This window comes from Nostoc sp. JL23 (assembly GCF_017115065.1).
In the GTDB taxonomy this organism is placed as follows: domain Bacteria; phylum Cyanobacteriota; class Cyanobacteriia; order Cyanobacteriales; family Nostocaceae; genus Nostoc; species Nostoc punctiforme_A.
The window spans coordinates 115,344-230,686 of record NZ_JABXKN010000036.1; the positions used below are offsets into that span (position 1 = coordinate 115,344).

The following is a 115,343-nucleotide window of genomic DNA, read 5'->3' on the forward strand; positions in this document are numbered from 1 at the left end:
AGGTAGATGGGGGCGGTAAAATGTTGATCAGTACTGGGTAAGTTGGCAATCGATAGCGTTCTTGTGCCAAGGCAGTATATGCTCTCATCCGTAGAGGCATCTGTGCCGTGTAACGCAACTGTAGTTCATTTAATACTAAAAAATCTCCGTGAGTAGCACTGTATGCTTTGACCAACACATCTGTTTCCCGGCTAATCCAATGAAACTCAGAGCCGAGAATTTCTTTCGCCACGACTTCAGGACGCTGTGTCACCCACTTTACCCATGCATCGGGAGCTAAATTAATTAGTCGCTTGCTACCAATATCTGCTACTTTTGCCACAGGACGCTTGCTATCTTTATCAGTAATTAATAGTACATCATAAAGATTGCGGTATTATGGCGTTGGTTTGAAGTTTCAGCAATGTCTTACGACGGGGTACGCCTACGCACTGTTTTAAGAAATGTATGATTGATGTATGTTAGGTTTTGAATCAACATTTCTGGATGTAAACCGCCGATGAAAGCCGATAGCAAGCCAAACTATACAATTTTAGAAGTTCAAGAACTTGATGTTAATTATGGCGGTATCCAAGCTCTCAAAAAAATTAATTTAATTATTCAAAAAGGCGAGGTAGTTACTCTAATTGGTGCTAATGGTGCTGGTAAAACTACCACACTCCGCGCCATATCTAAAGTAGTTAATCCTAAAAGTGGCGTAATTATTTATAATGGACATAATATTAACCGCCGCCAAACTCATGAAGTTGTACAACTTGGTATCGCCCATTGTCCTGAAGGACGTAGAGTATTAGCGCGGCAAACAGTATTTGATAATTTACTTTTAGGTGCTTATATTCGCTCCAATCAAGCTGAGATAAAAGCAGATATTCAGCGCCAATTTGAGCTATTTCCGCGCTTGTCACAAAGACGCAATCAACTAGCAGGAACCCTCAGCGGTGGTGAACAACAAATGTTAGCGATCGCACGTGCTGTAATGAGTAAACCACAACTGTTACTTTTAGATGAGCCTAGCTTAGGTTTAGCACCTGCGATCGTCCGGGAAATCTTTTCTATTATTGAAAATCTCCGGGCTACAGGCGTGACTATTTTGTTAGTTGAACAAAACGCGAATTTGGCGCTGCAAATTGCCGATCGCGGTTACGTTCTAGAGGCTGGTTCTATAACTTTAACAGGTGCAGCATCAGAATTAATTAGTGATGAGCGAGTTAAAAAAGCTTATTTAGGATAATTAATATTGAGCGTGGAGTTTGGTTTGAACCGTCCCAGTCTGGTACTTACATTTGAGTTCTTTACACAATCTTAACTAATTTCTACTTATAACTTTTCCTAATCGTCAGTATTATTAAAAATTATTACGATTTTGTCATAATATATTAATATTTATAGCCCTCCTTGCAGATATCTATATATTTGTTTAGCGGCGAATTCTATTCACCGGAATCATTAAACCCATGAGTCAAATAGTCTGGATAGCAAGACACGCTAACCGCCTCGACTTCGTAAACCCCGATTGGTTTCTCACCGCCGAACGACGCTACGATCCACCTTTGTCTGATGATGGGATGGTGCAGGCACAGCAATTAGCTAAACGATTGAAAGGAGAAAAGATTGGACATATTTTCGCTTCTCCTTTCTTGCGAACGGTACAAACGGCAAACGCAGTTGCAGAAATGCTCAACTTATCGATTAAACTCGAAACAGGTTTGAGTGAATGGCTAAATCCAGTTTGGATGACGGAAGAACCCGAAAGACTGTCAACTCCAGCTTTAGCAAAGTTATTCCCCAGAATTGACAGCAGCTATACTTCGCGCATTGCCGCCAAATATCCTGAAACTCACGAAAAAGTACGAGAACGTTCTGGGCAAACTGCTAGATGTTTAGCTACTGAGTTCTTCCCAGAGGATATACTGCTAGTGGCGCACGGTGCATCTGTGTTAGGCGGAGCAATGGGACTAGTGGGGGAAATTGCCAAAACAGAAGTCAAAGCTTCTTTGTGTTCTCTGGTAAAAGTGGTACGCCAAGACCCAGAATGGTTATTAGAGCTAACGGGAGATACTTCCCATTTAACCCACATAGAAGAAGTTATTCGATTTGCCTAAACCTCTGATAGAGATTTGCGTTCATGCCTTCTGCTACGTTGGGTATATCCTACAAAAAAAGTAATTAATTCACGAATAAATTCTATGACTTTGTTACTAGCAGGAGACATCGGCGGTACGAAAACTATTTTGCGATTGGTTGAAACATCAGATTCACCAAATTCACATACTATTTATCAGGAAAGTTACCACAGCGCTGATTTTCCCGATTTAGTACCTATAGTGCAGCAGTTTTTGGTCAAAGCTAATACACCTACACCAGAAAAGGCGTGTTTTGCGATCGCAGGCCCCATTGTCAAAAATACTGCCAAACTAACCAATTTAGCCTGGTTCCTAGATACCGAACGTTTAGAAGAAGAATTGGGTATCCCACATATTTCTTTGATTAACGACTTCGCCGCCGTTGGCTATGGCATTTCAGGTTTACAAAAACAAGACTTGCACACGTTGCAAGTTGGCAAACCTCAACCCGAAACCCCTATTGCTATTATTGGTGCTGGTACTGGTTTAGGGCAAGGATTTTTAATTAAACAGGGAAACGACTATCAAGTGTTTCCCTCAGAAGGTGGACACGCTGACTTTGCCCCTCGAAACGAAATCGAGTTTCAACTGTTGAAATACCTGCTGGGTAAGCATGATATCCAGCGCATTTCTGTAGAACGCGTGGTTTCTGGAATGGGAATTGTAGCAATTTACCAATTTCTGCGCGATCGCAAATTTGCTGCTGAATCACCAGATATCGCCCAAATCGTAAGAACTTGGGAACAAGAAGCCGGACAAGAAGAGAAAAGTGTCGATCCCGGTGCTGTCATTGGTACGGCTGCACTAGAAAAACGCGATCGCCTCTCGGAACAAACTTTGCAATTATTTATAGAGGCTTACGGTGCAGAAGCCGGCAATCTTGCCTTGAAACTCCTACCTTACGGTGGCTTATACATCGCTGGTGGAATTGCACCCAAAATCCTGCCCTTAATCCAAAACAGCGGTTTCTTATTAAATTTCACCCAAAAAGGTAGAATGCGCCGTCTCCTCGAAGAGATCCCGGTGTATGTTATCCTCAACTCGCAAGTCGGCCTAATTGGTGCTGCTTTATGTGCTGCTAGGTTATAACAGCTGGCATCATCAGTGAGATCAGCATCTCAAAGGGCAAAAAATATGACAGTTAAAAGTCTGTTGCCACTAATAGCCGCCACCATTGTCTGTGGTGGCTCTGTTCTTGTGGAAGCGCGTCAACCCAAACCTCGGGTAGCTGTTGTCAAACCAACCGTTTCTCAACCCGTGCAGCCACAATGGAAGTTATACACTCCTCCAGATGGACGTTTTACAATTTTGATGCCGGGAAGCCCCAATAGAAATACCGAATACCAAAAAACTTACATGGGGGAAATTGCTTTAGAAATATTTGTCGCTCAACCACCAAAACAGCAAGTAGCATACATAGTTGCTTACAATGATTTTCCTTATAGTTACGGTCAAATGGCTGATCCTCAAGCTGTACTTAATAATGCACGGGATATGGCTTTAAAGACTACGAAAAGCAATTTAATTAGTCAACGAAACATTCGTAGTTACAATAATCATCCCGGCAAAGAAATTGAGTACATCAATTCTGGAGGAAAAATTACTATAAGTAGAATGTATGTTGCCGAAGGAAGACTATATCAAGTAATGGCAATAACTACAAAAAAACAGCAGAAGACACTAGCTAAAACCATTACTGGGTATTTAAATTCTTTCAATGTAGTTTTGAAAAAGTGAAATAAATAAAACTTCTACCAGATTAGCCTTGCAATTAATTGCAGGGCTAAGAAATAGGTTGGCACAAATAATTGAAGATAGTGTATAATGTATTCCAGTTTCCGCAATGCACCGCAAACTGGATAAAAAATTTTGGATTGTCGCTAACAATATTTTTCCATTGACTTCTAAATTCTGCTGTATTTTAATTATTTAATTTTTTTAGCTCATCTTATACAACTTATACGCTACTCAACTGCTTACTCAAACATGATTTCTAACACTAGGGTTTTATGCTAAGAATAATTAGCAAATTAAATAAAACCAAGTGAAATAAATGGCTGATATTATTGATCCTGCCGTTAGCGCTGGTTCTTTTAGCACCCTAGTTGATGCAATCAAGGCTGCCAATTTGATAGATACTCTCAAAGGTGTTGACTCGTTTATCGCCTCTGCATCCACAGATCAAGCTTTTGCAATGCTTCCAGTAGATACTGTAGAGACATTGCTTAAGAATATTAATAATCTCCAGGAACTCCTGACGTATCATATCGTTTCCGGGAAGATGATGCCCATAAAGCCGATTGAAAGTTCAAGTTTTAAAATTAACCCTTTCAATAGTATCAATGTAGATTATTGCCCACAATCTTAACACCCGATGTTGATGATAACGGTGTCATCCACATCATTATTGATTCCTCGGTAAATAAACATCATACATAACAAATAACGTCTGTGGGCTAGAAACTATTTATAGTTACTACCTCATGACTGTCTAGATATACTTTAAGTAACTCAATCAAATTAAATATCAGACCTCTCTCCTCTTCGAAAAGAGGTTTATTTGATGTTTTTTAAGGTTGTTTTACTTAGTAAATACTTTAGACGGCTACATCATTTATCTTCAAAGTTGCCTGAGCAATAAAAACAATACCAGCTAAATTCATTTAATAATTTAGGCTATGAAAATGAAACATTTATTAACGATTCGAAATGATTTGATTGCTGTTTACAGCCAAGCTGATATATCTACAAAAATCAGCCAATCTATGAATAGAAAATATACTTTTCTTTGCTGTTCAAATGCTTTACTCCGTCACATCAGTTCAAAAGGAGTTTACTGGCGTTGTAGCCACTGCTATCAGGAAATGCCATTGTAGAAAACTACACGAGCAAAAATAAAAACAAAAGCTATCTTCAATCAAGTTTAATTAATCATTGGTATCCCTCATGAATTTATTTCAATCTAATCAGTCAGAGTTTGCTTGGTGGGTAGAAATTAACACGGCTGTTCCACGCTGTACTTATTACTTTGGCCCTTTTGATAGCGAGAAAGAGGCACAACTTTCTAGAACTGGCTACATCGAAGACTTATATCAAGAAGAAGCCAGGGATATCATTGCAATAATCAAACAATGTCAGCCTAATGTTTTGACAATTTTTCAGGATAAAGCAGAATTACAAATATCTAGTTTTTGAAGCCCATCTCGCAGATATTTTGCTAAAAGGGGTCTTTCGAGAATATAACCAATTGCATAATTTGGATGTATATAGCAATTTCCGACCTGGTGAGATACGCTTTTAAAGCTACTAACCTTGAGAAACAAGATTTGGGTGTACTTCAGTTGCTTAGAAAACGCTATAAGTTGTACTATTTTTTAATCAAATTGGAGAAGTCTTCTAACTGTCCACCTCATATACCTCGACCAAGCCACATCAGGGCTATTACCTCTGCTTTTTCTTCCTCGGAGAATTCGTCAATATATTTGTGTAATATATTTATTGAATATCTTTCTATAATGTGAAAATCCTCTAAATAATTAGACAATTTGTCTATAAAGGTTTCTGATTGCTTTGTTCTCTCAGATTCGATTGAACCATAAACTAATTCAGCAATTTTAATAACGTTATATATTTTGTTGATTAATAAGAAATTCATATTTTTGATTTAAGTTGGAGTGAATAAACAAAAATTTCAATATCGATAAACTCGGTTATTTATATTACAAAAAATTTCTACGTAAATATATTTAAACAATATTTATGTTATGCAACCATATGCTTGCAATCAAGCAAGTAGTTGGCAAATAAGCCTTCAACTCATACTTGAGCATTACAGATACGTGTTTGAATTCATGTCTTGTCGAAAGTTTGAAATGTATAAGATCAACGTCTAATGTTTGATTTAAATACAAAAGTTTAAAAAATGAAGGTATACTTTGGGGTTTTGTATAACTTTAAACGAGTAAAATGTTATTATCACAGAGAAAGCTATAAGATTGCAGATATTAATAAAAGTTAAAGTCTATGATTTGAGGAGCAGGGTTTTTGTCCTATGGTCAAGCGATCGCTCCAAGCATCACTTACTGGAATTCAAGAGGCTAAAAGGGCATTTGCTCTCAAAGGGTGGACACAAGATAATCTAGCCGCAGAAGTCAACCTCAAGACTAGACAACCGATTTGGCGGTTTTTTAGTGGTCGTCCGGTTGAGCGTCATACCTTTATTGAGATTTGCTTAGTTTTGGAACTGAATTGGCGGGAGATTGCTACCAATCCTCCGGCAGAATTCCGTGAACTAGAAGAATACACCCAGCCCTCTGTCTTAGATATTGACAGATTAGTGGAAGAAGTGCGATCGCAACGCTTCGACAAAATTCAAGATCAGTGTGGTACTTTGCAGTTATTGGATATCAGTCGTCCCGTTGCGATCAATGACATATATATAGACTTGAATATTTTGGAGCAAATTGCCAGTCAACAGTGCTTAGAAATCACCGAACTGGAAAAACTCGATCCCAAAGAATTTGACCGTTTTGGCTTAGGTGAGATTGACCTGAACCAGATACCTGGTACACAAGCAGTTAAAACATACTCCAAGCTCAGGGTGCTAGGTAAACCAGGAGTAGGTAAAACCACCTTTTTGCAACATCTCGCCATTCAGTGTAACCAAAGCGCATTTATATCAAATTATGTGCCGATATTTATCACACTGAGAAATTTTGCCCAAGAGTCTAAGATTACCAACGACTTCAGCTTATTAAAGTACATTCGCCAGGAGTTTATCACATCTGGAATTTCCGATCCCTCAGTCATCGAAACCTTGCTTAATGCAGGCAGAGTGTTATTGTTGCTTGATGGTATGGACGAAATTCTTAACCAACAAAGCAATGCTGTCTTAAGCGAAATTCGCAGATTTTCAGATAAATATCACAAAAATCAGTTAGTGGCCACCTGTCGAACCGCATCTCAAAGACTTAGACTCCGAGGGTTTACCGATGTTGAAATTGCCCCATTTACCTCAGAACAAATTCAAGCCTTCGCTCAAAAATGGTTTACGGCCTTTAGTAAGACCAACACTCAAGATGGTCAGTCCCAATCTGCTGAGTTTATTCAGAAGCTAGACTTAGCTGAAAACTGGCAATTTCGCCAACTCGTCATCACACCCCTATTTCTGAATCTTGCCTGCTGGGTGTTTCACGGCCAAGAAAAATTTCCGACTAAGCGGACTGACTTTTATAAGCAAGGTTTAGACCTTCTATTAGGTAAATGGGATGAAGCCAAAGGCATAGAGCGGGATGAGGTTTACCGAGGGTTTTTGTTACCACAAAAGCTCAAATTACTGAGTCAGATTGCAGCAGCGACATTTGAAGACGGTCAGTACTTTTTTGAGCAACGCATCGTTGAACAATATATTGGTGACTATATTCAGAATCTGACCAACGTGCCAATGGATGCAGACGAACTGCAAGTAGAAAGCGAAGCGGCCTTGAAAGCAATCGAAGCTCAACATGGGCTACTGGCAGAACGGGCGCGGGGAATTTTTTCTTTCTCCTATCTGGCCTTTCAAGAATACTTCACAGCGAGAAAAATCGTTGCCAGCCATAACCTACAGGCATTTGAGCAAGCGCTCTCTGGTCTAGTCAGTCATATCACTGACCCGCACTGGCGCGAAATCTTCTTGTTAACCGCTAACATGCTTCGGAGTGCAGACTCTCTAGTACAGTTGATGAAGCAACAGATTGATGCACTGGTTGCCCAAGACCCTTATTTACAAGAATTTTTGGCATGGGCTAGCCAAAAATCTCGTAGTATTCCCACCCAAGCAAAAGATGCGACCATTCGAGCATTTTACCTGGCCTTAAGTCGGACTCCTCACGTAGCTCCTCACTTTGCTCTAGCCAGCAGCCTCGACCAAGGGATGTTTCTGGATGCCGCATTAGATGACCTACTGCTGGAGTGTGCAATTGATGGGAGCCAGGACTTTGCTCACGTCCACGCCTGTGGAGATGCTCTCTCAATCATTCTGGGCATTGTTCTGGATGTTGGACTTCATAAATCCTTGCAACAACTCTCTGACCAATTCCCAAATTCTCGTCAAAGTCAAGAACGGTTTGAGCTATGGTGGGAGACGAACTATTCAACCTGGGCTGAACAGTTAAAGACAACGGTGATTAATTATCGCAACATTAACCACCAGTGGGAGTTTAGCCTTGAACAACAGCAAGTGTTACAACGTTACTATGATGCTAATCAGTTACTACTCGATTGCCTGCATAGCAATTGTGAAGTAACCCCTGCTATCAGGCAAGAAATTGAAGCCACCTTATTATTGCCTCAGAAGGAACTTGAGGACAGGGAATGGGAATAGTTTTGTTGATTAATTCTTTACAGCTATTTTCAGTTAATTGAACCACAGATTTTTGGAGGTAACATACCGCGCCCTTTTTTGAAAAGTTTTTTTTACGTTTTGTGTCGTACTTAATCAATTCATTTAGGAAATCAAACAACACCCGCTCATAGTATAAGAACAGAACCTAGTAATTCTAACCATTTAGTGGTTCTCTACTACTCTTTATTTTACCTATCCGCTTGTCTCGTCTCCTTAAGACTAAGGATTTTTCAGATCGCTTTGCCCTTAAAGTCTTAATCGCAGGTCTTATTATGAATTTAATCAATGACTTTTGCTTGGCAGTTGGGATACTCAAAGGTTTACAAGTACTCGTTGTAGACAACGATCGCGATAGTAGAGATTTGTATGCTTTTTTACTCGAAGACCTAAGCGCAAATGTGATTACTGCTGGTTCTATAAAGGAAGCTTTAGAAACCCTGAGTTGGTTCACACCCAACATTATTGTCAGTGAAGTTAGGTTTTTAGGTGAAAGTATTTATACATTGGTAAATACATTGAATGCTATAGAGGTAGACAATGGTAAGCATATCCCAATCATTGTGACTTCAACATCTACTACAGGTACTTGCGATCAAATTCCAGATGTAGACTTTGAAGAATATTTACTTAAGCCATTCCACCTTGACGAATTTGTTTCTATGATTGTGAATCAAGTACAGGAAAATGTGACGGAAAATTTTTGCACAGAGTTACTAGTTACAAACTAGTAAGTAAGTTTAAGTATCTGCGTTGTTTAACCGCCCTGAAATAAATTTCTAGACTGCATAGCTAAAACCCTTGTTCAGAGTACAAATGTAGGTTAAACACAGCCTACAATTTGACACTCCCCGCGATAAATCGACGGAGATTATTGAATTTAAGACATAACTTGCTCATGCAAGTTTTCACCAGCAAGAGTAGGGGTTTCATCTCCGCAAGCGTTGCCGCGGCAATCTTTCTGGAACTGGGGGAAACCTTTCTTACCAGGAATACCCTTTTTGCAGTTTTCATAAAAACGAGAGATAGACGACCATGCTCGTTCGGCGCTAGCCTGTCGAGCCATTGAATTGAGTTCATTAGCAAAGGGGAACTTAGCCGCAAGTACAGCACAATTGTTAAAGTAGGCCATCGATGCGTTAGCCTCCGGCGTAACACACCCTACGAAAATTGTTAGCAAGGATGCAGTTAAAGCTTTGGTGTCATGTCAGCTTAGTGCTGGAAAATGAAACTTGTATGATCGTTGTTAAAGTTCCTCTTTCGCAATATTATGAGCGAATTACAGACCCAACTAGCAACCGATACCTGGATAACAGCAACTTGGGATGAATATATCCAAATAATTGAAAATCCTGACTACGAAAAAGCCAAGGGCTACTACCACAATGGACAGATGAGGATTGAAATGCCACCTATCGGGAATGACCATGCCAGCGACCATGCAATTATTCTCTTTGCTGTTAACTTGTTTGCGAGTATTAAAGGCATTGCTCTAAATGCCAAGGATAATTGTACATATCGGAAAACAGGCTTTAGGGAAGCTCAACCTGATGTGTCTTACTATATTGGTGAAAATGCTGATGTCATTCCCTACGGCACTTCTATCATCAATTTAGATATATATCCACCACCAGATTTAGTTATTGAAGTGGCTAATACCTCACTTGCTGACTATCAAGGTGAAAAACGACTTTTATACGAAGATTTAGGAGTGAAAGAATATTGGATTTTAAATGTCCAGAATGTCCAAGTTATGGCTTTTGCCATTGAAAATCAAGGTAGTAGGCGGATTACAGAATCTCAGGTATTACCAGGATTAGCTATTTCTTTATTAAACGATGCATTACGGCAAACTCGTCAAATAAATCAAAGTCAAGTTGGTGCTTGGTTGTTAACCCAATTTCAGCAATAATTACAAACTGCTTTGCGGTAGGGAATGGGGAGTAGGGATAAAAGCAAAGGATACAGACTAACTAAAGCGCGATCACACTATAAATCCTATCTGATTTGTGAGAATTGTAAGCCGTAGATTCCCAGCTTCTCAAAAAAGTCGGGGATCTTGTTTCTCACGAATAGTTCAGAATTGCAATAATGTGCTGTGGCTAAAGTCACCCTTTCAGGTGAAGACATACAGAAATACGAATGCCTAGTATGAAGGAAGATTAAGCAACTGTGAAGCTTATTATGCGTCTAGTTGTTAATTGACTCATACAAATTTAATCCCAAAGCTTTAACAACTCCGTATTCTCTACTTGTCCTTTAACTAAAAAATATTCTTATACAGCAAGATTTACAGGCTTCTATAATATGGCTACGCACATAGAAATTCCAGTTATTGGCAAAGTTAAGTATCCATTGCGCTGGCTGATGGGGCTGATGGCGGGGAGTGCTTTGGTTGTGGGTACTATAACAACTTACACCTTGGTAAATCAAGGGACAAATAAAGAAGATATTGCTCAACTAACTGTGCCAGTTGCAGCCCAAAACGTCACGTTGCGGATTACCGCTAGTGGCAAAGTTGTGCCAGTTCAGAGCGTAAATATTAGTCCGAAGAATCCCGGAGTGCTGTCGCAATTATACGTGGAACAAGGCGATCGCATTCAACGAGGGCAAATTCTCGCCCGCATGGATAGCGCCGGTATTGAGGCTCAAAGGAGCCAGTACCGTGCAAACTTAGCCCAAAGTCAAGCACAGCTAGCCCAAGCCCTTGCTGGTAGTCGTCCTCAAGAAATCGCTCAAGCGAGGGCCCGATTAGCACAATCTCAAGCTCAATTAGCCGCAGCTAAAGCTGGTAATCGTCCCCAAGAGATTGCTCAATCTCAATCTCAAGTAGATGCGGCTCAAGCAAGGGTGAATTACACCAGCGAACAGGTAAAGCGTTACGAATATCTATATAAAGAAGGAGCAGAGAAAAAACAATTACTCGATCAAGCCATCAGCGACGACAAAAGTGCTAGAGCCAATTTAGAAGAAGCGAAAAAACGATTTTCCTTAGTCCAAAGTGGGACTCGGAGTGAAGAAATTGACCAACGCCAAGCTGCTGTTAACGAAGCACGAGCAGCATTGGTACTGTTAGAAGATGGTACTCGTTCTGAAGAAATTGTCCAGCGTCAAGCCGCTGTTGCATCTGCTGAGGCTCAGTTAAAGGGTGTACAAGTGCAGTTAGAAGATACTATTATTCGCGCTCCTTTGTCGGGAATTGTCACCCAAAAGTATGCCGAACCAGGCGCGTTTGTCACACCTACAACTTCTGCTTCTACTAGTGCATCGGCAACTTCCAGTTCAATTGTCGCTGTAGCAAGGGGTTTAGAAATATTAGCTCAAGTTCCCGAAGCCGATCTTGGCAGAATAAAACAGGGACAGCAGGTGGAAATTGTCGCCGATGCCTATCCCGATCAAGTTTTTAAAGGTCATGTGCGCCTGATTGCTCCAGAAGCAGTGGTAGAACAAGGTGTGACATCCTTCCAGGTGCGGGTTGCTCTCGATACTGGCATAGATAAACTGCGTTCTGGCTTAAATGTGGATCTGACTTTTTTAGGCGATCGCGTTAATAATGCCTTGGTATTACCAACGGTGTCAATCGTCACCGAAAAGGGTAAAACTGGCGTACTCGTACCAGATGCAAAGAATAAACCTCAGTTCCGCGAAGTTACAGTTGGCGCACAAATCCAAAACCAAACTCAGATTTTAGGGGGAGTTAAAGAAGGCGATCGCATTTTTGTTAACCCACCCAAAGATTACAAAATCGAAAAGGCTAAAGAACAAAATAATTCGTAATTCGTAATTCGTAATTTAAGATATGAATTTTCTCGAAAGCATGAATATGGCGGGGAAAACCCTGCTGTCAAATAAACTGCGTAGCGCCCTCACGATGTTGGGTATAGTTATTGGCAACGCTTCGGTGATTGCCATGATTGGTATTGGCGAAGGTGGGCAGAAGTATGTAAATAAACAGTTGCAGTCATTAGGACCAAATGTGCTATTTGTACTGCCAGGTAATCGAGAAACTCAGCGGATCTCCTTTGAAGTGCCAAAAACTCTGGTGTTGCAAGATGCGGATGCGATCGCTTCTCAAGTCCCAACTGTAGTAGGAGTTGCACCAGAGTTAAACAGAAGACAGGTAATTATATACCGCAACAGAAACACCGATGTCAACATCATTGGCACAACTCCCAGCTTCCTATCTGTGCGGGATTTTGAAACTGCTAAAGGCAGGTTTTTCTCTGAGGTAGACATCAAGCGAAGTAATCAAGTGGTAGTGCTGGGTGGAGACTTGGCAGAAAAACTATTCGGTAATAGTAACGCTGTAGGACAGCAATTGCGAGTTGGAAATACTAGCTTTCAAGTGATTGGAACGTTAACAGCCAAAGGTTCCAGCGTGGGAGCAGATTATGATAATGCTGCCTTAATACCAATCACCACATCAGCAAACCGACTTGTAGGCAAGAATTCTCCTTATGGTATTGCCTTAGATTATCTCGTTGCTGCGGCTCGTGATTCCGATAGCGTGGATGCAGCAGAATTTCAAATTACTAATTTGCTGCGTCTACGACACAAAATTAATGGTGAAGATGACTTTACTCTTCGTAGCCAAAAAGATGCTTTGCAAACTGTCGGTCAAATTACAGGTGCATTGACAATTATGCTAGCTGCGATCGCCGGTATATCCCTGTTTGTCGGCGGCATTGGCATCATGAATATTATGCTAGTCTCCGTCACCGAACGCACCCAAGAAATCGGATTGCGAAAAGCGATCGGCGCAACTGAGCAAGATATTTTGCTACAGTTCATCATTGAGGCAGTGATAGTTTCCGCCGCTGGTGGCATAGTTGGGACTGCGGTTGGTATCAGTGGCATTCTATTAGTGGGAGCCTTGACTCCTTTAGAAGCGAGTCTTTCTCCTGTAGCGATTACTATGGCAGTTGGTGTTTCTGGGGCTATTGGTTTATTCTTTGGCGTTGTTCCTGCACGTCGCGCTGCTAAACTCGACCCCATTGTGGCTTTGAGAAGTGCTTAGATAAATCATCACAAAGACGCGATAAATCGCCGTCTCTTGCCTTAACCGAACATTATTGATATAAGTCCTAATAGTTGAGCGATCAATAAAGGCTTCGATGCGCGATCGCTACAATTCATTGAAGTAATTTTGCTGAAAAACGGGAAGACTATGGTTAATCCCTAATGGGAAAATTTCTATGAAAATCCTGAACAGCAAAATGCTCAAAAAATCTTTACTTAACTGTTTAATTTTACCTTTTTCTCTACTGCCCTGGCTCTGTGTGGGAACGCTTTTTGATTCCCAAGCCAATGCTTTACCAGGACAAAGTACAGAAGAGGTAGGCACTTGGATTAAAGCACATCCTACACTCCGCCCCAGGAGAGGGGAGAAATTATTTGTGCAAAAGACTGATACTGCTGCCCAACGATTCACTTTTCAAGCGTCGGTATTGCCTCCTGGTAGAGTGGAGTTTTCTAAAGACCGTGGCACAATTCGGACTGAGCGCATTACTATGTATGATGCTATTAACGGCATGACATTTGCGCGTCTCCAAGAATCCTTGCGGGTGATTTATGGCTTGGAGATTTATCAAGACTACGATCGCGCCCAAGTCGTGTATCAATATCCCAACCAGAAGGTAGTTAATTCGGCGCGTCTGGCTAAAACTCCAATTCGGGAAGCCTTAAAAGGAGAATTACGAGTAGGCGATCGCTATGTATATTGGGTGGAAGTTGCCCAACCCAAGACTGGCAAAGCTTTTACCGGTCAAATGACCGTTTTGCTCAAAACTGACCTAGACAAGTTAGAAAATGAACTGCAAATTCGTTAATAGGCGACAAGAGGAGGCAGAAGTTCTTTAATTTTGAATTTTGTTAGCGCAGCGTAAAGCCTTCGGCATGGCTTCGCTTAGAGCGAGTCCGCGAGCGTCATTTTGAATTTTGAATTGATTTCTCCCTCATCCCTTCCCCAACTCCATCGGAGCTAAGGTTTGCCATATACCCGAAAAGATACTTTCAGCTGCTAAGGAAATTCGTAGTAAATCTTCTTTGAGTAGTGGTGGCCAATCAACCCCGGCTTTACGCCCTGCACCAAATAGCTGTTGCGCCTTAATGCTTAACTGATAAAGGGCCAAAGCCAGTTCTCGATCTAGGCTCTTTGCATCTTTGAGAGCTTCAAACACCACTTTCAATGCCAACAAAATCGAAGTGATTTGACCGGGTATCGGCGGTTTGCCCTGTTTCATACGCGTTAACAGTGCATCTGGGTTTTCCTCGGTTGTGATTGTCTGATCTATGAGGAGTTTCCTAGCTGTTTCGTAATTCATGTAGTCAGTTTAGCGCACATTTTGCGTCAGCAGTAATACTTAATTAAAAAGTCATAAAACGGCTTTCTAGTTATTTATAGCAATCTCTGATGATTTGTGAAATGATAGGCGTGGGGAAAATAATCGGGGATTGGCGATGCTCTAGGTTAACCAGATAGACTGAATATAATATCTTTGAAAAATACACCTTACTAGGAATCAGAAGTAAAATGTTCTCACCGAATTTACTAGAAATTGAACGCTCTATCCTTGCCTTGTCTGTAGAAGAACAACTTTGGCTGTTAGAGAGTATTGTTCGGCAAATCCGAGAAAAAGAGTATGTTAAAGATAAATTTAAGGATGCTAAAAATCTAGATGAACAACTGCAAGTAACCGCTATAGAACCAAATATTAAAACACAAATTACTACTATAAATGATGAGTTTGCAATTTCTGAAATCCTCTGATAGGTAGGAATAAACATTATGAAATTGCCAAACCTGAAAAATTAAATATACAAGTTATTAGTGAGCGATCGCTTAAAATTTCTGATTGCGATCGCAGTCTCTAAATTAATCATTTACATCGCAAAAGTAGTTTTATTCAGTAATAAACACAAGCTTTTGCGTAATCTAGGTTGCCCAACTGTTTTTGTTTACACGGAAAAGTGGCGATCGCAAATTCCTTTTTAATTTTGTTTCGTCCATCTTTACGATTCAACCTCATTATGGTAAAGCACTGTGGTAAATACGCTCTGATCATGTTGCTGATTATCAGTCAATAGGGACAATCTCGCAAAAACAAATTTTAACGGTGCTTATTACATTGTTTGAAGTTATGTAGCCTTTTGATTACGGCCTATCAACCACTGCGGTAGACTATGCGTTGATTATGATTCTTTCGCAGAGAAGAACACTCGAAAGGAGCCGTTTATTCAATGTCTCATACCGTCAAAATCTACGATACCTGCATTGGCTGCACCCAATGCGTCCGCGCTTGCCCTACTGATGTACTGGAGATGGTTCCTTGGGACGGCTGTAAAGCTGCTCAAATTGCCTCCTCACCCCGTACAGAAGACTGCGTGGGCTGTAAGCGTTGCGAAACCGCTTGTCCCACCGACTTTTTGAGCATCCGGGTTTACCTGGGCGCTGAAACAACTCGCAGTATGGGTCTAGCTTACTAAAAAGCTGAGTGCTGAGTGCTGGGTGCTGAGGCATAAAGAAGTCAATCAGAAACACAATTTCTTGATTCTTCACTCGGAACTCGGAACTCGGCACTCAAGTCTTTGAAGTGTCTCAATAGCAAGCACCTTTACGATTGTAGAGTGGACAATGCCCGCCTTACGAAATCGCAATTTTAGATTGGGGATATAATCTCTGGGTATCTAAATCCTAGAAGCTGTATTTGTACCGTCAAGTCAAAAGCTGACGGGGAATCTGCTGTAAAAAAACCTAAAATCCATAACAATACCTAGTGATAGAGGGAGTAAAATACTCCCTTTTTTTCTTTGCAAAACGTCCACTTTATGCTAGCTACTATACTGGATTTAATCATCCTAAAAAAAAAGTGGCGTGAAGAATGTGCGGAATTGTTGGATATATAGGCACTCAAGCGGCGACAGATATTTTACTGGCTGGACTGGAGAAACTAGAGTACAGGGGCTACGATTCGGCTGGAATCGCCACTGTTTGGGAAGGTGAGGTAAATTGTGTGCGGGCAAAGGGCAAACTGCATAACCTGCGTTCTAAACTAGAACATATAGAAACTCCTGCCCAAATTGGTATTGGTCATACACGCTGGGCAACTCATGGTAAACCAGAAGAGTATAATGCCCATCCCCATTTGGATACGGCAAAGCGAGTCGCGGTGGTGCAAAATGGCATTATTGAAAACTACCGCGAGTTACGCGAAGAACTCAAAGCAAAAGGACACATATTTCTTTCTGAAACCGATACAGAAGTAATTCCCCATTTAATAGCCGAATTTTTAAAGAATCTTCCTCCCTCATCTTCCTCATCTCCCTTCCTAGAGGCAATTCGCCAAGCTGTTAACCACCTAAAAGGGGCATTTGCGATCGCAGTTATTTCTGCTGATTTCCCCGATGAATTGATTGTTGTCCGTCAACAAGCACCTTTAGTAATTGGTTTTGGGCAAGGGGAGTTATTTTGTGCCTCTGACACGCCAGCGATCGTTGCCTACACCCGTGCCGTACTACCTTTGGAAAATGGCGAAATTGCCCGCCTTACACCTTTGGGTGCTGAGATTTACAATTTTGCTGGCGACAGGTTGAAAAAACAACCTCGATTGCTCAACTTTAATCCAGCACTGGTAGAAAAGCAGGGGTTCAAACACTTCATGCTCAAAGAAATCCATGAGCAACCAGGAGTAGTAAGAGCTAGTTTAGACGCATACTTTAATCCAGCCGAATCTACCGAATCGCCAATCAATCTTGGTTTACCTGCGGATTTATACACCGATTTAGAACAAATTCAGATCGTCGCCTGTGGTACGAGTTGGCACGCAGCATTAATCGGAAAATATTTACTCGAACAATTAGCAGGAATTTCAACTCAAGTACATTATGCTTCTGAGTATCGCTATGCACCATCACCCGTAACGGCTAACACATTAATCGTTGGTGTTACCCAATCAGGTGAAACCGCCGATACCTTAGCAGCTTTGACGATGGAAAAAGAACGTCGCCAAGGGAAAGAACCCAAATATCAAGCGCGACTACTGGGTATTACCAATCGCCCAGAAAGCAGCCTTGGCCATTTAGTACCGCATATTATCAGTACCCTAGCGGGAATTGAAATTGGGGTAGCAGCGACGAAAACTTTTACCGCCCAACTGATGGCGTTTTATGCTTTGGCATTGGATTTAGCAGCTCGTCGTCAGACAGTTTCAAAAGAAATATTAGATCAAATTATTAATGGGTTACGGCATATTCCCAAAGAAATTGAGGCAACTTTGGAAAGTCAGGAACGTTTAACCGAACAGCTAGCCCACGAATTCGCCGAAACTCAAGATTTTATTTTTATAGGGAGAGGAATTAACTTCCCCATTGCTTTAGAAGGGGCGTTGAAATTAAAAGAAATCAGCTATATTCACGCCGAAGGCTATCCGGCTGGAGAGATGAAACATGGCCCGATCGCACTTTTAGATGCGAAAGTACCAGTAGTTGCGATCGCAATCCCTGGTAGTGTTTACGAAAAAGTTATTTCTAATGCCCAAGAAGCCAAAGCCAGAGATTCTCGGTTAATTGGCGTGACTCCCGTCAACGATGGCGAAGCTGCGGAAATCTTTAACGATCTTCTTCCCGTCTCTCATGTGGAAGAGTTACTTTCTCCGATTCTCACAGTCGTTCCTTTGCAATTATTGGCTTATCATATTGCCGCCCGTCGCGGTTTGGATGTCGATCAGCCTCGTAACCTTGCTAAAAGCGTTACCGTAGAATAGTATAATTTTATACACTTAATTTAAGGTATAATGGCTTCTGAAGAAGTTCTATAGCTTGCAGAAGCCATTTTTATGGCAATGACTATAAGTATAATATATTTATTAATACTTAAGTAAGTCTTCGCTGGATTTGCAGTAAAGGTAAAATTATCCAAATGCGATCGCAAAAACCCGAATGTATATTTTTACAACGTCTTTATACTAAAGACAAGTCTCTAAAAATTTGAGTCTATAACATCCAAGTTAATTGCATTTACCAACATTATGAGTGAAATCCACTTACGTCAAATAAAGTCATACCTTCAAAAAACATTTAATAATTTGATTGACTTATCAGATTATCAAAATAAATCTGAAACAGACAGAGAGTTAATTTTCTTAACAAGGAGTCTAGCTGCATTTACTTTGATGGTTTTAGCTGATATCTCTCCTCAAGAAGCATCAAAATCAATAGTTGATGGTGGACAGGATAATGGAATAGATTCGCTTTATTTTGACAGGCGAGAAAAAATAATGTATGTATTACAGTCCAAATGGAAACAAGACAGTAAAGGTAGTGTTAAAACAGATGAGGTAATGAAATTTACTAGAGGTTTTAAAGACTTGGTAAATGCTAGATATGACAGATTCAACTCAAAATTTAATAATAAAACTCCAGATATTGAAGAAGCGCTGAATGACGCAGGAACAAGATTTGAAATAATTCTTGTCTATTCAGGTCAAACTCCCTTAGCAGATGAACCAAAAAGAGAATTGGATGATCTATTAGGTGAGATGAACGATTCATCAGATATTGTTAGTATGAGAGTTTATAATCAGGCAAATATATATAACATTATATCTCAAGGAGCATCTGGCAATCCTATAAATTTAGATGTTTGCCTGTTTGAATGGGGACAAACAAAAGAACCCTATCAATCATATTATGGGCAAGTGTCTGCTAGGGAAGTAGCTGATTGGTGAACTAAACATTCTCCTAAATTGTTCTCTTCAAATATTAGGCTTTTTGTAAAAGATAGTGAAGTTAATGAAGGTATTATCAATACACTAAAAAAAGAACCGGAAAAATTTTGGTATTATAACAATGGCATAACAGCTTTGTGTTCTAGTATTGGGAAGAAACCGCTTGGCGGTAGTGGAAGAGACACGGGCATATTTGAATGTAAAGATGTCAAAGTAGTTAATGGCGCTCAGACTGTTGGATCGATAGCAAGAGCATATCAAAATTCTCCTGAGCAAGTTGAAAAAGCAAGAGTTCTTATTCGTTTTATCTCCTTAGAAAATTGTCCTGAAGAATTTGCTACAGAAATTACTCGATTTAACAATACTCAGAACCGAATTGATCGTCGAGAATTTGTAGCTCTCGATCCAGAGCAAGAAAGAATAAAAAATGAACTTCACTTAGAAGGAATTATTTATACTTATAAGTCAGGTGAATCAATCCCAGATGGAGAAAAAGGTTTTGATTTAAATGAAGCTACGATTAGTCGAGCGTGCAAACAGAATGAGGTTTCTTTCGCCACGCGAGTTAAAGATAAAATTGGTGTTTTATGGGAAGATATAGAAAAACCTCCATATAAAACTCTCTTTAATAGATCAGTCAATGGTTCTAACCTTTGGAAATTAGTTCAAATCTTAAGAGTAGTAGAGAATAAGTTATCAGAAGTGCAAAAACAACGAGATGGAAGAGAAAAGTTATTTGCTACTCATAGTAATCGTCTCATACTACACCTAGTTTACAAAGCCTTACCAGAGAATTTTTTTAGCATATCATCTGATTTAACCCCAGTACAAATGGATGATATTCAATCCATGACCTCAGAGTTTTTGGGTAGTATTATGAGTGAAAGTAGCAACCTATTCCCAACTTCCTATCCGGCAAATATCTTCAGAAATGTCACAAAATGCCAGGAAATTGTGGAAAAAATTTTAAATTGAGGAGAATACTGTAGGAGTCCCAGTAATTCGAGTTGGTACAAATGAGGCTTTTCCCATTTCCTATTCTTCAAGGTAATTTTATAAATACTAGGAGAGAAACAGGAGAAGGAAGTGTAATTTGGAACAGGATGGGAAATGCTTATAATTTTATTTGTTTGTTAGACTAGGAATCAAGTATCCTTGAAAGTCATGAGTTAAATTGTTCAACCGTTATTTCTTATTTATCACGAAATAACAAGCATCCAAGGCGCTAAAATTGTTCAACCGAATTATTTGTCTACAGGAGTTGTACAACAATAATAAAGTCGTATAACAAATAAAAAAGTTATACAGTTTATCCTGTGGGTGTATATGTAAGCATCTACAGGAATTTTTATGGCTTGAAGCAAACAAGGTTGGACGCAAGCAAATTTTGAGCGTTACTCATTCTCAATCAATCTTAGCGATGCCTGCGGCGGGCATAGCCATCGCACGCAACACCTGCCCAACTTCTTATGTTTCATATCTAGCAAGCTTTTTGCCGTTTTCTAACCGTCGAACTCAGTTCTCTATGCCTTTGTGGTTCCCTAAGTCACTTTTAAATAGTGATTGACGAATTACACAAAATATGGTATTTTTTATTTCTATCAATAACATATATAAACGTGAATATCTCTCCATCTCTCAAAAAACCGCGTGTCTCATGGCAGGCGGTTTTCTCACTGTTGATATTTGTATTCATGTACCTGCCCATAATGGTACTTGGCTTTTATAGCTTCAATCAGTCCCCCTACAGTGCAACTTGGCAAGGATTTACTCTCGATTGGTATAGCAAGTTATTCAGTGACGATCGCATCTTATCGGCTTTGCAAAACAGTATGATAGTTGCAGGTTGTGCTGTGGCAATTTCCGCAGTGCTGGGAACCTTGATGGCGGTTGGGTTGGCGCGTTATGAATTTCCTGGTAAGAAATTGTATCGTGGTATTGCTTACCTACCATTGATTATTCCCGATATTGCGATCGCAGTGGCTACCCTAGTATGTCTAGCAGCCTTTGCGATACCTTTGAGTTTGTGGACGATAGTTGCAGCCCATGTAGTGTTTTGTCTGGCTTATGTTGGACTTGTGGTTGCTTCCCGACTGAGTAATTTAGATCCACACTTAGAAGAAGCAGCGCTAGATTTAGGCGCGACACCAACCCAAGCTTTCATTAAAGTATTGTTACCTCAATTAATGCCTGGGATTGTCGCTGGTTGTCTCTTGGCTTTTGTCCTCAGCTTAGATGACTTTCTTATTGCTAGTTTTACTGCTGGTAGCGGTTCTAACACCCTGCCAATGGAAATTTTTAGCCGCATTAGAACCGGAGTTAAACCTGATATTAATGCTCTGAGTGTAATGTTAATTTCAGTATCTGCGATCGTTGCCCTTGTAGCGGAATTAATTCGCGCTTCTGGAGAGAATAAAAATTTTAAATAAGAGTTGCAATTGGCAATAAAAGTTATAGGTAGATGATTTTGTTCTTCGTGAACTTTTTTAGATATTTAACAACAGCTATATTAAAATTTAGGGTGCATTCCGACAAGCTTAACGCCCGAATATTATGGCAATGTGCCGTATTTTCTGCTAACATAACGTCATAGTATAGATAAGCCAATAAATATAATTTATTCATCCTTATGCCCTCGTGTGAAAGATAGTTTTAAGCACATGAATAAACTTCCGTGTTCGCTTCTCTACATAACTGTTTTCAATTAGATAATATTGGGGCTAACTTTGGAGAAGATGCTATTTCCTCCTCATTATGCAAATCTGCCAAAATCCCAATTGCTCAAATCCATTCAACTCTGATAGCAATAGATTTTGCGTGAGTTGCGGACAAAGCAACTTTGGCAAACTTCTCAGAAACCGTTACCGTGTATTAAGACTCTTAGGCGAAGGTGGATTTAGTAGAACCTATGCTACAGAAGATGTAGACAGACTAAACGCACCTTGCGTCATCAAGCAATTTTTCCCACAGTTTCAGGGAACAGGACAACGCACTAAAGCCGCAGAATTTTTCAAAGAAGAGGCTTTTCGATTGTATGAACTGGGAGAAAATCATACCCAAATTCCCAGATTACTAGCTTATTTTGAACAAGGTACTAGTTTGTATCTTGTACAAGAATTTATTCAAGGCAAAACTCTCTTACAAGAAGTTCAGCAACAAATTTATGGCGAACAACAAATTTGGGAACTTTTAGCTGATTTATTGCCAGTTCTGGAATTTATTCATGCCCATAACGTCATTCATCGAGATATCAAACCAGAAAATATCATTCGCCGTGCAAGTGATGAAAAACCCGTATTAATTGACTTTGGTGGTGCAAAACAGGTAACACAAACCAGTATAGGAAGACAAGCTACGGTAATTTATACCCTTGGCTATGCCCCAACAGAACAAATGGCTGGATTTGCTTGTCACGGCAGTGATTTGTATGCTTTGGGCGTAACTTGTGTGCGTCTTTTAACTCAATGTTTGCCTTTGCAGGATGCTTCTGGACAGATTAATGACCCTATTTATGATGCCATGAGCGCTAAATGGTTGTGGCGCGAACGTTTACAAAAAAAAGGTATTACTATCAGCGACGAATTAGGAAAAATTTTAGATAAATTACTCAAACATCTACCGAGTGAAAGGTATCAAACAGCAGTAGAAGTGATCAATGATGTAAAGTTTGCCACATTGAACATTGAACCTGTTGCCTTAAAAATTGTTTCGATGCCTCAACCTATATTACCGCCGCTACTACAAAAAGTAATCGTCCCATTACCCCCATTAGAAACCTTTGAATTTGACGTAGTGACAGTAGACACAGGTGGTAGAGAAGTAAACCGCATGACTGGTAATGCAAACTTCTTTGCTGAAGAATTAGGTAAGTCTGTCACATTAGAAATGGTATCGATTCCTGGTGGTACTTACATGATGGGTTCACCCGAATTTGAAGGCGATGCTGACGAACGCCCACGACATCAAGTTACCGTTGAACCATTTTTTATGGGTAAATTTCCCGTAACTCAAGCACAGTGGAGAGTAGTAGCAGCTTTACCCAAAGTTAAACAAGCTTTAAATCCCCATCCATCGAAATTCAAAGGTCTAGATAGACCAGTAGAAAATGTATCTTGGTATGAGGCTGTAGAATTCTGTCTCAGGCTATCAGAAAAAACTGGACGCGACTATCGTTTACCAAGTGAAGCGGAATGGGAATATGCTTGTCGGGCTGGAACTACAACCTCATTCCACTTTGGCGAAACGATTACCTCTGAGTTAGTCAGCTGCACTATGGAACCAAAAAGCAAATTCCGTAAAGAAACAACAAACGTCGGTAGTTTTGAAGTCGCCAACGCCTTTGGATTGTACGATATGCACGGGCTAGTTTGGGAATGGTGCGCTGATTCGTGGCATAACAATTACAACAACGCACCCGTAGATGGAACAGCTTGGGAAGTTGGCGGTGATATAAATCGCCGGGTGCTACGCGGTGGTTCTTGGAGTTTTAGTGCAGAACTGTGTCGTAGCGCTAGCCGTAGCTGGAATGAGTCAGACGGTGGACTAAGGGTTTGTGGCTTTAGAGTAGTATTTTCTGTAGAGGAGATTATTTAGTAATTTAATACCAGGCTATATAAATTATGAACAACAGAATTGAGAAAGGTGACATAGTAGTTATAAATAAAAATGGAAAATATCATCAGCAAGTGGGTGAAGTTAGTCAGGTAGATTACAATATTTTCTTTGTCAAAATAGTATTAGTAAAGTTAGGTAATCAAGAAGAAGCCTTTGAAGAAAAAGATTTACAATTACAAACTAAAAAGCCGAGTCTGCAAGAAGCTATTAGATCAATAGATAAAATTTTAGAACAAGTCGAGCGGATTCAGCACTTACCGACACAAGAGAAAATAGAGTTACCCAACCGTTTAAAATATCTGAAATTAGATATTCCTAAACTAGATAAGCAATTGATTCAAAAAAACTTCGACAATATAGATAAAATACTTGCAGTAACAAGAGAAGTAGAATCTTCAGCCAGCTTTTGGCAGGAAATAGATCCTAATTTGGAGAAAATAAGCTGGTGGATTAGAACAAGTCTGTGAACTAAGAAGTAAATCGGCGAGAATAAATCAGCTTTCTCTAGTTCTCAGCTAGAATCTGCGAATACCTAATTAGACTTATTGCATGAATCAATGAGCTTTCACCCTAAATCCCTATCCCAAGCTTGGGATAGGGATTTTGAAATTGGCTCCTAAATAATTGGCATTGGACATAATTAAAGGTAACTATATTTTTTTCATTTTCTATCCTTAATGCTTTATACCTTATACTTTACGCCTCATTATGAATAGTGATTTTTATTTGTACCTGTTTCCTTAACATTGTATTTGTAACTAGATGGCTGAAATTTTGTTATTAACTGTACGCTTACATAAACTTAACTTTTTTGAATATTTTTTTAGAGTAAACTTTGACTTTATAGATTAATAAAAGAGGTTTTATTATTTAAAATAAAATTACGAAGATCATCAGAAATATATATGCATTTTTTTCAGTTTGCAGGGATTCTTAGTTGTACTACAGCAGCTTTCATCTCAATTGCACCCATACAGGTAGAAGCTGCAACTTTTAAAGTGATATCTGGAGTCACCAGCATCGATCGCGATCACGAAGAGATTCTTAGTAGTATTGGGCTAACCTTGACAGGCACTAATCAGACAGTTGCACCAATTCCTAGCAATTATTTAGTTGGCTTCAACATCGACTCGCTTACTAACTTCACGTTCAGTGATGAGGGCGGTTTTACTCCGCTCTCAGGTACAATCGAGCATACTGGTACTGTTACATTCAACAATCAAATTACTGTTGGTGACTTTTCAATCGGTTTTGCTCCAGGACGTACTGTTACAGGTGCCAGCGGACTTGTTTTAAGAGATACATTTTCTTTAAATACAATTTTGTTTGATTTGAGCGCTCCGGGACTTGTGGCATTTGATGGCCAAAATTTAACCATACCTGATGTGAAATTGTTGATTTCTCCAGAGTTTGCTGATATATTAGGCGACTCTAAATTGACCGGTTTGTTTGCTGGAACTGCACGAATTGATGCTCAAGTTGCTGCCGTACCTGAACCTGATAGTGTACTAGCAACTTTAGTAGCAGGTGCGGCTCTTTTAGCAGCTAGGTTTTATACTCAAAAAATTAGATGCACCTGATATTTTGAAGCATAGCCAACCAAAAGTTCGCTCTACAACCAACGCTTAATCCTTTTCAAATCTCGTTCCTAGTTTCCGCTGGAACGAGACAACTCAATTATCTGAAGTGCTGAGTGGGGAATCTCACTTTTTAACTCAGCACAGGCTAAACGTCCCGCTAACGCTCAGTAAAAGTGCCCTATGACCAAATACTTTCCGCTCTCATGTTGATGCAATGGCTAACTATGTTCCCGCGAACAGCCTCAACGTTGGTACAGAGATTATTAAACTTCTCTGCTTCTAAGATTACTTGTTGTAAGTAAGAAGTTTACTTTCTGAGCGCTGCACAGCATATATATAGTGCGGTATGTCACGCCATAGTGTCTCCTGAACGACCTTGAGTCCGTTCTTTTCAGCTACACAGCGAGAGGGAATGTTTTCTGGGCGAATCAGGGAGATGACGCGAGCGTTACCCAGCACATTAAAGGCGTAGTCTTGGCAAGCAGATGCAGCTTCAGTTGCGTAACCCTGCATTTGTTGGTCGCGGCGGACATGATAGCCAATTTCGAGTTCTTGGTGTCCCTCGACCTCCTGCCAAATCAGTCCGCAGTCGCCGATTACCTCACCCGTCGTCTTGAGAACCATCGCCCACAAGCCGAGGCCGTGCTGTACGTAGTTGCGGCGATGCCGGTCAATCCATTTTTCCACCATCTCGCGGTCAAAGGGCTTTGGGTAGTAGCGCATCGACTCTGCATCGCCGAGGACAAGCAGTAACGCGTCGAGGTCAGAAAGCGTCATTTCCCGCAGTAATAGGCGTTGAGTTTCCAATATCATTAGTGAATCCTCGTTTAGTGATTGTCCAGTTTATCTTTAACAAAAACAACTCTAGCCAGATAACTAAGAAAATTGCACTTTATCAAGTTTTTTTAGAGCAAAAAATAATGAACTAATATGTAATGTTTGCAGCAGCATACCTTTATCAATACCTTCAAAGACCTTTTTTAAAGGTAATAAAACTATATCAATTTGTTCGGTAAGGTCTAACTTTAAATCAGCTACACATTTCACATCTGTTGCTAAAAAAAAATAGGTTAAATTGGTATGAGTAGCTGGGTTTGGTGATAATATACCAGTTTAAATAAAATGATTGCTAGTGTAACCAGTCTCTTCCAATAATTCGCGTTTTGCAGCTTCCATTGGCAAAACATCTTCAGTTTCTACAGCACCACTGGGCAATTATAGAATTGTTTTTTTCAGAGCGTGGCGATATTGCTTTACTAAAATAACTTCCTGATTTTTGGTTAAAGCTACAACATTTACCCATGTTGGATATTCCAGAACATAATAGGGGTCAACTATTGTTCCATTAGGTATTTGGCAAGTATCAGACCGTACTGAAATCCATCTATCTTTTACAAGATGTCTAGATTTTAATACAATCCAGTCAAATGAAACTACCATATTTAAACCTCTATTTAACGTTTGTTACATCCGCGATTTTCATCGCTCACCAACAACTGAAGCAAAGTACGTCCGGCAATTATCTGCAAAATAAAGCCGAAACCAGCTGCAAATAATGAAAGCAGTGAAAGCCAGAATACACGGGATAAGGCAAAGACAATCAAGCTTATTCCCATAAAACATATACCCAATGCTAGAACTTTACCCGATTCCAGTACGTTGCTATGCTTAGTTAAATAGATACCACCTGCTAAGGTTCCCAAGCTTGAAGCTGTCATCAAGAAACCGAAGGTGTTAGGGCCACCTTGCAAAATCTCCTTGGCAAAAATCGGCCCCAAAGCTAAATAAAATCCCCACACGCAGCAAACTAAAGCCGAACCAATCAAGACTGAGCGAATTGGCAAAAACCCAAATGCATATTTAAAACTAGTTTTTAATTCTTCTAAAGGTTTGCGTTTGGAAATAATGGCTTTTCTGGATGTCAGGCGTATTGCGAGGAGGGCAATAATTACAGCGATGTAACTGATGCTATCAATCAGGAAACACAGCCCTGATCCCAGCGCTACAATCAGCAAACCTGCGATCGCAGGGCCTACCATACTCGTCACACTCACCAGGGAAGAGTACAAGGCAAAAGCATTACCGAGATTTTCCTTACTAACTGTTTCTGGAAGAAATGCCTGCCGAGTCGGAATATCGAAGGCGTTGATAATCCCTTGCAGTACACCAAGAATTGCAATGTACTCGATATTAATCGTACCGCTTAGGGCTAGCCACGTTAGAGCTAAAGACTGAAGCATCCCTAGAATTTGGGCAACAAGCAAGATTTGATGACGATTCCAGCGATCGGCGATGATTCCACTGATACCTAAAAAGGTTAGAGCTGCCAGCATTAAAATCCCTATACCTGCGCCAAAAAAACCGCCATAGATTGCGATCGCTAGTTGAGCCAGTGCCAAATTAAACAACGGTACAGATTCTGGTGATGTATTCTGGTTTCGACGCTGCAACCACTTTTTGAACGGTTCGCCAAAGGTAAACACAACTGTTGCTAGCAGCAATAGATAGGGAATCAGCTTTTTAAAGACATCTGGCGATGTATACAACAAAGCTATGGAGCCAATCATGCCACCAACTAAACTGACGCCACATAGAAGTAAAAAATCTCGCCGCTCGATGCCCAAATCTTGACGATATGCTCCAGCACTGGCTAGGGCAGCCACCCAAATTGCAGTATTATTGGTGGCGTTAGCTGCGATCGGGGGTACACCCGTAAAGATAAGAGTTGGAAATGTGATAAAACTTCCACCACCTGCTACAGCGTTTAATCCGCCTGCAATAAAAGCGGTACTAAAAAGAAGTAAGCTATGGAAAAGTGTTAAAGATGGTGGCATTATTTACGAATTATTAATTTGGGAATATCACTTGGAGAATGGGCAATCAAGTCAGCACCATGAGCTTTTAATTCCTCCTCAGTTCCATAGCCATAGGTGACGCCTATTGAAGCGATGTGATGGCGCTTGGCTCCAATGATGTCATGTGAGCGATCGCCTACCATCACCACAGTCGATGGTAAAAGTTTTTCTGTTAATAAAATATAGTGAATTAAGTCGCCTTTTATGCTTCGCGTTCCATCAAGTTCACTACCATAAATACCGTCTAAAAGCAATGATAAGCCAAAATATTCAATAATTTGCGTAGCATAAATATATGGTTTAGAAGTCGCCACAAATGTTTTATAACCAGCAAAACGAATTGCTTTTAAAACTTCCGTAATTTGGGGATAAAGTGAGTTTTCAAATAATCCAATTGTGGCAAAGCGACGACGATATAGTAAAAGAGCCTGTTCAATTACTGTGCTATCCAAGGTATTGAGTAATTGCGAAAAGCTATCTTTGAGTGGTGGGCCAATACACCAATTTAATTCATCAGCATTCGGTGGTTTGTAACCGAGTTCAGAGAGCGCATACTGAATGCAACCAGTAATTCCAGGCTTAGGATCTGTCAAAGTCCCGTCTAAATCAAAAAGGATCGCGGAGAAAGGCATATTTGATATTAATTCGTAATTCGTAATTCGTAATTCGTAAATTCTAAAATTACCCCATCCCCCTGCCCAATGCCCCATGCCCAATTCCCAATTCCCAATTCCCAATTCAACCCCTAATTTTGAGCGATTTCACAAAGCCTTCTGCACTAAGTAACGCGATCCCCAATGTGACAACACCAATCCCTACACTCTGAATCACGTTTAAAGTTTCGCTAATGCTTATCCATGCAACCAACGCTGTCAATGCTGGACTGCTAGAGCCGATTATGGAAGCGGTAGATGCGCCAACCATCCGAATTCCCACATTGTTTAAAGTGTGTCCGAGAAAGCTGACAAGACCGGAAAATATGCTACCAATCCATAAGGGTGTCCAGTCAAGTTGGGCGTTTTTACCTGGCCAGAATAGTAAGCTAATACCAGAGAGCAGTAGAGTGCAGGCAAAACTGATCCAGGTAAAGGGAATTGGATGGAATTTTTCTAAACATTTTTGAGCAATGATGCAATAAAAGGCGTAAACAATTCCAGCGCCAAAACTAGCGAAAATGCCGATCGCAATTGTATGACTGCTATAAGTAGGAGAAGATTGGGGAATGGTGAGAGCGCTTCCTACCAGAATAATAGCCATTACCAGCCAACGGAACAATGTGGGGCGATCGCCAAAAAACCTCCATGACAACAGTGCTGTAAATACGGGATAGGTGAAAAAGAGGGTCAAGGCAATGCCTGTGGGAATCAAGCCAATAGCAATGTAGAGTGAGGCAATATACACAAACATCAGCACTCCACAGCCAAGAGCTTGGATTAGAACATCCCTGCTTTCACGTAGTGCGCCGGAGGCATCGCGGGTGAACAAGTCTTGGAGTTCTGTCCAAGCAGATGGATATAGCTTGAATGATAGAGATGCCATGAGTGGAACCACCAGCAGCATTCGCATGAACATCAGCAAGAAGGAATTCTGCAAATCCGGTTTAACGTATCCACCGAGTAAAAATAAACCTAGTACGAGATGTTCTGAAAACAAAACTCGGACAGTAACGTTGTGAAACGTCAAAACAAAGGAGGATAGAAGAACCGTCAGGATGCCCAACACGATAAAAAGTTTCCTTAGATACGACTTGATTGTATTGTTAAAACCACTGGAATAACAAACCAGATGGAGTTTGAGGAAATCAAAGCCGTCGCTTCAAAAGACGCGATAAATCGCCGTCTCTACAAGGAATTTATCCATCTAATTATTACTATGCCAAGGAACTGACGCCTACAGGTTCAGGAGCAGTCTTTGTGGTGAACTGGTTCACTGGACGGGGTAAACCAAGATTTTCGCGTAAGGTACTACCTTCATACTCAGTACGAAATATTCCTCGGCGTTGCAGTTCGGGAATTACCAAGTCCACGAATTCCTCTAAACCCCCAGGTAGCCAGGGTGGCATAATGTTAAATCCATCAGCCCCACCATTGACAAACCAATCTTCTAACTGATCGGCAATGTGTTCTGGTGTTCCGAGAATTGTTCGATGTCCTCGCGCTCCTGCAATCCACAAATACAGTTGCCGGATTGTTAAATTCTCTCTGCGGGCAAGATCGGTAATTAGCTGTAAGCGGCTTTTGCCACCGTTGGTATCTGGCAGATCCGGCAGAGGCCCATCTAGGGGATATTTGGACAAATCATGGCCACCCACTAGTCCAGAAAGCAGCCCTAATCCGACCAGGGGATGGACCAACTCCTGAAGTTGCTCATATTTATCCTTAGCTTCTTGCTCAGTCTTACCAATTACCGGGAATACCCCTGGCATGATTTTGAGATGGTCAGGGGAACGTCCGTATTTAGCCAATCTCCCCTTGACGCTGGTGTAGAAGGCTTGAGCTTCTGCCAATGTTTGTTGTGCAGTGAAAATCACCTTTGCTGTTTGGGCAGCTAAATCTTGTCCAGCCTCGGAAGATCCAGCTTGTACGATTACTGGATATCCCTGCGGTGGACGCGCCACATTGAGCGGGCCGCGTACCGAGAAATATTTACCTTTGTGGTGGGGAATATGCAGCTTTTCTGCATCGAAGTAAATACCTGACTCCTTATTGTGGAGGAAAGCATCGTCTTCCCAACTGTCCCAAAGTTTGGTGACAACATCCACAAATTCCCTCGCCCGTTCATAGCGTAGCGAGTGTTCTAGGTGGTTTTCTTGGCTGAAATTCTGCGCTGCGGCTTCAGCAGCAGAGGTTACGAGATTCCATCCAGCACGACCACCGCTGAGATAATCTAGTGATGCAAACTTGCGGGCGAGATGAAAAGGTTCATCATAAGTCGTTGATGATGTCGCCACCAACCCGATATTTTCTGTCACCGCAGACAGAGCCGACAATAAAGTTAAAGGTTCAAAGTGGACGCTGAATTGTCCCGAACGGCTAAAAGCCTCAGCCCCTTGCCCTCGATCCCAGACGGCTAAACCATCTGCGAGGAAAAGCATATCAAATTTACCCCGTTCAGCCGTTTGTGCCAGATGCTTGTAATGTTGGAAGTTTAGACCTCCATCAGCCGGGGTGTTGGGATGTCGCCATGCTGCGACGTGATGACCACTACCTGGTAAAAATGCTCCGAGTTTAAGTTGTTTTTTTGTACTCATGTTTGTATTTGCGAGGGCGTACTTATGCTTTTTTCGTTCTCTTGTTTGGAACAAGAAAATATTAGTTATTAAGACTCTGGTCTTGTTGCTTGGATGGAGGGTAGTTTAGAGAATTCATCGTACCAATGGGCAAGTTTTGGATATTTTTGCCGCCATTGCAGATCGGGAAGACGGATTTCTAGTCCCAGTGCAGAGGCGAGGGTTATATGAGCAAGTTTTGGAGTTTGGTCGAGTTTATCTGATATCTTCTCGAAGTAGTCCAAAATTCTCAATGCCCGCTCACGCTCAAACTCGATCACCCCAAAAGACTGCTCACTGAGAGGACGCCTTAACTCCCGAACCCAGACTGCAATGCCATCTATGAACCCACCAGTCATACCTTCAAGTTGCTGTAAAAAGCCATTAGAAATGTCAGCAACTAATTTGATCTCAGGATTTAAGTGATTCAAATAGACGCAAATTATATGTGTTTCACTCAAAATAAATCCGTCGTCAGTCGCTAGGGTGGGAACTTTACCTGTAGGGTTGTAATTAAGTAGCTCGCTGTTTGGATCTCGTGCAATGACTTTTTGGGTTTCGATGCGATCGCACAAATTCAATTCTAGTCTTGCTACCCGTGCAATGCGTGCATAAGGCGAGTTGGGTGTATAGAAGAGTTTCATAAAAAAGTGCGATCGTCATTAGATACTGGATTCAAATGTCTATCGTCTTAACATTTGAAAAATCTGGTCAATAAATTAGGAAAGATGATTTGCTCTAAAGAAGAGAATCGGTTCTGCCAAATTATTGTTTTTCAATAAAGCATCGGCATACTGCACAGGATTAGATTCTGCAAAGTAGATTCGTTGTGCAGCATGGTATCGCTGACGATACAGACGAACTGCATTTTCCCTAGACCCAAGCCGTGCTGCATCTCTATTTACCCCACGCTGCTCGGCCACCTCAAAATCTGTATCTATATAGATACGATAGTCAAAGTAAGAGACAATCTCTGGTCTTAGTAGAAAACTGGCAGCAAAAAGAAAAATGTCTCCAGGATTGGCTTTATTAGGTGTCTCTTCCACTGGAGCATCTGTTTCTAAGTCGAACCCACGTGCCTGGTAGATTAAATTACCTCCAGGCCCGAGTGGTTCAAGCACAAGCTTTTTGAGGAGCGGATAGTTGTAGGCATCAAAATAGTAGCCTTCAGCCGACTCACGACCTCGGCGATGGCGCAGGTCACGTGGGTTATGAAAATCATCCACTGCAATGTGAACAGAACTTCTTCCACGTCTGGTTAATATCTGCGCTAGCTCCTGTGCCAAAGTGGATTTGCCACTAGCAGTAATGCCTGTCACCGCTACTTGCAGAACACGAGAAGGCAGAGCCTCAGCACCCTCGATTAAAGTATCCGCTATTGTTTCCAAAACAGTAGCGCGTGTATCACCCATGCATCGCTCCTCTGCCCAAGTATGGAACTTGCTTTACTACCAATGAAACTTCTACTTCATAGAGATTGTCTAGCTGGTATTTTATTTTTACGCGAGTCCCTATTACGCAGTCACCGCCTGACGACGGTTGTACTCAGAAGCATCTCCTTTGATCGCCTCACTTTGTTTACCATCGATGCCCACTGGGAGATCGCCGACAATTGTCACGCGTTGAACGTGGCGGGGCTGATCGCCGTAATCTGCGATCGCATAATGTTGAGTAGCCCGATTATCCCAAAACGCTACGTCACCAACTTGCCAACGCCACCGGACTGTGTTTTCAGGACGTGTGATGTATGCTTGTAACAACCGCAGAATGTCATCGGATTCAGTTGTTGATAAGCCACGGAACTGGCGCACAAATCCGCCGATGAATAGTCCCCGCTCTCCAGATTCGGGATGGACGCGTACAACTGGGTGCAGAGTCTCGTATACAGTCGAGGTGAAGACAGCCCGGTAAGCCTTGGCATCTTCAGGTAGGTCGAATGCAGTGGCATAGTCGTATTTGTTGCTATGTACTGCCCAAAGTTGGTCTGCAAGATTACGCAAATGGATAGGTAAATCTTCGTATGCAGTCACGGAGTTTGCCCAGATTGTATCGCCACCAGTTGGGGGAATGTCAAGCGCTCGTAAGATAGAGCCGAGAGGAGGACGGTCTACAAATGTCACATCGGTATGCCAGCTATTGGCGCGGGAAGTGGTGCGCCCATAATTCAGGTCTAAGACTTCTGGATTTTCTGGCAGCGATGGTACAGTGGGGTGGGCTGTAGTGAGTTCACCAAAACGACGAGCGAAGGCAACCTGTCCATCAGCATCAAGCTGTTGCTGACCACGGAAAAAGATGACTTTGTATTTGACTAGAGTCTTGCGAATATCACTGATGATCTCATCGCTGAGGTTAGAACTCAGATTAACACCAATAATTTCAGCACCGATACGTCCTGCAACTGGTTTGATATCAAAGTATTGAGAACCCATGATTTTCATCTCCAATAAATTTATGTTTGGGACTAGCCTTTTCAAGCTGGGTGAAAATTCGCCTACAAGAAACTCCTCTTTAACCTCTTAACTCTGTGTTCTCTGTGCCTCTGTGGTTAAAGAAAAGATTTTTTAACCGCAGAGACGCGGAGAGCGCAGAGAGAAAAAGAGATTTTACAAGTCACCTTGAAAGGGCTAATGTTTTTACTTAGGTTGTCAGCAGTTATTCAATTTTGGATTGAAGGAAAAATCTGCTGATTTTTAATTCCTTTCATCTGCTAAACACCAGGGGTAGATCCGCCATCAACGATAATCTCTGTTCCTGTAATCGATGCAGCAAGATCAGACACTAAAAATAGCGCCAGCGCGGCAATTTCTTCTGGTTGGGCGATTCTTTTTAAAGGAATACTTTGGATGTTTTGTGCCTTTACTTGCTCAATGGTGATGCCTTGCGCTTGGGCATTTTGCCGCGCTAAAGTCTCGGCACGCTCTGTAGCTGTAGCACCAGGGGAGATAGCGTTAATGCGAATCTTATACTCGGCTAGCTCTTTAGAAATGCCTTTTGTGAAGTTCAACAAAGCAGCATTGCTTGTACCACCAGCTAGGAAGTTAGGGCGAGGTGTCCGTCCTGCACCACCAACTATATTGACGATCCGTCCATCACCGCGGCTTTTTTGATGGGGGACGACGGCTCTAACTAAGCGGATATAGCCCAATAATTTTAAGTTCCAAGCATCCAAAAATAAATCATCAGTGGATTCTAGGAAAGACCCAGCACGGGCTGAACCGGCATTGTTAATCAAGATATCAATCTGATTAAATTGGGCTAATGTTGTGGAGACAACTTTCTCTACATCCTCTGCTTTAGTTAAATCAGCGCTGATGGCAATAACTTTCGCGCCTGGGGTGGGTAAGGACTGGATGTCAGCTACTGCATTTTCTAGTCTTTCTTGATTGCGAGCTGCGATCGCAACATTCACACCCTCACTATAAAGTGCTTTGGCAGTAGCTAAACCAATTCCCGCACTTCCTCCAGTAACGATCGCTGTTTTACCTGATAGTTTTAGTTCTAAGCTCATACAAACTTACCCTCAAAAATGTAAGTAATTTAGTTGCGAACCAATAATATTGCTGATTGAGAGCCTGTATTGTGGATATCCAAGATGGCTTGATTTTCCCTAGAAGTGCAGCCCAGAAGTATTTTGATTTCTGTATCCCGTTTTTCCAAGTCAACACTACAAATGACGGCAGTGACTTTATTGCTAGACAAACTACCTATCCAGACATCAATATCGGCTCCATCTCCAGAGCGAGAATTTTCCAAGTATCCATAGTCCAACGGATAAACAAAGGATGGATAACGTGGATGTGATGTCCCTTTTGGGCGATCTATCTTGAGATTACTAAGGGCTACAAGCCGATCTAGTTTGAACCAGAAGTCAGCATAATTCGTAGTTCTTAATTCATCATTCGTAATTATTACCTCACAAATAAATCTGCTTGATTGCAACAAGGAAAAACATTAGTCTTTCTCAATAAATCAGTGCATGAAAAAAATTAATTACGTTAGCGTAGCGGTAGCGAGTCCGCGTACTCTTACAGAGAAGCAAGCTACGCTTTTAGCATCTCGAAGAGAGCGTCATTACGAATTACGAACTACGAATTACGAATTACGAATTATTTTGAAATGTGCAACACAGCTTTGCCAGGAAAACGCCTATCGAGTAGTTGTTGGGCCACATCAGCTATTTGTGTCCAAGAAGCTTCTAAATCAATGTGAGGATGCAACTCACCTGCTTCTACTAGACTCAAAAGCCGTTTTAGGCCAACTGCTGCTGATTCAAATCTCAATTCATCGAACAGACGTAAACCATACAGACTCACGCTACCAGTCCCAAAAAATTGAGCCGCGTTGAATGTTACTTCAGATCCCCCAGATACTCCATACAGCACAGTTTTTCCATCCTGTGCCAGTAAGCCAAGAGCTACCCCCAAAGTCTTGCCACCCACTGACTCTACAATTAGATCGTAAGGGCCGTACTCGCTGGCGGGTGAAAGGTCTTCGCCAATCACCACCGATTGCGCCCCCGCTTCTCTAACTAGAGTTTCATAGTCAGCTTGACGAATATGTGCCACAACTTGCGCTCCTGACAGTTGCGCCAATTGGATAGCGAAGTAACCAACACCTCCTGATGCGCCTGTAACCAGAACTGTCCGACCCAAAAGTGAACCACCTTTTAACACTGCATGGTATGCAGTTAAACCCGCTACAGGTAGCGTGGCGGCTTGAGCAAAAGATACCGATGGCGGGACTACTGCTAAGGCGTCAGTAGGAACAGACACAAGTTCTGCCCAAGCACCGGCGCGACGCAAGCCAACTACACGCGCCCCTTGAGGAGGCCCCGAACCATCGGCGGCGGGGATTTCCACTACACCTGCCAAGTCCCAACCAGGCTGCCAACCAGCCTCAGCAGTGGTTGAACGTTTCACCTCTCCGCGATTGAGGGAAATTGCCGCTACCCCCACTAGAGCTTCATCTGGGGCAGGCTTTGGTGCAGTCACTTCACTCAGTGCCAAACGCCCAGGCACATTGGGATCAACAATCACAGCACGTATTTTGCTCATAAGGTTGCCCTGGCTTAGAGATTAGACTTCTTGCAAAAGTGGGTTAAAGGGGAAGGTGTGGTTCAAATACATGAAAACTGCTGTAACTTCAAATCCTTGCAACTAGGTTAACGAAATTTAAAAAACAACGGCATCTTGATAAACTTACAGTATTTCTGGTTCGTAAAAAGAAAAGTATCACAGACAGCCAGAAGAATCAAGCATCTTGTGAATAAATTCGCCATTGACACTTGCACTGTAGTCAAGGCAAGTGGCTTCCGTATCGTTCGGCGTTCTTTTTATGATCACAAAAGCGTAAATCCCTAGTATTCTTGGCTTTTATGTGTGGGGAATTAAAAAGATGTTGTACTATGCGACATATTCGCATTCAATTGTCTTAAAGACTACACCCTACACTCAACACTCTGCCCTGACGCTTGTTGTATCTTTTCAAGCGTGACATTCGTCTCAAGCCCTTAAATACTGATTAGACAGCCAGGAGTCTGTCTGCAAAGGCGATTTGATAAAGAATCTTTAAGAAATTAACATTTTTCAGAAAAGGAAAGACCTAATGCTGAAGTAATTCCCAAAAGTTCAGAATCATAGATTTTGTAGTTTACACACACCCTAGTGTCTGAGAACCTTACATGACTTGCGTCTGGGATGTACTTCATCCATGTCGCAACCTAATTATTAGTTTTTCAATTTTTTGGAAGAGAGGAAAATGAAGAAGTTTACCTGTTTGATGATTGTCGGGGCAGTATTGTCGATTAGTGCGCCTGCTGTGGCTGAAAGTCGTGCGGTTAATATCAGTGTTGGCAGTATTGGTGGTTCCTTAGATAATGCCGCTTTGCGAACAATTCGCCAAGTTATCGGGTTTGCAGTCGGCACTGGCACTGTCGATAAATTCATTGTATATAGTCCCAGAGTCGGATCTCCTATTCCCATCGAAGGAGGTTTATCTGCTTGTGCTGAAGCTGGCTTCGGCACAAGCAATACAACATTTAATGCTTTTATCCGGGAGTTGCGGTCAATTAATCCCAAACCAGGAACTTTCTACAATGTAGAACTTACCGCAAGCTGCAAACAGAAATAAGACGTTTGCACTCAAGCGCCGTAGGATGGGCTTCGTATCTCTGCCCATCCATCGAGTTACACTCTACACCATAAACGCAAAACTCCATATTTTTAAATTGGAGATGTAACATCAATGTTGATTTTAATCAGTTTCAAGAAGCGGCTAGATTAGTTGTATCAGACTCTGGACTGAATAGTGCAGATACTTCCAGTATGAAACAAACAAGAATGTAAAATTGAAACGCATTTTTGGGAGCGCAGAAAAATATGTCTAACGTGAGCATTGCAAAAGGTAGCTGCCTGTGTGGAGTAGTAAACGTTTCTACAACCCGTATGAGTAATCAGGTAGGAGCGTGTCATTGTAGTATGTGTCGCAACTGGGGTGGAGGGCCTTTGTTAGTAGTTGAGTGTGAAAGTGATGTTAGCTTTTCTGGTGAAGAAAATATCGGAGTTTATCAATCTTCAGAATGGGCAGAGCGTGGCTTCTGTAAGAAGTGTGGTAGCCATCTATTTTACAAATTGAAACAAAGTAACCAGTATTTCATACCCGTTGGACTATTCGATAGCTATGAAGGTCTTGTTTTTGATCATCAGATATTCATTGATCAAAAGCCCAAATATTACTGTTTTGCCAATGAAACCAAGAACCTGACAGGGGCAGAAGTATTTGCACAGTTTGCACCTCCATCAGAGCGGTAAAGATTAGAGCTACTTTTTAGGGACTTCCAAGAAATAAATTACCTAAATAAACGTAGACGCATTAGCGAAGCGGTAGCGACGTTCGCGTAGCGTCTCGCAGAGAAGGAGCGTCAGCGGCTTGCCGGAGGCTACCACTCCAGACACGGAGAACACAGAGGAATGAGGAGAAGAGAGTTTTTTGGGTATTTTTTATTTGGAAGTTCCTTAAAATTATCCTTAATGATGAAATTTTAGACTTAATACAGCGAAACGCTACGCGTAGCTTGTTTCTTGGCAGAAGTACGCGTAGCGGATACAAAGGGAAAGAAGAAAAAATACTTAACTCAACTGTATTGCCTTACGGAGTAGTAGTTGGGGTACTCGTTGGAGTTGGGGTACTAGTTGAATTTCCAGGATTAACAAGGGAACGAACTTGTTGCAGGTGTTCTTGGAGGATTGGTAGAGTTTGACCGGCAAATGCTTTCACATCTGGATCTTGTCCCTGTTCAGCTTCAGTTTGAAATGCAGAGACATCTTTTTCATGATCTTGAAGCATGTGATTCAAATATTGGCGATCAAATTTAGCACCAGAAAGTTTGGATAAACGTTGTTTTACTTGCTGATTTTTGGTTCCAATAGTAGTTGGCAGTGTTACACCTTTTTGAGTCGCCAACTGTTTGAGTTGATTGTTTACCAGAGTATGATCTTGAACCATACGCTGTCCATACTGTTTTACCGCATCGCTAGCTCCACGTTGTGATGCTAGTTGTCCTAGTTGGACTTCTGCTAAACCACCTTGAGCAGCTGCATTGATAAACTGTCTGTCTGAAGAACTGAGGCTATTTTGCCCTGACGTCGTTGGTGATGTCGTTGGTGATGTAGTTGGTGATGTCGTTGGTGATGTCGTTGGGGATGCACTTGGTGATGGACTCTCTGTCGTTTGCACAGATTGAGCAGGTGGAACTTCAGATATATTGTCGTCATGGGGCGTAGTTGGTGTGCAACCAGTTGCCAGAGATAAGGCGATCGCCACTATACCAGTAGAATATATTTTGAAGTTGGACATAATTAATGTTCTCCTTGGATAAAGCTATATTTTGAAATGTCGAATGAAAAACTAAGCGCGATCGCACAGTTGAGTCAGCTACAAACAAAGCCGATTAATATGAAGCAGATGCCGCTGGTGCAAATGTAAATAGATTCAAGATTTCTCGATTGAATGCAGGGATATCATCTGGTTGGTTGAGTTCTGTTTGGGCGAGGAGCGGTTGCAAAAATCCTTCCGAAACTGTAATGCTGCCACTAATCCCGAAGCAGAAGCAGTTTTTAACAAGCTGCGTCTACTGATTTGCATAATTGTCTCCTACAAGCACCAACAGGAATGAGCCGTATATTATCACTGCTATCTGGCACAGAGACTCTAGCTAAGGTGTGCTTTTAAATATACTCCGCAAGATGCATTCACAATGCAAGCCGATGCATTCTTAATGCAAATCGATGCATTCTTAATACAAGTCGATGTATTCCTAATGCAAGTCAATGGTCACTGAGCATAGCCGTTCGCGCAGCGTCTCGTAGAGAAGTGCTGCTCCCCTGCTCCCCTGCACAAGCGCAGGCTTTGAGAGATGTGGTGAGAAATCGGGGTTATTTAGTTATAGATAGGTAGCTGCTTATCTCTTTAATTGTGGGAAATACAAAGACATTCTACGCCCGTTCATGTACTTGACACTACTTTGCGAGGCGCTAAAAAGCCAAGGACAATTGCTACCAAGAACAATGCTGGAACATCACCAAACAGGTGTCCCTGTTCAACAGGGTCAATTACTGCATGTACCGCCATGATCAGCCCGTGAACTGCACTTGATATGACGGTGAACCAGATTAAACTGAGGTGAGCTTCTGGTTGTCTTGAAGCTAACAGCAAAAAGACACCAAGCGTCGCATAAACACCAATAATCATCTGTTCGTATTCGTGCTGACCTGGTTGCCATAACCAGCCTGATGCCCAGACCTGAGTTAGCGGATAAATAAGTAGAAAAGCTATGCCAACAAGAACCAGAGCGATTCGTAAGTACCGATCGCGCCCATCCATTGCTTTAACCTCCACTAATTTCTAGTGCAGTCTTTACTAACAAAACTGCATCATTTTGTGATTGTATTCCCACTAGTGATACTTCAGCTTTAGAGTGTTAGAAATTTTAATGCTCCTCATGGTTTTTAGTGTCGTCTTACAGTTTTGTAATTGCATCGGTCTGCAATATTAATGCATCGATTTGTTATGCCAATGCATCGACCTGTTATGCCAATACATCGGTCTGTTATGCCAATGCATCGACCTGTTATGTTAATACATCGGTTTGTTATGCCAATACATCGACCTGTTATGTTAATACATCGGTCTGTTATGCCAATACATCGACCTGTTATCTTAAACTATCCTTTCTAACCTTGCCCTATCTGAAAACTTCATCTTACTGATAATTTTTTTGTTGTAATGGGTACATTAAATGTACAGCTTACTAAGTATGAATGTATGCCTCCCCAAAATACAACAAACCGCTTGCGCCCTCAACTGATTAGTCAAGATATTGACTCATTCCACGGTTTGCAAACCGTCAGCAATTACAACACAACTCGTGCTGATGCCTCATCTGCTAATTTACAGGAAGCTTATCAGGCAATGTTGATTTCTCAACAAACTGAAACCGAGAAACTAGCTTTATACCGTGCTGCTGCTGATGCTGCGCGATTAGCAGAGTGGGAATTTCATAATGCCGTATTAGCGATGAAAGAAGTTGTACGCGGGCAATATGGTTCAGATAGCGATCAAGCCCAAGCTGTGGGATTGAAGAAAAAATCAGACCGCAAGCGTCCTTCTCGGAAAAAGCAAGTTGCTATGGCGTAACCGTCTCCTGGAAGCCAATACGCTTGGGTTAAGGCTAAAACTCTGTTATCCAAGTCAGTTTTTTAACGAACCGCCAACTCTTGGAGAGGCTTCCGCCAACGCGCAGCGTCTCGTAGAGAAGGCGCAGAGGACACAGAGAGAAGAAAGAGAAGGAAAAAATTGCTTAACTGAACTGTATTGCCCTGGAAGCGATCGCAAGTTAATCAAATTGATCGAGAAAGGCACAGAGGCAAGGGGAAAAAACTTACTGCAACTTCTCTGCTGCTCCCCTGCCTCCTAATTGCCCAATTCCTAAAAGCTCAACGGCAGCAATTAATCTCTTATTTTATATCTTGCATTTGCTGATTGCTCGAACGCTCCAACTCCAAATCGTCCCAAGAAACTGGATCTTCTACAGGTTCCAGGTGAGTTGTAACGTGGGTTGAAGGTAGCACCCGAAGAATAGCAAGTTCTATTGCCTCGCACAAATCATGCCCTTGTTGTACTGTCCAAGATCCAGGCACAAGAACATGAAAGGAAACAAAGCGACGGGTTCCAGCAGTGCGGGTTCGCAAAGCATGGAACTGGATGTCTTGATGTTTGTACTCGTTAAGAATGCTCTTGATTGCGTCAATTTCTTTTTTAGGCAAAGCTGCATCCAGTAACGCGCTACTGGTTTCTCGCAGCAAACGAAATCCTGTCCAAGTAATATTTGCTGCTACTATCAGCGCAACAATTGGATCGAGTACGAGAGCGCCTGTTACTTTGACGAGAAAGATTCCAACTATCACACCAGCCGAAGTTACTACATCGGTAAACAGGTGGTGAGCATCAGCCCTCAGTGTAATGGAACGTAACCGTCGCCCTGCCCGTAGCAAGATAAATGCAACAACGCCGTTGATTGTAGTTGCAAATAGGGAGAGTGCCACCCCTAATCCCAGTTGTGTTAATGGTTCTGGATGTAACAAGCGTCCCCAAGCTTCAACAGCAATGCTAATGGCTGCCACTATAATCAACGCACCTTCTGCACCACTGGAGAAGTATTCGGCTTTAGAATGCCCGAAGGCGTGTTCGGCATCGGCTGGTTTCTCAGCATAGGTCAATGCCCATAGAGCGACTAATGCAGCTAGGAGATTTACAATTGATTCAATCGCATCTGAAAGCAAACCTACTGACCCGGTTAGCAGGTAAGCGCCAAATTTTAGGGCAATAGTGATGATTGCTGCTGCAATCGATAAGAAAGCATAGGATCGGGCTGTTGGACTACTCATCTCGGTCACGGACGTAATTACAGTGATTCCGAGCTAAGAGTACCAAATTTTACTTGAGTGGTCATCAGTCCTGAGACTTCTACTGATTGGTATTTCAAGACGCGATAAATCGCGTCTCTACAAGTGTATTGGCTACAGGGTATCATTGCCGCGTATGAACTTCTTGCTCATACTGGTAATGTTGCGATCGCCATATCTACAGCAGTTTGTCTAAGGTAATTGGCAAATCGCGGACGCGCTTACCGGTGGCATGATAGACAGCATTAGCGATCGCTGCCGCTGTTCCGGTAATGCCAATTTCACCAATTCCTTTGACGCCAAGGGGGTTGATATGTGGATCGTGTTCATCGACAAACAACACCTCAATATCAGGAACATCTGCATTCACTGGTACGTGATACTCAGCTAAATCATGGTTGACAACGCGTCCTCGGTTGGGGTCTGTTAGCGTATGTTCCATTAACGCCATGCCAATGCCATAAACAATCCCACCGATCAATTGACTGTTGGCTGTTTTAGCATTGAGGATACGTCCCACGCCAAAAGTTCCCACCCAGCGCGTCACTCGCACTTCACCCAAATCAGGCTCAACGCGCACTTCGGCAAACTGCGCTCCAAATGAGTGCATTGAGAACTTCTTTTGTTCATCTCCAGGTTTGGCATCTGCACGCGCTTCGATCATTTTCTTTCCATGTCGTGCCAAGATTGCCTGATAAGTTTCGCTGGCGGAAGATTTATTTTTTAAGAAAAAGCTGCCATTTTCGGCAATCACATCCTCAGCTTTTGAACTATAAAGGGGCGATTTTTGATCGGCAAGTGCTAGTTGCAAAAGCTGACTGCGTGCTTGATTTCCCGCTAAATGTACGGCTGAACTGACACTGGCGGCGGTTTGGGAACCACCAGAAACGGGGGTTTGTGGCATCTTGGTATCGCCTAGCTCAAACCGAACTTTGTTAACTGGTAAACCGAGTGCCTCAGCTGCAACTTGAGTCATCACAGTATAAGTTCCCGTGCCAATATCTTGGGAACCACTCTGCACAACGGCTGTACCATCTGCCATAATTTGAGCGATCGCTGATGCTGGAGAACGGTTGGTAGGATAAGTAGCTGTCGCCATACCCCAACCAATCAAATAATTCCCGTCTCGCATTGAACGGGGCTGAGGATTGCGCTTTTGCCAGCCAAACTTTTCTGCCCCCAATTTGTAACACTCTCTGAGTGACTTGCTCGACCAAGGCAGTCCTTTGCTAGGATCGACTTCAGCATAGTTACGCAGACGCAACTCCACCGGATCGATGTTGAGCGCATAAGCTAGTTCGTCCATTGCCGATTCTAAGGCAAACGACCCAGAAGCTTCGCCAGGGGCCCGCATATAGGTTGGTGTTCCTTGATCGAGCTGAACCAGACGGTGGCTGGTTTCGATATGCGGACAAGCGTAAATCATCCGGGCGCTTTTACCAACAGGTTCGATAAATTCATCGAAAGTTGAAGTCTGAGAAGTGCCGGCGTGTCGCAAAGCAGTCAATTTACCATCGCGGGTTGCACCTAGAGAAACCTGTTGAATTGTCTCCGGTCGAAAGCCCACAGGCCCATACATCTGTATACGGCCCAGAACTAATTTTACTGGGCGATTAACTTGCTTTGCGGCGATCGCCGCTAGTGGTACGTGCGACCAAGCCGACCCTTTGCAGCCGAAGCCACCGCCCACAAAATAAGACATAATGCGGACTTTCTCAGGCTCAATTCCTAATACCTCCGCAACTTTTTTTTGAGTCGAAAAAATTCCCTGAGTTGCGTCATACAGCAGCAGTTCATCGCCTTGCCAAACTGCTGTTGTAGCATGAGGCTCCATCGGATTGTGATTTTCTACTGGGGTGGTATAGGTTTGCTCGACGCGAACAGCTGCCGCCGCTAGTCCCTGGTTGACATTGCCATGCGCTAAATCGGGCGGCTCATCTCTAGGGATTTTACCTTTAGGTAAGTATGCCTTAGCTAGATTCTCCCGCATATTAATGGTTGGTTTCTCTTCGTCATAGCGAACTTGTACGAGGGAGGCAGCATACATCGCTCGTTCAAAGGTATCGGCAACGACGACACCAATATGCTGACCGCTATACAGCACAATGTTATCTTGCAGGACTTGCACCTTGGGCCCACCGCCCTTTTCTCCAGAAGCTTTGGGCGCGTTGAGGTGGGTAATTACTGCTAATACACCCGGTACTTGTTCCGCCGCCTTTGTATCGATTTGGGCAATCTTCCCTTTGGCGATCGCACTTTGAATTGTCACGCCATAAGTCATTTTTGCTACCGGAAACTCAGCCGCGTAACGTGCGCCACCAGTTACCTTGAGCCGTCCATCAACTCGATTTAACGGTTTGCCGACAACTATATTTTTATCCCCAGTATTCATGCCATCCCTCCCACCGTTGTCAGCGCCTTAACAATTGTGCGTTTAGCCAGTTCGACCTTAAAGCCGTTGTATTTTTGAGGTTTAGCACCGGCGATCGCAGCTGACGCTGCTGCTTGAAATGTTGCCTGGTTTGCAGGCTTGTTCAGAAGCGCTTTTTCCGCTTCAAAGGCACGCCAGGGCTTTGTGCCGACGCCACCCAGGGCAATGCGTGCCGAGCGAATAATCCCATTTTGAATATCTAGTGCCGCCGCAACCGATGTCATCGCAAAAGCATAAGAGGCGCGATCGCGGACTTTTAAATAATGCGATCGCCTTGCAAAGTTTAAAGCAGGTAAATCAACCGCAACAATTAGCTCTCCGTGTTCTAGAACCGTCTCCCTTTCTGGCGTATTACCCGGTACGAGATGAAAATCTACCAGCGGAATACTGCGCTCTCCCTTCGGCCCGCGTGTTTGCACAACGGCATCGAGTGCGATCATTGCCACAGCCATATCAGAAGGATGGGTGGCAATACAGCGATCGCTACCGCCAAAAATCGCATGGATGCGGTTATAACCCTCGATTGCTGGACAACCTGAACCGGGAACGCGCTTATTGCAGGGGAAGGCGGTGTCACGGAAGTAGTAACAGCGGGTACGTTGCAGTAAATTTCCGCCCACACTTGCCATGTTTCGCAGTTGCGGTGATGCCCCAGACAGCAAGGCCTCCGACAACACAGGGTAACGCTCCCGAATGATCGGATTATAAGCAACATCGCTATTACTTGCCATTGCTCCAATCCGCACACCGTTACCCTGTACTTCTATCTTGGTTAACGGTAGTGGGTTAATGTCAACTAACTGTTTTGGCGTTTGTACATTCAGCTTCATCAGATCAATTAAGCTTGTACCCCCTGCCAAGTAAGCAGCTTGCACTTCTGGAGTCACCAAAGCCACGGCATTCTCTGCTTGTCCCGCTTTTTTATAGCTAAACGGCTGCATCTTTTTTTCCCTCTAAGACATCGCGGACAGCAGCCACGATATTTGGATAAGCACCGCAACGGCAGATATTGCCGCTCATTAGTTCGCGAATGTCGGCATCTGACTTAGCGTGTCCCTCGTTCACTAAACCCACCGCCGAACAAATCTGTCCTGGCGTGCAGTAGCCGCACTGAAACGCATCGCGGGACAGAAATGCGGCTTGCATCGGGTGCAGATTGTTTCCTTGTTCCAACCCTTCAATAGTTGTGATTTTTGCGTCAGTGTGCATAATTGCAAATGTCAGGCACGAATTAATCCGTTGCCCATCAACCAGCACCGTGCAAGCACCACACTGACCATGATCGCAACCTTTTTTAGTACCAATTAATCCTATGTATTCCCGAAGTGCATCAAGTAAGGTAACACGCGGTTCAATTTGCAAACTATGTGGTGTTCCATTCACTTGTAGCGTCACCTTCACAGTTTCAGAAGTGGAAGTTGCCAGCATTGGGGTAGTTTTTTTGACTTGAGTTTCTGCTACAGCTTTCTCTACAAAATTAGCGATCATCGCCGCTACTGTGCTGAAGACCATCAATTGACCCAACTTGCGGCGTCTTAAGACAAACCTCATTTGTTCGCTCCATTCTGTTTTTGTTAAAAATATTGAGTAATTATCTCTACTGAAATTATTGATAGAAAACCAGACTTTCTTATAAGCATTTTCTTTAAAAAGACATTGTTTATAGAATACAATTTCGTCTTGTTATGTCTCTCTATCAGAAGATTTATGCCATAAGTATTATCTATAATTCTCAAAATAGAATTAATATCAAGTCCGGGTAATTAGTTATGATGCCCCCAGTCATTGCACCCCACCCTAACCCTCCCCTTATAAAGGGGAGGGAACTAGATTTGTTTTCCCCCCTTTATAAGGGGGGATTAAGGGGGGTAAAAATGTGATAAAAATCACAGCCAAACCCTTTTAAAACAACCTCTAAGCTGCAAAGCACAGTAAAAAGGAGAACAAGAATATTGTTCCCCTATGAATGCTCTATATTCCATGCCATTGAAAGCGGCTATAAGTTTTTAGCTTTTAGCGATCGCCAAATTTCAAATAACTGCAAATCAGTTTTCATCTCGCCCGTGAACTTGAGCGGGTGGACTGGTTGCTTCAACAGCAGTAAATGGTTCTAGAATTTTATAGGTGTGGCTAGCTCCTTTTGGTACTATCCAAGAACTCCCAGGTTCTAGTAAAATCGTTTGCCCTTCAATATGTAATTCAGCACGACCATTGATTACATAACCAACAGTTTCATATTCGCGTGCTGCTGGCTCTTTAGATTCGTTCGGTTGTTCATTTTCCCACAGACGCATGGAAATATTTTTGCCAGATGCAAGATATTTTTGACCAAGTTGGCCTTTTGGAGAATGACTAGAGTCTACTTTGCTAACAGTTGTATCAGACATATTTTTTGCCTCTTTATAGTTTTAACTTTGGTCATGGGGAATGGAACATTAAGCATTGATTACTATCCTCTGCTCCTCTGCTCCCCTGCCCCCCATTAAGGTTTGAGTACAACTTTGATGCAGTTATCTTTCTTCTCCTTAAAAATTTCGTAGCCGTGGGGCGCTTGTTCTAGAGGTAAGCTGTGAGTGATGATAAATGTTGGATCGATATCACCGTTTTGGATGTGTTCTAGCAAAGGTTTTAGATACTTGTGGACGTGTGTTTGTCCCATTTTCAAGGTTAGACCCTTGTTCATCGCAGCACCCATCGGCACTTTATCTACAAAGCCACCATATACACCCGGAATTGATACGTGACCACCTTTGCGACAAGACACAATTACTTGTCGTAATGCCGTCGGACGGTCTGTTTCTAGACGTACTGCTTGCTTTACCTGATCGTACATCGCCATAAAATCTGTGCCATGTGCTTCCATTCCCACTGCATCAATGCAAGAATCGGGGCCACGACCACCAGTCATTTCTTTGAGTGCTTCGCCTACATCCACTTCTTCGTAGTTGAGAACTTCAGCTTTGCCGTATTCTTTAGCCATTTGCAGACGTTCGGGAACGCGGTCAAAGGCAATTACCCGTTCTGCACCTAGCATATATGCGCTTCTAATGGCGAATTGTCCGACTGGGCCACAACCCCAAACGGCGACAATATCACCGGGTTGGATGTTGCAGTTCTCAGCTGCCATATAGCCTGTGGGGAAAATGTCTGTTAAAAATAGTACTTGCTCATCCGTTAAACCATCGGGTATTTTGAACAAGCCGACATCGGCAAAGGGCACTCGTGCATACTCTGCTTGACCACCAGCGTAACCGCCAAATAAATGAGAGTAGCCAAATAGACCTGATGGCGAATAGCCCATTTGCTTTTCTACTAACCAACCATTGGGGTTAGAGTTATCGCACAACGACCATAAATCCCGATTGCAGAAAAAGCAGTTACCGCAGGAGATGGTGAAGGGAACAACGACGCGATCGCCTATATTCACATTTTTAACTGCACTTCCAAGTTCTACAACTTCCCCCATGAATTCATGGCCAAGGATGTCACCCTTTTCCATTGAAGGGATGTAGCCATTGTAAATATGCAAATCAGAGCCACAAATTGCTGTGGAAGTAATTTTAATAATGGCATCACGCGGGTTAAGAATTGTGGGGTCAGGAACCGTTTCTACCCGCACATCATTTGCTCCATGCCAGCAAACTGCTTTCATAATTATTTAGTCCCTAGTTATAATCTCTGGCGCATTCATATCAAGATAAATACTAAATTTAACTTGATTTTGAGACGCGATAACTATCGCGTCTCAGTAACCGCTAAAAAGTTATTCAACAATATATGAGTCAACAATCTCGACCCAAAATTTGTTAACCGTCTAGCTGCTACCTCTCAGTTAGTTGCTAGAAGGAGTGCGATAATAACCTTCTCTAGTTTTACTTAATGATGAAGTTTCATCTCCGGTTCTGTTTGTAGTAGGATCAAAAAACTCTTTTGTTGCTTCAGGAGGTTTTTCATCCAAGTTTAACTTTTCGCGGATATTATCAACAGTGCTTTTGATTGGGTTTTGTGATTTTTGGGTATTATTGATTTGGGTATCGTTTCTAATTTCACCTTGCTCATTTGGTGTTCCTTTGTAATAAGTACCCTCTGGAGTTTTAACGTCAGCCAGTGCTATGTTAGTGTAGCTAAAAGCCTGACCCAGTAAGAACATAAATCCGACGAGAAAAACTACAACGATTTGGGAAATGCGAATATTTCGCAGCCATGAAATTACTCGATTCATAAAAAACCTCAATTGCATTATGTTGGGTGTACAATTCAAAAGACTGAATGACTATTCACCATTCAGGTTCAAGAATAACTTTGATATAGTTATCCTTTTTTTGTTGAAAAATGTGATGGTGTTCTATACCAACAGCATCGATGCAAGCATCGGGGCCATAACCACCAGTTATCTGTTTCAACACTTCGCCAGCATTAACTTCTTCGTAAGTTAATCACTTTTGCTTTGGCAAACTTTTTCGCCATTTTCAGGCGTTTGGCAAAGCGATCGCTATTAATCGCTTTTGCGGCGCTAATCATCGCAACTAACTACTTGCGTCCAGTTGCTTGACCTTCGGTGGTGGCAATTTCGCCTGCTTCCATTAGCATTTTGAAGCGGCGTAATTCATCACCAATTTGCTGTTCTGGTTCTTCACCAAAAAGTTTAGCTAGGGTGGCTGTCAACGCTCCACCTGGTGGGTTATACTCCAAAACAACCTTGACTTCCGTGCCGCGATCGCCTGGTGCTTTTTTGAAGCGGACAAAACCAGAGTTATCAATGTCTGCACCTTCTACAGAAGCCCAAGAAATAAATTCATTTTCCCGGTCTTCGAGAATATCTGCATCCCATTCCACGCTGTTATCCAAGGGCGCATTGGCAATCCAATGAGAACGTTTTTCGTTATGCACTTTGACAGATTTGAGATGCTTCATAAATGTAGGCAGATTCTCAAAATTGTGCCAAAAGCGATATAATTCTTCTGCCGATTTATTGATAGTTACCGTTTTTTCAACTTTGATGGGTTGGTTTATCCCGATTGCTTCCTGTGCTTTCTGGATTGTGCTTTGCTTGGTTGCACCTTGATAAATCAAACCGCCACCTGCTAAAGCCGTTAGCGCTCCCCGCAATGAACCTTGCTTTAAACCCATCAGTACCATTGCACCGCCACCGATAAGGGATGCCCAACGCTCTACTTCACTAGCTTCCGGCTGGTTTGTACTTGATTTATCGCCTGATGTTGAAGTCACTTTTTATATCTCCATTACTGTAAATTAACCATAGAGGCGCAAATACCCTCTTCTTTCTATCTGTGTGTTATTTGCGCCTCTTCGGTAGCCGTCTATCAAAAAACCTTACAACCCTACATTGATACAGCAGCCCCTGTAGTCGGCTTAGGAGGCTGAATCTGAGCGCCTAGCCGCGCCCAATATAGTTCTACCAATCGCTGTTCGTATTTCAATAAATTCTGGTAAATTTCTTTGAAAATAGCAGTTGCTACTGGGTCGGTGAACATTGCAGACAAATTGCCAATATCGCCGATACCAGTTTGCACATCACCTAAAGCAGAACGTAACTGATATATATCATCACTTCCAGTTAAGGCAGTTTTCACCTTGGCATACTGATTGGCAATATTTGCCCCTAAAGAGGGTTTTTCGCTCAATAACTGAAGATAGGTTTCCAGTTTTTGAATGTGGCGCTGTTTATTAGTAATTATTTCTTGAAAGACGGAGTTAACTTCGTTATCTGATTCCTTTTGCAAGTAGTTTTCAAATGCTTCTAGCGAATAACGTTCACCAGCAAGGGCATTATTTAAACCTTTGGTGATCTCACCTTTAGTTGAGCCACCCCAAGCATCAGCCAGCTTCCACCATTCAGCACTTGTGTCTTTTTCATTTGGCAATGCAGCATCTTTGCCACCATAACCCAAACGGCTCAAAATAGCTGTGGTGAAAATTGCCAAGTCTCCAGGTTCACGAGATGTAATTAAATTCCCATCAACTACTACCGACTCATCTAAATAATTTGCGCCAGCGTTAATCATGTCCTTGGCAATAGCAACAAAACCAGTGGCTTGTTTACCTTTGAGCAAGTCGCCTTCAATCAAAACTTGTGGCCCGTGACAAACAGCAGCAACTAATTTCCCTTGTTGTATAGCTTCTTGGACAAAACGCACTGTGTTGATGTTCCGCCGCATTTGATCGGGAGCCATGCCGCCTGGAATCACCACTGCATCGAATTCGGCTGCGATCGCTTCCGTTGTGGTACCGTCAGCTTGTATGCTCAGTTTGCCGCGTTTACCCTTATATTTTTCATTCATTCGGGAACCAAGGACTACTACCTCAATTCCTGCTTGTTTGAATCCATTATAAGGAACTGTAAATTCTGCATCCTCTACAGCTTGTTCAATGAGGATAGCAACTTTTTTCTTACCGGAGTGATTGTTATGTTCAGTCATAGATGATATTATCTTCTCTTTAATTAGCTACAAACAACAATACAATAAATATTTATCGATTAAAGACAGTTAAAGAGCCAGATTTTCTCCTAAATAAATAATTCTGAATTACTGATTTTTATCTGTATTTGCAACTCAAAATTATTTAAATTTTTTATTGTTTAGCATTTAGTTAATTAGAAAATTTAATCCTAAATTGAAATGCTAAACTTATAAAACTTATTTATTTTTGATTCCCTCTTTTTTCAAACAGAAAATAGCTATGAGTTATCAGTTCGCTCATGAGTCATTTCGGTTGAATAACTTCTAACTCATAACTTCCAACTACAAGTTCATTAGACCATGAATTCATAGCTACAATCTTATGGCGCGATCGCTAGTTTAGCGTCGTACCCAGGGGATAGATTATTTTATAAGTTATACACCTCTAGTTAGACAAATTTGTAACAGGAAAACGTTATTGTGAGAATGCAGAAAAGGGCTAGTATCATGGCAGAAAAAAATCATAATGACAAAATTAAAACTAATGATTTGCCACAAGAGATTACCGAATCCTACGGTACTGGTGTGAAAGACTTGCCAGGATACAATATTGGCGGACGCTCAATAAAAGCAGAAAGAGACGAGTACACAGAAACTAGTCCTGAACTGACTGGTGGGGATGTTGATGCTTACTGGCAAGATGCCGATGCAGTTGGAGATGAAGCTGTTGGTGGTAGTACTTCCACTCCTGATCAAAATGTAACTGAGGACTTAGAAGCAGCAGTGGGGCTAGAAATGGCTGATTCTGAGTTTCTGCATACCAACGATATTTTAGAGGATCGTGATGGCGATCGCTGGGAGTTAGATCCAAAGTCTTCTGAAGATTATCAAGACCGAGGAGAATAATTACCAATTACACGAAGCAACCAAATTAGCGACTATCTCCACTAGTTCTTCTGGAGCAATCGGTTTAGATACATGAGTGTCAAAGCCAGCTTCTAAAGCCCGAATCCGAGCCTCACTATCAGCAAAGGCTGTTAAAGCAATAGCCGGGACTCGTCCAACATTATTTGGTTTAAGGGCACGGAATTTGGAGATAAAAGTGTAGCCATCCTCCCCAGGCAACCCGATATCACTAATTAAAACATCGGGTTGCAATTCGGACAATACATTACGTGCATCTGCTGCTGATATCACTGCTATAACTGTTGCTCCATCCATTTCCAAGACAGTAGTGATAAAAAACCGAGTATCATCATCATCCTCAACTACCAAGATATCTAAACCAGTAAGAGTTCCAGAAGTTTGCATAATAAATGACATTTTATTTATCCTTCCTTGCTATATTCGTAATTAGTAATTAAAAGAGTAGAGAGCAAGCAGGGATTACAACTACGAATTACGTTAGCGACTCCGCAAGCGTCATTATCAATTACGAATTATTATGACTTTTACACCCATTAGAGCTTATTTGAGAGCAAATTTTGGATTTACAAAAGTAGATTGATGCGATTGGAATATTGATGAGATACCAAAGCAGGCTTTTTTAACAAGAAATAATTTAACACCATAATTTCAAACATATAGCTTGATGGTCACTACTGCTTTATCTATTTTCCTACTGGAAGACCACTTCGCACAAATGAAATTCAAGCGTCAGGAGAAAGTCTTCAATTATCTCGATTTTCAGCAGAATTCAGAGTTCAGGAGTCAGTTTGGATGACGAAAGCTAGGCTTGGGAACCTGATGAGTATTCACTCCGATATGAATGCTTCTAAAACACAGTATTTTTGATTTGATTATTTGCAATTGTCAAGATGAATCTGACTCGCTAGGATGACATTAGAAATTTATAGCATTTGAGTATGACCAAGCAAGACACTCCACTTACGGGAGACGCACTGATTAAAGAAGTCTGTCGGCGGATTCGAGTAGCCCGCAGCTATTGGGATGCTCACAACAATGCAGCTTGTCGGGGCGAACGCGATCGCGCCTTAGCCCTTTACAACACCCTGACTAAAGAACAAAAAGACCAGATTCCGCAAGTGTTGCGGGTGTGGTTGCGTTACCGGAGTGAGAAATATTTTGGCGCCCATAGAACGCCGCCAAAGTCAGCACGAAAATCATAAATATATCTAATGCTATAGTTACCCACCTGAAGACCAGCGTATAGGCAAAAGTGTGCCCACGCTGAAAACCACAGCTAACCCACCCATACCAAACATTCCCCAAGGTACTAAACCTTCCAGCGGATTCACCACACGCGCAGTACTTATGGGTTGTTTCGGATTGTAACGTATCACCACCATCTGGCCTTTGCTGGAGCGGTAAGACTCATAATTGCCTGTAAAGCGAGTGCGTTTACCGTTAGCTAGAAACTCGATAACTGGCGCATAGGTTTCTTTTTGCTCATTGTTGTTCGTACTGCTGCGATCGCGACGACTGATGCTGTCTACCACCGTATCACGTGTTTCGTTTAGCGTTGCACCTTCGTGGGCGATTATGTTACGTACCCAAAAACCTCCCCCAATGAACAGCAATCCAATAGCCAGCCCAATACTTGCGCTTAGTTTCTCGTCAAAAGTGTTTTGGTGAGGTTTGAAATTCATAGGTTTGGCGATCGCACAACAATAAATTTCATCACAGCATCTCGACTACAGCTTACATTTGAAACATTTCTATTTGGCACTACTAACCTTATAACTGCGTCAACTATCTTGCAGCTAAATTACTGCATCAGTTTTCTGATGGAGTAATTTAACGTTTTTATAGTATTAAATATAACTAATTAACCTCATTTAGTAAGTAGAAGTAATGACAACTCAGTTTTGGGAAAAAAGCAGAGAAATTAATGCAACTCTAATTAACTTACTATTTAAGCCTGTACACAGACGAGTACTAGTAGGTCTAAGCAAGCTACACGTAGCGAGTCAAGAGACATCACCGTGGCCTTTGAAAAAACGTCTGCTGCCATTATTATGTCTGATATCATTCTTGCTGGTATTGCTACTCAACAGCTTTGCCCCTACCGTTGCCCAACTACCTCCTCAACCTCGCCAGGAAATTCGGGGAGTATGGCTAAGTGGTAACGATTTTAGCGTTTTCAGAAATCGTTCACAGGTGCAAGCAGCCATGAGCCAACTGCGGCAGTTAAACTTTAATACCGTTTATCCCGTAGTTTGGAATGATGGTTATACACAATACCCTAGTGCCATCATGGAAAAAAAGGGGATACCTTTTTTCTTCAAGGGAGTAGATGGACAAGATGTAATTGCAGACATTATCACTCAAGCCCGCAGCCAAGGGTTACTAGCAATACCCTGGTTTGAATTTGGTTTTATGGTTCCTCTAACTTCGGAACTTGCATCGCAGCATCCAGATTGGTTAACACAAAAAGGGGATGGGACTCAAACTTCAATTAGTGCTGCGGGTGAAGTAGCGTGGTTGAATCCCTTTCACCCGGAAGTGCAAAATTTTATCAGGGAACTTGTCGTGGAAGTTATCGCTAAATACGATGCTGATGGCGTTCAATTTGACGACCACATGAGTTTACCTGTGGATTTTGGTTACGATAAGTACACGATAAATTTATATACTCAAGAAACTGGGAATCCTCCACCACCCAACCCCCAAGCCCAAGCATGGATAAAATGGCGGGCAGATAAAATTACTGCCTTCATGGTAGACCTTTACCAAACAGTGAAAGCCAGAAAACCGAATGCCATTTTTTCAGTTGCTCCTAATTACTATAATTTCGCCTATAAAATGCAACTGCAAGATTGGCTCAACTGGGTACGGTTGGGTATTGTCGATGAGTTGGTGATGCAGGTGTACCGTAATGATTTGGAAAGTTTTATCGCTCAAATTACCCGCCCAGAAATTTTAGAAACCCAACAAATCATCCCAACTGGTATCGGGATTATGGCGGGGTTACGAAATCGCCCAGTTGCCATCCCACAAATCAAATCCCAGGTAGAAGCAGCCCAACAACGCGGTTTAGGTATCGGCTTTTTCTACTACGAAAGCCTTTGGGATATTGCCCCTGAACCAGCAGCGCAACGCCAGTCGGCATTTGCGGCTCTTTTCCCAAATTCCGCGTTGCGCGATATCTCGCAAAATACACCCCGCAAGTCAACTTTTAACACCGTAAGCTTACCTTTATATCCAAAACCTTCTGTTGGGCAACGTGTTCGCGGTTATTTTTTGGAAGTTGCGATCGCAAATGGTCAACCAAAACGTATTTTATTAGATACAGGGTCAGCAGGGCTAAGAGTTCCCAAAGAGTTTTTAGGTAATTCTCCGATCCAAAGAACAGGTCAAAATATCAAGGAGGTATTAAGTGATGGTACTATCCTGCAAGGAGAATTAGTTTACACTAATGTCCGATTTGGTTTGATTCCCACCGCCGAACCTGTTCCTGTACAGATTGTTACTAGTCGCCAATGTACTGCCCAAAAACCTAAATGTTCAGCAAATAATGGTGTACCATTTTCGGGAATTGTCGGTGTTAACTATTTTGAAAAATCACTTCCCTATAACCCGTTGAGAAAATTATCAGGAAATCTGAGTAACGGATTTATTGTCGTTGGTAATGGTGGTAGTAACAAAAATGGCAGCCTAATTCTCGGTTTAACTGCCGAGAATCAAGCAGGTTTCAAAATGGCTTCTTGGAGTCAACAACCCGAAATTAATGGTGTACCTGGTAAAAGATGGGACTCTCGACTAAGTAAAGTTTGTTTAACTCTTGCTGGGAGTTCTGCAAAAAATTTGTGTAATAGCAGAGCGATCGCTGATACTGGAACTATTAATGGTTTGACTGAATTCAAGTCAGCTTCTACAGCAGGTAAACTCAAACCCGGAGTATTAGGATCAGCAAATGCTGTGAAAGTAGGAATTAATGGCATTTTTGATTACAGTTTGACACCAGGAACCCGTGACGGATTTAATCGCTGGAATTTGAGTATCTCGCCACAAACAGAACTGACTATATTTGTAAATCCTGGAATCGCCTTGTTTGATAAATACGATGTACTCTTTGACCAAGTTAATGGTAAACAGGGTTTTCGCAGTCGGCGGTAAGAAGAAAGTAAAGACTTGCTTACTCAGATAGCGTTTATAGCGGTTCTCAATTGTGTGAAATACAGACCTAATTTTAGGATAGAGGTTTGGAGAGAGGTCAAAATGTATTGCTTCCATTCGAGAAGCGCTATAGTTCAATACGCTTGGGTTAAGCATTTTTTTCTCTTCTCTCTGTTTCCTCTGCGCCTCTGCGGTTCGTTAAACATTTGACTTTGATAAAGAGTTTTAGCCTTAACTGAACCGTATTGCGCTATAGTTAACCCAAAATTTACGCAAACAATGGTCAAACCCTGATGTAGAGACGCGATTTATCGCGTCTTGAAAGACCAATTATTGACACCAATAACCCTTAACCCAAACGTAAAGGCTTTTAGCCCAATAAAAGTCAATCACTAGGTAGAACGTTGAAATACTACTGAAAGATTATTTGCTGGCATTTGGTAAATCTGTTGCAAGATCAGATTTTGTTCCCTAGCTACTGCTACAACATCATCCAAGTTACGCACACCCCACTCTGGGTTTTCAGTGCGTAAATATTCGTCAAAAGCTGCATTACTCGCAGATGTATGTTCTCCACCTTGTTTGAAAGGACCATACAAATAGAGGATACCTCCTGCTTTTAGGATACGACCTGCCCCTGCCATCAACCCCAGACAGGCTGACCAAGGTGAAATGTGAATCATATTAATGTTGACAATGGCGACAATTGGCTTCGTATTCAGCCCATCAAATCCACCATTTTCCACAGCCCAAACTGGTTCTTTTGCATCTAGTTCAAGCGGTGCATAAACGTTATCACATACATTGTGTTCAGTCCATGAAATAATGCTGGCTCTTGATTGTGGATTTACATCGGTTGGCAGCCACAGATAATCTCTGAGCCTGGATGCAAAAAAGACTGCGTGTTCACCAGTACCACTTGCTATTTCTAAAATAGTGCCACTCTCCGGTAACACTTGTAAAAGTACTTCTAGAATTGGTTCGCGGTTACGCTCTGTTGCTGGTGCGTATTTTCGTGCGTCTTGTGGTGTCATCTGGATCGTTATATTTATAATTAATGTGAACAAATATCAAACGAAGAACTCTACTTAATCTTGATAAAATATTTGCACAAGTTTGAACAAGTCACTTTTTGCAGACTCACCATCATACAACCATTTTATTAAATCATCAGGCGATAACCAAAAACTTTCAATAAAATAATTTTTATTGTACTCTGGGCTACAATCTGATTTGATTTCATAAAGTTAAACTCTTCTTTAAGTTCACGTTGTAGAGCATCTTCATAGGTTTCTCCGGTTTCAACATAACCCCCCATACTCACATCAAGACAAAGGGGAAAGATACTTTTGTGTGCAGAACGACGAGATATCCACAGTTGACCTAATGAATTAATAACAAAAGCATTGACAACTCTAAAATTGCATAGTCTTTGGCGATATATTTCCGAACGTTTGTTCTGCCCAATAACGTAATCATTTTCATCTACAATGTCGAGTATTTCATCATCTTGTATCATCATTTAATCTCTCTGAAATTTGAATTAACTGATTAAAATATACGCCAATATTAACAACTGTACGCAATCTGAAATGTTGGAGTGAATTCAATACTTCTCGCTTTGTGAATTTGTGATTCCGAATCGGGTTTTGAGAAAATGGAAAAGGGGAAGAGTTAAAGGTTTTTTCTTTCCCTTTTCCCTTCCCCTTTTCCCCTTAACTGAGAACTATTAGGAGTGCATTGCTTTGGAGTGGAATGCCCAACAAAGTCAAATCGAACGGTCGCCAGGAGACGAAGATAAATAACTTTCGACTACAATCTTTAGTTTGCTTTTAGCCAGAGGCTTTCATGAATTTGGCTCTCTAGCTCAAGAAAAATTTTCCACAGATTGGATCTTGTTTGAGGGATTGAATAAAATCTCTCAAAGTCATCATGCTGCCTGTTAACGTGAACTTAGGAGTACCATTTTGAGCAACGATTCTCACCTCACTGTCTTGGATTTGAATCTTATTTTTAATAATATCCCATAGAGCATCGAAGCTCTCATCATCCTTACAACCATTCGCTTCCAGGAATTTTTGGCGTACTTCTGTTTTTAGTGCCAGTGCTTCTGCTGCTTGAGTACGCGCCTCAAAGTGCTTAACTACATCTTCATAGGCACTTTCTCTGAGAGTTTTGTTTTCAGCCAAAACTTGTTCTAACTGAGTTTTAATGGCTTTCAGTTGGGATGCTAAAGCAGCTGATTTTTGATATTCAACTTTTAAGGCTTGCTTTGCATTGGCTAACAAGGTTTTATAATCTAGCTGATCTTGATTTTTTTCGGATTGCATTTTCATCTCTCGACCAACACATTTTCGGCGATCAACTCTCGTCAGTTATATAACAAAACTGGCGAGAGCTTGGTAAATATTGTCTGTGTTATCTGAGCGTCAGCTATTTTACCAATAATGGTGATTCAGAGTGAGGATTCTCCTGAATACTACTCAAACTAGAACTAATGTGGGAGCGGATAGCTCGTTCATAAACACTAGTTTGCTGAGTGCGTACACCTACAGCCTGATATATTAAGTTAACTTCTGGGAACTCAGACCAATACATCAAAAAAATGTCTTTAGCTGGAGTAATAATTTCATAATTATTCTCTTGTCTTTTCTTTCTAAGTTTACAATTATTTAGTTGTAATTTTTGTCTGAATAGTTTTTCAAATTCTGGAATTAAATCTGAAGTAGTTTTCATGGTTAATACACGTTAAAACGTGCTAATTATGCAAAGACTATCTGGTGATATTACTAAGTATGACACTTCAGATACCTCTTACAATATAGTGTATCAGTTATCGGGTATTTGAGAAGGGTATTCAGAGGCAGGGTCGCTCCTTGGTGTACTCTCTCATAGAGAAGTAAGCTGTGCGATCGCTGCAACCTTTTAATCAAAACTGTTGTGGTACAAATATACTATTTACTAACTTATACTTACCAAAAGTTTGCCTGCTTGTAATGTTACGTCAGTATAGCTAGTACAGCCGGAAGTTTGCCTAGCTCTAACCAGTTGCTCAAAACAACTTGTCTGCCTATTGTCTGCTGAATTGAGATGGTAGCTGGATTTACGCTAAGTTGTACTAGTTAGTAGAAACACCCTGTATAATTACACCACTAAATCATTTTTGGAGTAAAACTTTGCGAGGTATTGACTACTCAATACTGTTGGGTTCAGGGAAGAGACGCGATGAATCGCCGTCTCTACAATCTACCTAAATGCTACAGCCTGGGACTTCAAGACCCTCTGCAAAACTGATTAATTCCAAGTATTCTGGATTTTCCACCAGCTTTTTAGCAGCTAGCAATCCCGCAATGCTCCAAGTTTGATAAATTCGGGCTTCTTTGCCAATTAAACGACCATTGTTGCCATCGTAATATTCCGGGAATTTATCTCTAAATAAACGCCTTTCGGCAATAGCGATCGCTGCTTGAGCAAGTTCTGTTCGACCGGCTTTGAGTGCCGCACCAGTAAATAACCACAGCAAAACCGGCCAGTTACCGCCGTTGTGATAAGACCAAGCCCTGTTTTTAGAGTCACATCCTGTCACAATTCTCCACTCTAAACCTTCCATTGCGGGAAAGCAAATTTTAACAGGCATATAGCCGATTAAGTCTTGCCAACGTTGGGCGAATAAATTCATAATGCTTTGAGATTCTTTTTCGCTTGCTAAGGAAGTTAAGATCGCCATCAAATTTCCCAGAGCAAAAAAGCGAAAATCTATCCGTCCCGGCCCCAAATTTCCCGCTAAATATCCTCCAGTTTCGGGCAACCACTCGGTCAACCAACTAGGAATTGATTCTGAGTTGATGTTGAATTTATTAACAATTTCTTTACCAAATTCGTTATCTTTGTAACGATAGATTTCCCCCAATCGCTTCAGGTCAAGCCAATAATAGTTGCGGATATGATATTTCAAAGATCCCAATCGCCTATTGACTTTGCCGAGGTAAGCATCGCCATCCCCATCTGGTAACAGCAATTCACCAGCAGCCCTCAAAGACGCGTAGAATAACACCTGAATTTCTAAAGGATGTTCGTAAACTCCCATACGACGGTCAATCATAAACGCGCCATCGGGAACTAACATTGTTGGGTACATGGAAAACCGATGTACTAAGCAAAGATCCAAAATTAGTTTGATGCCGGCTTGAAAATCTGGCTGACGCGCTAGTGACAAATCGCCTGTAGTTTTTTCATAAGCGCGTAGCAAGAGAATCCACCACATACAAGAATCAATCGGGGGAACACGAGCGATCGCTAGTTCACCAAAATCAGCGACCAAAAATTCCTCATTCCCATTAGAGTGTACTTTGAAACTGGCAGGCATTAATCCCGCTCCTGGTTCAAAGCAGTCTATCTGCTTTTCATGACTTTGCAATTTCAGTGTTTCTACTAAGAAGTTACGCACAATCTCTGCTTTGCCGTGCATGAGAAACACTAAGGCAGAAGGGACAAAATCGCGGAGGAAGCACTGGTCATAATTGAGTGCATCTGCCTCCGCATCTTTGGCGGCTACAGTACCAATGGGTTTTCCCTGGTAATAAATTATCGAGTCTTCCAATAATTCCCAGGCTTCTGCTTCCATCTGACTGTTCTTATCGATCGTACTAGTCATGGGCGTTTAATTCCACTAATGGTATATATCGGCTTAATTGTGGAAAGTATGCCAGCCTAACCTCAAGCTGACCAAGATTCTCGGAAGTCAGCATATAGAGTCAATCCACCATCTACAAATAGCGTTTGTCCGGTGATGTAGGCGGCTTCATCCGAAGCTAAAAAAGCTACTGCGGCTGCCATCTCCTCAGAGGAGCCAGCACGCCTCATTGGGATGTGACTTTCCACGATCGCCTTTTTTTCAGGGTTATCTATCCAGGCTTGATTTATTGGTGTGATTGTTGCTCCGGGGGCAATGGCGTTGACACGAATACCTCGGTTGGCATATTCCAAAGCTAAGGTTTTAGTCAGGTTTTCCATCCCGCCTTTGCTAATGGAATAACTGATATACATCGGTCGCGGAATAATTTCGTGAACGCTAGAAATATTAATAATCACCCCCGAACGATTTAGAGATAGGAGGTGTTTAATAGTTTCACGGGCGCAGAGATAAGCACCCCGGAGATTGACTGCAATTACTCGGTCAAAGTCTGCTGTCGTAACTTCGTGGGATGGACTTTCTATTTGAATGCCAGCATTATTAACTAGAATATCTAAACTGCCAAATTCCTTTACTACGGTGTTGACCATCTCAATAATGTCTGATTCTTGGGAGACATCACCCTGAAGCAGTAGCGACTTCACACCACAATTTTCGATATTTCCGCAGGATTTTTGCAATGCCATCTCTTCTGTATCTGCTGCGGCATCAGGGTCTTTGCGGTAATTGATGGCGATGTTGCACCCTTCTTGAGCGAGTCTAATAGCGATCGCCTGACCGATACCTGAAGTTGCACCTGTAATTAAAGCATTCTTTCCTTTTAAGCCTATCATATTTCCTCCCTAAGCTGCCCTTATTTGAATTTGTACCTGTCAAACAATTTGGGATTTTAGATTATTTTTCGTATATCTAAATCTGGTATTGTCAACCCTCATTGGAGGTAATTTAAAGTAAAAAAATAGGTATTTGATAATTTTGAATTTCTGAAAACAATTCTCAAAAATCAGGCTACAGATTCAAGAGATAGAAACTTATACTTGAATCTGACACCTCTTAATTACGAATTGGTATTAATCCCTATCGCAAATTCGCTGGCACTTGTTCAGGGACTACCCAATAATAAATAGTTTTGCCCTCTACATTCAGCGTCTGGTCTGGTTTCCAATCGCCCATATCGAAGGCGTGGGAAACAATGCGAGTCCCAGGTTTGAGTTCACTCAAGAGCTTGGGACGGAGTTTAGCATTGACCTCTGGCAGTAAGTAAAGTGTAACTACTGTTGCTTCACTAAAATCAGTGGTGAACAAGTCTTGTTGGACAAACTTGACGCGATCGGTTACTCCTGCCTTCTGGGCATTAGCATTAGCTTCTTGAATGCGTTCGGGGTTAATATCTATGCCGATACCGCGCGTACCAAACTTTTGTGCCGCAGTATTAACAATTCTTCCATCGCCACTACCAAGGTCGTAAAGTACATCATTTTTATTCACTTTTGCCACTTGTAACATTGCATCTACTACTGGCTGTGGTGTAGGTACATAAGGAACATCTCCAGGACGTTCTTGTACTTGAGTTGTGGGAGTTGTCGCCGATGGTGTTTCGGTTTCGGTCTGGCCTGTTAAAGTAGAAGGTTGTTGTGCCCCAGCTTCCAAATCTTGTTGTTGTGGCGTACACCCAGCAATTCCCAAGCTGGTAACACTAACGCCTGTAACTAATAAAAACAGAATTTTTTTGAAGTTCATGAATTTTCTCCTTGATTGAGTAGTTAGTAAAACAACTGATAGTCAGAAAATTTTGAATTGCTTATTGTGTGCGGTTTAGGTTGCACAATCCAAAATTGTATTAAGTCCTACCTTGACGGTAGTTATTCCAAAACAATAGGGGAATACCTGCTGCCACTACTAAAACACCTGCGATCGCTCCCACACCTGTATAAGCCAAGCTGGAATAAAGCAAGTAACCGCAGACGGCGCAAAACAGTAATGGAGTGAGAGGATAAAATGGCACACGGAAAGGGCGAACTATGTGGGGTTCGCGGATGCGCAATACCAGCAGTGATATGCCGGAAAGCAGGAAGAAGAACCAAAATATCGGGGCGGTGTAATCCACCATTGTTTCAAAGCCTTTGCGGGTAAGCGTGCCTAAAAAAATCAGTGCTAAGGCGATCGCAGCTTGCAAGAATAAGGCATAGGTAGGACTACTTGGACGCTGTTTCCAATGTCCCATAAAACCAAATAGCGAAAAATCCTGTCCCAGTGCGTAATTGGTACGCGCTCCAGTAAAGATTGTGGCGTTGGTTGCTCCCAAAGTAGCGATCGCAATCAATACACTAATAAATAAGGCTCCCGGTGCGCCCCAAAGAGAGCGCATTAAATCTGCGGCTACTGCTTCCGACTGTGCCATGTTTGCTAATCCTAGTCCCCGCAGGTAAGCCAGATTGATTAGTAGATAAATGGCGGTGATAATACCAATACTCCACATTAGCGATCGCACAATATTACGTCGTCCATCTTGAATTTCTGCGGAGATGTAAGCCGCTTCATTCCAACCGCCGTAAGAAAGCAACACAAACACCATCGCTAGTCCCCAGGTTCCCGATGATGCAGATTCTACAGGGACAGCAGAATTAGGAATGGCCGTAAGCCCAATAATTACTACCAGCAACAAACCTAGAACTTTCGCAGCACTCAGCAAGTTTTGTGTCCACTTACCCTGTTGCAAACCGACGATGTTCAAAGCAGTTAAAAGTGCGATCGCTATGGCTGCATATATAGAAGACGAAAACGTGCCTAGCCGCCATATCTGAGAAACATAATCGCCAAAAACAAATGCCAATAGAGCAATGGAACCAGTTTGAATCACTGTCATCCGCGCCCAGGCAAATAAAAAGGCGACTCCCCGCCCGAACGCACGTTTCAAATAATAGTAGACACCACCAACGTCGGGATAGACAGTGGCCAACTCTGCATAGCACAGCGCTCCTACCAGAGATACCACACCACCCATTAGCCAAAAAAGCAGTACAGCAATATTGCTACCTGCTTGACTGGCCACTAGAGCCGGAGTTTCAAAAATCCCCGCTCCGATGACAATACCGACAATTAGAGACACTGCGTCTGGTAATGTCAGGGATGGTTTAGGTGTTGCTACTTCAGTTGATGTTGTTTGATCGAGCAAATTGTAGTTTTTACGTCTACTCACATTACTTCCTTATTAGTGTTGAGTTGGGACTTTTGGCTTTGTTTTATAGTCTTTGTTCAACAGAGGAATCATCTATGTACTCCAGATTTGGGAACTCACAATTCAATAAGACCTTAAGTCACTGTTTTACCTGTACTTCTATGGTTAACAATAAATGTGATGAGAAAGTGACAGTCACCAGTGATAGAGCAAATTGCAAATTATATTCATCCGGCCACTTTAAGATTAAGCATCCTGCGTAGCTTGCCGCCGTAGCATCGCTCTAAATTCTCTTGCTAGACAACATTCTGCAAATAGGAAATCTCAATTGGTATAACATCTTCCACTAGCGAGATTTATACTCATCTAAAGTATGATTGATTTATAAGGAGTAATTGTGCTTTTTTTGATTAAAAAGCTGGTACCGCTACGCTAATTTTTATACCGCAAACGTTTCATTGATTTAAAATCGATGCTTTATTTACACCCTGCTGTACTACAGACAGCGATCGCTCCATAGTTTGAATTAAGTAGGGATGCACATTCGTGCGCTGTTAATTAATAAAATATCAGCTTTTTACCCCTAATTCTTTAGTATCTGCTACTGGGAAAAAGTAAAATATCTATTACTTCACCTACTACCAAACCCAGCACAGCTAGGACAGTTATAATCCAAAATGAATCCAGTTTATTGCAGCCAGAAAAGCGCATTTCCAAATCAGCTAATAGCGTAGTGGCTAAGGGAATAATAAAGAGTCTTAATAATATCGACCAAGTTGCTACTAAAGCAATTGATATACTTAAAAATAAGATGACAACTAAAGTTTTCGAGCCAAACTCAACTAAACGCTCGAACCAAGAAAAGCTCTTTCGTACTACAGCTATAACCATAGCAACAACAAAAGCTCCTACTAACCAAATAATATGATTAGCAGCGAGATACCATCCCAGGAGAATGTAAGCCAATAAGAGTAATACTAAAGGCATCAAAGGAATCCTGTTAAAAAATTCCATATTCATACTGCCAAGGCTTGTAAAAATACCAGATTAATCTCTTAATTCTATTCAAAAAATGCTACTACTAAAACTTGTAAATATACCAGTTTTGCTCAGGATATTTCTCTATCTATAGAGCCAATTGAAGCAGATACTCTTTTTTAACTGAGAGTTTTTTTAGTATAAGTTTGTCATCTCAACGCGTTCATTGGTGTCAACTTGACGCGAAATGGGCGGTTAGAAACCGCGTCTACAAAAACAAAACCCACCTCCGTGGGTTTCAAAACTTTGATTTGACCTTAGTCCGCGGAGGCGGACTTTGCCTGTGTAGCCGCGTTCACGCAGTGTGCCGCAGGCAATTCCATTCGCTAAGGCTTAAGTTGACACGTATGAACGCCTTGCGCCCCTACGACAGGTATGGTTCAAATACATGAAAACTGCTGTAAAGTCACTTTTACGCAGACATCAGCTCAATTGGAGTGCGAAGGGACTTATACTAGTATATTCCAGCACTCTCCCAAGCTCCCAGCGACACACCGTTTCTACCAATATTTCTTTGTCGCTGCTAAATTCAAAACATTTATTTGCTTGTATGCTTTAGCCCAACATTGAGTCTGAATCAAGTTCCCAGTGATGTTTGAGTAATTCTTGGTAAGTCGTTTCCCGAATTATCATCTGCTTATAGAGCATAAGCAAAAACTCTTGAGCTTGTTCGCGGGACATCTGCTGCACTTGGTCAGCAAAAGTTCTAAGGCTAAATTCTTGTTCTAAAGATAATGTAATGGGTTGATTCATCGCAGGGTAAATCGCCCAACTAGGCGAAAACTAAAGGGTCAATGTTGGCAATCTTGAGAAGAAGCATTCATATCTAGCTGCCGTTAGCAGTAATACACTCATCAAGCGACCTACTGAGTATTCCTTTACTTAGCGGTGTCAAACCTAAATATGAACTTCTGTTAACTAGTATAACAAAATATTTACAAAACTGAGATGATGGCATATTAATGCTTTAGGACATTCTGTGTCACTGATACCCTAAATATCCGAGTAATCATTTGTCATGAATCCTTACACTATCCTTAATCAGACCAGACTTCAGCGTGTTAGTGATGGCATGACCCGACCCCTACTAGAAAATTGCGAGACTGCCTCATATATCCTTATTTTAGTCTGGCCCCAACTTGGGGATTTTGATAGTCTCGAATATGCGTGGTGGTTACAGCGCGAAGCTAAAAAATTGTCAGATGAAAAACTCGCTATTCGTGCTGTGGGAATTGGTAATCGCGCCTCTGGAACAAGATTCTGTGAATATACAGGATTTCCACCTGAAAATTTATTTGTTGAACCTAATGGAGAACTACATCACCAACTCAAACTTTATTCAGGTCTCAATCTACCTCTGGCTGGACTTTCCCCTGCTCAGAAAGCTTGGCTAAATCTAGTGTTAATGTGTGCAGGGTTTGGAAGTCCTGGAACGCTAAGAGAAGTTTTTCGGGGATACAGGGGCGATCGTCAAGCCCCTCAACTCATTGAAGATGATGAAATTATTCAAGGTACTCCTTTACCTGCTTTTCAAGGCTCGTTTTTCCAATTAGCTGGCGGAAGTGGGTTTCAACGTCCCTTTGAATTAGCTACTCTACGGCTACGAAATATGGTGGAAGTTCTCAGCAATTGGAATACTTATGTACCTAATTCTGCCTACTTAACTCAGCGTGGTGGAACTTTTCTGTTTGATGCCAAAGGGCAGTTACTTTACGAACATCGAGATCCAGGAATTCTGGGCTTTGCTGCTAATATGAGTAAGCCTTTATCATTCTTATCCTTAATCGAAACGGATAGTTTTACTTCAACTCATTAATTGCTAATTGCTATTTCAATAATATCTAACACAACAAAAGTTTGAAGAAGAATCCAGAATTCAGGAGCGGAGCCGGAGACGCTCCGTTTCTTGTCAAGCTACTGGAGGCGGCAGCCCTTCCAGAATGGGTTCCCTGCCTAGAGGCTTGTTCCAGTCAGAGCAAGGGTTGTATCTTTTCTTAGTGCCATTCGGGTAAGGGGTAAAGGGGAAAGGGATGTAATTTCCCCAAACCCAGTAAGCTTTACCTTTTCCCGACATCTTGCAATAGTAACTTTTGCAAGATGTCTAGTTCCATCCACTGCTATGATTCGCACCTGTGATTTATCTCAAAAGACACACATGAACTGGCGTTACTGATTTGGGAACAATAAATTGAGAAATCACCAGGGTTCAGCAGTATGGTCAGCACTTTTGTCAGTATTCCCAGATACTACATAACTAAGGAAATCTACAATGGTTCTAGAACCATAGTTTATCAGGGGTATCGAGAAACTGACTCATTACCTGTCGTGATTAAACTGCTAAAAAATTCATATCCTAGTTTCAGCGAACTGTTGCAGTTTCGCAATCAGTACACAATTGCCAAAAATCTTAACTCATCTGCGATCGTCCAAACTTACAGTCTGGAGGCGTATCAAAATGGTTATGCGTTGGTAATGGAAGATTTTGGTGGGATTTCTCTCAAAGATTATTTTGCTTCTTACCAGACGCTAGATATGGTGTCTTTACAAGAGTTTTTACTTTTAGCGATCGCTCTGTGTAATGCATTAGATATTCTAATTTCTCATCGGATTATTCACAAAGATATTAAACCCGCCAATGTTTTAATTAATCCAGAAACTAAACAAGTTAAGTTAATTGACTTTAGTATTGCATCTCTGCTGCCACGGGAAACTCAAATCCTGATGAGTCAGAATGTGTTAGAAGGAACACTCGGCTATTTGTCTCCAGAGCAAACGGGACGGATGAATCGGGGAATTGATTACCGTACTGATTTTTATTCTTTAGGTGTAACTTTTTACGAATTACTAACAGGGGAATTACCATTTCAATCGCACGATCCGATGGAATTGGTACATTGTCACATTGCCAAACTTCCACCAATTTTAGGGGGACAGATACCTCAAGTTCTGTGTGACATCGTGATGAGACTGATGGCTAAAAATGCTGAAGACCGCTATCAGAGTGCATTCGGGCTAAAATATGATTTAGAAAATTGTTTAGCTCAACTGAAGTCAACGGGTAAAATTGCGACTTTCCCAATTGCTCAACGGGATGTGTGCGATCGCTTTATTATCCCAGAAAAACTCTATGGTCGTGAGCATGAAGTTGAAACTCTGCTCAAAGCTTTTGACCGCGTTACCAACAATCAGACAGAATTAATGCTGGTGGCTGGTTTTTCTGGTATTGGTAAAACAGCAGTTGTTAACGAAGTTCACAAACCCATTGTCCAGCAGCGGGGCTACTTCATTAAAGGCAAATTTGACCAATTTAATCGGAATATTCCCTTCTTTGCTTTTGTGCAGGCGTTTCGAGATTTAATGAGGCAATTGCTAAGTGAAAGCGATGTCCATTTGTCAACTTGGAAAAATAAAATTTTACAAGTGCTGGGGGATCAGGGGCAAGTCATTCTTGAGGTAATTCCCGAACTAGAACAAATTATTGGTCAACAACCAACTGCAACGGAACTTTCAGCAAATGCAGCCCAGAATCGGTTTAATTTGTTATTACAAAGATTTATTCAAGTATTCACTACTAAAGAACATCCCCTAGTCATTTTTTTAGATGACATACAGTGGGCAGATTCTGCATCGATGAAGTTGATCCAGCTACTAATGAATGAGTCAAACTCAGGATATTTATTATTAATTGGAGCTTATCGGGATAATGAAGTTTCTGCTGCCCATCCATTAATGTTGACATTAGATGAAATTGCCAAAGCTAATGCTACTATTAACAAAATTACATTAGCACCGCTGAGTGAAGCCAGTTTAAATCAACTGGTTGCCGATACTCTAAGCTGTTCGTTAGAAACTACAAAAATATTAACCCAATTAATATATCAGAAAACTCAGGGCAATCCATTTTTTAGTACGCAATTTTTCAAAGCCCTCCATCAAGACCAGCTAATTAAATTTGATGTAAATAGCGGTAGCTGGCAGTGTGATATTGCCCAGATGAAGGCGTTAGCCCTAACAGATGATGTGGTTGATTTTATGGTGTTGCAGTTGCGGAAATTACCAGAATCAACGCAGAATGTTTTGAAATTAGCAGCTTGTATTGGTAATCAATTTGATTTGGCGACATTGGCAATTGTTTGTGAAGATTCTGAAACCGAAACCGCAACATCTCTTTGGAAAGGATTACAAGAGGGATTAATTTTGCCCCAAAGTGAAGTTTATAAATTTTATGTTGGGCGGGAAACACAAGATTTAATCCAAAGTTCGCTAACTGTAAACTATAAATTTTTACACGATCGCATTCAACAAGCAGCTTATGCGTTGATCCCAGAGTCAAAAAAGCAATCCATCCATCTGCAAATTGGCCAACTGCTATTAAGCAAAATCCCGATTAAAAAGCAGGAGGAGAGAATTTTTGAGATTGTTAATCAGTTAAATATTGGTGTAAAGCTAATCACTCAACAGTCTGAGCGAGATCAATTGGCAGAGTTAAATTTGCTGGCTGGACAAAAAGCTAAACTATCCACTGCTTATACGAATGCAATAGAATATATCAGTTGCGGTATTCAACTCTTAAGAACCGATAGCTGGCAACAACAGTATTCACTCACATTAGCATTGTATGAAGAAGGTGCTTCGGCAGCCTATCTTATGGGTCAGTTTGACCAAGTAGAAGAGTTTGTTGAGCAAGTGCAACAACATGCTAACGTCTTAATAGATCGGGTAAAATCCATTGAAATTCAAATCCAATCTTATTTAGCTCAGAGTCGTTTTGATGATTCGATTCGGACTGCGATCGCACTGCTAAATTCTTTAGGCATTAAACTATCTGCTCAAGCGAATAAAATACAAACATTACTCAATCTAGCCCAAACTAAATTACGATTTGTAGGTAAATCTCCTTTAAGTTTGATTGATTTACCTAATATGGCGGGGGACAAACAACTAGCAGCAATCCGAATTTTGGCTAGTACGAATTCAACAGCTTATATTGCTCGTCCAGATTTACTGCCACCAATAATCTTGAGCGAAGTCAATTTATCGATGCAGTACGGCAATGCTGCCGCATCTGCATTTGGTTATGCCTGGTATGGATTGATAGAGTGTGGCATTCTGGGAAATATTGAGACAGGTTATAAATTTGGTCAATTAGCATTACAAGTTCTCGAAAAATTTCATAGCAAGGAATTCAAAACTAGAACTTTCTTCATTGTTCAAACATTTATCAATCACTGGCATCAACCCCTTAAAAACACAATTGCACCGTTAATCGAAGCCTATCAAGTGGGTTTAGAAACTGGAGATATTGAATATGCAGCTTGGGCTAGCTATAGCTGTAGCTTTCATGGATACTTTATGGGGCAGGAATTGGTTGAGTTAGAAAAACAGATGGGTGACTATGCTGAAGTTTACAGCCATTTTAGACAAGACAAGCCCCAGACATATATTAATTCATTTCGCCAAGCCATCTTGAATTTGTTGGGATCTACTAATCCCAGTTACTTATCGGGTGCTGTTTATGATGCCCAAACTATTCGCCAATTACAAGAACAAGCAGGCGATCGCACTGGATTGTGCTTTAGCTATGCTAATGAACTGATACTTTGCTACCTATTTGAAAATTATACCAGAGCATCTGAGGCAGCAATTCAAGCAATAACTTATTTAGATGGGGTAACATCGGCAGCAGTTGTACCAATAGTTTATTTTTATCAGGCGCTAACCCAACTAATTCTCTATCCAACAGCAACGGCTAACCAGCAAAAACAAATTCTTAAACAAGTCACATCTCATCAGAAAAAGCTGAAAAAATGGGCACATCATGCCCCAATGAATCATCAACACAAATTTTATTTAGTCGAAGCAGAACGGCAGCGAATTTTGCTGCAAAAAAACAAAGCAATGGAACTGTACGATCGCGCCATAACTCTAGCTAAAGAAAATGCATATATCCAAGAAGAAGCCTTGAGTAATGAGCTAGCGGCCAAGTTTTACCTCGACTGGGACAAAGAAAAAATCGCCCAAGTTTATATGCAAGAAGCTTATTACTGCTATGCTCGTTGGGGCGCTAAAGCTAAAACTGAAGACTTAGAAAAATGCTATCCTCAACTGCTTATTCCCATCTTACAAGGGCAACTTAATAACTTTAAACTAAGTTCAACTGTCGATATATCATCATTCCCAAATCAAACCATCCAGACAAAACTTTCTAGTAGCAGTATTTCTGAATCCCTCGATTTGTCCACGATATTGAAAGCCTCACAAGCTCTCTCCAGTGAAATTCAATTAGAGCAATTACTGACTAAACTTTTGCAAGTGGTGATGCAAAATGCCGGGGCACAAAAAGCTGCATTACTTGTACTCCAAGAGGATAACTTAGTGATTGAAGCTGTAGCCACTATTAATGAAGGAGTCACCCTACTATCTGTACCATTGTCAACCAGCGAAGATATTCCCATTACACTCGTTAACTTTGTCAAACGCAGCTTAAAAACTGTTGTTTTGGATAATGCAACAGCACAAACTGATTTTATCGCCGACCCATATTTCATGCAGCAACAACCTAAGAGTGTCTTGTGTACGCCAATATTAAACCAGGGGAAAATCATCGGGCTACTATATCTAGAAAATCCACTGACAATTGCTGCATTTACTCGCGATCGCACCGAAGTTATCCAACTGCTATGCGCTCAAGCCGCCATCTCTCTAGAAAATGCCCGCCTTTATCAAGGATACCAGAATTATGCTCATCAACTAGAGCGATCGCTACAAGAACTTGAGCAAGCCCAACTACAAATGGTGCAAAACGAAAAAATGGCAACCTTGGGCAATTTGGTTGCAGGTGTGGCACATGAAATTAATAATCCCATTGGATTTCTTGAAGGTAGCCTCCACAATGCCGAAGAGTATACTCAAGACTTACTCGCCCATATCCAAGTATTTAAACAACATCATCCCACTCCTGCGATCGGAGTCATTGAGCATGGCGAAGAAATTGACCTAGAATTCTTGATTGAAGATTTACCAAAGCTAGTAAGTTCGATGAAGGTTGCTTCCCAAAAGATTAAAGATATTAGTACCAGTCTTCGCACCTTCTCCAGAGCCGATACAGCCGAAAAAGTTGCTTGTAACCTCCATGAAGGAATTGAGAGTACCTTGTTAATTTTGAAGTATCGCCTCAAAGCTAATGAAAAACGTCCAGCAATTGAAGTCATCACCGAATATGGAAAATTACCACCTGTTAAGTGCTTTTTAGGACAGCTAAATCAAGTATTTATGAATATCCTCGCAAATGCAATTGATGCCTTAGATGCATCCATTGAGGGGCGTTCTTTTGCCGAAGTGCAAACCGATCATCAGCAAATACTGATTCAAACTGAAGTATCTAGTGACGAACAAACAGTAATAATTCGGATGAAAGATAACGGTCAGGGGATGGCAGAGGAGATTAGAACGCGGATCTTCGATCGCTTGTTTACAACCAAAGAGGTTGGCAAAGGAACAGGATTAGGATTAGCCATCGCTCGTCAAATTGTTGAGGAAACCCATGATGGAAGTTTGATTTGCAATTCTGTACTTGGTGAAGGAACAGAATTTGTCATTGAGATTCCAGTATTTTAAGGTGTCGCGGAAGTCCCCTAAGAGTTTTTAACCTGCCTTCGCATCTTAAGCTTCCGTAGCCGCGATTTCCAATTGCCGAGGCAAGTAATAAATTAGACTTTTCAAATAACCTCTAATAGCAAGAATTAGTTTAGAGGGTGTTTGAAAAGTGTTTAGCTGTTACCTTAGGCACTTTTAGATCCCCCCTAACCCATGCCAGTCGCTCCACTTGGGGAGACCCCTTGGCGCTAGCCTCTCCCTTTGGGAGAAGACCGCGCTGGCTCCCCTTTTTAAGGCTACGGTGTAGGGTGAATTGCTTGATGAGTGCGATCGCTGTACTCTAGATGTTAGTAATAGCAAAATATTTATCCACCTACTGCTTAGGCTCAGGAGAAAAAATGAGAGAACGCATAGGCCAGCCCAAAAAAGCTACCACTGCTTCCTTCTCAATACCTGCACTCAAACAACCAACACGTGGTTTTGGTTCAGAGTCCTCTGGTGCTTCATCACAAGCAACAAATGAGGTGCGATCGCGAAATTTACCTTTAATGTACGACATCAGTCGAATGTCACTGCGTCCACAAACAAAACTCACGGTTAACCAGCCAGGAGATATTTACGAGCAGGAAGCTGATAGAGTAGCACAGCAAGTGATGCAGACGATGAGCGAGCCTGTAAGTAAACAGTCTGTGCAACGGGAAGCATTGCCAGAGGAAGAAGAAGAATTACAAATGAAATCTCTGGCAGATACCAATATTTCACTACAACGGGAAGCATTACCAGAGGAAGAAGAAGAATTACAAATGAAATCTCTGGCGGATACCAATATTCCGCTGCAACGGGAAGCACTACCAGAGGAAGAAGAAGAATTACAAATGAAATCTCTGGCAGATACCAATATTTCACTACAACGTCAGGGTGGTGGGGTTGCAGCCACATCTGACTTGGAAACTTCAATCCAACAACAACGGGGAAGTGGACAGCCACTCTCAGACGATATCCGCCAACCAATGGAGCAAGCTTTTGGGACTGACTTTAGCAATGTCAAAATCCACACAGATAGCCGCTCTGACCAACTCAACCAATCTATCCAAGCTCGTGCCTTCACTACAGGACAGGATATATTCTTTCGTCAAGGAGAATATGCTCCAGAGAGTCATGGAGGAAAAGAATTACTTGCCCATGAGTTAACTCACGTTGTCCAACAAAATGGTAGTGCGCTTGGGCGTAAATTGCTTCCTGACCAGGGGATAAAAAAAAACAAAATCCAAGCCAAAGCCCTTCTGGGTATCAACCACTAATCCAGCGTAACCCTTTTAAAAAGGTTAAAAAATTCTTTTCCAAAGACAGTGGCGATATAGATAACGGTGGCGAGCAAATAGAACAAATAGAGGTGAACGGGGAGGACTGGAAAAAATACATGGAGTTAGATATCTTGACGATGCAGCCTAGCGATATCATAACGGACAGGCAATTTGGGCATAATTTATATATAAATATCAGATGGTACAACAAATCGCAGAAAAGATTACGCCTTTTGACACCGCCACCATTGGAATATTTTGAGGAAATAACAAAGATCACGACAGACAACGGTGGCAATAGAACTACAGAAATAGAATCGCTGGATCAGTACGCAAACAGGCCAAATTCTAATACTTTCCGTAGCTATGCACTCGCAACTCAGGGCATGATTATAGATCCAGGTAAGTCGCTCACCGCAAGATTTCTTGATCCGCCGCAGATCACAATCACACAAGAGTATAAATCCCGCACAGTTAAGTTCAAAATCGGGTTACAGGGGTCGCAACAGTGGCTAACTGGTGTGCAGCGACTAACGTGCGAGAATAACAAGATCATAGAGCATGAGTTTATCCCAACAAGACTCAGGGCTGGCTAAGAACCACGGCATAGTTAGTTTTATATAACAATAGCTTTGCCAAAATAAGAGCCTAGAAAAATTTTGGCAAAACTGGCAAAATTACCCATAGATAAGCGTTTCGTTTAAAAGATAGTTTGTCATTTCAAACCCTTATACTGCGGTCAATACGTAAAAAAAAACCTTGTGGTCAACCTTAAAGGAATTTTAGAACTTATTGTTTTTGCCAAACCTCAGAGAATAGCGAGTTAATAGTGAAAGCGTCATCAACTCACCCTCGTAAATTGGCGAAGGTATTGATATAAACTATTAATTATCTTGCAAAAGTCCCATCAGAAATTAAAGACTCTTGAATAATGACTAATAACGCTTAAGAAGCCGATCGCTGCTGGTTAATTTGCAGTGGAATATTTTCTCGCACTAGTTGCCAAAAGTGTTTGATGGGAGGAATTTGCAGACGGTCTTGAGTTGTCACCATAACGACCCGACGAATCAAACTCGAACCATCTGCTAAACCACTAGTATTGTTACTGGCCAAGGAACGAATCGCCAGGGTAGGGTCAAGACGAGCTTCTAGTAATGCTGATTGAGGTAGCAAAGCTATCAGTTCTCCTTGGCGCACGACTCCCCGAAAGGCATCTAAGGTATTTACTTCTAAAGCCGCCTGGAGTTTCGCTTCCATACGCTCAAATCTATCTTGTATTAAGCGCTGCATCCCATAACCATCTTTAAAAACCACTTGGGGATAACGAATTAGCTCCGACCAAGGGATGAATTCATATTGTGCCAGGGGATGATTCGCTGCGGTTAAAACTTCTATAGGTTCATCATAAAGCACTTCTACCACCATTTCTCTACTAGTGGTTAAGAAGCGATTATTCATCACAATTGCTAAATCCACCAATCCATCTTTGAGGACTTTGAGAGCGCGATCGCTTCCTAATGAAGTCACTCGCAATTGCACTTCTGGATAATCATGACAAAATTTTTGCAACACTGGTGGTAAGTAAGATCCACATAGGGAGTGAATCACGGCAATGCAAAGTTCTGGTTGCTTTCCGGCAATTAAATCGGCTAATTCTTCTGTAGCAGTCTGCCACTCTTGACAAATTTTGCGGACGCGGGGTAACAAACGTTCACCTCCTAGCGTCAGTTTGGCATGAGTGCTTCTGTGAAACAGTTCTATCCCCAAATCTGCTTCTAATGCTTGAATTTGGCGACTAATCGTCGATTGGGTAACACCGGATGTTCGCGCTGCTTGTTGAAAGCTGCCGGTTTGGGCGATCGCTAGAAAGGCTTGCAACTGCTCTAGGCGCATTTTTATGTAGCCTGAATTACATTTATCAGTTTTATTAAGTTAACGGATTTTTATCCACAATTTAGTAGAGTTTGTTACTTTTGAATTGTTAAATAGCGATTCCTAAGACAAGGTTTTACAGAACCTCAAGCAAATAGCCGTACACTTGCGGATACGGCTGCGATTGTGTCAAATTTGTAAGAAGTGCAGAGGGCACAAACAAAGGCTATACCCTCCTAAAGTAAGTGTAGTGAATATCTATCTGGAGCCAGAACCTTTTACTTCATCGGGATCTCTATAAGCCCGCACTTTTTCCCGATTACGAGCCAGTCCTGCTAAACCAGCTAGACCAAGCAAACCTAGCCAACCGAAATTGAAACCGCGATCGCTAGTTCTTTCGGAGGCTACGACACCTGTATTTCTGTTAGTACCTGTGGCATCAGTGCCAGTACCTGTGGTATCAGTGCCAGTGCCTGTAGTTCCAGTACCAGTGCCTGTAGTTCCAGTACCTGTGGTATCAGTGCCTGTTGTACCAGTACCTGTGGCATCCGAGCCTGTTGTTCCAGTACCTGTAGTTCCACTGCCCGTTGTACCACTGCCTGTGGTTCCAGCGCCTGTAGTTCCAGTGCCCGTTGTGCCACTGCCTGTACCAGTGCCAGTACCTAGACCACTACCCGTTGTGCCACTGCCTGTACCTGTAGTTCCAGTGCCCGTTGTGCCACTGCCTGTACCAGTGCCAGTACCTAGACCACTACCCGTTGTGCCACTGCCTGTACCTGTAGTTCCAGTGCCCGTTGTGCCACTGCCTGTACCTGTACCAGTACCTAGACCACTACCCGTTGTGCCAGTACCTGTAGTTCCAGTGCCCGTTGTTCCACTACCCGTTGTGCCACTGCCAGTACCTGTAGTTCCAGTACCTGTAGTTCCAGCACCTGTACCACTACCTGTAGTTCCAGTACCTGAGCTAGAGCCTCCACTGGCGCCACCACTGCCGGAGCCACCACTGCCGGAGCCTCCACTGCCGGAGCCTCCACTCTGGGCAAAGACTGAAGGAGGTAAGGACACAGAAGCGAAACTGATTGCAAAGACAGTAGCTAAAACAGCTTTAGATAAATTCAAAGGCTTCATACTTATGGTTCCTGTTATGTTCTTAGATTTCTGTGGGTGATTGATTTTAAAACCGATATTGTCTACTCAATCCACTGCTAGATAAGTAAATGTTTACAAGAGTTGAGGAGTCTTTCGCCTAGCTTTTTTGGAAAAGTTGAAAGCATTTGAATATCTCACAGCAACTTACTATTGGAACTTACTATTGGTCAGATATAGCAAAACAATTCACAATCAGTAATTACTAATTTAGGATTAGAAAACCACGATAAAATTGCTTTTTCACACTAGCTAGATAATGAATAACAATATTTATTATTAAAATAAAATATTATATTCACTTCTATCCGATTTTTAATTACTTATTGTGAATTATTTTGTAACTGCTACACAGCATAGCTGCTAGTTTTTCGTCTGACTTCTACCATAAGAGTAAAACCATTTATATCGCAGGAATTAATTTGGCATTTTCGTCTATGAGTGTGAAAAAATGCAACCTTTTAGAGCTTGTAATTAAATGAACCTCTTGAAGACGTGAGGCGTAGCTTGCTTTTCCAATAGAAAGGGTCTACTACAAACTTTTAATTATTTACACCAACCTACTTAAAAACTACAAGCGATCGCTAAGTTAAGTAAGATTGTTTCCCTCAATAAATATAATTACTTTGTTGACATTAGCTTTTAGTTATTTGGATATAAAGGAACTAGAGATTATAAGCAGCCCGACCTGCCAACGGTTGAGGCTCTATTAAGAATACTTCACAATCTTATTTCACCTGAGAGCTTATAACTTCATACTCCAGGTGTGTCTTGCTTTAGACTTAAGGAATACTTTTATTGTCAGTTATAGCGGTTCTCGGTTCAGTAGGTACTGAACCCCACCCTACACGATTAAAAGTTGACACTGAAATTTACCATTCAGCTAAAGCGATCGCTATTCCTTGTTTTAAATCTGGTGTGATTGCGTCATTATTCGCTAACTGCTGCAATTGTTGATATGTGGTTTCCCTATTCAGATTTTTCAGTGCTGCGATCGCATGTAGTCTCACCGATGCATTAGAATCGCCTAACAGCGAAATCAATGGTTCAATTGCCTGCATTTGGCCTAACTGTCCTAAAGACAAGGCGATCGTACTTTTGATACTGGCAATCTCTGTCGCTGGATGGTGCAATCGCAGTATTTGCAGTAAGATTTCGGCGGCTGGCGTAGTTAACTGCGGTTCTTGGACTCGTCCCAAAACTGTGACAATTTCTTGCCACACTGTCTCGGAAGTGCTTTGATTCAGTGCTGTTTGCAAATATTCTAAACTTGATAACGTCCCCATCCAACTTAAAGCGCGGATGGTTTCTAATTGCAGTGTTATCTGTATCTGGGGTGAAATCAGCAAATCAAATAAATATTTGGCAGCGTCATCACTACCAATTCGAGAAAGGGTAACTGCGGCTGCACAACAAACATCAAGGTTAAAGTCGTAAAGTTTGGGTTGCAGTCTCGTTATTAAATCTAATGCTTGATCTAAATCGGGGCGAAAACCTAAACCAAGCACTGCTGCACGCCTTACTGTGGCGGCTGTATCATCCAAAGCTTTTAACAATACTGGCGGTACGCGTTCATCATGAAAACTGCTGAGGGCTTCAATTGCGGCGGCGCGGATTGCTGGTTGTGGATCTTGCACTACACTTAACAGCGGTGTAATGGTTTCTGGCTGCCGAATACAACAAAGCGATCGCACTGCTAACAATCGTGTATTTTCATTTAATAGAAGTTCAGTTAGTGAAGCAATAGCAACAGTACCCATTTGTCCCAATGCTGTCGCTGCGATCGCTTTGAGTTCTTCATCCTCATCATTTTTCAGCAGTTCAACTATTGACGCGATGACTTCTGGGTGTTTAAATTCACCCAAAGTTCTTGCTGCATACCACCGCAATTCTTCTTCTGCATCTTCATCTTCTAATATTTCAATGAGAGGTGGGATGGCAATATTACCAAAGTGAATCAACACTTTAGTAATTTCCCAGCGTTGCTGAAAATCCCCCATCTCTAAGATTGAAAGTGTTAATTTCAGGAGATATTCTCGATTTTTAACTATCTCTGGATCTTCCCAGTCTGCACCTAAAATTAACTGTTGTAAATATTGAATTAGTGATGACCAATCAGCAGCATTATGTGCTGCCTCGGCTTGTACCAAAAGCTGGTTGATGTTACTCACAATATCTTGCTTTAATTATCATTTTCTGCCCCCTAAGAGTGCTGAGTGGGGAATCTCACTTCTTTACTCAGGACTGGGAACTCGCTCAACGCCCCGGTATCACTAACGGAAAAGAGGAACTATTTTGTCTCCTGCCTCCATTAGCTTGGTTTGACTACAACAGAATTACCTTCAATTTTGGCGGCATAAGTTTTCAGTGGATCTGTCGCTGGGCCTTTTTGCACTTTACCATCAGCTCCATATTCTGAACCATGACAGGGACAAGCGAATTTTTTGGCATCAGCTTTCCATGCTACAGTGCAACCTGCGTGAGTACAGGTAGGGTTAACAGCAGTTATTCCGGCTTTAGATGTGCCGACTACCAGCACAGGCCCAGCAGGTGAGTCTTTCGCCAGCAATTGACCTGTTTTATCTAATTCTGCCGATGTCCCTACTGTTTGCCAATCTTTAGATACCGGAGTTGTTTGAGAAGAACAAGCTGCGATCGCTACAGGTAGAGAACTCGCAATCAAACCTAAACCTACCCAATTAATAAAGTCACGACGTTTCATAGCTGCTGAAATAATATCTAAGTTTTAGCTAACATCTGCCACTCAATTTTGGATTTTAGATTTGAGATTAATCTATGGCGATCCAAAATTGCTTCAGTCATCTCAAATACCGTTGATTGAGGGTTTTACATGGTTCATTGGTGACTCTAATGTAAAAAATGCATACTATTCATGCGTTTTTTGGAAATTTTCCCAAAAAACGTAACATTTTATACGATTTTAACAAAAATCTCATCTTAAGTTATGAGTATCGAAATTGTTACATGAACATTATCTAAACCTGCTTGACAAATTCCCAAGATGTAAATGGCCACAAGTTTCCTTTAACTAACCACGGATTTGAAGTTTCGCGTAGGAATGTTCTTGAGTAAAATAATCAGCCGTAGTTAAATATTAAGTTTTTATTCCCTAGCCCTCGTAGATACAGCACCTGATGTAACTACGGATTGATTGGTATTGGGAAATTACGACCACAGTTCCCGATCATATCAGTAATTTGCAACGAGATTCAGCCTCATGACAGACACAGCAACTACCACTAGCCTTAATAAGTTCGAGAAATTAAAAGCAGAAAAAGATGGACTTGCCATCAAGAGTGAGATAGAGGAATTTGCCGCCTTGGGTTGGGAGGCGATGAACGAAACAGATCGCGATCATCGACTCAAATGGGTAGGCGTGTTTTTTCGCCCAGTTACCCCAGGCAAGTTTATGATGCGGTTGCGGATGCCTAACGGTATTCTTACCAGCAGCCAGATGCGTGTTTTGGCCCAAGTAGTGCAGCGTTACGGTGATGATGGTTGCGCTGATATTACTACCAGACAAAATATTCAATTACGGGGGATCAGAATTGAAGATTTACCAGATATCTTTAATAGATTTCACGCAGTTGGTTTAACCACTGTGCAGTCAGGGATGGATAACGTCCGCAATATTACAGGCGATCCTGTGGCGGGGTTAGATGCAGATGAGTTGTACGACACGCGAGAGTTGGTACAGCAAATTCAAGATATGCTCACCAATAAAGGGGAAGGAAACCCAGAATTTAGCAACTTACCACGGAAGTTTAATATTGCGATCGCAAGTGGACGAGACAATTCGGTTCATGCTGAAATTAACGATTTAGCTTTTGTGCCAGCATTTAAGGAAGGGACTGGGGACAGGGAATTGGGGACTGGGCAAGAATTTTCCCAATCACCAATATTCGGGTTTAACGTCCTCGTCGGTGGATTTTTCTCGGCTAAACGCTGTGAGGCGGCGATTCCTCTGAATGCTTGGGTGGCTCCAGAAGATGTGGTAGCTGTATGTAGAGCGGTTTTGGAAGTATTTCGAGACCATGGCCCGCGTGCTAATCGGCAAAAATCGCGCTTGATGTGGCTAATCGATGAATGGGGTTTAGATAAGTTTCGAGCAGAAGTTGAAAGCCGTTTGGGTAAATCATTATTACCCGCAGCAGCAAAAGACGAGATCGACTGGGAAAAACGCGACCACATCGGGGTATATAAACAAAAACAAGCAGGATTAAATTACGCAGGCTTAAACATTCCTGTCGGTCGGTTGTATGCCGAAGATATGTTTGAAATTGCCCGTATGGCAGAAGTTTACGGCACTGGCGAAATCCGTTTTACAGTTGAGCAAAATATCGTCATTCCCAACATTGGTGAGTCGCGGTTAGCAACATTTTTAACAGAGCCTTTATTGGAAAGATTTTCTATTGATCCAGGTTTGCTGACGCGATCGCTAGTATCTTGCACAGGCGCACAATTTTGCAACTTTGCCCTCATCGAAACCAAAAACCGCGCCCTGGCAATGATTAAAGCTTTAGAAGAAGATTTAACCTTCACCAAACCAGTGCGAATTCACTGGACAGGTTGCCCCAACTCCTGCGGACAACCCCAAGTTGCAGACATCGGCTTGATGGGAACTAAAATTCGCAAAAATGGCAAAACCTTGGAAGGTGTTGACATATATATGGGCGGCAAAGTTGGTAAAGATGCCCATTTGGGAACTTGCACCATCAAAGGCATACCCTGCGAAGACTTACAGCCATTATTGCAAGATTTACTAATCAAAAACTTCGGGGCGAAACTCAAGCAAGAAGCCTTACTAGTTGGTAACTGCTAGTACTTATCGGGGGCATTGGGCAAAACTCATACTTCAAACTTTAAGGCTTAACCTTCAAACTTTAAGGCTTAACCTTCAACCTTTAAGACTTAACCTTCAAACTTTAAGACTTAACCCTCGACCTTTAAGACTTAACCTTCAAACTTTAAGACTTAACCCTCGACCTTTAAGACTTAACCTTCAAACTTTAAGACTTAACCCTCGACCTTTAAGACTTAACCTTCAAACTTTAAGACTTAACCCTCGACCTTAAAGGCTTAACCTTCAACCTTTAAGGCTCATCTTCGGCTACCTCTTCACCGTATTTTATTCAATTAGAAAGATTGGAATGCTTAAAAACTTATTTTCATTTAGCGATCGCTACCGAATCTTACATCAGACTTGGTTTGCTTTTTTTCTCACCTTTGTTTGTTGGTTTAACTTTGCCCCCTTCGCTACAACCATTGGCAGAGAACTACATTTAGCACCAGAGCAAATCAAAACTTTAGGCATCTGTAACCTCGCCCTGACAATTCCCGCACGGCTAATTATTGGGATGCTTCTGGATCGTTTTGGCCCCAGAATCACCTACTCAATGCTGCTAATGTTTGCGGTTGTTCCTTGTTTGGCGACGGCGCTAGCGCAAGACTTTAATCAACTAGTCATCAGTCGCTTGTTGATGGGGATTGTCGGCTCTGGGTTTGTTGTGGGTATCCGCATGGTAGCCGAATGGTTCGAGCCGAAAGAGATGGGAATTGCTCAAGGTATTTATGGCGGTTGGGGCAACTTTGGGGCTTTTGGCGCAGAATTTGCCTTGCCGATACTTGCAGTTTCTACGAGCTTTTTCGCTGGTGGTGCTTCTAACTGGCGGTTTGCGATCGCACTTACAGGGATCATTACAGCCATCTACGGCGTGATTTATTATAACAACGTCCAAGATACGCCCACAGGTAAAGTCTACAAGAAACCTAAGAAAAATGGTTCTCTAGAAGTGACCAGTATTAAAAGCTTCTGGGCAATGATTGTCTCGAATTTTGGTTTGATTTTTGCTCTAGGTTTATTAGCTTGGCGCTTAGAACAAAAGAATATTCACTTCCTAACTTTGAGCCAAATGTATCTGACTTGGTTGCTATTAGCAGGATTATTTGCTTACCAAAGTTACAAAGCTTGGCAGGTAAACCGAGAACTTCTAATTGGCAAGAAAACTTATGCTCCATCTGAACGTTTCCAATTTGGTCAAGTAGCTTTACTAGAATTCACTTACATAACTAGTTTTGGTAGCGAACTGGCAGCCGTTTCCATGCTTCCGGCATTCTTTGAAAAAACCTTTGCTTTAGAGCATGTTATCGCTGGGATGATTGCCGCTACCTATCCGTTCTTAAACTTGATTTCTCGTCCCAGTGGTGGCTTAATTTCTGATAAATTTAACTCCCGGAAGTGGACAATGACAATTATCAGTGCTGGCATTGGTGTTAGTTATTTGATGGCACATTTTATTAGTAGTAGCTGGCCGATTCCGGTAGCGATCGCAGTGACAATGTTTGCCGCCTACTTTGCCCAAGCTGGCTGCGGTGCAACTTACAGCATCGTCCCCCTAATTAAAAAAGAAGCCACTGGACAAATCGCCGGTAACGTCGGAGCTTACGGTAATTTTGGCGGCGTAGTTTACCTGACAATTTTCAGCTTAACCGACGCTCCCACATTATTTTCCACAATGGGTATAGCTGCACTAGTCTGCGCTTTTATGTGTGCCTTCTTCCTCAAAGAACCAAAAGGTTCCTTTGCAGCTACATTTGAAGGTGAATTACCAGAAACTGCAACGAAAAACCCTATCTTCTTAACTGAAGAATAATTAACTATCAAATCTCAATTAGGTAACTTTACACTTCATCCTTCCATAGCAATCCTAATTCCTGAAAATCTCCTTTTTTTCTCTCTGCACTCTCTGCGTCTCTGCGGTTCGTTAAAAAAATTATAAAAAAACGAACCGCCAAGAACGCAAAGGAATAAGAGTTTCAAAGAGTTTTTGCGTAACACACAAATTTCTCAAACTTTCGCTATATCTGAGGTTGCAGAAATCAAAATAACAAGTACAACTGCCATGAGTGAATTTACCAAAACTCTCTGTCCCTACTGTGGTGTTGGCTGTGGACTAGAAGTTTCACCTCCAGCCCAACTTGGCAAAGCAACTAATCGAGATAGCCAAGGAAATCCAACTTGGCGAGTGCGGGGAGACAAAACCCATCCATCCAGTCAGGGGATGGTTTGCGTCAAAGGCGCAACGATCGCAGAATCTTTAGATAAAAATAGATTACATTACCCAATGGTGCGAGACTCCTTAGATCAAGAGTTTCGCCGCGTTGGTTGGGATGAAGCTTTTAATCTCATCACCAAACGCATTCAAACTGTACGCTTCACCCAAGGGCCAGAAGCCTTATGTATGTATGGTTCCGGTCAGTTTCAAACTGAGGATTATTACATCGCCCAGAAACTCATGAAAGGCTGTCTGGGTACTAATAATTTTGATGCCAACTCTCGCTTATGTATGTCTAGTGCTGTGGCTGGCTACATTCAAAGCTTTGGCTCAGATGGGCCTCCATGCTGTTACGATGACTTGGAATTAACCGACTGTGCATTTTTAATTGGTACTAATACGGCTGAATGTCATCCCATCGTTTTCAATCGGCTAGAAAAATATCACAAAAAGAACCGCAAAGTCAAAATGATAGTGGTCGATCCCCGGCGCACACCAACCGCAGAAGCCGCTGATTTGCATTTAGCCATTCGTCCCGGTACAGATATCGACTTAATGAACGGCATCGCCCACTTGTTGATGCGCTGGAACTACATTGATACGATGTTCATGGACGACTGCACCATCAACTTTCCGGCTTATGCTGAGGTAATTCGCCATTATCCGCCAGAAGTGGTAGCTCGTCAATGTGGAATCAGCATTGAAGATTTAGAAACAGCAGCTCGCTACTGGGGTAAATCTGAGCGAGTATTATCTTTGTGGTCAATGGGTGTGAATCAATCCTCAGAAGGAACGGCTAAGGTTAGAACGATTATTAACCTGCACTTGATGACTGGACAAGTTGGCAAACCTGGGGCTGGCCCTTTTTCCCTCACTGGTCAGCCGAACGCGATGGGAGGACGGGAAGCCGGAGGTTTGGCGCATTTATTACCAGGTTATCGAACGGTGAAAAATCCTCAGCACCGCACAGAAGTTGAGGAGTTTTGGGGACTCAAACCAGGACAAATTTCACCCAATCCCGGTTTAACTGCTTGGGATATGATTACTGGCTTGGAAAATGGCGCTGTAGAGTTACTGTGGATTGCGGCTACCAACCCAGCTGTAAGTATGCCAGATTTAGAGCGGACTAAAAAAGCGTTGTTGCGATCGCCTTTCACTATTTACCAAGACGCTTATTATCCCACAGAAACCTCTGCCTACGCTCACGTTCTATTACCAGCAGCCCAATGGGGTGAAAAAACTGGCGTGATGACAAATTCTGAACGCGTGGTAACTCTGTGTTCAGGATTTCGCCAACCGCTAAGAGAAGCTAAAGCAGATTGGGAAATTTTTGCCGAAGTTGGACGTAGACTAGGTTTTGAGAAAGAATTTGCCTTTGCTAACTCTGCTGAAGTTTACGCTGAGTTTGTCAAACTAACTAAAAATCGCCCCTGTGAGATGACAGGTATTAGCCACGCGCAATTACAAGCAGAAGGCCCAACTCAATGGCCTCATCCAGACGAAAGTAGAGACGCGATTAATCGCGTCTCTAACAAACGCCTTTACACCAATCTCCGCTTCCACACCCCTGATGGACGCGCTCGATTTGGGGCATATTACTCCAAGGGATTGGCAGAACCACCAGACCCAGATTATCCTTTTGTACTAACTAATGGACGACTTTACGGACACTGGCATACGCAGACACGCACTGGTCGAATTGAAAAAATTTGCAAAATGCATCCCGAACCGTTTATCGAAATTCATCCCCGTGATGCTGCTCGGCTAGGTATTATCGATAACATGGATGTAGAAGTGCGATCGCGTCGGGGTAAAGCCAAGTTTCCTGCTAAAGTAACAAAAGCGATCGCACCTGGTACAGTTTTTGTCCCCATGCACTGGGGTTCGCTATGGGCAGATAATGCCGAAGCCAATGCCCTCACCCATCCAGAATCTTGCCCTGATTCGCTGCAACCAGAATTAAAAGCCTGTGCTGTGCAGTTGATACCAATTTCGGTAGAAGTTCCCATCAAAAATCATCAACTCCAGTCCTCACAATGGTAAGCTGCAAAGTGTAGCTCGAAAGTGGTAATTTATAATCACTAATAAGTAATTTCGTCAATAATCAATAGTCAATAGTTATTATCATTTTTTATAACTCTCTAATGTTGGCTGTTACCAATTACTATATCTAAGGGGTCACAATCTCTTGTAACAAGAGGTTTGACAAACGGAAATGGTAAGTTTTTTGATATGTCTAAGAGTTGCAAAACTGAATTACGAATTACGAATTACTTTAATCCTCTAGATTTATCTATAGGATTTTCTTTTATTTTAGAATCGGGTGCAGCAGATGAAAAAACTAGTGAGGCGAATTCTAGGAGCTACCAAAGATGAGAACTTCATGCACATCATTGAAAACATAGAAGTGCTAGTTTCTAAAGTTCTATCTATTTTTATGGTGATCGTAATTTTGGTAGCGATCGCAGATTTAGGAGTCTTTATTTTTAAAGAATTATTTACAATACCCTATGGGAAGTTTAACACAACCCTGTATAAGGTTTTCGGTTTATTTTTAAATATTTTAATTGCTTTAGAAATTTTAGAAAATATTACAGCCTATTTACGAAGACACGTTTTTCAAGTTGAATTAGTTATTGTCACTTCTTTGATTGCTGTTGCCAGAAAAATTATTATTCTTGACTTAGAAAAAATTGGAGGTCTTGATATAATTGGTTTAGGTGTAGCTATTCTTGCCTTATCAATTAGTTATTTGATAATTCGTCTCAGTAATTCCAAAGATGCAAGTTAATTAAAGGGGACATTTTCAATCCGGTGAGGTACAGGTATGCAAATAGACCTAACCCCCTAACCCCCAAATCGTCGTGGGAAGGGGGAACAATTCAAAGCCTCTCTCCTTTTAGGAGCTACGGTGTACACACATCTTGGTAATGAAGCCCGAATCCTGGATTTACCCCCCTTAATCCCCCCTTGCAAAGGGGGGAAATATCCGGTTCTCCCCCTTTGCAAGGGGGAGTTAGAGGGGGTGAAAAAGACTTGTGTGTACACCGTAGCCTTTTAGGAGAGAGGTTTGGAGAGAGGTCAAAATTCGACTTCACGCTTGTCGAGAACCGCTATAATCAGCTAATTTTAAATACTTTCTTATGACAGATTTTTTTCAATTTGAAGCAGACTTTGTTGATTCTCTGCGCTGCATCCCCATGCAGGTGCGTTGTAAATTAGATATCTGTGGCATCAAGCTAAAATTGCCTGACTGGAATCAAATGACGACAGATGAACGGCAAGCTTTAGTCGAATTACCTTGCACTACAGAAACGGAAATTCAGTCTTACCGCGAGCATATCGAGCAATTAATCATACAACGCACAGGTGTACCAGCTACAAAATTGCCCATCGAGCCTCATCCTGCATGGCTAGACTCTGCCACTGTACCAGCTAGCCTTCAGGAAAAAGCTCAAGAAATAGGTGTAACCTTGACACAGCAAAATTGGTCAGCTTTAACACCTTTACAGCGTTTTGCTTTGATTAAACTCAGCCAGCCAGGACATGAAAACAAAAACTTTAAAAGAGCGATCGCAGAATTTCATCTGCTTTAATTAGACAATAGTCGTTAACAGAAAAAATCTGTAGGGTGCATTACACTTTGTTAACTTGCCGCTCTCAAATGATACATTACAACACTAGCTGTGTTGTAATGTATCAAAAATTCATGTAGATGCTAACGAATAAAATAGCTGACTCTAAATTAATATTTACTTTATATAGCGTTTCCTAATAAGAGTGGGGTTAAACATACCTCACCCGGATAAAGCTGTGCTTTATCTCTCCTCTTTGTGAGTTCCCACAAGGGTTTCAATATGTACTTCATGCACCGGGGAACCGCTATAAATAACTATTGAATAGAAAGATGAGGGTAACAAATTATATGGCTGCAAAAAAACTTTTGATGCTCGTTGGCGACTATGTAGAAGACTATGAAGTGATGGTTCCTTTCCAGGCATTACAAATGGTGGGACACACTGTCGACGCAGTTTGCCCCGACAAAAAAGCTGGCGATAAGGTACGGACAGCAGTTCATGACTTTGAAGGAGATCAGACTTACAGCGAAAAACCCGGACACAATTTTACTTTAAATGCAACGTTTGCAGAAGTAGAAGCCACAAACTACGATGCCTTAATCATTCCTGGAGGACGCGCACCAGAATATATCCGCCTCAATCAGCAGGTACTAGAAATAACCCGTCACTTTGCCCAAGCGAATAAACCGATTGCTGCCATCTGCCACGGCTTGCAGGTATTAGCTGCTGCTGATGTACTGCAAGGCAAAAGATGTACTGGCTATCCTGCTTGTAGCCCAGATATCAAGAGTGCTGGAGGAATCTATGTTAATATCCCTGTTGATCGGGCAATAGTTGATGGTAACTTGGTGACAGCACCAGCTTGGCCTGCTCACCCACATTGGCTAGCAGAATTCCTCAAAGTACTTGGAACTAAGATTGAACACCCAGAACTGACTACAGTTGTTTGAGACAAGATACCGGAAATATTTTGGTTCATTTCATAACAGTTTCTTCCCCTACTCCCTACTCTAAAAGAGCTTTGGCAAAAACAACTGACAACAGACGACTGAAAATTATATATTTTTGAAATGGAACTAAATGCAGTAAAAAATACTATTTTTTAATAAATTGCAGTAGCTTTAATTTGCAGCTACGATGTCAAAAGTACAGCATCGAGACAATCTGATTTATCCGCGTAACAAGCCAGTTTTAGGACAAACTCTCAGCAGATGGAATACTTCTTTACATGAGGTGAAACAATTTGAAATTTTGCATCAATAATTTTAAATTTCTTAGCAGTAAGTGAAGCTATAGTGGATTTAGCAATGCTGCTGCTAATGTGGCTAAGGTTAGTCCTGCTGCCAAATTATGTGAAGAATTAGTTTAGAAAAGCACTCTAACTCGATGACAGGCAAAAACGCAAGACATAATGCATTTCTGCGGCTAGTGTCTGGTAATGGGGCAGCTTTGGGAGCAGAATCTCGCTACTCGCTGCCCCCCAGTAAAGAGATGGTAATTGGACGCGACCCCAGCTGCCAAGTTGTCTTGGATGCCATGATGTACCGAATGGTATCTCGTCGTCATGCAGTGGTTCGTCCCCTCTCTCTATCCCCAGATAGCAAATTTAGCTGGGTGCTTTGTGACTTGAATAGTGCTAATGGCACTTATTTGAATGGACAACGCTTATATGAATGTCAGGAATTGCACCCAGGCGATCGCATTTCTCTAGGTGCTGATGGGCCGCAATACATTTTTGAATACGAGTATACCTCACTGACTCCGGCGACGACAGTAAACCAAGTTACACCACTGCCTTCGGCGACGAACTACCACAACCACACGCAATTAAAGCAGCCAGATTCTGTTAGCTTCACCCAGCTTTTTCCGATTATTTCCACTGGTAAAGATTTAACTAGTAAAGCTTACCTTGTACCGGGAATACTGACCGTAATTTTTGTGGTGCTGATGTTCGCTACAGTTGGTCGGCCCCAAGCTAATCAAGTGATCGTAGCAAGTTATATTGCTTTTGCTGCCTACTATTTTGTTTACCAACTTTGCGGGAAACAGAAGCCTTGGTGGGTGCTAATGGCTACGTCATTGGGTACAATCCTGATTTTGCTCAGTCCGCTGTTGGATCTATTTATTTTCGTATTTCGCGGCATCCTGCCTGGAAGCTTGCCCACACCCCAAGAATCTATCACCTTCACAGAGTTGCTGGTGCGGATGTTTTTTGGCGCTGGGTTGATGGAAGAATTACTCAAAGCATTACCTGTATTAGGGGCTTTTGCCATCGGTAGAATGTTGTCTTCACCTTGGCGAGAACGCATCGGTATTTGGGAACCTCTAGATGGTATTCTCCTGGGAACGGCTTCTGCTGTCGGGTTCACTCTCTTGGAAACCCTCGGTCAGTATGTGCCTGATATCACTCAAAATGTCACACAACAGGTGGGTATAGGGGCTGCTGGTCAACTGGCAGGTTTACAACTGCTAATTCCGCGAATTTTAGGCTCTGTAGCCGGACACATGGCTTATAGTGGCTACTTGGGTTATTTTATCGGGTTGGCTGTCCTCAAACCTAGTAGAAGTTGGCAAATTCTGTCTATTGGTTATCTGAGCGCCTCTGCGCTCCACGCTCTCTGGAATGCTACAGGGTCAATCAATGCCTTGCTGTTGGTAGTTGTTGGAGTATTATCTTACGCCTTTTTGATGGCGGCAATTCTCAAGGCACGGGCGCTGTCACCGACGCGATCGCAAAATTTTGCTACCCGATTTCTGGGCCCAAAATAGGAGATGAAATCAATTCAAAATTATAACCTTACAGGCAAGTAAGCTAGCGCAGCGTCTTGTAGATAAGAAAAAGACAGGGGAGATGAGAGAGAACAACCAATGCCCAATGGTTAAATATTTATGTCTTGAGATAGATGGTCTAGTTTGAGAATTAGCGTACTGTTACTTTAGTGTAGGTAAATTGTATCTACAAAAAAAATAAAAATCATTCAACTTTTTGCAAAACTCTTGATTTTCGACTCTATATCCTTGCGTAAGGAAAACCAACATCTTTGCAAAAAACACCTCTGAATCGAGTGAACGCAAAGCGCGGGTTACACGAACACAACGCATAATGAAAACTTTTGCTACTCCCTATTTCCTACTCTCCATTCACCATTCATAGTTCTGGCTGAGACTTGTTAAGTTCAGTAAAAGCATAAGAAGCGATCGCTAAACTAACCTTTGCTTTCTCTACTTCTGATAAAGCTGTCCACTGGCTATTTTGAAGATTACTGAGTGCAGATGCCGGATTTTGCGATTCGCTACTTCGCATAGCGTAAGCAAAAGGACGAGCCAGAACGATCAGGTCTTCTGTTCCCCAAGTTGGTAGTACTGTCTGAACGCACTCAACCAGTTGCTCGCTGATTAATTGGCGAGCAGCAAACATCTCAGCCGCTTTGCTGGCGATGGTATTAAGCAATATTTGGGGGATACAGGCAGAAAAATTTGTACGCAATTTTTCTTGAAGGTTAAGCACTACTGCCTGTTGTAAGTTATGATTGTGGTCAGGTGTAGGAGTAATACTAGTCCAAAGTGTATCTAGATGTCCGTAAAAATCTTGTGATCGCCTCATTAATTCTTCATCAAGCAAATCTTCCATTCCGAACTGTTGTTCTAGTTCTTGAAAATAAGCTTCTGATTCCTGATCACCTGGATTCCAGGGATAGTTAGCATCCTCTGGTTCTAGTAACGCTTCTAAGAACTCTAAATCTACTTGAGATGGCAAAGATGAGGAAGTATCTGAGCCGTTAATTTTGTGAGCCATATTTTCTTTCCTCATGATTATTTGGTGGTCATGATTATTTGGTGGTATTGACAGCTACAAGTTCTAAGAGGAGATTTCCGCAAAAATTGTTGATTTTTTCTCCAAAAAAAACAGATTTTAAAAGCTAATGCTAAAGGCTCAAATTCATTTATGCAATAGCTCCGCTAGGAGTCTTCAATCACAAACTCCCAGGTTTCCCCTCTAGCACTTCCAAACTTTAGCTGCATTCCCGATTTCAAAGGGACTTCCTCTCGGAGGATTTGTTGCCAACCATTAGGACCTAAAAACCAGGTTGTCCCGTAGGTGGAAAAATCTTGCAAGTAATAAGTTCGCATTAGTGTAGCATCTGTAAGAGTGTTGCGGCAGAAGATTTCGGCGTGGCGTTTGGATACAGATGGTTCGGGGATGACAATATCATTATCTTTCGTGCGGCCGATGCGGGTAACTCCATAACGCAGTAACCAAGTTTTACCTTTTGGAGTGAGCGATCGCAAACTTGCAGTCGGAAGCGAGGAACCGACATCAGGAATGGCTGTATCTGGAAGTTCGGTAATACCTTCATCCAGATTCTTAATCAGTTCGCCATTAAAATCTGGATGCAGGTAGAGAACAGGCAAAGTCCAAGCAGGTTGATTAAATTTATACAGTGTTAACAACTCTTGCCTAGCCTGTGCTACGGCTTCATCAATTGGCTTGTGCGATCGCAAAGCTTCGGTAAAGGCTTGAATAAAACTGTGGCTTTCATGGTCAGCGATTTCATCGCGCATCCCCAAAACCGCAGGCACACCATGACGAATCAATACTTCTGCTAAACTACTGGCAGGGATAGCTTGATGATTGCTCGCAGCTGGTTGTGCGCCCCAACAGGCGTTAAAAACCGCTAATTTCACACCTGTACGGGTCAATACTTGCGCCAATTCTATCCCATTGAGGGGCATATCTGCTCGCAAAAACAGTAACCCTCCGTCTGGGTCTGGCAAACCATGTCCAGCATAAAAGAAAACATTGTATTCTTTGGTTTCTAATTCATCAATCAACTGTTGTGGAGTTGGTTGAATGAGTTGATTCACTACACAAGGTGCATATCTTTGGGAGTTACCAGGCGTATCTGCAAGAGCTTGCTGTAAGATAGCGCCTTCTTGTTCTAGTTGCAGCTTGTCATCATGACCTAAAACCAGCAAAATACTTAAAGCTTGGTCAGTTCGCAAATGCGGTAAAGCGTCAACTTCTGTGGTGGTGCGACTAAATAACAAATCTTGCGAGAGAGACATCGCCGATTGACCTGGCTCACGCTGCATAATTTCCCAAGGGAAAGCGATCAGATCCGGGTCGCGAATTTCTAGTCGAAAGCGCAAACGTGTATGCTGTCCCATCGCAATCCCGCGACTGCGTTCTAGACTACCAAGAATTTGCCCGTCGAATACCCAACGCCATAAATTCATTCCCAAGTATTGCATCAGACGACTGCTGTAGGGACCAGTAGGTTGACCTGAAGGGGATGAAATCCAATCTATGGGGAATGGGTTGCTCTTTTGAGATGTTGAGTTTGGGGAAATATCTAGGCGACCATGACCAGCAAACATCTGCTGCCATTCTTGCCACACTTGGGTAAGTTCAACAGGCCATACACAGTCATGTAAAACGTAGCCACTGGGATAGGGAGCCTTGACCACCCAAATGGCGAAGTTGTCAGTGCCAGTGTTTAGGAGACGGGCGATCGCCAAATTCAGGGATGGCATGGATTCATTAAATTAAAAGTTAAAAAAAATAATTTCAAGAGAAGAAGAAAACAGATACGCCAGAATTCAGAATTCAGAATAAATGAGTAGGGATTTAAACCCGACATTAATTGTGTTGCACCAAATTAGAAATACGGTAGGGGTTTTGAACTTGGATATTCATCCACCAGTAGTACATAATTCATTCTGTTAGCGGTAGCAGGGCGTTTAGCCCATTCTGACTCCTGACTCCTAAATTCTGTTTTGATAACAATTCTCCAGGGTGAAAATTTTCTATTTTTTGACCTTGTAAGTTTTTTAATCTGAATTGTTACCTGTTATTATTCCAGGTTTTTACCAGTTTATCGAGTATTTGATTAAGTTGGACTGGTGTCAGATGGTTCGGTAACTGGCGGTTGCGTGACAGTTCTACATGGATTTGGTGCATCTGATTGTAAAACAATGCCAAAACGGTTGATCTGGGAGGAGTTTAACAATACAGTAGCTGGCAAAAGTTTTGAATTTGGTGGAACTGAGGTAGTTACCTCTGGGTTATTAATCTTACCTGGAGTTTGTGTACTTTTATTAGCACAGACTCGCATAGACACCAAAAAACTCCCAGAAGCAGGATTTGGATTTGATTTTTTTTCAATAACTTCTAAAAAAGTCCCACGGGGAAGTGATTGGTTTTTTCCCCAGGATATGTCATTGTTGGTTTTAATGACCCAACCAGGAGAAAGATTAGCCAGCGATCGCGGTGTAGGTGTTGCTTCGATGCCAGGATTTTGAGTTTGTAAGGGATTGGAAAAAATTGGAGAGGTTCCTCGCAGTTGCCTGACGAACAATCCTAAAAAACCTGCTGCTAGCACAAATATTAATGGAACTATCCACTGTAAGGGGAATTGACGACTTTTAGCAGGTTCAGTGTCTGGAATCACCTGAGTCTTGTGGTTTGGGCTGCCTAAAACTGTCGCATCTGTTCCTCTGGATGCTAAATCAACAGTTTTGGCAGAATAACTCTGGGGAATCACTGCTTGGATGGTGATTTCTGGTTCCCAATATTGGACTTGATAGTGAACTAAAGCGACGGTGACATTATCATGTCCATTTTTAGTATTAGCAATTTCGACTAATCTATCGGCAACAGTTGCTATATTTGCTTCTCCAATTAAAATTGGCAAGATTTCTGTTTCCCAGTACTCTTCTACCCGATCGAAGTCACTCAAACCATCGGATGTGAGCAGAAAAACAGCATCTTCATCGAGCATAAATCGTCCCGAAGTGGGATGCAATGAAGTGCTAGAACCCATCCCCAAAGCTTGGACAAGAGAGCCAGCGGCACTCTGTTGCACTGCCTCACGGTAAATGGCATAACCTAGTCGCACTTCACGGGAGGCGACATCATCATCAAGGGTAACTTGATAACAGCCGTGGCGTGTAATCCAGTAGGCACGACTATCACCGACGTGGGTAATGTACATTTCATGAGCAACAGGCAATGCCATGACTAAAGTCGTGCCCATGCGTTGACGCCCTTGGCGATTTTCACTGTCATTGCGCTGACTGATTTTGTCATTGGCCATTGCCACTGCCTTATCTAGGTCATTCAGCAGCATTGAAGGATCTATGTGGTCGTAGGGAACCTTTGTTAGTTGCTGTACCTGCTGCTGGATTGTTTCAATGGCTAAATTTGAGGCGACATTGCCGCCCTCGTGCCCACCGATGCCATCACAGACAATTGCTAAGGCTGTTGGCTGGGGTGGTTTGCTCACAAGAGTTCCACTGGGGGGGCTACAGGCATCTTCGTTACGTTGACGACTTGGCCCGGTGTCAGTTTTGGTGATAATTTGGATCGTGGGTGTTTGCGATCGCCCTAACCCAGCCAGTCCCCGATCTAAAACTCCGATTAATTGATCGGTGGAATTAATCTCTCCCTGAATTAAAGCCAGGCTAACGCGATCGACAAATTCCGTGATCGCTGGTTTGGCAGTGCTGACCAACTGCTGCCAAAATTCACCTAATTGCGGCAATTCTGGTGATGTGGCGCTGTCAAAACGCAATTCCAACAACCGGACTAACGATCCTTCTACCCGCAATACATCAGAGTCAAGTAAGCTAGAAGCGACACCTTCACTTACAAGAGGTTGCCACAGATGAGCTATTTGCCATAACCAATTCAGTTGGCGCATTGATGTTGCATCACGCCAAGCGGTGGTTAACTCGCTGCCTAAATGCACTTGTTGGATAGTGTCATCTACTAATAGTGGCGGTTTTTCTAAGAGTAATATTTCTCGGTGGGAAGACCCATCAGCAACAAAAAGCACTCCATATACCTGCGGTACGTGTAAACGGTAGGGAATCAGTCTCAGGTAGGCTTTTAGAGGCTGCAAATTATCTAACTCAGGCGTTAGCGCTAATAAACCAGGCTTCGTATCTAAAAGAACAAATTTATCAAGGATTAAATAGCGATCGGCTAATATTTCTCCAGGGCTACCCACAGTTGGGCTATCTACCACAGCCCAGAGATAAGTTTTGGGTAGAGGCGTGGAACATCGCTGGCAAAACTTGTGAGTCAGGGGGTTGGCAGCCTGACAATTTTCGTTTGGACAGTAGAGCGTTGCCGCGTCATTTTCCATAGTTTTCGCACCGATCAGCGATTGGCAATTTCTTTAATAGCATTAGTAGGGACAATCTAGACCGCTCATCTTTCTTAAACTTGACATACCCAGACTTTAGATGATGATTTTAGCTGGCGGATATCAGCAGGTGCTAATACTTAATCCGATCCAAAAAATACGCTCCTAACTCAACCCCACAGCCTAATCATAGCTTCTATTGCCCTGTGACTCTCCATCGCCAAAGCAACTAACTCCAACCCTGTCACCACAGCATAACCCAAGCATAACTGCACGATTTGCTTTTGGTAAATTACCCCATCATCAACGGGCAGATAATGTTGGTATTTATTTAGTTTATAAGTAGGATAGCAAGAATTAACTTTAATTAAGAATTAAGAATAGCAAATATTAATTTTGGCAAAAGTACCTGATAAATGCAGTGACTCTAAGAATCTCTTTAGGACTGCTGTTGGTGGCAGCGGGGGTTAGCTAGTGCTGAGTTAAGAAGTAGACTTATGAATTTTTCCACTCTCAGCCGAAACACTTTTAACTCAGCACTCTTTGTACAGAAGGGTTCAGGCAGCCCGCTGCCAACTCATTGGCTTATTGTTTGTCGTCAATGGCAACTTGAGGAACTCCCATGCTGTAATTAGTAACACGGGCAGAAAGATTGTAGCTGACTTCGCCGAGTTGCAGAAGCGATCGCAGATAATGCTCTAAGTCTGACCCCACACGGCGCAAGTTATAGTCTGTGAGGTCTGCGCCACTAGATGCTTCTACTAGTTCATCAAATTTTCGATAAATTTTTTGCAGTGCATCTTCATTCCAATTAAATTCGTTATCTGGGTCAACATCTAAGGTTAAGACTTGTTGACTAGGAACTAGATCGCCATCCCGGTCAATTTCACCTGCAAAAATGCGGATGTGCCGGGTTGTGGACTTGAGCAGCATCGGGTTATCCATAAAAAGGTGTAAGATTTGCGTGGATTACACTGAAATTATTGTAGACGTTATATCCGAGCTTGAATGCTCTCAATTTAAAAGCTTTGAATGCTGTTTTCAAAGGGTACATTGAATGGTCATAAGTAAAAATATCATCTTTACTGATGAGTTTGCTACTACTGTTATGAGTTGAAGATATATTTAACTGCTAGTACTGACAGTAGTCGAATTATTTTTCTGTAAAAATTAATTGATAGAGTATTTTCATTTAGTCTACAAATCTGACTTACTGCTAAGATTTTTGGGCTTGATTAAGTCTAAAAGACGGTAGGATAAGGCACTCAGCAGGAATAATTTGCTCTATGTGCTTTTTTTATAGAGAACAAAAGTTTTGACATTAATAATTATGCCGAGCAATTTATCCTGAATTTTATATTGCAAAAAACGTACATCAAGTAATTTCACTGAATCGTGCTACATCTACTGCTGGCATTAAGAAACTCAAAAAAAATCAGCGGTTTTACTTACGTATAAACACCAAAATTAGAGTAACAAGTCAAACTGTTATTGACGTTCACATAAAGTTGATGTAAAAACCTTTAAAAAGGTTGAACAACTTCTTACAGAAACTTTATTGTGTAGAATCTTAAAAACTGAATAATAGTTATGGCTTACCATAAGCTACATCTGGCACAGAAACGTCAAAATCTAGACACCGAAAATCTAGCTTGAAAATACACCACAGGAGAGTGAAATGGAATACAAAGGTGATTGATGAAGAAAAATTCTTAATTCAAGCACTTTGGATTCAAAAGAGATATAAAGAATTTTTGCTGGACATCTACCTCCTTACCCTCATGACAACCAAGTAAAGGAATCTCAATAGCTATGAACTCCAAAGCATTACCACGCCAGATAAATAATCTCGAAGTAGGTGTTTATGAGTGTGAAATACATCTCAAATTCCGGTTGATTGAGGAAAAAAGTCTATTAAGCGATCGCGAGCAACTCTTACAAGTGCTACTTGATGCTTTAACCGAAGGTTCTGATGACTTTCTAGAAACGCTACAAGCGTCCGTTAAAGCCCAGGAAGTATCTGAGTTTAAAGCCTCGCCTCAAATGCGACGTCAGCTAATGCGCTTGCGTAATGTCGCGGAAAATTCCCCAACCTAAAGGTGTAATTTAAGTAGTGAAAAACGTGAAATGGGCATCAAATCAAATGTTGATCCCATACCCCTGTTGCCATAAAAACTAAGCATTCAGTAGATTTCATCAAATATTTTGATTTCTACCTTGTGAAAGTCTTATTTAGCAGCACAAAGTCCCAGGAACAGTTTCCGCTATTAAAAACTTTGTAGCCAAGAATACTGGTAGAATATGAAAACAAATTCAGCCGGGTGCATTTTACCGAGTTTTTATCAAAACATTGCAGAATAATAAAACCCTGTGTCTTTACAGATGGGGAATTGGACAACAGGCGCAAATCAAATGAAAATCTAAAAGACCAAAGTAAAAATAAATAACCTCCCTTTTAGCTTTTTGCTTAAGCTAAGTGCCTGATTTGCTGAAATACTTATGTTTTATCTATTACTGGTAATAGGTTATGGTTTAGCAGCCAGTTAGCTATGATCAATTACCTAGAGGCAGGGGAGATGAGGGAGACAAGGGGACAAGTCTCTCCCTTCTTCCTTGTCCACCTTGTCTAGCTTGTCTCTTCTCCAGACCCAATACTTCCCTACCAGAGGCTGCGCCAACGGCTTCTCTAAGAGACTCTACAACGCGAACGCTCAGTACAAGTACAATTCCCAATGCCTATTTAGCAAGACCGTGTTCGAGAGCAAAACGAACTAACTCTGTACGGCTATTGGTGCCAGTTTTACTAAACAAACGGCTGACGTATTTTTCTACATTGCGGACGCTGGTTTCTAAGCGACGGGCGATTTCTTTGTTCATCAACCCTTCAGCGACCAAATTTAAAACACTTTGTTCTCTGGGAGTCAAATCAATTTTAAAAGGCGCTGGCGATTGGGAAATAGCATTTCTTTGAGTTAACAATGCCTTTATTTGGGCAATCTGATTGGCTAGTTCAGCAAGATCGGGGGTTTCAGCGTCATCTCCCGTACTCGCAGCCTTAGCGGCGCGACGCGCTAGCAAATTTTCGACTATAGCCACTAACTCGTCTGGGTCAAAGGGTTTGGGTAGATAGGCATCAACACCAGCGTGATAGCCTTGAATGCGATCGCCTGTCATACCTTTAGCAGTTAAAAATACTACTGGGAGTGCTTGAAAACGGGGGTCTTCCCGTAGTTGCTTCAGAAACTGATAGCCATCCACTTGAGGCATCATCACATCAGAAATCACTAAATCAGGTGTATTCATCTGCATCCATTCCCAACCTTCAAGGGCGTTACTGGCGACTTGAACGCTGAAACCGCTCTCTTGCAAATAGTCTTTCACGGCTTCCCGTATCCCTGGTTCATCATCCACCAGTAACAATTGTGCTGACATTTAAGATTACCTTGAGTTTTCCTTTTTCCAATTTAGCGAAAGTTGGTAGGCATTGAGCAACTTGAATTCACCCCTACCGCCTTTAAAGCTTTTAAAGTTGACATCTCTGCCTCCATCAACCCTATCGCTGCATTAACCATCGTGTCTCATAGGGACGGGCTGCTTGCAAAGTTGTCCAACATTTCCCTGTAGTAAGATCCCAACAGTTGATGGCTTCATCTTGGCTACCACCGAGGAGAGTTTGCTTGTCGTGGCTCAGACTAAGCAACCAATATAGTAAAACAGTCTCCAATAGCTATATGCCAAATTTTGATGGCGCCTAGACTAGACAAAACTATGCTCAGGATTTTAAATAACCCTTACCATTGAGGATTTTCCATAATTAATGCCTCTGCCACCGAGCTATTTAACGGAACGGAGAAAAAATGTCCCTGGCCATATTGACAGTTTAACTTTCTTAGAAGTAATAGTTGCTCTTTTGTCTCTACCCCTTCGGCAAGCACATCCACACCTAGCTTGTGTGCCAAGGTGACAATTATCTCAATAATTTCTAAATTATTATTAGTGCCCATCAGGTTGATGAAAGAACGGTCAATTTTCAACACACTAATCGGAAAGTTATAAAGACCACCTAATGAGGAATAGCCCGTACCAAAGTCATCAATTGATAACTCAATCCCCATCTTTTGAAGTTGTAAGATTGCGGCAGTTACCTTATCACCATTTTCCACAATTGCGTTTTCAGTAATCTCTAGCATTAGAGTGCCAGCATCAAGGCCCGTTGAGTGTAAAATTTGCCCAATCTGCTCTATCAAATCCGGCTGAGAAAATTGCTTGACAGAGAGATTAACACTAATTTTCTCTAGTAATTTAAAACAATGGCATACTCGCCAAACTTGCATCTGGCGGCAGGCTTCATGCAACACCCATTTGCCAATGGAAAAAATTAGTCCAGTTTCCTCTGCTAGGGGAATAAAATCTGCTGGATTAAGCAGACCACGCTCTGGGTGCTGCCAGCGCAATAGAGCCTCAAAACCGACAATAGAGCCACTAGTGAGCGAAACAATCGGTTGGTAATAAACCCGAAATTCTTCGCGTTCAATTGCTCGGCGCAAATCGGTTTCTAACTGCAATCTCGCCAGAGCATTAGCATACATATCTGAGTTGAATAGCTTATAACGCGCTCTGCCTAGCACCTTGGCTCGGTACATTGCTGTATCTGCATCCCTCAACAGTTCTTCTGGGTGTTGATAGTCTACTGTCGAACTCAACGCGATGCCAATACTTGCCGTAATGAAGACTTCTTGTCCGTCAAGCTCAAAGGGTAATGTCAGTTCCTTCTGAATCCGTTCAGCGACTTTGATGGCGTCTGACATATCCTGGATTCCCTCAAGCAGGATTGTAAATTCGTCTCCCCCAAGTCGTGCCGCTGTATCTATGGAGCGTATACATATTTGTAGTCTACTTGCAATAGCAAGCAGCAATTGGTCTCCATTTAGGTGTCCCAGGCTGTCATTGATTACCTTAAACCGATCTAGGTCGATAAATAGTACAGCATATAGATAATCTGAATGCCGTTTTGAATAATTTATCGCATGTTTTAGGCGGTTCATAAATGCAACACGGTTTTCCAGACCTGTCAGTGTATCGTGAAAAGCAAGGTGCAATAGTTGTGACTCGACTTTTTTACGTTCTGTAATTTCATTTAGCAATTTCTGATTTGCTTTTACCAGTTCCGCTGTCCGTTCCGCCACCCGTATTTCTAACTCACTGTAAGCTCGGTACAACATTTCTTCAGCTTGTTTGCGTTCACTGATGTTGCACAGCAGCCAACGCCAGCCAAGTTGCTTCTCCCCAAGGTCGTATACTACAGACGCTTTCACATTAGCAGGGAAAGGCTTTCCTCTCCGTGGCTGTAGGTGAATTTCCCAGTTCAGTATCTCTTGCAAATTGTTTATTTGAGAGCTAAAGTACTGGCGGTCTTGTTGAGCAATAAAAAGAATTAATGGTTTACCTACTAGATACTTTTGTTGGACACCAAGCAAAGTTGCTGCTACATGGTTAGCCTCTTGGATTGTCCCGTTGATATCAGTTACCAAGTAACCATCTGGAGCAAACTCGAACAAATCTTGGTAACGCTGGCGCTCTTTCTCTACTGCTGCTCGTGTTACCTTTAACTCCTCGGAAGCTGTCAATAGTTCTTCCATTGCGGTGTTAAGTTCCTCGTAAGCGTCTGTTATCATCTCCTGTTGTGAGTTCAGCTTAGTTCCATAGCAATTTAATAGTCCCTGTATTTGTGAGCACAATTTATCTATCTGTTGATTAAATCCATCCGCTTTCATGTTGCTCAACTCACAAAACTATGAAGCGTAGCTGTGACTGAAAATACCAGGGGAAGCAAACCCCATGCTTTCCTCAAGACTTCAGACGCTATTGAGCAGGTAAGGAGAGAAGGTTACTTGAAAGAGCGGACACTCTATAAATAAATATGACAGAACTTGGTTTTTTGATTTACTAACTTAATTTCTCAATAATGAGGAAGCAATCAAATTTGTGCAGCCTCAATCAACTTTTCATCTTATTGAGTGCCAAAAACTTGTCTTATAACAACCAAACTGCTAAGTGGCAACAAGCCCTACCTACTGAAACTCTTATTTTATTAAATACAAGGTGCTAAAGTTAAAAGTTCATCAATAACAGCATATTTGCTTTATCTATTTTTGAAAATACTTCTTAAGATACATTCGCTTTTGTGAGCTAAGAAAAGAATAAGGCTCTCAGTCAATGCTTCTGGGCTGACAAGAGCGTTTTTGCTTAGGCGTTACTGAATTCAGGTATGAAAACGATTTTGCGTGATTTTAAAACCTTTGTAGAGATTAGCAATTGCAACGTCTCTACACCAAGATTTATACATCTAATCAGCAACGCCTTTTTTATTCATTACAGTCGAGCAATTATCTTGGCATTCTCTGGTAGCTTGGCGTCTCTTTGTCCAGCAGTACGCGCCCTAGCTGTGAACAAACCAATGGGAGTATTTAATAAATCTACAAGGGTGGCTTGACCGACGATGCCTAGGTTGGGCTGCGCCAACGCCTTTTTAATATCTCTTGGAATTTCCTTCAATAACCAACGTGCCAAACGATAGCCGTATTCTTTGGGTGTCATCTCTCGCATTAAATCTACACCGTACAGTTCGTGCAGATAGCGATTTGAGCGTCCATAACGCCGCCATTGACTTTGTAGTTCTTGAAGTGTAGCGCGGTGGCGGTGCTGAACGATCGCATTTGGGGCAAATTCCAAACGCCCGATGTTTTCCCCCAAAATTCGCCAACAAATATCAGCATCGCCACCAGTAGTTAGATAAGGACGAAATAAACCCACTTTTTCAAAGGCAATGTGCCGAATCGCCAAATTAGCCGTTTGACCATAGGGACGAAAGGAATGGTTAAGGGTATGCTTTTGCGATAAAGTTTCTTGACGGTCTGCGTGTTGTTCTAGCAGAGTTGTGCCTGGTAGTGCCAAAATTTCTCCAGCAACAATTACCACTTCTGGGTTGACAAAAGGTTGAATGAGTGTATCTAACCATTGCGGTTGTGGGCAACAATCTGCATCGGTAAAAACGATAATTTCACCCGTAGCAGAGCGAATCCCAGTATTACGAGCAGCGTAAGAGCTTTGAATTTGGTTCTCACTCAAGGGGCGAATTGTAATTGGGCAATTTTCGGCAGATGTTTTGAGGATGGTGAGAGTGCGATCGCTACTGTTATTGTCCACCAACAAGTATTCTACCCGGTCTTTTGGGTAAGTTTGAGACAACAGACAATTGATTAACTCTGGTAAATCCGCCTCACCGTTATAAATAGGAACAACCACCGACACCATTGGTAAAAATCTGGTGGCGGTGGTTGCATCAACTGGCTGATGATTCATAAATCTGAGATTTTGGAGATGGGATTAGTAGCTAGTATTCCCAAACCAAAATCCTGGAACGGCATATCAAGCAGTTTTCATAACTCCAAAAATCTGGATTTGGGAATACTACTATATAAACACCTGGTAACAAATCATTCGCGTCAATTTAAAATTTCAGGTTATCGGCGCGGCTCATGGGTCGAGTCGGTTGATTTGCTGGCGGCTGGGCAAAGTTGTTATTTGATAGAATTGCGATCGCCCGAGCATATTGGGGATCGCTCTTAGTTCCGATTAAATTTGGATTAGAAGCCAATTGACGCTCTTGTGCTTCTGTCAAATCTAGCTTGATGTCTGGAGCAATCCCTTTATGGTTAATATCTGTTCCCGCCGGGGTGTAGTAATGGGCTATGGTGACAGCCAAGCCAGAACCATCTGCGAGTTCATGAACTGACTGCACTAGGGCTTTGCCAAAAGTTTGACCACCTACAACTACCGCCCGCTTATTATCCTTGAGTGCCCCTGTGAGGATTTCGCTAGCACTAGCTGAATTCCCATCCACTAAGACCGCCAAAGGACGATTTGTCAAAGCAGTGCGATTAGCTTTAGTTTCCTCAGTGCCGCCCACACGGTCTACTGTCTTGACAATTCCGCCGTCATTATACCACATACGAGCAATTTCAATACTCGCTTGCAACAAACCGCCAGGATTTCCCCGCAAATCCAACACATAAGAATCAACTTTCTTAGTGTTCAAATCGCGGATGGCTCGTTGCATTTGGTCTGCGGCGTGGGCGCTAAATTCTCGCAAACGGATATAGCCAACGCGGCGGTTCCCTTCTTGTCTGAGGGTATAGCGTACTGTTGGGACTTCAATACTTGCTCTTGTCAGCTTCAAATCAAAGGCATTTTGCCCCGCCCGTCCCAGTCGTAGCTTGATGGGACTACCCGCTTTACCACGGATTAGCTTCGAGGCATCATCCACTTTCATTTTGATAGTGGATTTGCCGTCAATTGCCAAAATTTCATCGCCTGCTTTGATCCCAGCTTTCAGCGCCGGAGAATTTTCTATGGCTTCGACAACGGTGAGGCGCTGAGTTTTTTCGTTCACTTCCATCCGAACGCCAATCCCAGAGACTTCCCCAGATGTTTGGCTAGTTAGAGCTTCAAATTGTTGGGGGTCCATGAACCGAGTGTAAGGATCTCCCAATTTTTGTAAAGCTTCGCGGATGGCAGTGTATGCTTCTTCCTTAGAAGAGTAGTCTTTGCTCAACAGGCTTTGCCTAGTTGCTTGCCAATCTTGTTGATTAAATTTACCATCAACATACTCATGATTTACCAGTTGCCAAACTTGGTCAACTATCACTTTTGGGCTGTCTTGTAGGGCTAGAGCAGCACGGACACCACGAGTCCAAGCGGGGCCGAACACAGACATGGTAGCAGTTGTGGCGATCGCTCCACCAATCAAGGCTACTTGGAGCGGTGAGTAACTTTTCGCAGATTGGTTCATGTATACTTAGCTGGAATAATTGTGTTGTTGACAGTTTAGCAATCAGGCTTTCCAGAAATTTTTAAGTTTTTATACCCCAGAATCAACAATTTTCCTTCATCATTTTTATCCTTAAATGATGCCAAAAATGCCGCATTAGTTGTTAACAATGATTTCTCAGTTTGTTAGTCTTCTCCGGAAGGCTATACTGAGCATGTGACACTTTAATTAGCGTCATGTTTGCATTCAAGATTACTTTTATAAGATAGCACTTTGCTCACTGAATTGCAGTACTGTTAGACAGTAATAAAATCAGTTTTTCTTACTTAAGTCATGAAACGCAAATTTACCATCAAATCATTAATTTCTATTAAAAAAAAATCTGTTAATTTGTGGCAATTGTTACAAAAACTCAGTGGTGGATTGTATGTTGTCCTGGGTGTTTGGCTGATTTTCACTACTATAACCTTACTTTTTGCTTCTTCGCAGCCAATAGATGCCTTCTTTGTCTTGGGTGGCAGTATTCGTCGAGAAACTTATGTTGCCCAATTAGCAAGACAATACCCACAAACCCCAATTTTAATTTCTCATGGTTCCCCAGATCCCTGTATACGCTTAATTTTTGAGGCGGAATTAGCAGAGTTACAAAACGTTTGGTTAGAAAACTGCGCGAATTCTACCTTTGAAAATTTTTATTATAGTATTCCAATTCTGCGCCGTTGGGGAGTGCATAAAGTCATGTTGATTACCTCGCCAAGTCATTTACCCAGAGCTAAATGGATGGCACAGATTCTTTTTGGCGCTCATGGTATTTGGGTAGAGCCAGAAATTGTTCAAGAATTGGGTATTCCTGGTAATCGGGAATCTTGGACTAAAACTGGATTAGATATAATACGCAGCTTATTTTGGTCGATTTTAAGTCAAATTATTCAACCGCAATGCTCAAATGTCACAAAACTTACTGATGTAGATATGCAAGCTTGGGAGCATCGAGGTTTTCATTGCGAACACCAAGGGGGGCTGAGGAGATAAAGGAGATGAGGATTTATCAGAGGACTATAATGCTACTCAGTTTTTGGTAGCATGATAACCGTGTCATCATGCTAATTAGGATAGTATCATTTAAGGATCAAGTAACCGAAGATATTTTGGTTCTTCAGTACGTATTATGCTGAACTTTTAATTAAAGTCCGTCACTTACCTTGAAAATCAAGCCTTACAGGGAGTTATAGCTTCAATTTCAAAAATCTTGCCTCAAGCGCTAAGAGTGACGGCTGTTATTATTGCCCAGCAAGGATTTTAAGCTAATTTACAGACGTATTTAGCATAACAAGTACTGAAGAGCCGATATTTTTGAGAACCACGAAGTAGCGATCGCTTTAAAAATTAAGCAGTATATTTGCATAAAATAATCGCAATTAGGCAAAGGTGAAGAAAATCTTACTCTCCACCTCTGGGCTTGTTGTTAAACATCGCTTCTGCTAATTGCACCCAATGGAGAATCAATGCAAAATTTCCCAATCTTCCAGCATCAAAATAGCATCTCTATACAAAGACAAATCCGCCTGATTAACTTCTATTCCCTCTCCGATTCCTTGGAGAAGCGTAATTGTCAATTTTCCTCCCAAATGTTCGCGGAATTCCGTAAGCCCCCTAAACAGACAATGCGGATGATCTAGTTGATCTAATTGCTCTGTCAGTGCTGATACGTACAAAGTAAAGCCTAATTTTTTGAGTGTAGTTAGAACCATTTGCCACTCTGATTGCAAGAGTTGCCCTGTTAAATATGAATAGGTTGTATCTAAAGCGATGCCGATCGCTACAGCTTCACCATGACGTAAGCTGTAATTAGTTAAATGCTCTAGTTTATGAGCAGCCCAGTGTCCAAAGTCTAAAGGACGCGATGAACCCATTTCAAAGGGATCGCCACTACCAGCAATATGCTCTAAGTGCAACTGAGAGCAACGATAGATCAGTCTTTCCATTATGTCCATGTCTCGATTAGCCAATTTATCGGCATTAGTCATAATGAAATCGAAGAAATCTGCATCTTTAATCAGTGCTACTTTCACAGCTTCTGCAATGCCCGATCGCCAATCTCGATCGTCGAGACTAGTAAGAAAATCAAAGTCATTCAAGACCGCATAAGGTGGCATGAATGTACCCAAAAAGTTTTTCTTGCCGAAGGCATTGATTCCGTTTTTTACTCCTACACCCGAATCATTTTGCCCTAATACTGTTGTCGGTACTCGTAGCAGGCGAATTCCTCGGTGAGCGGTTGTTGCTGCATATCCTGCCATGTCTAGAACAGCTCCACCTCCAATTGCTAAGACGTAGGAGTGACGGCATAATCCAGCTGCATTGATCCGCTGATGAATTTGCTCTATAAATCTAGAATCGTTTTTGACTGCTTCTCCACCTGGAACTACTATCGGCTCACCGCTCAGTGTTAGTACATCTTCATAACATTGGGCATAGACTGATAATTTTTTTAACAGCCCATCTTGATACTGTAAAAATCCTCCATCTACCACCGCTAGCACTTGTTTTGGGGTTGTCTCCCCATCTGCGGCGATCGCTTGTGCAAGTAAAGGATTATCTAACTGAAACAGACCTCTAGTGAAGTGAACATCATAATTGAAGGTAACACGGACACATTGGTTAATTGGTTGTAGATTCAGAGCGCTTTTTTGTTGAATAACCATTTGAATATTATTACTTTTTAAGTAACTGTAAATCAACACATTATTGCAATTAAAATCAATAGCAATATAAATAGAATCAATCCATTATGTAATTCAATTTTTAGATAAATTACTAGATAAATCTATTTATTAAAACAATCATACTTTTGAAGTGTCTTCGCCTAACAGATAAAATTCAAATTAACATGAATTTATAATTTATATTGATGCCTATGCTTGATATCTAAGGTTAGTAATGGAGATCATTATTACATAAAATTCTAATTTTTTCCGTAAGGTAAGTTTAGAATTTATCTAATCAAAATGGTATCTTTACAGTATCTTCTTTAAAGTCAGGATATTTTTATAGATTCAGTGAAGTTATAATTCTAGTAGTATATTATCTAACTGCTTCAAACCAAAAAAATCAAGTTTAGTGCTATATTTTATACTTGGTTGTCACAAAGAAGTTGGGCAACTTATCCTGAATTTATCATGAGTAAAGTAAACAAATTACTGCATCAATGGTTGTTAAAGTCTGTTTCAGAGAAAGCTTTTATTTGGTTGGAACAGAAGCAGGCACAGATTGCTAGCGGCGCTGCTGAACGAGTGTTTTTTACGGCTTTTAGTGCTGTGCCGCGTTATCTGGGTAAACAGGATTTGCAGCTAACATTCCAGGACTTGGAAGCAGCAGAGGATCTGATTCCCGGCTGGTATCCTGGTAATTGGAGTGTAGATCAAGCAGGTCGCACACTTTTGCTTTTAGCTTTGCCCCACGATGATGCTGAGGGCTATGTGCGATCGCTCGATCGAGTCTTCTCCACTGCCGATATGGGGGAGTTAGTTGTCCTTTATCAAAGTTTGCCGCTACTACCACATCCAGAGTTACATCGCCATCGTACTGCTGAGGGAATTCGCAGCAATATGAGCAATGTATTCCAAGCCATAGCACTACGTAACCCTTATCCAGCGAATTATTTAGATAATGCTGCCTGGAATCAGATGGTGCTGAAGGCTGTGTTTGTTGGCAGTCCGTTGCATCTAATTTGGGGTCTAGATCGGCGTGCTAACCCAGAATTGGCGAGGATGTTGGCAGACTATGCCCATGAACGTTGGGCAGCTAAACGCTCAGTTACGCCAGAACTTTGGCGACCTGTAGGGCGGTTTGCCGATAGCGCCATCATCACAGATTTAGAAAAAGTACTGGCTAATGGGGCTATAGACGAGCAAGAAGCAGCAGCCTTAGCTTGTGCTGAGTCTCCCTTACCCCAAGCGCAAGCATTACTTTCTCATTACCCAGATTTACAGTCATCCATTCAACAAGGTAATCTGACTTGGAGCAGTTTTAGCCGCGATGCCTGCGGCGAGCTGCGCTAACGCCTCTTTGTTTACAAATAAAAGGGAATGGAGGAAGACGCGATTAATCCCGTCTGTACAAGGGAGATGAGGGAGACGAGGAGGACAAGGTAAATGCCCAATGCCCAATGCCCCATGCCCAATGCCCAATGCCCAATGCCTCATTCTCAATGCCCCATGCTCAATCATTAAAACCATGATGTTTATTGATCCTCACATTCACATGTGTTCCCGTACTACTTACGATTACTTAGTAATGCGGGAATATGGAATTGTCGCCGTTATTGAACCAGCCTTTTGGTTAGGACAACCCCGAACTAATGCCGGCTCATTTAAAGACTATTTCAGTAGTCTTGTAGGCTGGGAACGGTTTCGTGCTAGTCAGTTTGGCATCCAGCACTACTGCACAATCGGCTTAAATCCGAAAGAAGCTAACAATGAAGCGCTAGCAGCTGAAGTTATGGAACTGCTACCACTTTATGCCTGTAAAGAAGGAGTTGTTGCCATTGGTGAAATTGGCTATGACGATATGACAGAAGCAGAGGATAAGTACTTTTGTCAACAGTTAGAATTAGCCAAAGAACTCGATACGTTGGTACTAATTCATACTCCTCACCGTAATAAGAAGGCGGGTGCTAGTCGGAGTATGGATCGCTGTATTGAATATGGTTTAGATCCTTCACAAGTAGTTATCGATCACAACAACGAAGAAACTGTTGAAGAAGTATTAGGACGAGGTTTTTGGGCAGCTTTCACGATTTACCCACAGACGAAGATGGGTAACGCCCGGATGGTAGAAGTTGTCCGTAAGTATGGGTGCGATCGCATCATTGTAGATAGTAGCGCTGATTGGGGTATTAGCGATCCTTTAGCAGTACCAAAAACGGCTCAGTTGATGTTAGATAGGGGCATTCCTGAAGAACATGTGCAAGCAGTTTGTTATGAGAATGCCTTGGCTGCTTACAGTCAAACTGGGCAGATGAAAGCTTCAGATTGGCTTAATCCCCAATCTGTAGATCAGCGTCAGTTGTTCAGTGGAAATTCTGTGCTACGGGGACAAGAACCAGGAATCAAATCAGTTTCAGATTTTGTGTTGATTGAGTAGAAAATTGGGAGTAAGGAGTGTACAAATATCTGGTTCATCTGTAATGTGCGGTTTATTTTGGAAAGTTACTAGGTATGGAGGCAGATAAGTGAATGTTGCAAGCTTAAATTTTCAAAGCTGGCGGGGTTATCTGGAATTGATGCGTCCTGCTAATATTGTTACTGCTTGGGCGGATATTCTTCTTGGTTTTGCTGCTTCTGGCTCTGGAATAATTTTTACTAAATTAATTAATGGCGAAGCAACTGTTGCCATACTAATTCCATTAGCTTGGTTGTTATTGGCTACAACTGGTTTATATGGCGGCGGTATAGTTTTTAATGATGTTTTTGATGCGGAATTAGATGCAAAAGAGCGACCAAATAGAGCAATTCCCAGTGGTCGCGTATCTCGTCAAAATGCTATTTTATTGGGGAGTATACTGTTTGCCATAGGTATTATAGCTGCCTTTCAAGTATCATTGTTGAGTGCTGCGATCGCTATTTTTATAACTCTTTCATGCCTCCTCTATAACTCACTCGCCAAACATCATCCTTTTTTCGGCCCTTTAAATATGGGTTTGTGCCGTGGCAGTAACTTATTATTAGGTGTAAGTGCTGTACCAGAAATAATCGGAGAACGTTGGTATTTAGCGCTGATTCCTATTCTTTATATTGCTGCTATCACCGCAATTAGTCAGGGTGAAGTTCACGGAGGTAAGAAGATTACGGGAGTAATAGCATTACTGCTAATTGCAATAGTTTTGACGGCAGTTTTAGCTTTAGGATTAGTGGATGAGTATACAGCGATTGCAGCCTTACCATTTGCTATTTTATTAGCTATCAGAATCTTACCTAACTTTATCAAAGCTGCGCGGGAACCGATAGCCGAAAATATCCGCAATGCTGTGAAAATAGGTGTTTTATCTCTAATAGTCTTAGATGCAACCGTTGCATCTGGTTTTGCTGGTTTGTATTACGGTTTATTCGTTCTAATCTTGCTACCAATTTCGATGAAGTTAGGAAAAGTATTTGCTGTTACTTAAATTTGAATGTATACACCCAGTAATACCATTAATCGGCTGTAGGGGTGCATAGATGTGCATCCCAAGCCCTATTTTTTACCTTGCTAAAGCGATCGCGGCATTCTGTCCACCAAAGCCAAAACTCAAACATAATACATGCCGAATTTTACTTAGACGCGCTGCTGTCACGATATCTAAATCAAACTCTGGTTGCTGCAAACCTAAACAAGGCGGTAATATTTGATGCCTTAATGCCATGAGAGAAAAAGCTACACCTAAAGCTCCAGATGCCCCTAGTGTATGACCTGTGCTTCCCTTGGTGGAACTAACTGCCACGCCTTGAGGAAACAAACGCTGGATTACCATACTCTCCATTTGGTCATTTAGCTGGGTAGCTGTGCCATGAGCATGAATGTAATCGATATCGGTTGGTGTCAGACTACTACGTTCTAGACATTGTTTGATGGCAGCGATCGCACTTTTACCTTCAGGTTCTGGTGAATTACTATGATATGCGTCGTTAGTTAAGCCAAAACCGAGAATTTCACCATATACTTTTGCTTGACGCTGCTTTGCAAACTCTGCTGATTCTAAGACAAACACAGCTGCACCTTCACCCAACACTAAGCCTTCCCGATGCAAATCAAAGGGATAAGCCCCAGTTTTCGCCAAAGCACCCATCTGCTGAAATCCAGCTAAAGTTAAGGGTGTAATCGGTGCTTCCACTGCACCTGCGATCGCTTGTTGACATTGCCCAGTTTGTATAAGCATAGCTGCTTGGGCAATAGACCAAATTCCAGTCGCACAAGCTGCCATCGGTGCCAAAACTATCCCCGATGCGCCGATTTGTCTTGCTGCTGCGATCGCATTTATATGAGGTAATGTATCTAGCCAATTTCCAAAAGAGGACACAGGGAAATTCTTCGCGTTATACATTTGCCGCGCCAGCATTTCCCAAGACGCTTGATAAGAGCGACTCGATCCAATAACTACAGCACAATCAGCTAAAGGGGCAATTAACCCAGAATCTTGTAAAGCAGAAGTAACAACCATCTGAGTTAACATTGTCAACTCAGATGGTTGTTCACCAATCAAACCTAGAGGAAGTGGTGTAAGTTCTGGAAATGGTTGATGTAAACCAATTCCAGATTTACCTGCGATTAAGTTTCGCCAGCTATCCTCTAAGCTTCCACCTAAAGCGGAAACTAGACCAATACCAGTGACACAAACCTTAACCAATCTGAATTTTAGGAGTAAAGAACCTTCCGCTATTCAAACATTCAATTCTTCATTTTGAATTTTGAATTTTGAATTGATTTCTCCTACTGTCCAGGCGTTTTCAGGTTTTCAGCACCTTGAGTGACTTTAGCAGAATCAATGCGATCGCCTTGCTGAATTTTGTTGACTATATCAAAGCCTTGAGTGACATTGCCAAACACGGCGTAGTTACCATCCAAAAATGCTAGATCCGCTAAAGCAAAGTAAAACTGGGCAGAAGCAGAGTCTGGTGATTGCGATCGCGCCATCGCCACTGCACCCTGTTTATGGGGCAATACAACAGCTTGAGCAGTAGCATCAAATGGTTTATTGTAAATCGGAGTATCTGAACCTTTAGCTTTAATTTCTAAAGGTATATAACGAGCATTTCCCGTTTTTGGGTCAATATAGCCACCGGTTCCCAGTCTATCTGCTGGAACTTTCCGGTCTTTGCTTTGAGGATCGCCCCCTTGAACTACAAACGGTTGGGGTTCGCGCACAACTCGATGGAAAGCTAAACCATCGTAAACACCCTTTTGCACTAAATCTACGAAGTTGCCAGCTGTAATGGGGGCATCAGTGCCATCTACTTCGATAGTAATCGGCGAACCTTTAACCGTCAGCACCACAGTAGCTTTGCCTTCGAGCCGTGGTAAATCTGTAATTCCAGGAATACTCTCACTACTAGTTTGAGATGCAGATGTTGCTTCAGTAGTTGCCTTGGTGCTTGCCTCGCTTGTGGCCGAGGTAGTAGTCGAGTTTGGAGAAGAGCTATTAGAAGCGACTTGCTGTGTTGAACATCCTCCCAACATCAAGGCACTGATAATCACAAGAGAAAGCAAAAATTGTGAAATTTTTAACCGCATTGCCTGTTACCGATTTAACCAGAGTATCTTATCGTTTTGAGTGACATTGGGGATTGGGAATGGGGCATTGGGCATTGGGAATTGGTTATTGATCAATAATTTTTCTTCCCCTGCCTTCCCTGTCCCCCAATCCCCACTCCCTTACAATCCTTCTAGTGATACTCCCAAAAAGCGGGCTAACTTTGCGCCTTCTGTTTCCAACTCTGTTAAAGATAACGGTTGGCCAACCCGTGTTAAGGGTATATCTCGTCGTCCCTTAATGCGTAGATAGAGGGCGCGACGGGGGTTAAGACCTTCTTTTACGTCTATTAGTATAGATTGGACATCTTCTATGCGGCTATCAATCTGAATTCGGCGGTTTTTGCCAGGAAACCCCCAGCGGAAAATTTTGATGGCGCCAGTTTCCCGATCGAATTCGTTATAACCGCCTCCAACATCCAATAAAATCACTAGCCATAGGTATGTGGCTAATAGCAAGCCAGCAGCACCATATAACCCCATCACTAATCCTTGGGGGACGAATACCAGTTGAGTGGGATCGGAAACTATGAGTAAATTAACTTTTAAATAACTGGATATTCCAGACAATAAAAAGCCGCTTGCTCCCAAGGTAACGATAGTTGCCCACCAGTAGTTACTGAACCGACGAGAACCGAGAACATTTTGGTGCAGGAGGCGATCGCCTTTGTTAATCGTTGTTGATGTCGTCATTGAACTACCATTGCCCGTGAGATACTCGCTGTCACATACTCGCACACTGAATGCTTTTGCATAGAGTGGTGGGTTCCTGTGCCAATCCGGCTATTGCTTAGGAGGCACGGAGAGCTATGTTTGAAGTCCACGGGAACCCTGCCGCAGACTATGAATTTTTCACTTTGTACCCTACAAATTTTACTGTCCCGGATAATGCTGGCTTACTTGTACTACGGGACAAACCACTTAGGCTATTTGTATTAGTCAAGATATGCCAACTTCCTTTCTCCTTGTCTAACGTTTCACATAGGTTTTCCAGAGGTGTATCAACGACCATGGCGGCGAAGTGACTATCCGCATTTTACCAAACATCGTTGACAAAAACTCAACTGCGTCCTTCCATGTTCCTGCTACCGATATAATTTTTTAGGGAATGTTGTACTATTTTTTCACTCAATGGCTGATAAAAATTCTTTCTCCCTGCCCTTGTACCCCCCTTATTCCCTGCTACCCTCTCCCTGCCTCTTTTTGGCCTCTTGAAATGAGTTACCTACCTACGTCTATCTGCATTAAATTTTTTTAGATTTCTGAGAAAAGTTGTGTCAAATTGTAAAATTTCTGATATTCATATTATTTATAAGGTTCGTGTTTCATGCCTAATTTGCTTCTGTGTATCAGGCAAAAACCCTGAGTAGTGTGATAAGTTAAGAATCATTAAGTTACCACAAGCTAGATTACTAGCCGATGGTACGTGTAATGTCATAACCCTGAGAAATAATGACTTAACTAGTCAGTAAGCTCTCAGAATCTCAGTTACTTAAAAGCAGTTGAGATTGTCAAAAAAAACGTTAATTCCTCACGGCAGTCGGTTACATTGGCTTTCCGTAATGCCTTAGAAACGTTGCAATTTTAGTAAAAAAAGAGGATTTTAGTCCGATGACCATCGCAGTTGGACGTGCCCCTAGTAGAGGGTGGTTTGACGTTCTCGACGACTGGCTCAAGCGCGATCGCTTCGTATTCGTAGGTTGGTCAGGGATACTATTATTCCCCTGCGCCTTCCTAGCACTAGGCGGTTGGCTGACCGGCACCACCTTCGTCACCTCTTGGTACACCCACGGATTAGCCTCCTCCTACTTAGAAGGTGCTAACTTCCTGACAGTGGCAGTATCCACCCCCGCCGACAGCATGGGACATTCCCTATTGCTGTTGTGGGGACCAGAAGCCCAAGGCGACCTCACCCGTTGGTTCCAACTGGGTGGTTTGTGGCCATTCGTTGCCCTACACGGAGCCTTCGGTTTGATTGGCTTCATGTTGCGGCAATTTGAAATTGCGCGTCTAGTAGGGATACGTCCTTACAACGCCCTCGCCTTCTCCGCTCCGATTGCAGTATTCGTCAGCGTATTCCTGATGTACCCCTTGGGACAATCAAGCTGGTTCTTTGCACCCAGCTTTGGCGTCGCAGCAATTTTCCGATTCCTACTA

General features: G+C 42.0%; 101 protein-coding genes and 2 pseudogenes (2 of these 103 cut by a window edge). 46 read left to right on the plus strand and 57 right to left on the minus strand.

Going from position 1 to position 115,343, the window contains the following annotated elements; all coding sequences use genetic code 11:
* On the minus strand, positions 1-322 hold the 5' portion of the coding sequence (locus HWQ42_RS06830; RefSeq protein ID WP_292810431.1) for an Rpn family recombination-promoting nuclease/putative transposase. Its footprint begins 518 nt before the window's first position; only the first 322 of its 840 coding nucleotides appear in the window; its start codon is at positions 320-322; its stop codon lies off the left edge, out of view.
* Positions 323-499: 177 nt separating this feature from the next.
* Here HWQ42_RS06830 and HWQ42_RS06835 point away from each other — a divergent pair, with 177 nt between their 5' ends.
* From HWQ42_RS06835 to HWQ42_RS06860, 6 genes are all read left to right on the plus strand, one after another.
* Entirely contained in the window at positions 500-1,231 is a 732-nt protein-coding gene (locus HWQ42_RS06835; protein ID WP_229552279.1) for an ABC transporter ATP-binding protein, read from the plus strand.
* 223 nt (positions 1,232-1,454) lie between these two features.
* Entirely contained in the window at positions 1,455-2,102 is a 648-nt protein-coding gene (locus tag HWQ42_RS06840) for a histidine phosphatase family protein (protein WP_292736590.1), read from the plus strand.
* An 84-nt stretch (positions 2,103-2,186) separates the two neighbouring features.
* Positions 2,187-3,212, plus strand: a complete 1,026-nt coding sequence (locus HWQ42_RS06845) for a glucokinase (protein ID WP_292810434.1) — start codon at positions 2,187-2,189, stop codon at positions 3,210-3,212.
* A gap of 45 nt (positions 3,213-3,257) precedes the next feature.
* Positions 3,258-3,860 (plus strand): hypothetical protein, encoded by a 603-nt coding sequence (locus HWQ42_RS06850; protein ID WP_292810436.1) that lies wholly within the window; start codon positions 3,258-3,260, stop codon positions 3,858-3,860.
* Between the two features lie 316 nt (positions 3,861-4,176).
* Positions 4,177-4,491 (plus strand): fasciclin domain-containing protein, encoded by a 315-nt coding sequence (locus tag HWQ42_RS06855; protein ID WP_334812231.1) that lies wholly within the window; start codon positions 4,177-4,179, stop codon positions 4,489-4,491.
* A gap of 578 nt (positions 4,492-5,069) precedes the next feature.
* On the plus strand, positions 5,070-5,318 hold the full coding sequence (locus HWQ42_RS06860; RefSeq protein WP_292810438.1) for a DUF1816 domain-containing protein: 249 nt from the start codon (positions 5,070-5,072) through the stop codon (positions 5,316-5,318).
* A 214-nt stretch (positions 5,319-5,532) separates the two neighbouring features.
* Here HWQ42_RS06860 and HWQ42_RS35450 read toward each other — a convergent pair whose 3' ends face one another.
* Entirely contained in the window at positions 5,533-5,778 is a 246-nt protein-coding gene (locus HWQ42_RS35450; RefSeq protein ID WP_367119039.1) for a DUF3775 domain-containing protein, read from the minus strand.
* 396 nt (positions 5,779-6,174) lie between these two features.
* Between HWQ42_RS35450 and HWQ42_RS06865 the strand changes: the two genes are divergently transcribed.
* Entirely contained in the window at positions 6,175-8,487 is a 2,313-nt protein-coding gene (locus HWQ42_RS06865) for an NACHT domain-containing NTPase (protein ID WP_292810440.1), read from the plus strand.
* A 293-nt stretch (positions 8,488-8,780) separates the two neighbouring features.
* Entirely contained in the window at positions 8,781-9,236 is a 456-nt protein-coding gene (locus HWQ42_RS06870) for a response regulator (protein WP_292810442.1), read from the plus strand.
* Positions 9,237-9,454: 218 nt separating this feature from the next.
* On the opposite strand, the pseudogene HWQ42_RS06875 reads toward HWQ42_RS06870, so the two are convergent.
* Positions 9,455-9,619, minus strand: a pseudogene (locus HWQ42_RS06875) (RNA-guided endonuclease TnpB family protein); the annotation flags it as partial.
* A gap of 156 nt (positions 9,620-9,775) precedes the next feature.
* Here HWQ42_RS06875 and HWQ42_RS06880 point away from each other — a divergent pair.
* The 4 genes from HWQ42_RS06880 (at position 9,776) to HWQ42_RS06895 (ending at position 14,333) form a co-directional block, all read left to right on the plus strand.
* The gene (locus tag HWQ42_RS06880) at positions 9,776-10,417 is read left to right on the plus strand and encodes a Uma2 family endonuclease (RefSeq protein WP_292810444.1); all 642 of its coding nucleotides are present in this window, start codon (positions 9,776-9,778) and stop codon (positions 10,415-10,417) included.
* A gap of 395 nt (positions 10,418-10,812) precedes the next feature.
* Entirely contained in the window at positions 10,813-12,282 is a 1,470-nt protein-coding gene (locus tag HWQ42_RS06885) for an efflux RND transporter periplasmic adaptor subunit (RefSeq protein WP_292810445.1), read from the plus strand.
* Between the two features lie 22 nt (positions 12,283-12,304).
* The gene (locus tag HWQ42_RS06890; RefSeq protein ID WP_292810447.1) at positions 12,305-13,522 is read left to right on the plus strand and encodes an ABC transporter permease; all 1,218 of its coding nucleotides are present in this window, start codon (positions 12,305-12,307) and stop codon (positions 13,520-13,522) included.
* A 199-nt stretch (positions 13,523-13,721) separates the two neighbouring features.
* A complete protein-coding gene (locus HWQ42_RS06895) occupies positions 13,722-14,333 on the plus strand; it encodes a hypothetical protein (protein WP_292810658.1) in 612 nt (203 codons plus the stop codon).
* Between the two features lie 126 nt (positions 14,334-14,459).
* Here HWQ42_RS06895 and HWQ42_RS06900 read toward each other — a convergent pair whose 3' ends face one another.
* Entirely contained in the window at positions 14,460-14,828 is a 369-nt protein-coding gene (locus tag HWQ42_RS06900) for a Dethiobiotin synthetase (protein ID WP_292736605.1), read from the minus strand.
* 209 nt (positions 14,829-15,037) lie between these two features.
* Here HWQ42_RS06900 and HWQ42_RS06905 point away from each other — a divergent pair, with 209 nt between their 5' ends.
* The 10 genes from HWQ42_RS06905 to HWQ42_RS06950 all read left to right on the plus strand — a co-directional run bounded on the left by HWQ42_RS06905 (position 15,038) and on the right by HWQ42_RS06950 (position 25,423).
* Positions 15,038-15,274, plus strand: a complete 237-nt coding sequence (locus tag HWQ42_RS06905) for a hypothetical protein (RefSeq protein WP_292736607.1) — start codon at positions 15,038-15,040, stop codon at positions 15,272-15,274.
* 60 nt (positions 15,275-15,334) lie between these two features.
* Positions 15,335-15,499 carry a hypothetical protein gene (locus tag HWQ42_RS06910; protein ID WP_292736609.1) on the plus strand — a complete coding sequence of 55 codons (165 nt, stop codon included), beginning with the start codon at positions 15,335-15,337 and terminating at the stop codon, positions 15,497-15,499.
* 245 nt (positions 15,500-15,744) lie between these two features.
* On the plus strand, positions 15,745-15,990 hold the full coding sequence (psaC, locus tag HWQ42_RS06915) for a photosystem I iron-sulfur center protein PsaC (protein WP_012411495.1): 246 nt from the start codon (positions 15,745-15,747) through the stop codon (positions 15,988-15,990).
* Between the two features lie 395 nt (positions 15,991-16,385).
* Complete coding sequence (gene glmS, locus HWQ42_RS06920; protein ID WP_292810450.1) at positions 16,386-18,266, plus strand: glutamine--fructose-6-phosphate transaminase (isomerizing); 1,881 nt, start codon at positions 16,386-16,388, stop codon at positions 18,264-18,266.
* A 264-nt stretch (positions 18,267-18,530) separates the two neighbouring features.
* Entirely contained in the window at positions 18,531-19,229 is a 699-nt protein-coding gene (locus tag HWQ42_RS06925) for a hypothetical protein (RefSeq protein ID WP_292810452.1), read from the plus strand.
* An 18-nt stretch (positions 19,230-19,247) separates the two neighbouring features.
* Positions 19,248-20,204, plus strand: a complete 957-nt coding sequence (locus HWQ42_RS06930; protein WP_292810454.1) for an AIPR family protein — start codon at positions 19,248-19,250, stop codon at positions 20,202-20,204.
* A gap of 734 nt (positions 20,205-20,938) precedes the next feature.
* A complete protein-coding gene (locus HWQ42_RS06935; protein WP_367119040.1) occupies positions 20,939-21,658 on the plus strand; it encodes an ABC transporter permease in 720 nt (239 codons plus the stop codon).
* Between the two features lie 325 nt (positions 21,659-21,983).
* A complete protein-coding gene (locus HWQ42_RS06940) occupies positions 21,984-23,822 on the plus strand; it encodes a bifunctional serine/threonine-protein kinase/formylglycine-generating enzyme family protein (RefSeq protein WP_292810456.1) in 1,839 nt (612 codons plus the stop codon).
* Positions 23,823-23,848: 26 nt separating this feature from the next.
* A complete protein-coding gene (locus HWQ42_RS06945; RefSeq protein ID WP_292810458.1) occupies positions 23,849-24,310 on the plus strand; it encodes a hypothetical protein in 462 nt (153 codons plus the stop codon).
* A 438-nt stretch (positions 24,311-24,748) separates the two neighbouring features.
* A complete protein-coding gene (locus tag HWQ42_RS06950; protein ID WP_292810460.1) occupies positions 24,749-25,423 on the plus strand; it encodes a hypothetical protein in 675 nt (224 codons plus the stop codon).
* A gap of 285 nt (positions 25,424-25,708) precedes the next feature.
* On the opposite strand, the gene HWQ42_RS06955 is transcribed toward HWQ42_RS06950, so the two are convergent.
* The 12 genes from HWQ42_RS06955 to HWQ42_RS07005 all read right to left on the minus strand — a co-directional run bounded on the left by HWQ42_RS06955 (position 25,709) and on the right by HWQ42_RS07005 (position 36,600).
* The gene (locus tag HWQ42_RS06955) at positions 25,709-26,236 is read right to left on the minus strand and encodes a GNAT family N-acetyltransferase (protein WP_292810462.1); all 528 of its coding nucleotides are present in this window, start codon (positions 26,234-26,236) and stop codon (positions 25,709-25,711) included.
* Between the two features lie 300 nt (positions 26,237-26,536).
* Positions 26,537-26,638 (minus strand): NUDIX domain-containing protein, encoded by a 102-nt coding sequence (locus HWQ42_RS35455; protein WP_367119041.1) that lies wholly within the window; start codon positions 26,636-26,638, stop codon positions 26,537-26,539.
* Positions 26,639-26,877: 239 nt separating this feature from the next.
* Complete coding sequence (locus HWQ42_RS06960) at positions 26,878-28,257, minus strand: TSUP family transporter (RefSeq protein ID WP_292810464.1); 1,380 nt, start codon at positions 28,255-28,257, stop codon at positions 26,878-26,880.
* Positions 28,257-28,988 (minus strand): HAD family hydrolase, encoded by a 732-nt coding sequence (locus HWQ42_RS06965; protein ID WP_292810467.1) that lies wholly within the window; start codon positions 28,986-28,988, stop codon positions 28,257-28,259. Before HWQ42_RS06965 ends, HWQ42_RS06960 begins: the two co-directional genes overlap by 1 nt.
* Positions 28,989-29,016: 28 nt before the next feature.
* Positions 29,017-30,000, minus strand: coding sequence for a DMT family transporter (locus HWQ42_RS06970; protein ID WP_292810469.1), 984 nt, complete (start codon positions 29,998-30,000; stop codon positions 29,017-29,019).
* Between the two features lie 148 nt (positions 30,001-30,148).
* Positions 30,149-31,528 carry an LLM class flavin-dependent oxidoreductase gene (locus HWQ42_RS06975; protein ID WP_292810472.1) on the minus strand — a complete coding sequence of 460 codons (1,380 nt, stop codon included), beginning with the start codon at positions 31,526-31,528 and terminating at the stop codon, positions 30,149-30,151.
* Between the two features lie 68 nt (positions 31,529-31,596).
* Positions 31,597-32,190 (minus strand): glutathione S-transferase family protein, encoded by a 594-nt coding sequence (locus HWQ42_RS06980; protein WP_292810474.1) that lies wholly within the window; start codon positions 32,188-32,190, stop codon positions 31,597-31,599.
* Positions 32,191-32,265: 75 nt separating this feature from the next.
* Complete coding sequence (locus HWQ42_RS06985) at positions 32,266-32,958, minus strand: hypothetical protein (protein ID WP_292810477.1); 693 nt, start codon at positions 32,956-32,958, stop codon at positions 32,266-32,268.
* A gap of 102 nt (positions 32,959-33,060) precedes the next feature.
* Positions 33,061-33,975 (minus strand): TauD/TfdA family dioxygenase, encoded by a 915-nt coding sequence (locus HWQ42_RS06990; RefSeq protein ID WP_292736288.1) that lies wholly within the window; start codon positions 33,973-33,975, stop codon positions 33,061-33,063.
* Positions 33,976-34,253: 278 nt separating this feature from the next.
* On the minus strand, positions 34,254-35,054 hold the full coding sequence (locus HWQ42_RS06995) for an SDR family oxidoreductase (RefSeq protein WP_292810479.1): 801 nt from the start codon (positions 35,052-35,054) through the stop codon (positions 34,254-34,256).
* A 29-nt stretch (positions 35,055-35,083) separates the two neighbouring features.
* Entirely contained in the window at positions 35,084-35,488 is a 405-nt protein-coding gene (locus HWQ42_RS07000) for a hypothetical protein (RefSeq protein WP_292810481.1), read from the minus strand.
* Between the two features lie 164 nt (positions 35,489-35,652).
* The gene (locus tag HWQ42_RS07005; RefSeq protein ID WP_292810482.1) at positions 35,653-36,600 is read right to left on the minus strand and encodes a zinc-binding dehydrogenase; all 948 of its coding nucleotides are present in this window, start codon (positions 36,598-36,600) and stop codon (positions 35,653-35,655) included.
* 703 nt (positions 36,601-37,303) lie between these two features.
* On the opposite strand from HWQ42_RS07005, the gene HWQ42_RS07010 reads away from it, so the two are divergent.
* Together HWQ42_RS07010 and HWQ42_RS07015 are read left to right on the plus strand one after the other, a co-directional pair.
* Positions 37,304-37,675, plus strand: a complete 372-nt coding sequence (locus HWQ42_RS07010; protein WP_292810485.1) for a hypothetical protein — start codon at positions 37,304-37,306, stop codon at positions 37,673-37,675.
* A gap of 248 nt (positions 37,676-37,923) precedes the next feature.
* A complete protein-coding gene (locus HWQ42_RS07015; RefSeq protein ID WP_292810487.1) occupies positions 37,924-38,355 on the plus strand; it encodes a GFA family protein in 432 nt (143 codons plus the stop codon).
* A 337-nt stretch (positions 38,356-38,692) separates the two neighbouring features.
* Here the strand turns inward: HWQ42_RS07015 and HWQ42_RS07020 are convergent, their stop codons facing one another.
* Both HWQ42_RS07020 and HWQ42_RS07025 read right to left on the minus strand, forming a co-directional pair.
* Positions 38,693-39,400 carry a DUF4142 domain-containing protein gene (locus HWQ42_RS07020; RefSeq protein ID WP_292810490.1) on the minus strand — a complete coding sequence of 236 codons (708 nt, stop codon included), beginning with the start codon at positions 39,398-39,400 and terminating at the stop codon, positions 38,693-38,695.
* Between the two features lie 648 nt (positions 39,401-40,048).
* Positions 40,049-40,426, minus strand: coding sequence for a DUF6632 domain-containing protein (locus tag HWQ42_RS07025; RefSeq protein WP_292810492.1), 378 nt, complete (start codon positions 40,424-40,426; stop codon positions 40,049-40,051).
* A 441-nt stretch (positions 40,427-40,867) separates the two neighbouring features.
* Between HWQ42_RS07025 and HWQ42_RS07030 the strand changes: the two genes are divergently transcribed.
* The gene (locus HWQ42_RS07030) at positions 40,868-41,239 is read left to right on the plus strand and encodes a hypothetical protein (RefSeq protein WP_292810494.1); all 372 of its coding nucleotides are present in this window, start codon (positions 40,868-40,870) and stop codon (positions 41,237-41,239) included.
* A 320-nt stretch (positions 41,240-41,559) separates the two neighbouring features.
* Here HWQ42_RS07030 and HWQ42_RS07035 read toward each other — a convergent pair whose 3' ends face one another.
* The 10 genes and pseudogenes from HWQ42_RS07035 to HWQ42_RS07080 form a co-directional block, all read right to left on the minus strand.
* Positions 41,560-42,489 carry a cation diffusion facilitator family transporter gene (locus HWQ42_RS07035; RefSeq protein WP_292810496.1) on the minus strand — a complete coding sequence of 310 codons (930 nt, stop codon included), beginning with the start codon at positions 42,487-42,489 and terminating at the stop codon, positions 41,560-41,562.
* A 196-nt stretch (positions 42,490-42,685) separates the two neighbouring features.
* Entirely contained in the window at positions 42,686-44,899 is a 2,214-nt protein-coding gene (locus HWQ42_RS07040) for a xanthine dehydrogenase family protein molybdopterin-binding subunit (RefSeq protein ID WP_292810498.1), read from the minus strand.
* Positions 44,896-45,879 (minus strand): xanthine dehydrogenase family protein subunit M, encoded by a 984-nt coding sequence (locus tag HWQ42_RS07045; RefSeq protein ID WP_292810501.1) that lies wholly within the window; start codon positions 45,877-45,879, stop codon positions 44,896-44,898. The genes HWQ42_RS07040 and HWQ42_RS07045 overlap by 4 nt, the downstream gene beginning before the upstream one ends.
* The gene (locus HWQ42_RS07050; RefSeq protein WP_292810503.1) at positions 45,866-46,489 is read right to left on the minus strand and encodes a 2Fe-2S iron-sulfur cluster-binding protein; all 624 of its coding nucleotides are present in this window, start codon (positions 46,487-46,489) and stop codon (positions 45,866-45,868) included. Before HWQ42_RS07050 ends, HWQ42_RS07045 begins: the two co-directional genes overlap by 14 nt.
* Before the next feature lie 494 nt (positions 46,490-46,983).
* Complete coding sequence (locus HWQ42_RS07055; protein ID WP_292810505.1) at positions 46,984-47,325, minus strand: cupin domain-containing protein; 342 nt, start codon at positions 47,323-47,325, stop codon at positions 46,984-46,986.
* Positions 47,326-47,420: 95 nt separating this feature from the next.
* Complete coding sequence (locus tag HWQ42_RS07060) at positions 47,421-48,590, minus strand: zinc-dependent alcohol dehydrogenase (protein WP_292810507.1); 1,170 nt, start codon at positions 48,588-48,590, stop codon at positions 47,421-47,423.
* A 180-nt stretch (positions 48,591-48,770) separates the two neighbouring features.
* Positions 48,771-49,160, minus strand: a complete 390-nt coding sequence (locus HWQ42_RS07065; protein ID WP_292810509.1) for a hypothetical protein — start codon at positions 49,158-49,160, stop codon at positions 48,771-48,773.
* A 115-nt stretch (positions 49,161-49,275) separates the two neighbouring features.
* A pseudogene (locus HWQ42_RS35460) lies at positions 49,276-49,459 on the minus strand (zinc-binding dehydrogenase); the annotation flags it as partial.
* A 9-nt stretch (positions 49,460-49,468) separates the two neighbouring features.
* Positions 49,469-50,167, minus strand: coding sequence for an SRPBCC family protein (locus HWQ42_RS07075; protein ID WP_292810514.1), 699 nt, complete (start codon positions 50,165-50,167; stop codon positions 49,469-49,471).
* 113 nt (positions 50,168-50,280) lie between these two features.
* On the minus strand, positions 50,281-51,378 hold the full coding sequence (locus HWQ42_RS07080) for a DJ-1/PfpI/YhbO family deglycase/protease (protein WP_292810516.1): 1,098 nt from the start codon (positions 51,376-51,378) through the stop codon (positions 50,281-50,283).
* Between the two features lie 489 nt (positions 51,379-51,867).
* Between HWQ42_RS07080 and HWQ42_RS07085 the strand changes: the two genes are divergently transcribed.
* On the plus strand, positions 51,868-52,266 hold the full coding sequence (locus HWQ42_RS07085) for a DUF6335 family protein (protein WP_292736254.1): 399 nt from the start codon (positions 51,868-51,870) through the stop codon (positions 52,264-52,266).
* Here HWQ42_RS07085 and HWQ42_RS07090 read toward each other — a convergent pair whose 3' ends face one another.
* Positions 52,267-52,683: a response regulator gene (locus HWQ42_RS07090; protein ID WP_292810518.1), complete on the minus strand. Its 417-nt coding sequence runs from the start codon at positions 52,681-52,683 to the stop codon at positions 52,267-52,269.
* 542 nt (positions 52,684-53,225) lie between these two features.
* Here HWQ42_RS07090 and HWQ42_RS07095 point away from each other — a divergent pair.
* The gene (locus HWQ42_RS07095) at positions 53,226-53,489 is read left to right on the plus strand and encodes a Precorrin-3B methylase (protein ID WP_292810520.1); all 264 of its coding nucleotides are present in this window, start codon (positions 53,226-53,228) and stop codon (positions 53,487-53,489) included.
* A gap of 18 nt (positions 53,490-53,507) precedes the next feature.
* Here the strand turns inward: HWQ42_RS07095 and HWQ42_RS07100 are convergent, their stop codons facing one another.
* Positions 53,508-53,969, minus strand: coding sequence for a DUF3592 domain-containing protein (locus tag HWQ42_RS07100; protein WP_292810522.1), 462 nt, complete (start codon positions 53,967-53,969; stop codon positions 53,508-53,510).
* A 205-nt stretch (positions 53,970-54,174) separates the two neighbouring features.
* On the opposite strand from HWQ42_RS07100, the gene HWQ42_RS07105 reads away from it, so the two are divergent.
* Positions 54,175-56,439: a glycoside hydrolase family 10 protein gene (locus HWQ42_RS07105; protein WP_292810524.1), complete on the plus strand. Its 2,265-nt coding sequence runs from the start codon at positions 54,175-54,177 to the stop codon at positions 56,437-56,439.
* A gap of 392 nt (positions 56,440-56,831) precedes the next feature.
* On the opposite strand, the gene HWQ42_RS07110 is transcribed toward HWQ42_RS07105, so the two are convergent.
* The 10 genes from HWQ42_RS07110 to HWQ42_RS07155 form a co-directional block, all read right to left on the minus strand.
* Positions 56,832-57,473, minus strand: coding sequence for a DUF938 domain-containing protein (locus HWQ42_RS07110; protein ID WP_292810527.1), 642 nt, complete (start codon positions 57,471-57,473; stop codon positions 56,832-56,834).
* 128 nt (positions 57,474-57,601) lie between these two features.
* Positions 57,602-57,961 (minus strand): NUDIX domain-containing protein, encoded by a 360-nt coding sequence (locus HWQ42_RS07115; protein WP_292810529.1) that lies wholly within the window; start codon positions 57,959-57,961, stop codon positions 57,602-57,604.
* 340 nt (positions 57,962-58,301) lie between these two features.
* Positions 58,302-58,769 (minus strand): hypothetical protein, encoded by a 468-nt coding sequence (locus tag HWQ42_RS07120; protein WP_292736239.1) that lies wholly within the window; start codon positions 58,767-58,769, stop codon positions 58,302-58,304.
* A gap of 103 nt (positions 58,770-58,872) precedes the next feature.
* A complete protein-coding gene (locus HWQ42_RS07125; RefSeq protein WP_292810531.1) occupies positions 58,873-59,175 on the minus strand; it encodes a hypothetical protein in 303 nt (100 codons plus the stop codon).
* Positions 59,176-59,689: 514 nt separating this feature from the next.
* A complete protein-coding gene (locus tag HWQ42_RS07130) occupies positions 59,690-61,093 on the minus strand; it encodes a glycoside hydrolase 100 family protein (RefSeq protein ID WP_292810533.1) in 1,404 nt (467 codons plus the stop codon).
* Positions 61,094-61,155: 62 nt separating this feature from the next.
* Positions 61,156-61,965, minus strand: a complete 810-nt coding sequence (locus HWQ42_RS07135) for an SDR family oxidoreductase (RefSeq protein WP_292810535.1) — start codon at positions 61,963-61,965, stop codon at positions 61,156-61,158.
* 244 nt (positions 61,966-62,209) lie between these two features.
* Positions 62,210-62,872 (minus strand): methyltransferase domain-containing protein, encoded by a 663-nt coding sequence (locus HWQ42_RS07140; protein WP_292810537.1) that lies wholly within the window; start codon positions 62,870-62,872, stop codon positions 62,210-62,212.
* A 100-nt stretch (positions 62,873-62,972) separates the two neighbouring features.
* Positions 62,973-64,331, minus strand: coding sequence for an APC family permease (locus tag HWQ42_RS07145; RefSeq protein ID WP_292810539.1), 1,359 nt, complete (start codon positions 64,329-64,331; stop codon positions 62,973-62,975).
* A 570-nt stretch (positions 64,332-64,901) separates the two neighbouring features.
* Positions 64,902-65,330 carry a hypothetical protein gene (locus tag HWQ42_RS07150; RefSeq protein ID WP_094350800.1) on the minus strand — a complete coding sequence of 143 codons (429 nt, stop codon included), beginning with the start codon at positions 65,328-65,330 and terminating at the stop codon, positions 64,902-64,904.
* A 573-nt stretch (positions 65,331-65,903) separates the two neighbouring features.
* Entirely contained in the window at positions 65,904-66,101 is a 198-nt protein-coding gene (locus tag HWQ42_RS07155; RefSeq protein ID WP_292736222.1) for an NblA/ycf18 family protein, read from the minus strand.
* A gap of 265 nt (positions 66,102-66,366) precedes the next feature.
* On the opposite strand from HWQ42_RS07155, the gene HWQ42_RS07160 reads away from it, so the two are divergent.
* The 4 genes from HWQ42_RS07160 (at position 66,367) to HWQ42_RS07175 (ending at position 74,844) form a co-directional block, all read left to right on the plus strand.
* The gene (locus HWQ42_RS07160) at positions 66,367-67,164 is read left to right on the plus strand and encodes a peroxiredoxin-like family protein (RefSeq protein WP_292810542.1); all 798 of its coding nucleotides are present in this window, start codon (positions 66,367-66,369) and stop codon (positions 67,162-67,164) included.
* Between the two features lie 398 nt (positions 67,165-67,562).
* The gene (locus HWQ42_RS07165; RefSeq protein ID WP_292810544.1) at positions 67,563-72,965 is read left to right on the plus strand and encodes an ATP-binding sensor histidine kinase; all 5,403 of its coding nucleotides are present in this window, start codon (positions 67,563-67,565) and stop codon (positions 72,963-72,965) included.
* Between the two features lie 377 nt (positions 72,966-73,342).
* The gene (locus HWQ42_RS07170; RefSeq protein WP_292810546.1) at positions 73,343-74,245 is read left to right on the plus strand and encodes a DUF4157 domain-containing protein; all 903 of its coding nucleotides are present in this window, start codon (positions 73,343-73,345) and stop codon (positions 74,243-74,245) included.
* 119 nt (positions 74,246-74,364) lie between these two features.
* Positions 74,365-74,844: a hypothetical protein gene (locus HWQ42_RS07175; protein ID WP_292810548.1), complete on the plus strand. Its 480-nt coding sequence runs from the start codon at positions 74,365-74,367 to the stop codon at positions 74,842-74,844.
* Positions 74,845-75,193: 349 nt separating this feature from the next.
* Here HWQ42_RS07175 and HWQ42_RS07180 read toward each other — a convergent pair whose 3' ends face one another.
* The 4 genes from HWQ42_RS07180 to HWQ42_RS07195 all read right to left on the minus strand — a co-directional run bounded on the left by HWQ42_RS07180 (position 75,194) and on the right by HWQ42_RS07195 (position 79,988).
* Positions 75,194-76,141, minus strand: coding sequence for a LysR family transcriptional regulator (locus HWQ42_RS07180; RefSeq protein WP_292810550.1), 948 nt, complete (start codon positions 76,139-76,141; stop codon positions 75,194-75,196).
* Positions 76,142-76,378: 237 nt separating this feature from the next.
* Positions 76,379-77,248, minus strand: coding sequence for a WGxxGxxG-CTERM domain-containing protein (locus tag HWQ42_RS07185; protein WP_292810552.1), 870 nt, complete (start codon positions 77,246-77,248; stop codon positions 76,379-76,381).
* Positions 77,249-78,138: 890 nt separating this feature from the next.
* Positions 78,139-79,440, minus strand: a complete 1,302-nt coding sequence (locus HWQ42_RS07190) for a HEAT repeat domain-containing protein (RefSeq protein ID WP_292810661.1) — start codon at positions 79,438-79,440, stop codon at positions 78,139-78,141.
* Positions 79,441-79,577: 137 nt separating this feature from the next.
* Positions 79,578-79,988, minus strand: coding sequence for a ubiquinol-cytochrome c reductase iron-sulfur subunit (locus HWQ42_RS07195; protein ID WP_292810554.1), 411 nt, complete (start codon positions 79,986-79,988; stop codon positions 79,578-79,580).
* Between the two features lie 516 nt (positions 79,989-80,504).
* Between HWQ42_RS07195 and HWQ42_RS07200 the strand changes: the two genes are divergently transcribed.
* The 8 genes from HWQ42_RS07200 (at position 80,505) to HWQ42_RS07235 (ending at position 90,689) form a co-directional block, all read left to right on the plus strand.
* A complete protein-coding gene (locus HWQ42_RS07200; RefSeq protein ID WP_292810556.1) occupies positions 80,505-82,109 on the plus strand; it encodes a ferredoxin--nitrite reductase in 1,605 nt (534 codons plus the stop codon).
* A gap of 328 nt (positions 82,110-82,437) precedes the next feature.
* On the plus strand, positions 82,438-83,940 hold the full coding sequence (locus HWQ42_RS07205; RefSeq protein WP_292810559.1) for a NarK family nitrate/nitrite MFS transporter: 1,503 nt from the start codon (positions 82,438-82,440) through the stop codon (positions 83,938-83,940).
* Positions 83,941-84,189: 249 nt separating this feature from the next.
* The gene (locus HWQ42_RS07210; protein WP_292810663.1) at positions 84,190-86,385 is read left to right on the plus strand and encodes a molybdopterin oxidoreductase family protein; all 2,196 of its coding nucleotides are present in this window, start codon (positions 84,190-84,192) and stop codon (positions 86,383-86,385) included.
* Positions 86,386-86,674: 289 nt separating this feature from the next.
* Positions 86,675-87,133 carry a phosphate-starvation-inducible PsiE family protein gene (locus HWQ42_RS07215; RefSeq protein WP_292810561.1) on the plus strand — a complete coding sequence of 153 codons (459 nt, stop codon included), beginning with the start codon at positions 86,675-86,677 and terminating at the stop codon, positions 87,131-87,133.
* A 352-nt stretch (positions 87,134-87,485) separates the two neighbouring features.
* On the plus strand, positions 87,486-87,938 hold the full coding sequence (locus HWQ42_RS07220) for a nitrate reductase associated protein (RefSeq protein WP_292810563.1): 453 nt from the start codon (positions 87,486-87,488) through the stop codon (positions 87,936-87,938).
* A gap of 329 nt (positions 87,939-88,267) precedes the next feature.
* The gene (locus HWQ42_RS07225) at positions 88,268-88,870 is read left to right on the plus strand and encodes a DJ-1/PfpI family protein (RefSeq protein ID WP_292810565.1); all 603 of its coding nucleotides are present in this window, start codon (positions 88,268-88,270) and stop codon (positions 88,868-88,870) included.
* A gap of 187 nt (positions 88,871-89,057) precedes the next feature.
* Complete coding sequence (locus HWQ42_RS07230) at positions 89,058-89,183, plus strand: hypothetical protein (RefSeq protein WP_292810567.1); 126 nt, start codon at positions 89,058-89,060, stop codon at positions 89,181-89,183.
* Positions 89,184-89,306: 123 nt separating this feature from the next.
* A complete protein-coding gene (locus tag HWQ42_RS07235; protein ID WP_292737458.1) occupies positions 89,307-90,689 on the plus strand; it encodes a PrsW family glutamic-type intramembrane protease in 1,383 nt (460 codons plus the stop codon).
* Between the two features lie 379 nt (positions 90,690-91,068).
* On the opposite strand, the gene HWQ42_RS07240 is transcribed toward HWQ42_RS07235, so the two are convergent.
* From HWQ42_RS07240 to HWQ42_RS07255, 4 genes are all read right to left on the minus strand, one after another.
* Positions 91,069-91,716 (minus strand): hypothetical protein, encoded by a 648-nt coding sequence (locus HWQ42_RS07240; protein WP_292810569.1) that lies wholly within the window; start codon positions 91,714-91,716, stop codon positions 91,069-91,071.
* Between the two features lie 164 nt (positions 91,717-91,880).
* On the minus strand, positions 91,881-93,455 hold the full coding sequence (locus HWQ42_RS07245; protein WP_292810571.1) for a CHAT domain-containing protein: 1,575 nt from the start codon (positions 93,453-93,455) through the stop codon (positions 91,881-91,883).
* 356 nt (positions 93,456-93,811) lie between these two features.
* A complete protein-coding gene (locus HWQ42_RS07250) occupies positions 93,812-96,070 on the minus strand; it encodes a protein phosphatase 2C domain-containing protein (RefSeq protein WP_292810573.1) in 2,259 nt (752 codons plus the stop codon).
* 585 nt (positions 96,071-96,655) lie between these two features.
* Positions 96,656-97,015, minus strand: a complete 360-nt coding sequence (locus HWQ42_RS07255; protein ID WP_094350943.1) for an NAD(P)H-quinone oxidoreductase subunit M — start codon at positions 97,013-97,015, stop codon at positions 96,656-96,658.
* Between the two features lie 867 nt (positions 97,016-97,882).
* Here HWQ42_RS07255 and HWQ42_RS07260 point away from each other — a divergent pair.
* The gene (locus tag HWQ42_RS07260) at positions 97,883-98,167 is read left to right on the plus strand and encodes an Npun_R1517 family heterocyst differentiation transcriptional regulator (protein ID WP_094350942.1); all 285 of its coding nucleotides are present in this window, start codon (positions 97,883-97,885) and stop codon (positions 98,165-98,167) included.
* A 639-nt stretch (positions 98,168-98,806) separates the two neighbouring features.
* Here the strand turns inward: HWQ42_RS07260 and HWQ42_RS07265 are convergent.
* From HWQ42_RS07265 to ctpB, 5 genes are all read right to left on the minus strand, one after another.
* Positions 98,807-99,502: a response regulator transcription factor gene (locus HWQ42_RS07265; RefSeq protein WP_094328649.1), complete on the minus strand. Its 696-nt coding sequence runs from the start codon at positions 99,500-99,502 to the stop codon at positions 98,807-98,809.
* Positions 99,503-99,623: 121 nt separating this feature from the next.
* Complete coding sequence (locus tag HWQ42_RS07270) at positions 99,624-99,794, minus strand: hypothetical protein (RefSeq protein WP_292810575.1); 171 nt, start codon at positions 99,792-99,794, stop codon at positions 99,624-99,626.
* Positions 99,795-99,861: 67 nt separating this feature from the next.
* Positions 99,862-101,745 (minus strand): EAL domain-containing protein, encoded by a 1,884-nt coding sequence (locus tag HWQ42_RS07275; protein WP_292810577.1) that lies wholly within the window; start codon positions 101,743-101,745, stop codon positions 99,862-99,864.
* Positions 101,746-102,442: 697 nt separating this feature from the next.
* Positions 102,443-103,432, minus strand: coding sequence for a glycosyltransferase (locus HWQ42_RS07280; protein WP_292810579.1), 990 nt, complete (start codon positions 103,430-103,432; stop codon positions 102,443-102,445).
* Between the two features lie 148 nt (positions 103,433-103,580).
* On the minus strand, positions 103,581-104,921 hold the full coding sequence (ctpB, locus tag HWQ42_RS07285; RefSeq protein ID WP_292810582.1) for a carboxyl-terminal processing protease CtpB: 1,341 nt from the start codon (positions 104,919-104,921) through the stop codon (positions 103,581-103,583).
* A gap of 312 nt (positions 104,922-105,233) precedes the next feature.
* Between ctpB and HWQ42_RS07290 the strand changes: the two genes are divergently transcribed.
* Entirely contained in the window at positions 105,234-105,932 is a 699-nt protein-coding gene (locus HWQ42_RS07290; RefSeq protein WP_292810584.1) for a YdcF family protein, read from the plus strand.
* A gap of 470 nt (positions 105,933-106,402) precedes the next feature.
* Here the strand turns inward: HWQ42_RS07290 and HWQ42_RS07295 are convergent, their stop codons facing one another.
* Positions 106,403-107,605, minus strand: coding sequence for a 3-dehydroquinate synthase (locus HWQ42_RS07295; RefSeq protein ID WP_292810586.1), 1,203 nt, complete (start codon positions 107,603-107,605; stop codon positions 106,403-106,405).
* A 474-nt stretch (positions 107,606-108,079) separates the two neighbouring features.
* Between HWQ42_RS07295 and HWQ42_RS07300 the strand changes: the two genes are divergently transcribed.
* The 3 genes from HWQ42_RS07300 to eboC all read left to right on the plus strand — a co-directional run bounded on the left by HWQ42_RS07300 (position 108,080) and on the right by eboC (position 111,066).
* Positions 108,080-108,961: an EboA family metabolite traffic protein gene (locus tag HWQ42_RS07300; protein WP_292810588.1), complete on the plus strand. Its 882-nt coding sequence runs from the start codon at positions 108,080-108,082 to the stop codon at positions 108,959-108,961.
* Positions 108,962-109,061: 100 nt separating this feature from the next.
* Positions 109,062-110,045: a TatD family hydrolase gene (locus HWQ42_RS07305; protein ID WP_292810590.1), complete on the plus strand. Its 984-nt coding sequence runs from the start codon at positions 109,062-109,064 to the stop codon at positions 110,043-110,045.
* 88 nt (positions 110,046-110,133) lie between these two features.
* A complete protein-coding gene (eboC, locus tag HWQ42_RS07310) occupies positions 110,134-111,066 on the plus strand; it encodes a UbiA-like protein EboC (protein ID WP_334812257.1) in 933 nt (310 codons plus the stop codon).
* Between the two features lie 75 nt (positions 111,067-111,141).
* Here the strand turns inward: eboC and HWQ42_RS07315 are convergent, their stop codons facing one another.
* The 3 genes from HWQ42_RS07315 to HWQ42_RS07325 form a co-directional block, all read right to left on the minus strand.
* Positions 111,142-112,284: a beta-ketoacyl-ACP synthase gene (locus HWQ42_RS07315; protein ID WP_292810593.1), complete on the minus strand. Its 1,143-nt coding sequence runs from the start codon at positions 112,282-112,284 to the stop codon at positions 111,142-111,144.
* An 83-nt stretch (positions 112,285-112,367) separates the two neighbouring features.
* Positions 112,368-113,168: a peptidylprolyl isomerase gene (locus tag HWQ42_RS07320; RefSeq protein WP_292737487.1), complete on the minus strand. Its 801-nt coding sequence runs from the start codon at positions 113,166-113,168 to the stop codon at positions 112,368-112,370.
* A 141-nt stretch (positions 113,169-113,309) separates the two neighbouring features.
* Entirely contained in the window at positions 113,310-113,879 is a 570-nt protein-coding gene (locus HWQ42_RS07325; protein WP_292810595.1) for a photosystem I assembly protein Ycf4, read from the minus strand.
* A gap of 918 nt (positions 113,880-114,797) precedes the next feature.
* On the opposite strand from HWQ42_RS07325, the gene psbD reads away from it, so the two are divergent.
* Positions 114,798-115,343, plus strand: the 5' portion of a protein-coding gene (psbD, locus tag HWQ42_RS07330; RefSeq protein WP_012409998.1) for a photosystem II D2 protein (photosystem q(a) protein). Its footprint extends 510 nt past the window's final position; 546 of the gene's 1,056 nt are visible here — the first part of the coding sequence; it begins with the start codon at positions 114,798-114,800; the stop codon falls past the right edge of the window.

Coding starts and splice junctions, on each gene's coding strand:
- HWQ42_RS07020 (WP_292810490.1), bottom strand. CDS start 39,400: ATGTCCAACTTCAAAATATATTCTACTGGTATAGTGGCGATCGCCTTA.
- HWQ42_RS07015 (WP_292810487.1), top strand. CDS start 37,924: ATGTCTAACGTGAGCATTGCAAAAGGTAGCTGCCTGTGTGGAGTAGTA.
- HWQ42_RS07045 (WP_292810501.1), bottom strand. CDS start 45,879: ATGCAGCCGTTTAGCTATAAAAAAGCGGGACAAGCAGAGAATGCCGTG.
- HWQ42_RS07115 (WP_292810529.1), bottom strand. CDS start 57,961: ATGATGATACAAGATGATGAAATACTCGACATTGTAGATGAAAATGAT.
- HWQ42_RS07080 (WP_292810516.1), bottom strand. CDS start 51,378: ATGACTGAACATAACAATCACTCCGGTAAGAAAAAAGTTGCTATCCTC.
- HWQ42_RS07280 (WP_292810579.1), bottom strand. CDS start 103,432: ATGAATCATCAGCCAGTTGATGCAACCACCGCCACCAGATTTTTACCA.
- HWQ42_RS07095 (WP_292810520.1), top strand. CDS start 53,226: ATGACCAAGCAAGACACTCCACTTACGGGAGACGCACTGATTAAAGAA.
- HWQ42_RS07180 (WP_292810550.1), bottom strand. CDS start 76,141: ATGCGCCTAGAGCAGTTGCAAGCCTTTCTAGCGATCGCCCAAACCGGC.
- HWQ42_RS06870 (WP_292810442.1), top strand. CDS start 8,781: ATGAATTTAATCAATGACTTTTGCTTGGCAGTTGGGATACTCAAAGGT.
- HWQ42_RS07065 (WP_292810509.1), bottom strand. CDS start 49,160: ATGAATCGAGTAATTTCATGGCTGCGAAATATTCGCATTTCCCAAATC.
- HWQ42_RS06905 (WP_292736607.1), top strand. CDS start 15,038: ATGTTCTCACCGAATTTACTAGAAATTGAACGCTCTATCCTTGCCTTG.
- HWQ42_RS06950 (WP_292810460.1), top strand. CDS start 24,749: ATGCATTTTTTTCAGTTTGCAGGGATTCTTAGTTGTACTACAGCAGCT.
- HWQ42_RS07210 (WP_292810663.1), top strand. CDS start 84,190: ATGAGTGAATTTACCAAAACTCTCTGTCCCTACTGTGGTGTTGGCTGT.
- HWQ42_RS06995 (WP_292810479.1), bottom strand. CDS start 35,054: ATGAGCTTAGAACTAAAACTATCAGGTAAAACAGCGATCGTTACTGGA.
- HWQ42_RS07255 (WP_094350943.1), bottom strand. CDS start 97,015: ATGGATAACCCGATGCTGCTCAAGTCCACAACCCGGCACATCCGCATT.
- HWQ42_RS07260 (WP_094350942.1), top strand. CDS start 97,883: ATGAACTCCAAAGCATTACCACGCCAGATAAATAATCTCGAAGTAGGT.
- HWQ42_RS07025 (WP_292810492.1), bottom strand. CDS start 40,426: ATGGATGGGCGCGATCGGTACTTACGAATCGCTCTGGTTCTTGTTGGC.
- HWQ42_RS06865 (WP_292810440.1), top strand. CDS start 6,175: ATGGTCAAGCGATCGCTCCAAGCATCACTTACTGGAATTCAAGAGGCT.
- HWQ42_RS07185 (WP_292810552.1), bottom strand. CDS start 77,248: ATGAAGCCTTTGAATTTATCTAAAGCTGTTTTAGCTACTGTCTTTGCA.
- HWQ42_RS06990 (WP_292736288.1), bottom strand. CDS start 33,975: ATGGGTTCTCAATACTTTGATATCAAACCAGTTGCAGGACGTATCGGT.
- HWQ42_RS07290 (WP_292810584.1), top strand. CDS start 105,234: ATGAAACGCAAATTTACCATCAAATCATTAATTTCTATTAAAAAAAAA.
- HWQ42_RS07060 (WP_292810507.1), bottom strand. CDS start 48,590: ATGAAAGCAGTTTGCTGGCATGGAGCAAATGATGTGCGGGTAGAAACG.
- HWQ42_RS06900 (WP_292736605.1), bottom strand. CDS start 14,828: ATGAATTACGAAACAGCTAGGAAACTCCTCATAGATCAGACAATCACA.
- HWQ42_RS07160 (WP_292810542.1), top strand. CDS start 66,367: ATGAATCCTTACACTATCCTTAATCAGACCAGACTTCAGCGTGTTAGT.
- HWQ42_RS07265 (WP_094328649.1), bottom strand. CDS start 99,502: ATGTCAGCACAATTGTTACTGGTGGATGATGAACCAGGGATACGGGAA.
- HWQ42_RS06935 (WP_367119040.1), top strand. CDS start 20,939: ATGGTACTTGGCTTTTATAGCTTCAATCAGTCCCCCTACAGTGCAACT.
- HWQ42_RS07250 (WP_292810573.1), bottom strand. CDS start 96,070: ATGGAAAATGACGCGGCAACGCTCTACTGTCCAAACGAAAATTGTCAG.
- psaC (WP_012411495.1), top strand. CDS start 15,745: ATGTCTCATACCGTCAAAATCTACGATACCTGCATTGGCTGCACCCAA.
- HWQ42_RS07155 (WP_292736222.1), bottom strand. CDS start 66,101: ATGAATCAACCCATTACATTATCTTTAGAACAAGAATTTAGCCTTAGA.
- HWQ42_RS06945 (WP_292810458.1), top strand. CDS start 23,849: ATGAACAACAGAATTGAGAAAGGTGACATAGTAGTTATAAATAAAAAT.
- HWQ42_RS07140 (WP_292810537.1), bottom strand. CDS start 62,872: ATGAACTTCAAAAAAATTCTGTTTTTATTAGTTACAGGCGTTAGTGTT.
- HWQ42_RS07175 (WP_292810548.1), top strand. CDS start 74,365: ATGGAGTTAGATATCTTGACGATGCAGCCTAGCGATATCATAACGGAC.
- HWQ42_RS07035 (WP_292810496.1), bottom strand. CDS start 42,489: ATGAGTAGTCCAACAGCCCGATCCTATGCTTTCTTATCGATTGCAGCA.
- HWQ42_RS06955 (WP_292810462.1), bottom strand. CDS start 26,236: ATGATATTGGAAACTCAACGCCTATTACTGCGGGAAATGACGCTTTCT.
- HWQ42_RS06975 (WP_292810472.1), bottom strand. CDS start 31,528: ATGAGTACAAAAAAACAACTTAAACTCGGAGCATTTTTACCAGGTAGT.
- HWQ42_RS35450 (WP_367119039.1), bottom strand. CDS start 5,778: ATGAATTTCTTATTAATCAACAAAATATATAACGTTATTAAAATTGCT.
- HWQ42_RS07170 (WP_292810546.1), top strand. CDS start 73,343: ATGAGAGAACGCATAGGCCAGCCCAAAAAAGCTACCACTGCTTCCTTC.
- HWQ42_RS06960 (WP_292810464.1), bottom strand. CDS start 28,257: ATGCCACCATCTTTAACACTTTTCCATAGCTTACTTCTTTTTAGTACC.
- HWQ42_RS06840 (WP_292736590.1), top strand. CDS start 1,455: ATGAGTCAAATAGTCTGGATAGCAAGACACGCTAACCGCCTCGACTTC.
- HWQ42_RS07225 (WP_292810565.1), top strand. CDS start 88,268: ATGGCTGCAAAAAAACTTTTGATGCTCGTTGGCGACTATGTAGAAGAC.
- HWQ42_RS06980 (WP_292810474.1), bottom strand. CDS start 32,190: ATGAAACTCTTCTATACACCCAACTCGCCTTATGCACGCATTGCACGG.
- ctpB (WP_292810582.1), bottom strand. CDS start 104,921: ATGAACCAATCTGCGAAAAGTTACTCACCGCTCCAAGTAGCCTTGATT.
- HWQ42_RS07105 (WP_292810524.1), top strand. CDS start 54,175: ATGACAACTCAGTTTTGGGAAAAAAGCAGAGAAATTAATGCAACTCTA.
- HWQ42_RS07195 (WP_292810554.1), bottom strand. CDS start 79,988: ATGAAACGTCGTGACTTTATTAATTGGGTAGGTTTAGGTTTGATTGCG.
- HWQ42_RS07245 (WP_292810571.1), bottom strand. CDS start 93,455: ATGCCATCCCTGAATTTGGCGATCGCCCGTCTCCTAAACACTGGCACT.
- HWQ42_RS07085 (WP_292736254.1), top strand. CDS start 51,868: ATGGCAGAAAAAAATCATAATGACAAAATTAAAACTAATGATTTGCCA.
- HWQ42_RS07240 (WP_292810569.1), bottom strand. CDS start 91,716: ATGGCTCACAAAATTAACGGCTCAGATACTTCCTCATCTTTGCCATCT.
- HWQ42_RS06855 (WP_334812231.1), top strand. CDS start 4,177: ATGGCTGATATTATTGATCCTGCCGTTAGCGCTGGTTCTTTTAGCACC.
- HWQ42_RS07295 (WP_292810586.1), bottom strand. CDS start 107,605: ATGGTTATTCAACAAAAAAGCGCTCTGAATCTACAACCAATTAACCAA.
- HWQ42_RS07005 (WP_292810482.1), bottom strand. CDS start 36,600: ATGAGCAAAATACGTGCTGTGATTGTTGATCCCAATGTGCCTGGGCGT.
- HWQ42_RS06850 (WP_292810436.1), top strand. CDS start 3,258: ATGACAGTTAAAAGTCTGTTGCCACTAATAGCCGCCACCATTGTCTGT.
- HWQ42_RS07205 (WP_292810559.1), top strand. CDS start 82,438: ATGCTTAAAAACTTATTTTCATTTAGCGATCGCTACCGAATCTTACAT.
- HWQ42_RS06890 (WP_292810447.1), top strand. CDS start 12,305: ATGAATTTTCTCGAAAGCATGAATATGGCGGGGAAAACCCTGCTGTCA.
- HWQ42_RS07215 (WP_292810561.1), top strand. CDS start 86,675: ATGAAAAAACTAGTGAGGCGAATTCTAGGAGCTACCAAAGATGAGAAC.
- HWQ42_RS07100 (WP_292810522.1), bottom strand. CDS start 53,969: ATGAATTTCAAACCTCACCAAAACACTTTTGACGAGAAACTAAGCGCA.
- HWQ42_RS07305 (WP_292810590.1), top strand. CDS start 109,062: ATGCCCAATGCCCCATGCCCAATGCCCAATGCCCAATGCCTCATTCTC.
- HWQ42_RS06860 (WP_292810438.1), top strand. CDS start 5,070: ATGAATTTATTTCAATCTAATCAGTCAGAGTTTGCTTGGTGGGTAGAA.
- glmS (WP_292810450.1), top strand. CDS start 16,386: ATGTGCGGAATTGTTGGATATATAGGCACTCAAGCGGCGACAGATATT.
- HWQ42_RS07050 (WP_292810503.1), bottom strand. CDS start 46,489: ATGAGGTTTGTCTTAAGACGCCGCAAGTTGGGTCAATTGATGGTCTTC.
- HWQ42_RS06835 (WP_229552279.1), top strand. CDS start 500: ATGAAAGCCGATAGCAAGCCAAACTATACAATTTTAGAAGTTCAAGAA.
- HWQ42_RS07235 (WP_292737458.1), top strand. CDS start 89,307: ATGACAGGCAAAAACGCAAGACATAATGCATTTCTGCGGCTAGTGTCT.
- HWQ42_RS07030 (WP_292810494.1), top strand. CDS start 40,868: ATGCCTCCCCAAAATACAACAAACCGCTTGCGCCCTCAACTGATTAGT.
- HWQ42_RS06965 (WP_292810467.1), bottom strand. CDS start 28,988: ATGGGGCATTGGGCAGGGGGATGGGGTAATTTTAGAATTTACGAATTA.
- HWQ42_RS07200 (WP_292810556.1), top strand. CDS start 80,505: ATGACAGACACAGCAACTACCACTAGCCTTAATAAGTTCGAGAAATTA.
- HWQ42_RS07055 (WP_292810505.1), bottom strand. CDS start 47,325: ATGTCTGATACAACTGTTAGCAAAGTAGACTCTAGTCATTCTCCAAAA.
- HWQ42_RS07130 (WP_292810533.1), bottom strand. CDS start 61,093: ATGACTAGTACGATCGATAAGAACAGTCAGATGGAAGCAGAAGCCTGG.
- HWQ42_RS07220 (WP_292810563.1), top strand. CDS start 87,486: ATGACAGATTTTTTTCAATTTGAAGCAGACTTTGTTGATTCTCTGCGC.
- HWQ42_RS07300 (WP_292810588.1), top strand. CDS start 108,080: ATGAGTAAAGTAAACAAATTACTGCATCAATGGTTGTTAAAGTCTGTT.
- HWQ42_RS06940 (WP_292810456.1), top strand. CDS start 21,984: ATGCAAATCTGCCAAAATCCCAATTGCTCAAATCCATTCAACTCTGAT.
- HWQ42_RS07275 (WP_292810577.1), bottom strand. CDS start 101,745: ATGATAACAGACGCTTACGAGGAACTTAACACCGCAATGGAAGAACTA.
- HWQ42_RS07090 (WP_292810518.1), bottom strand. CDS start 52,683: ATGTCATTTATTATGCAAACTTCTGGAACTCTTACTGGTTTAGATATC.
- HWQ42_RS07010 (WP_292810485.1), top strand. CDS start 37,304: ATGAAGAAGTTTACCTGTTTGATGATTGTCGGGGCAGTATTGTCGATT.
- HWQ42_RS07325 (WP_292810595.1), bottom strand. CDS start 113,879: ATGACGACATCAACAACGATTAACAAAGGCGATCGCCTCCTGCACCAA.
- HWQ42_RS06985 (WP_292810477.1), bottom strand. CDS start 32,958: ATGGGTGATACACGCGCTACTGTTTTGGAAACAATAGCGGATACTTTA.
- HWQ42_RS07125 (WP_292810531.1), bottom strand. CDS start 59,175: ATGAAAACTACTTCAGATTTAATTCCAGAATTTGAAAAACTATTCAGA.
- HWQ42_RS06895 (WP_292810658.1), top strand. CDS start 13,722: ATGCTCAAAAAATCTTTACTTAACTGTTTAATTTTACCTTTTTCTCTA.
- HWQ42_RS07150 (WP_094350800.1), bottom strand. CDS start 65,330: ATGAATATGGAATTTTTTAACAGGATTCCTTTGATGCCTTTAGTATTA.
- HWQ42_RS07040 (WP_292810498.1), bottom strand. CDS start 44,899: ATGAATACTGGGGATAAAAATATAGTTGTCGGCAAACCGTTAAATCGA.
- HWQ42_RS06925 (WP_292810452.1), top strand. CDS start 18,531: ATGAGTGAAATCCACTTACGTCAAATAAAGTCATACCTTCAAAAAACA.
- HWQ42_RS07320 (WP_292737487.1), bottom strand. CDS start 113,168: ATGCGGTTAAAAATTTCACAATTTTTGCTTTCTCTTGTGATTATCAGT.
- HWQ42_RS06845 (WP_292810434.1), top strand. CDS start 2,187: ATGACTTTGTTACTAGCAGGAGACATCGGCGGTACGAAAACTATTTTG.
- HWQ42_RS06885 (WP_292810445.1), top strand. CDS start 10,813: ATGGCTACGCACATAGAAATTCCAGTTATTGGCAAAGTTAAGTATCCA.
- HWQ42_RS07230 (WP_292810567.1), top strand. CDS start 89,058: ATGTCAAAAGTACAGCATCGAGACAATCTGATTTATCCGCGTAACAAG.
- HWQ42_RS07135 (WP_292810535.1), bottom strand. CDS start 61,965: ATGATAGGCTTAAAAGGAAAGAATGCTTTAATTACAGGTGCAACTTCA.
- HWQ42_RS06880 (WP_292810444.1), top strand. CDS start 9,776: ATGAGCGAATTACAGACCCAACTAGCAACCGATACCTGGATAACAGCA.
- HWQ42_RS07165 (WP_292810544.1), top strand. CDS start 67,563: ATGGTCAGCACTTTTGTCAGTATTCCCAGATACTACATAACTAAGGAA.
- HWQ42_RS07120 (WP_292736239.1), bottom strand. CDS start 58,769: ATGCAATCCGAAAAAAATCAAGATCAGCTAGATTATAAAACCTTGTTA.
- HWQ42_RS07110 (WP_292810527.1), bottom strand. CDS start 57,473: ATGACACCACAAGACGCACGAAAATACGCACCAGCAACAGAGCGTAAC.